The sequence below is a fragment of the Phenylobacterium terrae genome (assembly GCF_042681205.1).
GTDB classification, from domain to species: domain Bacteria; phylum Pseudomonadota; class Alphaproteobacteria; order Caulobacterales; family Caulobacteraceae; genus Phenylobacterium; species Phenylobacterium terrae.
Genome location: NZ_JBHUEY010000001.1, coordinates 1105966 through 1213782, shown reverse-complemented (window position 1 = coordinate 1213782; position 107817 = coordinate 1105966). Strand labels below are relative to the sequence as shown.

The 107817-nt window shown below is 71.7% G+C and carries 111 protein-coding genes, 1 other RNA gene and 1 riboswitch (2 of these 113 cut by a window edge); of the genes, 71 read left to right on the top strand and 41 right to left on the bottom strand.

Annotated elements, in window-relative coordinates:
• The 4 genes from ACFSC0_RS06090 to ACFSC0_RS06075 all read left to right on the top strand — a co-directional run.
• On the top strand, window positions 1–961 hold the end of the coding sequence (locus ACFSC0_RS06090) for a TonB-dependent receptor (RefSeq protein ID WP_377355110.1). The gene continues 2327 nt to the left of window position 1, outside the view; the window shows 961 of its 3288 coding nt (coding positions 2328–3288); the start codon falls outside the window, past its left edge; the stop codon is at window positions 959–961.
• Window positions 962–1231: 270 nt separating this feature from the next.
• Window positions 1232–2236 carry an agmatine deiminase family protein gene (locus ACFSC0_RS06085; protein ID WP_377282520.1) on the top strand — a complete coding sequence of 335 codons (1005 nt, stop codon included), beginning with the start codon at window positions 1232–1234 and terminating at the stop codon, window positions 2234–2236.
• Window positions 2236–3114 (top strand): N-carbamoylputrescine amidase, encoded by an 879-nt coding sequence (gene aguB / locus ACFSC0_RS06080; protein ID WP_377282521.1) that lies wholly within the window; start codon window positions 2236–2238, stop codon window positions 3112–3114. The genes ACFSC0_RS06085 and aguB overlap by 1 nt, the downstream gene beginning before the upstream one ends.
• Entirely contained in the window at window positions 3111–3641 is a 531-nt protein-coding gene (locus ACFSC0_RS06075; RefSeq protein ID WP_377282522.1) for a GNAT family N-acetyltransferase, read from the top strand. The genes aguB and ACFSC0_RS06075 overlap by 4 nt, the downstream gene beginning before the upstream one ends.
• A gap of 180 nt (window positions 3642–3821) precedes the next feature.
• Here the strand turns inward: ACFSC0_RS06075 and ACFSC0_RS06070 are convergent, their stop codons facing one another.
• The 3 genes from ACFSC0_RS06070 to ACFSC0_RS06060 are packed head-to-tail and all read right to left on the bottom strand — an operon-like array spanning window position 3822 to window position 5999.
• Window positions 3822–4364 (bottom strand): chloramphenicol phosphotransferase CPT family protein, encoded by a 543-nt coding sequence (locus ACFSC0_RS06070; RefSeq protein ID WP_377282523.1) that lies wholly within the window; start codon window positions 4362–4364, stop codon window positions 3822–3824.
• Window positions 4352–5104 carry an acid phosphatase gene (locus ACFSC0_RS06065; RefSeq protein ID WP_377282524.1) on the bottom strand — a complete coding sequence of 251 codons (753 nt, stop codon included), beginning with the start codon at window positions 5102–5104 and terminating at the stop codon, window positions 4352–4354. Before ACFSC0_RS06065 ends, ACFSC0_RS06070 begins: the two co-directional genes overlap by 13 nt.
• Window positions 5105–5114: 10 nt before the next feature.
• Window positions 5115–5999: a MaoC/PaaZ C-terminal domain-containing protein gene (locus ACFSC0_RS06060; RefSeq protein WP_377282525.1), complete on the bottom strand. Its 885-nt coding sequence runs from the start codon at window positions 5997–5999 to the stop codon at window positions 5115–5117.
• 180 nt (window positions 6000–6179) lie between these two features.
• Here ACFSC0_RS06060 and ACFSC0_RS06055 point away from each other — a divergent pair, with 180 nt between their 5' ends.
• Window positions 6180–6980, top strand: a complete 801-nt coding sequence (locus ACFSC0_RS06055) for a SapC family protein (RefSeq protein WP_377282526.1) — start codon at window positions 6180–6182, stop codon at window positions 6978–6980.
• A 75-nt stretch (window positions 6981–7055) separates the two neighbouring features.
• Here ACFSC0_RS06055 and mtnP read toward each other — a convergent pair whose 3' ends face one another.
• Both mtnP and ACFSC0_RS06045 read right to left on the bottom strand, forming a co-directional pair.
• Window positions 7056–7961 (bottom strand): S-methyl-5'-thioadenosine phosphorylase, encoded by a 906-nt coding sequence (gene mtnP, locus ACFSC0_RS06050; RefSeq protein ID WP_377282527.1) that lies wholly within the window; start codon window positions 7959–7961, stop codon window positions 7056–7058.
• Window positions 7958–8350: a hotdog family protein gene (locus ACFSC0_RS06045; protein ID WP_377282528.1), complete on the bottom strand. Its 393-nt coding sequence runs from the start codon at window positions 8348–8350 to the stop codon at window positions 7958–7960. The genes mtnP and ACFSC0_RS06045 overlap by 4 nt, the downstream gene beginning before the upstream one ends.
• 124 nt (window positions 8351–8474) lie before the next feature.
• On the opposite strand from ACFSC0_RS06045, the gene ACFSC0_RS06040 reads away from it, so the two are divergent.
• Both ACFSC0_RS06040 and ACFSC0_RS06035 read left to right on the top strand, forming a co-directional pair.
• On the top strand, window positions 8475–10628 hold the full coding sequence (locus ACFSC0_RS06040; RefSeq protein WP_377282529.1) for a protein-disulfide reductase DsbD family protein: 2154 nt from the start codon (window positions 8475–8477) through the stop codon (window positions 10626–10628).
• A gap of 30 nt (window positions 10629–10658) precedes the next feature.
• Window positions 10659–11273, top strand: a complete 615-nt coding sequence (locus tag ACFSC0_RS06035) for a thioredoxin family protein (RefSeq protein ID WP_377282530.1) — start codon at window positions 10659–10661, stop codon at window positions 11271–11273.
• Window positions 11274–11386: 113 nt separating this feature from the next.
• Here ACFSC0_RS06035 and ACFSC0_RS06030 read toward each other — a convergent pair whose 3' ends face one another.
• The gene (locus ACFSC0_RS06030; protein WP_377282531.1) at window positions 11387–11821 is read right to left on the bottom strand and encodes a hypothetical protein; all 435 of its coding nucleotides are present in this window, start codon (window positions 11819–11821) and stop codon (window positions 11387–11389) included.
• A gap of 90 nt (window positions 11822–11911) precedes the next feature.
• Between ACFSC0_RS06030 and pgi the strand changes: the two genes are divergently transcribed.
• Together pgi and ACFSC0_RS06020 are read left to right on the top strand one after the other, a co-directional pair.
• Complete coding sequence (pgi, locus tag ACFSC0_RS06025; RefSeq protein WP_377282532.1) at window positions 11912–13528, top strand: glucose-6-phosphate isomerase; 1617 nt, start codon at window positions 11912–11914, stop codon at window positions 13526–13528.
• A 191-nt stretch (window positions 13529–13719) separates the two neighbouring features.
• Window positions 13720–14130, top strand: a complete 411-nt coding sequence (locus ACFSC0_RS06020) for a hypothetical protein (RefSeq protein ID WP_377282533.1) — start codon at window positions 13720–13722, stop codon at window positions 14128–14130.
• A 57-nt stretch (window positions 14131–14187) separates the two neighbouring features.
• On the opposite strand, the gene ACFSC0_RS06015 is transcribed toward ACFSC0_RS06020, so the two are convergent.
• A complete protein-coding gene (locus tag ACFSC0_RS06015) occupies window positions 14188–14676 on the bottom strand; it encodes a DUF805 domain-containing protein (RefSeq protein ID WP_377282534.1) in 489 nt (162 codons plus the stop codon).
• A 350-nt stretch (window positions 14677–15026) separates the two neighbouring features.
• Here ACFSC0_RS06015 and ACFSC0_RS06010 point away from each other — a divergent pair, with 350 nt between their 5' ends.
• The 5 genes from ACFSC0_RS06010 (at window position 15027) to hisG (ending at window position 20997) form a co-directional block, all read left to right on the top strand.
• Window positions 15027–15785, top strand: coding sequence for a hypothetical protein (locus ACFSC0_RS06010; protein ID WP_377282535.1), 759 nt, complete (start codon window positions 15027–15029; stop codon window positions 15783–15785).
• A gap of 53 nt (window positions 15786–15838) precedes the next feature.
• Complete coding sequence (locus ACFSC0_RS06005; protein ID WP_377282536.1) at window positions 15839–17251, top strand: MFS transporter; 1413 nt, start codon at window positions 15839–15841, stop codon at window positions 17249–17251.
• 241 nt (window positions 17252–17492) lie between these two features.
• Window positions 17493–18959 carry a histidine--tRNA ligase gene (gene hisS, locus ACFSC0_RS06000; protein ID WP_377282715.1) on the top strand — a complete coding sequence of 489 codons (1467 nt, stop codon included), beginning with the start codon at window positions 17493–17495 and terminating at the stop codon, window positions 18957–18959.
• Window positions 18956–20092 (top strand): ATP phosphoribosyltransferase regulatory subunit, encoded by a 1137-nt coding sequence (locus ACFSC0_RS05995; RefSeq protein WP_377282537.1) that lies wholly within the window; start codon window positions 18956–18958, stop codon window positions 20090–20092. Before hisS ends, ACFSC0_RS05995 begins: the two co-directional genes overlap by 4 nt.
• Complete coding sequence (gene hisG, locus ACFSC0_RS05990) at window positions 20089–20997, top strand: ATP phosphoribosyltransferase (protein WP_377282538.1); 909 nt, start codon at window positions 20089–20091, stop codon at window positions 20995–20997. The genes ACFSC0_RS05995 and hisG overlap by 4 nt, the downstream gene beginning before the upstream one ends.
• Before the next feature lie 531 nt (window positions 20998–21528).
• Here hisG and ACFSC0_RS05985 read toward each other — a convergent pair.
• The 5 genes from ACFSC0_RS05985 to ACFSC0_RS05965 form a co-directional block, all read right to left on the bottom strand.
• A complete protein-coding gene (locus ACFSC0_RS05985) occupies window positions 21529–23625 on the bottom strand; it encodes a M13 family metallopeptidase (RefSeq protein WP_377282716.1) in 2097 nt (698 codons plus the stop codon).
• A gap of 79 nt (window positions 23626–23704) precedes the next feature.
• Complete coding sequence (locus ACFSC0_RS05980) at window positions 23705–25342, bottom strand: AMP-binding protein (RefSeq protein WP_377282539.1); 1638 nt, start codon at window positions 25340–25342, stop codon at window positions 23705–23707.
• 70 nt (window positions 25343–25412) lie between these two features.
• Window positions 25413–25874 carry a copper chaperone PCu(A)C gene (locus ACFSC0_RS05975; protein ID WP_377282540.1) on the bottom strand — a complete coding sequence of 154 codons (462 nt, stop codon included), beginning with the start codon at window positions 25872–25874 and terminating at the stop codon, window positions 25413–25415.
• 74 nt (window positions 25875–25948) lie between these two features.
• Window positions 25949–27982, bottom strand: coding sequence for a TonB-dependent receptor family protein (locus ACFSC0_RS05970; protein ID WP_377282541.1), 2034 nt, complete (start codon window positions 27980–27982; stop codon window positions 25949–25951).
• A gap of 53 nt (window positions 27983–28035) precedes the next feature.
• The gene (locus tag ACFSC0_RS05965; protein WP_377282542.1) at window positions 28036–28431 is read right to left on the bottom strand and encodes a DUF2946 family protein; all 396 of its coding nucleotides are present in this window, start codon (window positions 28429–28431) and stop codon (window positions 28036–28038) included.
• Window positions 28432–28514: 83 nt separating this feature from the next.
• On the opposite strand from ACFSC0_RS05965, the gene ACFSC0_RS05960 reads away from it, so the two are divergent.
• From ACFSC0_RS05960 to ACFSC0_RS05950, 3 genes are all read left to right on the top strand, one after another.
• Window positions 28515–30293, top strand: a complete 1779-nt coding sequence (locus tag ACFSC0_RS05960) for a cation:proton antiporter domain-containing protein (RefSeq protein WP_377282543.1) — start codon at window positions 28515–28517, stop codon at window positions 30291–30293.
• A gap of 511 nt (window positions 30294–30804) precedes the next feature.
• Window positions 30805–32004, top strand: coding sequence for an OmpA family protein (locus ACFSC0_RS05955; RefSeq protein WP_377282544.1), 1200 nt, complete (start codon window positions 30805–30807; stop codon window positions 32002–32004).
• 124 nt (window positions 32005–32128) lie between these two features.
• A complete protein-coding gene (locus ACFSC0_RS05950) occupies window positions 32129–32560 on the top strand; it encodes a CBS domain-containing protein (RefSeq protein ID WP_377282545.1) in 432 nt (143 codons plus the stop codon).
• A gap of 2 nt (window positions 32561–32562) precedes the next feature.
• Here the strand turns inward: ACFSC0_RS05950 and ACFSC0_RS05945 are convergent, their stop codons facing one another.
• Window positions 32563–33147: a DUF533 domain-containing protein gene (locus tag ACFSC0_RS05945; RefSeq protein WP_377282546.1), complete on the bottom strand. Its 585-nt coding sequence runs from the start codon at window positions 33145–33147 to the stop codon at window positions 32563–32565.
• A gap of 110 nt (window positions 33148–33257) precedes the next feature.
• Between ACFSC0_RS05945 and ACFSC0_RS05940 the strand changes: the two genes are divergently transcribed.
• Window positions 33258–35030, top strand: a complete 1773-nt coding sequence (locus tag ACFSC0_RS05940) for an SLC13 family permease (RefSeq protein WP_377282547.1) — start codon at window positions 33258–33260, stop codon at window positions 35028–35030.
• On the opposite strand, the gene ACFSC0_RS05935 is transcribed toward ACFSC0_RS05940, so the two are convergent.
• Window positions 35027–35590: a TMEM165/GDT1 family protein gene (locus tag ACFSC0_RS05935; RefSeq protein WP_377282717.1), complete on the bottom strand. Its 564-nt coding sequence runs from the start codon at window positions 35588–35590 to the stop codon at window positions 35027–35029. The genes ACFSC0_RS05940 and ACFSC0_RS05935 overlap by 4 nt on opposite strands.
• Before the next feature lie 28 nt (window positions 35591–35618).
• Window positions 35619–35781: riboswitch (yybP-ykoY riboswitch) on the bottom strand.
• A gap of 109 nt (window positions 35782–35890) precedes the next feature.
• Here ACFSC0_RS05935 and ACFSC0_RS05930 point away from each other — a divergent pair.
• The 3 genes from ACFSC0_RS05930 to ACFSC0_RS05920 all read left to right on the top strand — a co-directional run bounded on the left by ACFSC0_RS05930 (window position 35891) and on the right by ACFSC0_RS05920 (window position 39835).
• Window positions 35891–36913 (top strand): hypothetical protein, encoded by a 1023-nt coding sequence (locus ACFSC0_RS05930; protein WP_377282548.1) that lies wholly within the window; start codon window positions 35891–35893, stop codon window positions 36911–36913.
• Window positions 36914–37220: 307 nt separating this feature from the next.
• Complete coding sequence (locus ACFSC0_RS05925) at window positions 37221–38060, top strand: formate/nitrite transporter family protein (RefSeq protein ID WP_377282549.1); 840 nt, start codon at window positions 37221–37223, stop codon at window positions 38058–38060.
• Complete coding sequence (locus ACFSC0_RS05920; RefSeq protein WP_377282550.1) at window positions 38057–39835, top strand: protein kinase domain-containing protein; 1779 nt, start codon at window positions 38057–38059, stop codon at window positions 39833–39835. The genes ACFSC0_RS05925 and ACFSC0_RS05920 overlap by 4 nt, the downstream gene beginning before the upstream one ends.
• 284 nt (window positions 39836–40119) lie before the next feature.
• Here the strand turns inward: ACFSC0_RS05920 and ahpF are convergent, their stop codons facing one another.
• Together ahpF and ahpC are read right to left on the bottom strand one after the other, a co-directional pair.
• Window positions 40120–41703 carry an alkyl hydroperoxide reductase subunit F gene (gene ahpF / locus ACFSC0_RS05915; protein ID WP_377282551.1) on the bottom strand — a complete coding sequence of 528 codons (1584 nt, stop codon included), beginning with the start codon at window positions 41701–41703 and terminating at the stop codon, window positions 40120–40122.
• 84 nt (window positions 41704–41787) lie between these two features.
• On the bottom strand, window positions 41788–42351 hold the full coding sequence (gene ahpC, locus ACFSC0_RS05910; protein ID WP_377282552.1) for an alkyl hydroperoxide reductase subunit C: 564 nt from the start codon (window positions 42349–42351) through the stop codon (window positions 41788–41790).
• 200 nt (window positions 42352–42551) lie between these two features.
• Between ahpC and ACFSC0_RS05905 the strand changes: the two genes are divergently transcribed.
• From ACFSC0_RS05905 to minE, 6 genes are all read left to right on the top strand, one after another.
• Window positions 42552–43142, top strand: coding sequence for a GNAT family N-acetyltransferase (locus tag ACFSC0_RS05905; RefSeq protein ID WP_377282553.1), 591 nt, complete (start codon window positions 42552–42554; stop codon window positions 43140–43142).
• A gap of 59 nt (window positions 43143–43201) precedes the next feature.
• Entirely contained in the window at window positions 43202–44035 is an 834-nt protein-coding gene (locus ACFSC0_RS05900) for a TIGR00266 family protein (RefSeq protein ID WP_377282554.1), read from the top strand.
• 69 nt (window positions 44036–44104) lie between these two features.
• Window positions 44105–44407, top strand: a complete 303-nt coding sequence (locus ACFSC0_RS05895) for a hypothetical protein (protein WP_377282555.1) — start codon at window positions 44105–44107, stop codon at window positions 44405–44407.
• A gap of 261 nt (window positions 44408–44668) precedes the next feature.
• Window positions 44669–45385: a septum site-determining protein MinC gene (gene minC / locus ACFSC0_RS05890; RefSeq protein WP_377282556.1), complete on the top strand. Its 717-nt coding sequence runs from the start codon at window positions 44669–44671 to the stop codon at window positions 45383–45385.
• A gap of 17 nt (window positions 45386–45402) precedes the next feature.
• Window positions 45403–46221, top strand: coding sequence for a septum site-determining protein MinD (gene minD / locus ACFSC0_RS05885; protein ID WP_377282557.1), 819 nt, complete (start codon window positions 45403–45405; stop codon window positions 46219–46221).
• Window positions 46218–46478, top strand: a complete 261-nt coding sequence (gene minE / locus ACFSC0_RS05880; RefSeq protein ID WP_377282558.1) for a cell division topological specificity factor MinE — start codon at window positions 46218–46220, stop codon at window positions 46476–46478. Before minD ends, minE begins: the two co-directional genes overlap by 4 nt.
• A 4-nt stretch (window positions 46479–46482) precedes the next feature.
• Here the strand turns inward: minE and ACFSC0_RS05875 are convergent, their stop codons facing one another.
• Genes ACFSC0_RS05875 through ACFSC0_RS05865 form a run of 3 tightly spaced genes read right to left on the bottom strand, consistent with a single transcriptional unit; the run spans window position 46483 to window position 48203 of the window.
• Window positions 46483–47304: a mechanosensitive ion channel family protein gene (locus tag ACFSC0_RS05875; protein WP_377282559.1), complete on the bottom strand. Its 822-nt coding sequence runs from the start codon at window positions 47302–47304 to the stop codon at window positions 46483–46485.
• Between the two features lie 30 nt (window positions 47305–47334).
• Window positions 47335–47706, bottom strand: coding sequence for a hypothetical protein (locus ACFSC0_RS05870; RefSeq protein ID WP_377282560.1), 372 nt, complete (start codon window positions 47704–47706; stop codon window positions 47335–47337).
• A gap of 56 nt (window positions 47707–47762) precedes the next feature.
• On the bottom strand, window positions 47763–48203 hold the full coding sequence (locus ACFSC0_RS05865) for a GFA family protein (RefSeq protein WP_377282561.1): 441 nt from the start codon (window positions 48201–48203) through the stop codon (window positions 47763–47765).
• A 121-nt stretch (window positions 48204–48324) separates the two neighbouring features.
• Between ACFSC0_RS05865 and ACFSC0_RS05860 the strand changes: the two genes are divergently transcribed.
• Window positions 48325–48936 carry a DUF6151 family protein gene (locus ACFSC0_RS05860; RefSeq protein ID WP_377282562.1) on the top strand — a complete coding sequence of 204 codons (612 nt, stop codon included), beginning with the start codon at window positions 48325–48327 and terminating at the stop codon, window positions 48934–48936.
• A gap of 2 nt (window positions 48937–48938) precedes the next feature.
• On the opposite strand, the gene ACFSC0_RS05855 is transcribed toward ACFSC0_RS05860, so the two are convergent.
• From ACFSC0_RS05855 to ACFSC0_RS05840, 4 genes are all read right to left on the bottom strand, one after another.
• Complete coding sequence (locus ACFSC0_RS05855) at window positions 48939–49463, bottom strand: cysteine hydrolase family protein (protein WP_377282563.1); 525 nt, start codon at window positions 49461–49463, stop codon at window positions 48939–48941.
• 41 nt (window positions 49464–49504) lie between these two features.
• Window positions 49505–49945 (bottom strand): globin domain-containing protein, encoded by a 441-nt coding sequence (locus ACFSC0_RS05850; protein WP_377282564.1) that lies wholly within the window; start codon window positions 49943–49945, stop codon window positions 49505–49507.
• Window positions 49946–50043: 98 nt separating this feature from the next.
• Window positions 50044–50946, bottom strand: a complete 903-nt coding sequence (locus tag ACFSC0_RS05845) for an SDR family oxidoreductase (RefSeq protein ID WP_377282565.1) — start codon at window positions 50944–50946, stop codon at window positions 50044–50046.
• Window positions 50947–51006: 60 nt separating this feature from the next.
• The gene (locus tag ACFSC0_RS05840; RefSeq protein ID WP_377282566.1) at window positions 51007–51747 is read right to left on the bottom strand and encodes an SDR family oxidoreductase; all 741 of its coding nucleotides are present in this window, start codon (window positions 51745–51747) and stop codon (window positions 51007–51009) included.
• A 124-nt stretch (window positions 51748–51871) separates the two neighbouring features.
• On the opposite strand from ACFSC0_RS05840, the gene ACFSC0_RS05835 reads away from it, so the two are divergent.
• From ACFSC0_RS05835 to ACFSC0_RS05810, 6 genes are all read left to right on the top strand, one after another.
• A complete protein-coding gene (locus ACFSC0_RS05835) occupies window positions 51872–52783 on the top strand; it encodes a LysR family transcriptional regulator (protein ID WP_377282567.1) in 912 nt (303 codons plus the stop codon).
• Between the two features lie 212 nt (window positions 52784–52995).
• Entirely contained in the window at window positions 52996–55059 is a 2064-nt protein-coding gene (locus tag ACFSC0_RS05830; RefSeq protein WP_377282568.1) for a TonB-dependent receptor domain-containing protein, read from the top strand.
• Window positions 55046–55705, top strand: a complete 660-nt coding sequence (locus ACFSC0_RS05825; protein WP_377282569.1) for a PepSY-associated TM helix domain-containing protein — start codon at window positions 55046–55048, stop codon at window positions 55703–55705. The genes ACFSC0_RS05830 and ACFSC0_RS05825 overlap by 14 nt, the downstream gene beginning before the upstream one ends.
• Window positions 55706–55716: 11 nt before the next feature.
• Window positions 55717–56244 (top strand): DUF2271 domain-containing protein, encoded by a 528-nt coding sequence (locus ACFSC0_RS05820; RefSeq protein ID WP_377282570.1) that lies wholly within the window; start codon window positions 55717–55719, stop codon window positions 56242–56244.
• 22 nt (window positions 56245–56266) lie between these two features.
• On the top strand, window positions 56267–57082 hold the full coding sequence (locus tag ACFSC0_RS05815) for a DUF4198 domain-containing protein (protein WP_377282571.1): 816 nt from the start codon (window positions 56267–56269) through the stop codon (window positions 57080–57082).
• A 2-nt stretch (window positions 57083–57084) separates the two neighbouring features.
• Complete coding sequence (locus tag ACFSC0_RS05810) at window positions 57085–58074, top strand: FAD:protein FMN transferase (RefSeq protein ID WP_377282572.1); 990 nt, start codon at window positions 57085–57087, stop codon at window positions 58072–58074.
• A 1-nt stretch (window position 58075) separates the two neighbouring features.
• On the opposite strand, the gene ACFSC0_RS05805 is transcribed toward ACFSC0_RS05810, so the two are convergent.
• Window positions 58076–59050, bottom strand: coding sequence for a S1C family serine protease (locus ACFSC0_RS05805; protein ID WP_377282573.1), 975 nt, complete (start codon window positions 59048–59050; stop codon window positions 58076–58078).
• 135 nt (window positions 59051–59185) lie between these two features.
• On the opposite strand from ACFSC0_RS05805, the gene ACFSC0_RS05800 reads away from it, so the two are divergent.
• Both ACFSC0_RS05800 and phnD read left to right on the top strand, forming a co-directional pair.
• Window positions 59186–59557 (top strand): DUF427 domain-containing protein, encoded by a 372-nt coding sequence (locus tag ACFSC0_RS05800; protein ID WP_377282574.1) that lies wholly within the window; start codon window positions 59186–59188, stop codon window positions 59555–59557.
• A gap of 107 nt (window positions 59558–59664) precedes the next feature.
• The gene (gene phnD, locus ACFSC0_RS05795) at window positions 59665–60675 is read left to right on the top strand and encodes a phosphate/phosphite/phosphonate ABC transporter substrate-binding protein (RefSeq protein ID WP_377282575.1); all 1011 of its coding nucleotides are present in this window, start codon (window positions 59665–59667) and stop codon (window positions 60673–60675) included.
• Here phnD and ACFSC0_RS05790 read toward each other — a convergent pair.
• The 3 genes from ACFSC0_RS05790 to ACFSC0_RS05780 form a co-directional block, all read right to left on the bottom strand.
• Window positions 60672–61070, bottom strand: coding sequence for a hypothetical protein (locus ACFSC0_RS05790; RefSeq protein ID WP_377282576.1), 399 nt, complete (start codon window positions 61068–61070; stop codon window positions 60672–60674). The two genes, phnD and ACFSC0_RS05790, sit on opposite strands and share 4 nt — an antisense overlap.
• A gap of 16 nt (window positions 61071–61086) precedes the next feature.
• Window positions 61087–61956: an alpha/beta fold hydrolase gene (locus ACFSC0_RS05785; RefSeq protein ID WP_377282577.1), complete on the bottom strand. Its 870-nt coding sequence runs from the start codon at window positions 61954–61956 to the stop codon at window positions 61087–61089.
• 107 nt (window positions 61957–62063) lie between these two features.
• Window positions 62064–62747, bottom strand: coding sequence for a TetR/AcrR family transcriptional regulator (locus ACFSC0_RS05780; RefSeq protein WP_377355108.1), 684 nt, complete (start codon window positions 62745–62747; stop codon window positions 62064–62066).
• A gap of 111 nt (window positions 62748–62858) precedes the next feature.
• Between ACFSC0_RS05780 and ACFSC0_RS05775 the strand changes: the two genes are divergently transcribed.
• The 5 genes from ACFSC0_RS05775 (at window position 62859) to ACFSC0_RS05755 (ending at window position 67692) form a co-directional block, all read left to right on the top strand.
• On the top strand, window positions 62859–63257 hold the full coding sequence (locus ACFSC0_RS05775; RefSeq protein WP_377355106.1) for a cupin domain-containing protein: 399 nt from the start codon (window positions 62859–62861) through the stop codon (window positions 63255–63257).
• 31 nt (window positions 63258–63288) lie between these two features.
• The gene (locus ACFSC0_RS05770) at window positions 63289–63798 is read left to right on the top strand and encodes a DinB family protein (protein WP_377282580.1); all 510 of its coding nucleotides are present in this window, start codon (window positions 63289–63291) and stop codon (window positions 63796–63798) included.
• Window positions 63799–64078: 280 nt separating this feature from the next.
• Window positions 64079–65950, top strand: a complete 1872-nt coding sequence (locus ACFSC0_RS05765; RefSeq protein WP_377282581.1) for a ribonucleoside-diphosphate reductase subunit alpha — start codon at window positions 64079–64081, stop codon at window positions 65948–65950.
• Window positions 65932–67290 (top strand): M1 family aminopeptidase, encoded by a 1359-nt coding sequence (locus tag ACFSC0_RS05760; RefSeq protein ID WP_377282582.1) that lies wholly within the window; start codon window positions 65932–65934, stop codon window positions 67288–67290. The genes ACFSC0_RS05765 and ACFSC0_RS05760 overlap by 19 nt, the downstream gene beginning before the upstream one ends.
• A gap of 177 nt (window positions 67291–67467) precedes the next feature.
• Window positions 67468–67692: a hypothetical protein gene (locus ACFSC0_RS05755; RefSeq protein WP_377282583.1), complete on the top strand. Its 225-nt coding sequence runs from the start codon at window positions 67468–67470 to the stop codon at window positions 67690–67692.
• A 139-nt stretch (window positions 67693–67831) separates the two neighbouring features.
• Here the strand turns inward: ACFSC0_RS05755 and maiA are convergent, their stop codons facing one another.
• Window positions 67832–68470: a maleylacetoacetate isomerase gene (gene maiA, locus ACFSC0_RS05750; RefSeq protein WP_377282584.1), complete on the bottom strand. Its 639-nt coding sequence runs from the start codon at window positions 68468–68470 to the stop codon at window positions 67832–67834.
• Window positions 68467–69105 carry a glutathione S-transferase family protein gene (locus tag ACFSC0_RS05745; protein ID WP_377282585.1) on the bottom strand — a complete coding sequence of 213 codons (639 nt, stop codon included), beginning with the start codon at window positions 69103–69105 and terminating at the stop codon, window positions 68467–68469. The genes maiA and ACFSC0_RS05745 overlap by 4 nt, the downstream gene beginning before the upstream one ends.
• A 130-nt stretch (window positions 69106–69235) precedes the next feature.
• Here ACFSC0_RS05745 and ACFSC0_RS05740 point away from each other — a divergent pair, with 130 nt between their 5' ends.
• Window positions 69236–70279 (top strand): ribonucleotide-diphosphate reductase subunit beta, encoded by a 1044-nt coding sequence (locus tag ACFSC0_RS05740; RefSeq protein WP_377282586.1) that lies wholly within the window; start codon window positions 69236–69238, stop codon window positions 70277–70279.
• A gap of 85 nt (window positions 70280–70364) precedes the next feature.
• Here the strand turns inward: ACFSC0_RS05740 and htpX are convergent, their stop codons facing one another.
• Window positions 70365–71315 (bottom strand): zinc metalloprotease HtpX, encoded by a 951-nt coding sequence (htpX, locus tag ACFSC0_RS05735; RefSeq protein WP_377282587.1) that lies wholly within the window; start codon window positions 71313–71315, stop codon window positions 70365–70367.
• A gap of 124 nt (window positions 71316–71439) precedes the next feature.
• Here htpX and ACFSC0_RS05730 point away from each other — a divergent pair, with 124 nt between their 5' ends.
• Both ACFSC0_RS05730 and ACFSC0_RS05725 read left to right on the top strand, forming a co-directional pair.
• Window positions 71440–72888 carry an AMP nucleosidase gene (locus tag ACFSC0_RS05730; RefSeq protein ID WP_377282588.1) on the top strand — a complete coding sequence of 483 codons (1449 nt, stop codon included), beginning with the start codon at window positions 71440–71442 and terminating at the stop codon, window positions 72886–72888.
• 92 nt (window positions 72889–72980) lie between these two features.
• The gene (locus ACFSC0_RS05725) at window positions 72981–73493 is read left to right on the top strand and encodes a hypothetical protein (RefSeq protein ID WP_377282589.1); all 513 of its coding nucleotides are present in this window, start codon (window positions 72981–72983) and stop codon (window positions 73491–73493) included.
• Window positions 73494–73558: 65 nt separating this feature from the next.
• On the opposite strand, the gene ACFSC0_RS05720 is transcribed toward ACFSC0_RS05725, so the two are convergent.
• Window positions 73559–74068 carry a pepsin/retropepsin-like aspartic protease family protein gene (locus ACFSC0_RS05720; protein WP_377282590.1) on the bottom strand — a complete coding sequence of 170 codons (510 nt, stop codon included), beginning with the start codon at window positions 74066–74068 and terminating at the stop codon, window positions 73559–73561.
• 217 nt (window positions 74069–74285) lie between these two features.
• Between ACFSC0_RS05720 and ACFSC0_RS05715 the strand changes: the two genes are divergently transcribed.
• The 8 genes from ACFSC0_RS05715 (at window position 74286) to ACFSC0_RS05680 (ending at window position 82568) form a co-directional block, all read left to right on the top strand.
• The gene (locus tag ACFSC0_RS05715; protein WP_377282591.1) at window positions 74286–74684 is read left to right on the top strand and encodes a YciI family protein; all 399 of its coding nucleotides are present in this window, start codon (window positions 74286–74288) and stop codon (window positions 74682–74684) included.
• 18 nt (window positions 74685–74702) lie between these two features.
• The gene (locus ACFSC0_RS05710) at window positions 74703–75923 is read left to right on the top strand and encodes a helix-turn-helix domain-containing protein (RefSeq protein ID WP_377282592.1); all 1221 of its coding nucleotides are present in this window, start codon (window positions 74703–74705) and stop codon (window positions 75921–75923) included.
• A gap of 9 nt (window positions 75924–75932) precedes the next feature.
• The gene (locus ACFSC0_RS05705; protein WP_377282593.1) at window positions 75933–76577 is read left to right on the top strand and encodes a Vgb family protein; all 645 of its coding nucleotides are present in this window, start codon (window positions 75933–75935) and stop codon (window positions 76575–76577) included.
• Window positions 76578–76623: 46 nt separating this feature from the next.
• Window positions 76624–77391, top strand: coding sequence for a tyrosine-protein phosphatase (locus ACFSC0_RS05700; RefSeq protein WP_377282594.1), 768 nt, complete (start codon window positions 76624–76626; stop codon window positions 77389–77391).
• A 336-nt stretch (window positions 77392–77727) separates the two neighbouring features.
• On the top strand, window positions 77728–78843 hold the full coding sequence (locus ACFSC0_RS05695; protein WP_377282595.1) for a pyridoxal-phosphate-dependent aminotransferase family protein: 1116 nt from the start codon (window positions 77728–77730) through the stop codon (window positions 78841–78843).
• 136 nt (window positions 78844–78979) lie between these two features.
• The gene (locus ACFSC0_RS05690; RefSeq protein ID WP_377282596.1) at window positions 78980–80428 is read left to right on the top strand and encodes an MFS transporter; all 1449 of its coding nucleotides are present in this window, start codon (window positions 78980–78982) and stop codon (window positions 80426–80428) included.
• Between the two features lie 38 nt (window positions 80429–80466).
• A complete protein-coding gene (locus tag ACFSC0_RS05685; RefSeq protein WP_377282597.1) occupies window positions 80467–81807 on the top strand; it encodes an anthranilate synthase component I family protein in 1341 nt (446 codons plus the stop codon).
• The gene (locus tag ACFSC0_RS05680) at window positions 81804–82568 is read left to right on the top strand and encodes an aminotransferase class IV (RefSeq protein ID WP_377282598.1); all 765 of its coding nucleotides are present in this window, start codon (window positions 81804–81806) and stop codon (window positions 82566–82568) included. Before ACFSC0_RS05685 ends, ACFSC0_RS05680 begins: the two co-directional genes overlap by 4 nt.
• On the opposite strand, the gene ACFSC0_RS05675 is transcribed toward ACFSC0_RS05680, so the two are convergent.
• From ACFSC0_RS05675 to ACFSC0_RS05665, 3 genes are all read right to left on the bottom strand, one after another.
• Window positions 82565–83110: a TadE/TadG family type IV pilus assembly protein gene (locus ACFSC0_RS05675; protein WP_377282599.1), complete on the bottom strand. Its 546-nt coding sequence runs from the start codon at window positions 83108–83110 to the stop codon at window positions 82565–82567. The genes ACFSC0_RS05680 and ACFSC0_RS05675 overlap by 4 nt on opposite strands.
• Entirely contained in the window at window positions 83110–83667 is a 558-nt protein-coding gene (locus ACFSC0_RS05670; RefSeq protein WP_377282600.1) for a TadE family protein, read from the bottom strand. The genes ACFSC0_RS05675 and ACFSC0_RS05670 overlap by 1 nt, the downstream gene beginning before the upstream one ends.
• Before the next feature lie 73 nt (window positions 83668–83740).
• Window positions 83741–84148, bottom strand: coding sequence for a pilus assembly protein N-terminal domain-containing protein (locus ACFSC0_RS05665; protein WP_377282601.1), 408 nt, complete (start codon window positions 84146–84148; stop codon window positions 83741–83743).
• Window positions 84149–84443: 295 nt separating this feature from the next.
• Between ACFSC0_RS05665 and ACFSC0_RS05660 the strand changes: the two genes are divergently transcribed.
• The 11 genes from ACFSC0_RS05660 to ACFSC0_RS05610 all read left to right on the top strand — a co-directional run bounded on the left by ACFSC0_RS05660 (window position 84444) and on the right by ACFSC0_RS05610 (window position 94428).
• A complete protein-coding gene (locus ACFSC0_RS05660; protein WP_377282602.1) occupies window positions 84444–84608 on the top strand; it encodes a Flp family type IVb pilin in 165 nt (54 codons plus the stop codon).
• Window positions 84609–84684: 76 nt separating this feature from the next.
• On the top strand, window positions 84685–84855 hold the full coding sequence (locus ACFSC0_RS05655) for a Flp family type IVb pilin (RefSeq protein ID WP_377282603.1): 171 nt from the start codon (window positions 84685–84687) through the stop codon (window positions 84853–84855).
• Window positions 84856–84998: 143 nt separating this feature from the next.
• A complete protein-coding gene (locus ACFSC0_RS05650; RefSeq protein ID WP_377282604.1) occupies window positions 84999–85517 on the top strand; it encodes an A24 family peptidase in 519 nt (172 codons plus the stop codon).
• A 123-nt stretch (window positions 85518–85640) separates the two neighbouring features.
• Window positions 85641–86519: a Flp pilus assembly protein CpaB gene (cpaB, locus tag ACFSC0_RS05645; protein ID WP_377282605.1), complete on the top strand. Its 879-nt coding sequence runs from the start codon at window positions 85641–85643 to the stop codon at window positions 86517–86519.
• Entirely contained in the window at window positions 86516–88102 is a 1587-nt protein-coding gene (locus ACFSC0_RS05640; protein WP_377282606.1) for a type II and III secretion system protein family protein, read from the top strand. The genes cpaB and ACFSC0_RS05640 overlap by 4 nt, the downstream gene beginning before the upstream one ends.
• 8 nt (window positions 88103–88110) lie before the next feature.
• On the top strand, window positions 88111–88779 hold the full coding sequence (locus ACFSC0_RS05635) for a CpaD family pilus assembly protein (protein ID WP_377282607.1): 669 nt from the start codon (window positions 88111–88113) through the stop codon (window positions 88777–88779).
• Window positions 88780–88793: 14 nt separating this feature from the next.
• A complete protein-coding gene (locus ACFSC0_RS05630; RefSeq protein WP_377355104.1) occupies window positions 88794–90353 on the top strand; it encodes an AAA family ATPase in 1560 nt (519 codons plus the stop codon).
• 3 nt (window positions 90354–90356) lie between these two features.
• Complete coding sequence (locus ACFSC0_RS05625) at window positions 90357–91901, top strand: CpaF family protein (protein WP_377282609.1); 1545 nt, start codon at window positions 90357–90359, stop codon at window positions 91899–91901.
• Between the two features lies 1 nt (window position 91902).
• On the top strand, window positions 91903–92889 hold the full coding sequence (locus ACFSC0_RS05620; RefSeq protein ID WP_377282610.1) for a type II secretion system F family protein: 987 nt from the start codon (window positions 91903–91905) through the stop codon (window positions 92887–92889).
• On the top strand, window positions 92835–93866 hold the full coding sequence (locus ACFSC0_RS05615) for a type II secretion system F family protein (RefSeq protein WP_377282718.1): 1032 nt from the start codon (window positions 92835–92837) through the stop codon (window positions 93864–93866). Before ACFSC0_RS05620 ends, ACFSC0_RS05615 begins: the two co-directional genes overlap by 55 nt.
• A gap of 178 nt (window positions 93867–94044) precedes the next feature.
• The gene (locus ACFSC0_RS05610; RefSeq protein WP_377355102.1) at window positions 94045–94428 is read left to right on the top strand and encodes a DUF4180 domain-containing protein; all 384 of its coding nucleotides are present in this window, start codon (window positions 94045–94047) and stop codon (window positions 94426–94428) included.
• Window positions 94429–94452: 24 nt separating this feature from the next.
• Here ACFSC0_RS05610 and ACFSC0_RS05605 read toward each other — a convergent pair whose 3' ends face one another.
• The 4 genes from ACFSC0_RS05605 to ACFSC0_RS05590 form a co-directional block, all read right to left on the bottom strand.
• Window positions 94453–94935 carry a hypothetical protein gene (locus tag ACFSC0_RS05605; RefSeq protein WP_377282612.1) on the bottom strand — a complete coding sequence of 161 codons (483 nt, stop codon included), beginning with the start codon at window positions 94933–94935 and terminating at the stop codon, window positions 94453–94455.
• An 84-nt stretch (window positions 94936–95019) separates the two neighbouring features.
• Window positions 95020–95439, bottom strand: a complete 420-nt coding sequence (locus tag ACFSC0_RS05600; protein WP_377282613.1) for a VOC family protein — start codon at window positions 95437–95439, stop codon at window positions 95020–95022.
• Window positions 95440–95475: 36 nt separating this feature from the next.
• The gene (locus ACFSC0_RS05595; RefSeq protein ID WP_377282614.1) at window positions 95476–96732 is read right to left on the bottom strand and encodes an RNA polymerase sigma factor; all 1257 of its coding nucleotides are present in this window, start codon (window positions 96730–96732) and stop codon (window positions 95476–95478) included.
• Entirely contained in the window at window positions 96729–97136 is a 408-nt protein-coding gene (locus tag ACFSC0_RS05590; protein ID WP_377282615.1) for a YciI family protein, read from the bottom strand. Before ACFSC0_RS05590 ends, ACFSC0_RS05595 begins: the two co-directional genes overlap by 4 nt.
• A gap of 168 nt (window positions 97137–97304) precedes the next feature.
• Here ACFSC0_RS05590 and ACFSC0_RS05585 point away from each other — a divergent pair, with 168 nt between their 5' ends.
• Window positions 97305–98804, top strand: coding sequence for a flavin-containing monooxygenase (locus tag ACFSC0_RS05585; protein WP_377282616.1), 1500 nt, complete (start codon window positions 97305–97307; stop codon window positions 98802–98804).
• A gap of 146 nt (window positions 98805–98950) precedes the next feature.
• Here the strand turns inward: ACFSC0_RS05585 and ACFSC0_RS05580 are convergent, their stop codons facing one another.
• Window positions 98951–99811, bottom strand: a complete 861-nt coding sequence (locus tag ACFSC0_RS05580; protein WP_377355101.1) for a tetratricopeptide repeat protein — start codon at window positions 99809–99811, stop codon at window positions 98951–98953.
• Between the two features lie 119 nt (window positions 99812–99930).
• Here ACFSC0_RS05580 and ACFSC0_RS05575 point away from each other — a divergent pair, with 119 nt between their 5' ends.
• Together ACFSC0_RS05575 and ACFSC0_RS05570 are read left to right on the top strand one after the other, a co-directional pair.
• Window positions 99931–101319: a leucyl aminopeptidase family protein gene (locus ACFSC0_RS05575; RefSeq protein WP_377282618.1), complete on the top strand. Its 1389-nt coding sequence runs from the start codon at window positions 99931–99933 to the stop codon at window positions 101317–101319.
• Complete coding sequence (locus ACFSC0_RS05570) at window positions 101316–102149, top strand: C40 family peptidase (RefSeq protein ID WP_377282619.1); 834 nt, start codon at window positions 101316–101318, stop codon at window positions 102147–102149. The genes ACFSC0_RS05575 and ACFSC0_RS05570 overlap by 4 nt, the downstream gene beginning before the upstream one ends.
• Before the next feature lie 124 nt (window positions 102150–102273).
• Here the strand turns inward: ACFSC0_RS05570 and ACFSC0_RS05565 are convergent, their stop codons facing one another.
• Window positions 102274–102993 (bottom strand): c-type cytochrome, encoded by a 720-nt coding sequence (locus tag ACFSC0_RS05565; protein WP_377355099.1) that lies wholly within the window; start codon window positions 102991–102993, stop codon window positions 102274–102276.
• A 116-nt stretch (window positions 102994–103109) separates the two neighbouring features.
• Here ACFSC0_RS05565 and ACFSC0_RS05560 point away from each other — a divergent pair, with 116 nt between their 5' ends.
• Entirely contained in the window at window positions 103110–103847 is a 738-nt protein-coding gene (locus tag ACFSC0_RS05560) for a 3-deoxy-manno-octulosonate cytidylyltransferase (RefSeq protein ID WP_377282621.1), read from the top strand.
• Window positions 103844–104689 (top strand): prephenate dehydratase, encoded by an 846-nt coding sequence (locus tag ACFSC0_RS05555; RefSeq protein ID WP_377282622.1) that lies wholly within the window; start codon window positions 103844–103846, stop codon window positions 104687–104689. The genes ACFSC0_RS05560 and ACFSC0_RS05555 overlap by 4 nt, the downstream gene beginning before the upstream one ends.
• Before the next feature lie 31 nt (window positions 104690–104720).
• On the opposite strand, the gene nudC is transcribed toward ACFSC0_RS05555, so the two are convergent.
• A complete protein-coding gene (gene nudC / locus ACFSC0_RS05550) occupies window positions 104721–105644 on the bottom strand; it encodes an NAD(+) diphosphatase (RefSeq protein ID WP_377282623.1) in 924 nt (307 codons plus the stop codon).
• A 145-nt stretch (window positions 105645–105789) separates the two neighbouring features.
• Here nudC and ffs point away from each other — a divergent pair.
• The 3 genes from ffs to ACFSC0_RS05535 form a co-directional block, all read left to right on the top strand.
• Window positions 105790–105888: signal recognition particle sRNA small type (gene ffs / locus ACFSC0_RS05545), an RNA gene on the top strand.
• Between the two features lie 23 nt (window positions 105889–105911).
• Window positions 105912–107711 carry a DNA polymerase III subunit gamma/tau gene (locus ACFSC0_RS05540; RefSeq protein WP_377282624.1) on the top strand — a complete coding sequence of 600 codons (1800 nt, stop codon included), beginning with the start codon at window positions 105912–105914 and terminating at the stop codon, window positions 107709–107711.
• 4 nt (window positions 107712–107715) lie between these two features.
• Window positions 107716–107817 carry the beginning of a YbaB/EbfC family nucleoid-associated protein gene (locus tag ACFSC0_RS05535; RefSeq protein WP_377282625.1) on the top strand. The gene runs 222 nt beyond the window's last position, so the window shows 102 of its 324 coding nt (coding positions 1–102); the start codon lies at window positions 107716–107718; its stop codon lies off the right edge, out of view.

Genomic DNA, 107817 nt, shown 5'->3' with positions numbered 1-107817 from the left:
CCGTCCGGTGTGGAGCCGCTCGACCATCGGCCAGACCGCCGGCGTCGACTACGACATGATGCTGACCAACCACGACAAGGGCGGCTCGGACGCGGTGGCGCTGACCATCGCCAAGTCCTGGGACGAGGGCATCTGGGACGGCCTGGGCATGCAGTTCGTCTACACCTACACCGAGGCCGAAGACGCCAACCCGATGACCAGCTCGATCGCCCAGTCGAGCTACACCCGGTTCGCCAGCTTCAACCACCAGAACCCGCCGGCGGCGATCTCCGACTACGAGATCCGCCACCGCTACGCCCTCAACCTGAACTACTCGCGCGAGTTCTTCGGCGACTACAAGACCAGCGTGAACGTCTTCGCCCAGCACCGTTCGGGCCTGCCGTTCAGCTACACCTTCGCCAACAGCCGCTCGGGCAACTTCGACAACGACTTCTTCAACAACGTCTCGAGCTACTCGGGCCGTCAGGCGACGTCGAACCAGCTGCTCTACGTGCCTATGGCCAACGACCCCATCGTGCTCTACGCGCCGGGCTTCGACGTGGCCGGGTTCAACCAGTTCCTGGACAACTCGGGGCTGTCGAAGTTCCGCGGCCGGATCGCGCCGCGCAACGCCTTCCGCCACGCCGACGTCACCACCATCGACGTGCGGATCAGCCAGGAGCTGCCGGCCTTCTTCCCGAACGGGGCGAAGATCGAGGTGTTCGCGGACATCGAGAATCTCGGCAACCTGCTGAACGACGACTGGGGCGTGCTGGAGCAGTATGACTTCTACCGCGGCGTGCCCGTGGTGGACGTCCGCTGCGCCACCTCCGCCGCCGGTCCGACGGTCGGCTGCGGCACGCCGGGCGCCAAGTACGTCTACTCGGCCGCTGGCGGCGGGAACTTCCAGCAGCCGGTGCAGGCGTTCCGCCGCAACGGCTCCACCTGGCAGATCAAGCTGGGCGCCAAGTACAAGTTCTAGACGATCGCTTTGAGGAGAGTGGGAAGGGCGGTCCGGCGACGGGCCGCCCTTTTCGCATTCAAGATCCTCCCCCACAGGGGGAGGGGGACCGCCGAAGGCGGTGGAGGGGGCCGCATCCCCGGCGGCTCGGGCGTGAACCCCCTCAGTCCCTTCGGGACAGCTCCCCCGGTGGGGGAGCATCATTGCGCAGCGGCAGGACGCTCGAGCCCGTGTCTCTTGACGTAGGGGCCTCACCCGCCCATGTGCGCGCGTCGTTGTCGAAGGGGTGAGATGGACCGGATCGTTCCTGCCGAGTGGGCGCCGCATCGGGCGATGTGGCTGGGCTTCCCGAGCCATGCGGAGCTCTGGGAGGAGGACCTGGAGCCCGCCCAGGCCGAGGTGGCCGCGCTGGCGCGCGCCCTGGCGGGGCCGGGCGGCGAGCATGTGCGCCTGCTGACCGGCTCGCCGGAAGGCGAGGCCGCGGCCCGGTCGCTGCTGGCCGACGTGGCGCGGGTGGAGATCGTGCCCGGGCGGTTCGGCGACATCTGGCTGCGCGACACCGGCCCGATCTTCGCCCGCACGCCCGAAGGGACGGAGGCGCGCGCCTTCCGCTTCAACGGCTGGGGCGGCAAGTATGTCCTGGAGCACGACGATGCGGTCGCCGCGCAGATCGCCGAGGCCGCCGGCGCGCCGCTGGCGCAATCCGAGGCGGTGCTGGAGGGCGGGGCGCTCGACCATGACGGCTTCGGCACGGTGCTGACCACGACCCAGTGCCTGATCAATCCCAACCGCAACGCCGGCTGGGACGAAGCCGCGGCCGAGAAGGTGCTGGCCGAGGCGTTGGGCGCCCGCAAGGTGCTGTGGTTGGGCGAGGGCCTGCTGAACGACCACACCGACGGCCACGTGGACAACCTGGCCCGCTTCGTCGGGCCGGGCGTCGTCGCCTGCCCGGTGGCCTTCGGAAGGGACGATCCGAACGCGGACGCCTACGACGATGCGGCCCGCCGGCTCGCCTCCATGACCGACTCGCGCGGCGAGCGGCTCAAGGTCGTGCGCATCCCCTCGCCGGGCTATGTGGACGACGGCGAGGGCGCGTACGTGCCCGCCAGCCACATGAACTTCGTCATCGCCAACCAGGCGGTGGTCTGTCCGATCTACGAGACCAAGGCGAGCCCGCTGGCGCTCGAGGCCTTGCGGCGCCTCTTCCCGGACCGGGCCGTCATCGGCCTGCCGTCCACCGCCGTCCTGACCGGCGGCGGCTCGTTCCACTGCATCACCCAGCAGGAGCCCGCCTGATGACGCGCCAGATCAAGGTCGCCGCCATCCAGACCTCGTACGGCGAGGACATGGCGGCCAACATCAGGAAGACCGAGGACTTCGTCCGCCAGGCGGCGAGCGAGGGCGCCCAGGTCGTGCTGCCCTCCGAGCTGTTCCAGGGCCCCTACTTCTGCGTCGCCCAGGAGGAGCGCTGGTTCGCCACCGCCTATCCCTGGCGCGAGCACCCCTGCGTGACCGCCATGGCGCCGCTGGCCCAGGAGCTGGGCGTCGTCATCCCCGTCTCGATCTTCGAGCGCGAGGGGCCGCACTACTTCAACAGCCTCGTCATGCTGGACGCCGACGGCTCGCCCATGGGCGTCTACCGCAAGAGCCACATCCCCGACGGGCCGGGCTACAACGAGAAGTACTACTTCCGGCCCGGCGACACCGGCTTCAAGGTCTGGGACACCCGGTTCGGCAAGCTGGGCGTCGGCATCTGCTGGGACCAGTGGTACCCGGAGACCGCCCGCGCCATGACGCTGATGGGCGCCGAGGTGCTGTTCTACCCCACCGCCATCGGCTCGGAGCCGCATGACGCGACCCTCGACACCGCCGCGCCCTGGCGGCGGGCGATGCAGGGCCATGCCGTCTCCAACGTGATCCCGGTGGTCGGGGCTAACCGGACGGGCTTCGAGCCGTGGGCGAACTACCCGAACGGCGGGCAGCTGTTCTACGGGTCGAGCTTCATCGCCGACCACCGCGGCGACCTCGTCGCCGCCCTCGGGCGCGAGGACGAGGGCGTGCTGCACGCCGAGTTCGACCTCGACTTCCTGGCCACCCACCGGGCGGCCTGGGGCTTCTTCCGCGATCGGCGGACCGACCTCTACGGCAGCCTGGCGGGGGCCCGCCCGGCGTGATCGAGACCGGGCGCCTGATCCTTAGGGCGCCGGACGAGGCCGACCGCGCCGCCATCGCGGCCATGAACGCCGACCCGCGGGTGGCCGCCACCCTCGGTTCGGCGCTCACCCGGGAGGAGAGCGATGCGATGGTGGACCGCATCCGGGTCCACATCGGCCTGCACGGCTGGGGCTTCTGGGCCGTGGAGCGCAAGGCCGACCGCGCGGTGATCGGCCTCACCGGCCTGCTCTCCATGGGCGAAGACCTGCCGCCCGGCCCGGCCGTGGAGATCGGCTGGCGCCTCGCCTTCGAGACCTGGGGCGGCGGCTACGCCACCGAGGCGGCCCGCGCGGCGCTCGCCTGGGGCTTCGAACACATCCGCCCGCCCGAGATCATCGCCATCACCGCCCGGACCAACCTGCGCTCCCAGGCCGTGATGCGCCGCATCGGCATGGTCCCCGACCCGACCCGCGATTTCGACCATCCGAAGCTGGCGGCCGACCACCCCCTGCGCCCGCACGTCACTTTCGTGGCGAAGGCGCCTTAGTCCTTCTTCCTCCCCCGCGAAGCGGGGGAGGGGGAGGGGGCGAGCCGCCTGCTCCGAGCAACGAGACGTGCAGATTGGAGCGGCCCGCTGCGCCGCGCCTGGGGCTTGCCCTTTCCACCACCGGCTCTTCGCTGCGCTCGGCCGGCGGTCCCCCTTTCCCATGAATGGGAAAGGAAAGGGTCAGGCGAGCCGCGCCAGGATCGCCTCGGCGCAGGCCTCGGGCGTCAGGGTGGAGGCGTCGACCTCCAGGTCATATGCGATGTCCGCGTGCACGGCGGCCTGCCAGCGCAGGACCGCCTCGCGCGGGGCGCCGTCCTCGCCGCGGCGCTCGAGGATCACGTCCAGCGAGCAGCGGACCCCGACCAGCAGCAGGGGCAGGCCCGCCAGGCGCTCGCGCATCAATGCGCGGGTGTCGAGGGGGTGGGCGTAAGACGTGTGCAGACCCACGTCGCAGGCGACGTCCATGCCGCCACGGCTGACGCCCGCCACCGCGTCCCAGAGGGCGGCGTAGAAGCGGGCGACGGCGGGCTCCAGGTCGGGGCGCTCGCCGCCTGGGCGCAGGCCGATCCCGGGCTGTAGGTCGTCGGGCGTGGCCTTGCGCCAGAGGTCGACGCCCAGGTTCAGCCAGGGTCCACGGGCCTGCAGCGCCCGCGCGATCGAGGACTTGCCGGCGCGGGGGACGCCGTTGAGGACGACGATCCGCCCCAGGCTCAGGAGGCGCACCCTTCCGGTTTCACCGTCGCCTTCGCGAGTTCGGCCTTGGCCTCGGCCATGGCGGCCTTGAACTCCTCGTCGGCGTGGAGGCGGGCGACGACGGCGGCGCCGATCAGGCGGCCGGCCTCGACGTCGCTGGGGTAGTGGACGCCGCAGACCACGCGGCTGTCGCCGAACTCGCGCCCGCGCAGCAGCAGCGCGTTCGCCCGCTCCGGCTTCAGCTCGGCCAGGATCAGCGCCCAGGCCCAGCCGACCGAGGCGTGGCCGGAGGGATAGGAGGCGTTGGCCCCGAGCGACTCGGGCGTCACGCAGGTTCGGGCCGAAAGGCCGGTGAACGGCCGCGGCCGCTTGTAGTGCTCCTTGGGCGGGTTCGACGCCAGGCCCGCGTCGAACAGGGCCCGCACCATCAGCTGGGCGGTGGCCGGCGTCGTCTCGGCGGAGATCTTCACGTCCGCCGCGCAGGACCAGCTGGTGAAGGCGGCCGGGGACAGCAGCTCCACGTCCGCCGTCGCCTGCGCCCAGCGCGGGCTGTCCGCCAGCTTGCGGGTTTCGCGGAAGGCGGCCAGGTCCGCCGCCTCGTCGGGCGAGCCCGCCGCCGGCGGCGGCGGGATCAGCCTCAGGGTGTCCACCTGCTCGTCGGGCCCGAGGAAGGGGGACGGACGCGGCGGGGCGGCCGGTTGCTGGGCCGAGGCCGCTCCGACCACGGCGAAGGCGGCGAGCGCCAGAACGAGTTTGGCGCTCGCGCGCATGGTTCGTCTCCTATCTCAGGACCGTCAGGCCGTTCTTGATCACGGTGGCGTTGCGGTCCTTCACCCGGGCCTCGAACGAGATGTTCTTCCCGTCCTTCCAGAGGTCCACGGTGATGACGTCGCCGGGGAACACCGGCGCCGAGAAGCGGGCCTGGTGCGAATAGATCTGCTCGGGATCGAAGTCGGTGATCGCCTGCAGCACCGCCCGGCAGGTGATGCCGTAGGTGCACAGGCCGTGCAGGATCGGCCGCGGGAAGCCCGAGCGGCGCGCCGACTCGGGGTCCGAGTGCAGCGGGTTGCGGTCGCCGTTGAGCCGGTAGAGCAGGGCCTGGTCGGGGCGGGTGGAGATGTCCACCGACAGGTCCGGCTTGCGCGAGGGGACTTCGTGCGGCTCGGGCTGGCCTTCCGAGGGGCCGCCGAAGCCGCCGTCGCCGCGGGCGAAGGTGGAGCCGGTGAGGGTGGCGACCTTCTCGCCCTTCTCGTCCGTCCAGACGCTCTCGTTGACGATCACCGCGCCCTTGTCCTTGCCCTTGTCCCAGACGCCGACGGTGCGGCCTTCGACGGTGAAGGTCCCGGTGGTCGGCAGGGGCTTGTGCAGCTCGACCTTCTGTTCGCCGTGGACCACCATCAGGAAGTTGATCTGGCTGGGCCGCCAGCCGTCCGGCATCTGCGGGGCGGCCGCGCCCTCGATCGGACGGGCGCCGGCGGCCAGCACGGTGGCGGCGGTCGGGATGACCTTCAGGTTCTTCTCGTAGACGAAGGCCAGCTCCTTCTCGTCCATCGGGTCGGCGCCCATGCCGACGCCCAGGGCGTAGAGCATCACGTCCTTGTCACGGTAGGTGAAGGTGCGCGCCGGGGTGCGCTGCTGGAGGATGTCCGGATAGTGGATGGCCATGAAAATTCGTCCCTTGAATGCGTTCGGCTCCCAATAGCGGCGGATTGAAGCGGCTCGCCTTGGCCTTAGCAAGCGCGCCGCGGCCCCGATTGCCGCTCCGGACTGGGTGGGGTAGGAACGCCGCTTCCGATTAACCCTCGGGTGCGTGCTTCGCGCCCGTCCCGCCCGCGAGGCCTAGCCATGACCACCACCGCCATGCCCGGGATGGGCTCGATTACCGGCAACGTGCTGTTCTACTCCAAGCCGGAGCCGCTCACCCCGGAGCTCCATGGCAAGCTCGGCGTGCGCCGCATGGACGGCCCCTTCGGCTTCGCCCGCAAGGGCCACATCATTCCGCTGGCCGTCACCGAGTTCGGCCTGGCCGCCGTGACCGGCCCGATCATCTTCGTCGGCGACGACAAGACCCCACTGCTGGTCATGGGCCTGCAGGCCGACCAGAACATGTTCGTCACCAACGACGGCGTGTTCGAGCCCGGCGTTTACGTCCCGGCCTACGTGCGCCGCTACCCGTTCGTGTTCGCCAACGACAAGAACGCCGGCCAGATGATCCTGTGCATCGACCGCGACGCCGAGTTCATCGAGGAGGGCGGCGACCTGGCCTTCTTCGACGCCAACGGCGAGCCGACCGACTACACCAAGAGCTGCATCGAGTTCTGCAACAACTACGAAGTCGAGCGTCAGCGGACCCTGGGCTTCATCCAGCTGCTGAAGGACCTCGACCTGTTCGAGGTGAAGACCGCCAACTTCACCCCGTTCAACGCCGACGGCACGCCGGGCGAGCCGCAGAAGATCGCCGACTACTTCGGCGTCTCCGAGGCCAAGCTGAACGCCCTGCCGCAGGACAAGCTCGTCGAGCTGCGCGACAACGGCGCCCTGCAGCAGATCTACGCCCACCTGATCTCGCTGGTCGGCTGGGACCGCCTGATCGCGCTGGCCATGGCCCGCCAGGCGCAGCAGGCGCCGGTCGCGGCGAACGCCTGATCACTGCGTCATCCCGGACGGCCGAAAGGCCGATCCGGGACCCAGGATCTCCCAAGCTTGTGCTGGGTCCCGGCTCTACGGCTCGCTGCGCGAGCCTTCGGCCGGGATGACGTTGGGATTCAACCGCCGCGCCAGGATCGCCTCGAGCCGGCGCAACGTCTCCGGCCCGGCGCTCTTCGGATCGCCGAGGATCGCCGTATCCAGGCAGGTGTCGATGGGCGAGGGCTCGCGCACGGCCGGCAGGCTCGCCAGCAGCCGGCGCAGCATCTGCCGGGCGAGGTCGACGTTGCGGCGCATGACCGCCAGCACCTCCTCGATGCCCACCGGCGCTTCGCTCTCGCGCCAGCAGTCGTAGTCGGTGACCATGCAGACGTTGGCGTAGGGCAGCTCGGCCTCGCGGGCGAGCCTGGCCTCCGGCATCGCGGTCATGCCGATCACATCGCAGCCCCAGGACCGGTAGAGCCGGCTCTCGGCCCGGGTGGAGAACTGCGGGCCCTCCATGGCCAGGTAGGTGGCGTCCTCGAAAGCCTCGATCCCGCCGTCGCGCAGCGCCCGGGCCGCCAGTCCGGAGAGTCTGGGGCAGACCGGATCGGCCAGGGACACGTGGGCGGGGACGCCGCCGCCGAAGAAGCTGGCGGGCCGCTGACGGGTGCGGTCGACGTACTGGGCGGCGACGGCGAAGGCGCCCGGCGGCAGATCCTCGCGCAAGGAGCCCACGGCCGAGATCGACAGTATGTCCGTGCAGCCGGCGCGCTTCAGCACGTCGATGTTGGCCCGCGTGTTGATCTCGCCGGGCAGCAGCCGGTGGCCGCGGCCGTGCCTGGGCAGGAAGACCACGGCGACGCCTTCCAGCTCGCCGGTCAGCACCGCATCGGACGGCGCGCCCCAAGGGCTCTCGATGGTCTCCCACCGCGCGCCGGTCAGCCCCGGCAGCTCGTAGAGCCCGGAGCCGCCCAGGACGCCGAGCTTCCAGCCGCTCACCGGGCGAACACGCTGCGGGTCAGGCAGGAGAAGACCAGCCGGCCGGCCTCGTCGAGGAGGTCGTGCTGGGCGATGACGATACCCTTGCCTTCGCCGACGGGGTCCTTGCCCATGACGGTCATCCGTCCACGGAGCACCTCGCCGGCCGGCGGGTTCTTGGCCCAGCGCAGGGCGTCGACGCCCACCCGCTTGGTCTGCGGCCACTCGGCGCTGGCGGCGGCGTCCAGCTTCGTCCAGACGGCGAAGATCATGGCGTCGGGGCAGCCGCGGTCGGCGGTCCATCCCGGGCAGAAGTTGTCGATGAAGGCGGCCATCGCCGCAGGGTCGACCCGGGCTTCGCCGAGCGAGACCACCTGCCCGATCTGGATGTCGTCGAACGGCGCCGGCACGCAGCTCTCCTCGAGTCACAAGCGATTCGCAGATGATCCGCACGGGGCGCGGCGAGTCGAGCCATTTGCGCGGGGAGCGGACCGGGCCATATACGGGACGATGATCGGCGGTCGGGTCTTGAGCATGTTGCGCCCCCTGGCGGCGCTGTCGGCTGCGGTGCTGCTGGCCGGCCCGGCCTTGGCGCAGGGCTTCGGCGCGCCGAAGGCGCCGGTGTTCGGGCCGGTCGACACCGGCCACCTCGTCGCCGAACTGGTCCCCGGGAAGGCCTCCATCGCGCCGGGCGAGACCATCCACGTCGCCCTGCGCCAGCGGATCGACAAGGGTTGGCACACCTACTGGCGCAATCCGGGGGACTCCGGCGAGGCGACCCAGATCAAGTGGACCCTGCCGGCCGGCTGGAACGCGGGCGAGATCGTCTGGCCGACGCCGGACCGCCAGCCCACCGGCCCCTTGATGAACTACGGCTATTCCGGCGAGGTGCTGCTGCCGGTGGCGCTGACCGCGCCAGCCGGCGCCGCCCCCGGCCAGAGCGTGGAGCTGACCGCCGCCGTCGCCTTCCTGGTCTGCGAGGAGATCTGCGTGCCCGAGGACGCGGTCCTCGGAATCCGGCTCCCGGTCGCCGCCGTCCCGGCCGGCCCGCATCCGCAGTTCGGCCAGGCTGTCGCCCAGGCCCTGCAGGCCGCGCCGAAGGCCGTCCCGCTGACCGCCGCCTTCGCCCGCGAGGGCGAGGCGCTGAAACTGGCCATCGCCGGCGAGCCCCTGACGGGCGCGGACTTCGCGGACGCCTACTTCTTCCCCTTCGACGGGACCGCCATCGACCACGCCAAGCCCCAGGCGATCGAGCGGGGCCCGGACGGACTGACCCTCACCCTGACGCCCGGCTACGGCTTCCAGTCGCCGACCCCGCCCACCGAGCTCTCCGGCGTGCTCAGCCTCGCCGACGGCCGCGCCTTCGAGATCGCCGCCCAGGCCGGGCCCGCGCCCGCCGGCGCCGCCGGTCTCGGCCCGCCGCCCGCCCGGGCCCCGCCCGGCGGCGGCGCGGGGCTGGGCCTGCCGCTCGCCATAGGCTTCGCCCTGCTGGGCGGGCTGATCCTCAACCTGATGCCCTGCGTCTTCCCGATCCTGGCGATGAAGGCCGCCGGGCTCGCCGGCCATGCGCACGAGCGCAAGGAGGCCCAGCGCCATGGCCTGGCCTTCCTCGCCGGCGTGCTGGCGACCTTCCTGGCGCTGGCCGGCCTGCTGATCGCGCTGAAGGCCGCGGGCGCGGCCGCCGGCTGGGGCTTCCAGCTGCAGTCGCCGCCTGTCGTCGCGGCGCTGGCGCTGCTGATGCTGGCGGTGGCCCTGAACCTCTCGGGCGTGTTCGAGGTGGGGACCTCGTTGCAGGGGGCGGGAACCGGCCTCGCCTCCCGCAAGGGCCTGGCGGGCGCCTTCTTCACCGGCGCGCTGGCGGTGGTCGTGGCCGCGCCCTGCACGGCGCCCTTCATGGCCCCGGCGCTCGGCTGGGCGCTGACTCAGAGCGCAGCGGCGGCGCTGGTGGTGTTCTTCGCCCTCGGCCTGGGGTTTGCGCTGCCCTTCGTGCTGGTGGCCTTCGTCCCCGGGCTGTTGTCGCGGCTGCCGAAGCCCGGCCCCTGGATGGCGGGCTTCCGCCGGCTGCTGGCCTTCCCGATGTACGGCGCCGCCGGCTGGCTCGCCTGGGTGCTGACCGTCCAGGCCGGCGACATGGCGCTGGCCCGGCTGCTCGCCGCCGCCGTCGCGCTGGCGCTGGCCGCCTGGCTCGCCGGGATCGCGCAGCACCGGCAGGCGCAGGGGAAGAGGCCGGTGCTGACCGGCTCGGGTGCGGGCGTGCTCGCCGCCGCCGCCCTGGCCGCCGTCGTCTGGCCGGGCTACCAGCCCGCCACGGCCGTCGCCGCCGAAGCCGCCGCCGACATCCCCTACGAGGCCTACAGCCCCGAGCGGCTCGCCGCGGCGCGGGCCGAGGGGCGGCCGGTGTTCGTCAACTTCACCGCCGCCTGGTGCATCACCTGCAAGGTCAACGAGCGCACGGCGCTGACCAGCGCCGAGGTCGCCGACGCCTTCCAGCGGACCGGGACGGTCTATCTGAAGGCCGACTGGACCTTGAAGGACGACGTCATCGCCGCCGAGCTCGCCCGCCACGGCCGGGCCGGGGTGCCGCTCTATCTGGTGTATGGAAAAGGATCGGCGGACGGCGTTATCCTGCCGCAGATCCTGACCGGCCGGACGGTGGTCCAGGCCCTGGAGACCGCCGCCGCCGGCTAGGATCGCCCCGAAGCCTCAGGAGCCGAGCCGATGACCCGCCTGTCCCGCCGCCTCGTCCTCGCCGCCTCGATGCTGGCGATCGCCGCCCCTGCCGCGGCCGCACCGACGATCGGCCAGCCCGCCCCGAACTTCCAGGCCGTCGACGCCGACGGCCGCACCCGCTCCCTTTCCGAGTTCAAGGGCAAGACCGTCGTGCTCGAGTGGCACAACGGCGGCTGCCCCTATGTGAAGAAGCACTACGGCGCCGGCGCCATGCAGAGCCTTCAGAAGCAGGCCACGTCCGACGGCGCGGTTTGGCTGACCCTGATCTCGTCTGCGCCGGGGACCCAGGGCTACCTCGCCCCCGCCGAGGCCAAGAGCTGGAAGGCGTCCAACAAGGCCGCCGCCACCGCCCTGCTGCTCGACCCCGAAGGCGACGTCGGCAAGGCCTACGACGCCCGCACCACGCCGCACATGTACATCGTCGATAAGACCGGACGCCTGGCCTACATGGGCGGCATCGACGACAAGCCGTCCGCCGACCCCGCCAGCCTGAAGGGCGCCAACAACTACGTCGCCGCCGCCCTCGCCGACCTCAAGGCCGGCCGCAAGGTGGCGACGCCGGTGAGCAAGCCCTACGGCTGCAGCGTCAAGTACAAGGGGTAGGAGAGCCTAGGGAATGGGTGACAGGTAGGGCTTGCGCCCAACCAGTCACCGATGCTCTCCGGTGACTGGTTGCGCCGCCATGGCGCTACCTGTCACCCCGCTCCCTCAGATCGTCACACCGGCGCCTGAGGGGGCGCGGTGATGACCTCGACGTTGTCGTTCAGCAGGTAGGCCATGTCGCGCAGGGCCAGGTCCCGGGCCTTGGGGTCGGCCGCCTTCTCCAGCTCGGCGAGCTTGACCGGCAGGTCCTCGGCGATGCCGCGCAGGATGCATTTCAGGTCGCCGTCGATCCCGCGGTCGCGCAGGGCGATGTGGCCCTTCATGTCGAGGGCGGCGAGCTCTCCGATGCGGGCGGCGAAGTCCGGAGCGGGCGCGGCGCCGGCGGCGCGATAGCCGTCGACCTCGGTCTTCAGCGCCCGGGCCCGCGAAACGATCTCGGCGAACAGAGGCTCCTGGGCGACGGCGGGCGGCGGGGCGGCGGCCGGGACGGAGGCCGGGCCGGCGGCGAGCCAGAGGAGCGCGGCGGCGGCGACAGCTTCGCAGGACATGACCCCTCCGGGAACCTAAGTCAGCGGTGAAGCTTTCCAGTAACCGCCTTAGGGTAAACGCCGCGCTTACGATCTGACGGGGAGGCGAGTTTGGGAGCGTCCGCCAAGGCCTGGGCCGACTTCGAGACCGCCGCCCGGGCCGCCGAGGGTCGCCGCATCGCCGGCCTGTTCGAGGCCGAGCCGGACCGGCTGGCGAAGCTGACGGTCGAAGCCGCGGGCCTTTACCTGGACCTTTCGAAACAGCCCTGGTCGCTGGCCGATCTGGAGGTCGCCCTGGACCTGGTCCGAGACGCCCAGGTGGAGACGGCCCGGGACGCCCAGCTCGCCGGCCAGCCGATCAACCGGTCCGAAGGCCGAGCGGCGCTGCACGCCGCGCTGCGCGCCCCGGCCGGGGCCGGCTTCTCGGCCGACGGCCGGCCCGTCTCGGCCGAGGTGGAGGCGACGCGCGCCGCCATGCGGGCTTTCGTCGAGACCGTGCGGAGCGGAGAGCGGAAGGGCGCCGCGGGGCGCCCGTTCAAGGCCGTGGTCCACATCGGCATCGGCGGCTCGGACCTGGGGCCCCGGCTGGTGTGGGAGGCGCTGCGGCCGCTCTCCGCGCCCATCGAGCTGAGGTTCGCGGCCAACGTCGACCCGGCCGAGCTCGCCTTCGCGCTGGACGGGCTCGACCCTGCCGAGACCCTGGTGGTGGCCGTCTCCAAGACCTTCACCACCCAGGAGACGCTCTCCAACGCCGAGGCCGCCCGCGCCTGGCTGCGGGGCGCGCTCGGCCCGGCCGCCGACGCCCACCTGATCGCCGTCACCGCCGCGCCGGACAAGGCCCGCGCCTTCGGCGTCCCGGACGCCCAGGTGTTCGGCTTCTGGGACTGGGTGGGCGGCCGCTACTCCGTCTGGTCCGCGGTGAGCCTGTCCTGCGCCATCGCCCTCGGCTTCGACGTCTTCGAGCAGATGCTGTCGGGCGGGGCGGCCATGGACGCCCACTTCCGCCAGGCGCCGCTCCAGGCCAACGCTCCGGTGCTGCTGGCCCTGGCCCACGTCTTCAACCGCAACGGTCTTGGCCGGCCGATGCGGGCGGTGATCCCCTACGCCCACCGGCTGCGGCTGCTGCCCTCCTGGCTCCAGCAGCTGGAGATGGAGTCGAACGGCAAGCGGGTGGACGCGCAGGGCCGCAGCGTCGCCCGGGCCACCGCCGCCAGCGTGTTCGGTGAGGTGGGCTCCACCAGCCAGCACGCCTTCTTCCAGCTGCTGCATCAGGGGACCGACGTGATCCCGCTGGACATCCTGGCCGTCCGTCATGCCCGCGAGGGCGACCCCGCCGCCCAGCAGAAGCTGCTGGCCAACGCCATCGCCCAGGCCGAGGCCCTGATGGTCGGCCGCAGCGAGGCCGACGTCCGCGCCGAGCTCGAGGCGGCGGGCCTGAGCGCCGAGCGGATCGCCGAGCTCGCACCCCAGCGCACCTTCCCCGGCGACCGACCCTCCAGCTTCATCCTGATCGATGCGGTGACGCCGCAGACCCTCGGCGCGCTGCTGGCCCTCTACGAGCACAAGACCTTCGTCGAGGGCGTGCTCTGGGGGATCAACAGCTTCGACCAGTGGGGCGTCGAGCTCGGCAAGACCCTGGCGAACCGCGTCCTCGCCGACCTCGCCGGCGGCTCGGGCGCGCACGATCCCTCCACGGCGGCGCTGGTCGGCAAGGTGCGGGGCCTCTGAGCAAACAATGAGCCCTCATCCCGGACGGTCCGCCAGGACCGATCCGGGACCCAGGCGTCCTGCCCTGAAGCTGGGTCCCGGCTCTCCAGCCCGCGGAGCGGGCTTGCGGCCGGGATGACGGGGGGAGGTAAGGCTTGCGGCCAGGGGCGGGATGGCATCGGATGGGCGAAAGCCACCACAGGGGAGGGGCGATGAAGCGCGCGGCCGTCGCGATCGGTCTTTGGGCGCTGGCGGGCGGCGTCGCCGCGGCGACGCCGCTGCTCGAGCTGATGAAGCAGGAGGTGGATCCGGCCGCCAACGCCTTCTGGGCCGCCGGCAACGATCCGCCGGAGGGCGAGGGCCCGCAGGCCGCGGACGCGCGCTGGGCCGCCGCGGCCGTAGCCGCAGCGAAACTGGAGGCCGACGGGCGGCTGCTCACGCGGCCCGAGCACAGCCGCCCGGGCGAGTGGGACGCCTACGCCGAGATGATGGAAGAGGCCGCCGCGGCCGGCCGGATCGCCATCGGAAAGCGGGACGTGGAGGCGGCGTTCGAGGCGGGCGGGCGGCTCTACGAGGCCTGCGCCGGCTGCCACGCCAGGTACATCCCGGGGCGCGGCGGATAAGCAAAAGCCCCGGACCTTGCGATCCGGGGCTCTCGGTCTTTCAGGTTAAGAAGGCCGTCAGGCGACCGTCGGCGGGCTCGCGGTTCCGCCGGTCAGCGAGACCGGCGGCGGGCCGTAGCGGTTCTCACCCGGATCGCCGCTGGTCAGGCCGACCCACAGCAGGAACACCAGGCAGACGAGGCCGACGGCCATCATCACCAGCGCCGCGCCGCCCATGCCGGCCATGGCGGCCCCGGCGGCGGCGGAGTCGTTGCCGGCCAGTCCGGCGCCCATGATCGCAGCGCCGCCCATCATGACGGCGAGAAGCATGCCGACGACCCCTGCGCCGAAGGGGACCAGCGTCAGCCAGCCGGTCTTGCCGAAGTCGTGAAGCCGCTTCGAGTAGAGGCAGACCATCGGATAGATCAGCGCGATCGAGACGATCATCCCGAGAACGGGGATCATCCCCAGCACCAGGTTCACCACGAAGATGATCGCGAATCCGATCCAGAAATCCCGTTTGCCGATCCGGCCGTCGGCCGTGAGAAAGAGTGTCTTCCAGTCCATAGGCGCCTCCCATCTGCCGGCGTGGCGCCGGCTCGCCTGGCGCGACTGTCTCCCGATCCGCTTAAACAGGCAATGGACGTGCGCGGGGCGGGCTTGACGGCGCGCCGTTCAGCCCCTGCAATGGTGAAGGCGCGCACGTCCGCGCCCCTTTCCAGATCATCGTTCTCCACGCCGGTCCCGCCGGTGACTGGTTATCGTGTCCCTGCCGCAAGGTTCACCGCCGCGCGGCCGAATGGGGCACGATCGTCCGTCGCCTTCGCAGCCGGCCGCCCGGGTGACAGGCAGTCCTGTCCCCCTGTGGATGCGACGAGGCCTCGCTGGGACAGGAAAACCAGTCACCGGAGACCCGCATGCGCCTGATGCACCCCCTGCGCGCGGCCGAGGCCGTGCGCGAGACCTTCGACGTGGGCCGGCGGGCCGACGGCTCGCCGCTGGCGGTCGATCTGGCCCGGCCGGCGAGACCGGGGCCCTGGCCCGTCGCCCTGCTGGTGCATGGCCCGGTCCCGGACGCCATGCGGGTGACGATGCGGACGGCGCCGATGTACCGCGACTGGGCGGCCGCGCTGGCGGCGAGCGGCGTCGCCTCGCTGGTGTTCGACCACACCCTCGGCTGGCCGCAGCTGCGGCTGGACCAGGCGCTGGGGGAGGTGGACCAGGTGCTGGCGTGGGTGGGCGCCGAGGGGCGGGGCCTTGGGCTGGACCTCGCGCGCGTCACCGCGGTGCTGGTGTCCGGCGGGGCGGTGCTGGCGGGCGAACTGCTGGGCGGCGTGCGGCCACTGCGACCGCAGCGGGCGGCGCTCGTCTCGCCGGTGGTCGGGGCGCCGCCGGGGCTCGGCGTGAGCGCAGCCGACCTGGTCCGAAGGATGAGCCTGGCGGCCGCCGCGCCGACCGTTGCCGCGGCCGGGGCCCGGCTGCTGATCCTGCGCGCCGGCGGCGACCAGCCCGACTGGCTGGCGATGCTCGACGAGGCGGTCGCGGCCCTGCTGGCGGCGGACGCCGACCTGATCGTCGACAACCGCCCGGGCGCGCCGCACGGCTACGAACTCGCCCTGGATGATGGGCGCACGCGGACCGCGATCGAGAAGGTGCTGGCGCTCGCCGCCGCCTGAGCGCTTCCCAAAGCGCCGCCGCGCAACTACCTGCGGCGGATGGAGCCTCCCCGATGACCGCCGCCGCGCCCGAGCGCACGGGTTGGGCCGACGTGCTGGCCGAGGGGCGGGCCCCGCGGTTCGTGCTGATCTGCCTCGGCGTCTGGCTGGCGGCCGCCGACAGCCTGGTCACCGCCACCATCATGCCGGCCGTGGGCGCCTCGCTGGGCGGCTACGCCTGGTTCGGCTGGGCGACGGCCGGCTTCCTGCTGGGGTCGGTTGCGGCGGGGGCGAGCTCCGGGCGGCTCGCCGAGATGTTCGGCCTGCGCGCCGGCGTGGCGGTGACCGCGGCGATCTACGCCGCCGGCTGCGCCCTCTCGGCGGCTGCGCCCGACATGGCGACCTTCCTGGCCGGGCGCGTGCTGCAGGGTCTGGGCGGCGGCTGGGTCGCCGGCTTCAGCTCGGTGGCCGTCGGGCTGCTGTTCCCGGACCGGACCCTGGCCAAGGTCTATGCGGCGGTCACCGCGGTGTGGGGGATCGCCAGCCTGTTGGGGCCGCTGTTCGGCGGGGTGTTCGCCGACGCCGGCATCTGGCGCTGGGCCTTCTGGTCGTTCGCCATCCAGGGGCTGGCGGTGGGCGCGGCGGCCTTCTGGATGCTGCCCAAGGGCGACGGCCGCAAGGCCGGGGCGGGGGTGCCGGTCTGGCAGCTCGCGGTGATCGCGGCCGCGGTGGCGGCGATCGGCCTTGCCGACCTGGCGGGTAACGCCGCAGGCGCGCTGGCCCTGATCGGGCTCGGCATGGCCTTGCTGGTGCTGCTGGTGCGGTGGGACGCCCGCGCCCGGGTGCGGCTGCTGCCGCTCGCCTCCGGGGACCTGCGGACGGCCGCAGGCGCCGGATACGCCACCATGTTCCTGATGACCGTCGCCTCCATGGGCTTCGCCATCTACGGCCCGGCCATCCTGCAGACCCTGCACGGCCTGTCGGCCACCGGCGCCGGCTATGTCGTCAGCGCCGAGTCGCTCGCCTGGACCATCGCGGGCCTGACGGTGACCAGCCTGGCCGGCGCTTGGCCGAACCGGCTGATCCTCGCCGGCGTCGTCGCTGCGGCGCTGGGTGTCGCCCTCTCCGCGCCGGCGTTCGTCGCGGGCGGGGTCGTCTCGGTGGTGCTGGCCGGGGCGGTGCTGGGCGCAGGCTTCGGCCTGTGCTGGAGCTTCATGAGCCAGAAGATCATGGTCTCCCTGCCGACCGAGGAGCGGGCGATCGGGGCGGCGGCGATGACCACGGTCCGACTCACCGGCGCGGCGGCGGGCGCGGCCCTCGCGGGCGTGGCCGCCAACCTCGTCGGGTTCGCGCAGGGTCTAAGCGAAGCGACCGCCAAGGCGGCCGGCCTGTGGGTGGCGCTGGCGCTGCTGCCCTTGGGCATCGCGGCCATCTGGCCCGCCCGGCGGCTGGCCGCGGCTTCCCCAGAGCCCCCGGCTCCGCTATAAGCCCGCCCGATGACGCGGACCGCGCACCACCACGGCCACCACCATCCGACCTGCACCCGCGGGATCGGCCGGAGCCGCTTGGCCTAAAGCGCACCGCCCGACGCCCCGCCGAAGCGGATGGGGCGTCCTCTATCTCCCGCCCCATCCGTCGCCCTCGAGACCGCCAGAGGATCCGACGATGACCGCCCCCGCAGACCCCGCCGCCTTGCCGGACGAAGCCCGCTCGTCTAAGCGCCCGCCCATGAAGAGCGACCGGCCCCTCGCCCGCGCCCCGCGCGGCTTTATCGACCGCCGGGCCCGGGACCTGGGCGCGGAGCGGACCATCGTCGAGCGGATCGTGCCGGTCTACGAGCGCTACGGCTTCGAGGCCCTGGAGACCGGGGCGCTGGAGTACGCCGACGCCCTGGGCAAGTTCCTGCCCGACGCCGACCGGCCCAACGAGGGCGTCTTCGCCCTGCAGGACGACGACGGCGAGTGGATGGCCCTGCGCTACGACCTCACCGCCCCGCTGGCCCGCTTCGCCGCCGCCAACTGGGACGGCCTGCCCAAGCCCTTCCGCCGCTATGCGGTGGGCACGGTCTGGCGCAACGAGAAGCCGGGGCCCGGCCGCTTCCGCGAGTTCGTGCAGTGCGACGCCGACACCGTGGGCTCGGCCCGGCCGGAGTCCGACGCCGAGGTGATCGCCCTGATGGCCGAGGGGCTGGAGGCCATCGGCCTGCCGCGCGGCCAGGCGGTGGTGAAGATCAACTCGCGCCGGCTGATGAACGGCCTGCTGGCGACCGCCGGGGTCACCGACGCCGGCCAGACGCTGGGCGTGCTGCGCGCGGTCGACAAGCTCGACCGCCTCGGGCTGGAGGGCGTCAAGCTGCTGCTGGGCGAGGGGCGCAAGGACGAGTCCGGCGCCTTCACCAAGGGCGCGGGCCTGCAGGCCGCCGCCATCGACCGGGTGCTGGCCTTCGTCTCCGCAGGCTCCGAGGGCCGGTCCGAGACCCTGGACCGGCTGGCGAACGTCATCGGCGGCTCGGCGGAGGGCGATGCGGGGCTCGAGGAGCTTGGGCGGATCCATCAGGCGCTCACCGCGCTCGGCGTCGGCGCCGACCGGGCGGTGTTCGACCCGGCCATCGTGCGAGGCCTGGAATACTACACGGGCGCGGTGTTCGAGGCCGAGCTGCTGCTGGAAACGCTGGACGAGAAGGGCCAGCCGGTCCGCTTCGGATCGCTCGGCGGCGGCGGCCGCTACGACGACCTGGTCGCCCGGTTCACCGGCGAGCAGGTCCCGGCCACCGGCTGCTCGTTCGGCGTCTCGCGCCTTGCGGCGGCGCTGCGGGCCGCGGGTCGCGACCCGGCCGCCGAGCAGCGCGGCCCGGTGGTGGTGATCGCCTTCGACCAGGCCCGCATGGCCGACTACTTCGCCATCGCCGGCGAGCTGCGGGCGGCGGGGATCGCCGCCGAGGTCTACCTCGGCGGCTCCGGCATGAAGGCGCAGATGAAGTACGCCGACCGGCGGCTCTCGCCGGCCGCCGTGATCGTCGGCGAGGACGAGCTGGCGGCCGGCACCGTCACCATCAAGGACCTGGATCTTGGCCGGGAGCTGGCCTCCAAGGTCGCCGACAACGCCGCCTGGCGCGCCGAGCGGCCGGGCCAGCAGTCGCTGCCGCGGGCCGAGCTGATTCCGGCCATCCGCCGCATCCTGGACGCCCGCGCGTGAGGGCCGAACCGCGCGTCCCGGCGCAGGCGCTCGCCGCCATCCGCGCCCCGTTCGTGGAGGCGGGGGCCGAGCGGGTGGATCCGCCCATCCTGCAGCCGCTGAGCCTGCTGCTCGACCTGGCCGGCGAGGCCCTGCGCGCCCGGCTGTTCGTGGTCCAGGCCGAGGGCGGGCAGGAGGCGTGCCTTCGGCCCGACTTCACCGTCCCCGTCGCCCGGCTGCACCTGGCCTCCGGCGCCGCCGAGGGGCGCTACTATTACGAGGGGACCGCCTTCCGCGCCGCGCCCGAGAGCGCCGACCGGCCGGAGGAGTTCCTGCAGGTGGGCCTGGAGATCTACGACTCCGGAAAGGCCTCGCCGGCGGCCACGGAGGCCGAGGTCGCGGCCCTGGCCTGGCGGGCGGCCGCGGCCGGGGGGCGCGGCGACCTCAGCCTCTGGCTCGGCGACGTGGGCCTGTTCGCGGCCCTGATCGACTCCCTGAAGCTGGCGCCCAGCCTCGCGGCCCGGATGCGGCGGGCGGCGGCCCGGCCCCGCCTCCTGGCGGCCGAGCTCGCGCGGGCGGGCGCCGAGCCGGAAGGGGGCCCGGCGGGCGCGCTCGCCGCCCGGCTCGCCGGCCTCTCGGAGAAGGAGGCCGCCGCGCTGCTCGAGGAGATCTGGGCGCTGGCAGGCATCGAGCGGGTCGGCGGGCGCGGCCCGGCCGAGATCGCCCAGCGGCTGGTGCGCAAGGCCGAAGCGGCCCAGGCGCCGGCGCTGACGCCGGACCAAGCCGAGGCGGTGAAGCGCTACCTGGCCATCGCCGCCCCGCTCGACCAGGCGCTGGAGGCGGTGGACGACATCGGCGGCGAGGCGCCGGCCCTCTCGGCGGCCCTCGGCGGCTGGGCCGAGCGGGTGGAGCGGCTGATCCGCGCCGGCGCGCCGGTGGACAGGCTCTGGTTCGCCGCCGGGCTGGGGCACACCTTCGACTACTACGACGGGCTGACCTTCGAGGTCCGCTCGGAGGCCCTGGGCGCCGAGCGGCCGGTGGCCGTGGGCGGGCGCTACGATTCGCTGCCGGCCCGGCTGGGCGGGGCGGACGGGACGCGCGCCGTGGGCGCCATGGTGCGGCCCTGGCGGGCCTATGCGGGAGGCGAAGCGTGACCGAGCCGCTCATCCTGGCCGTGCCCTCCAAGGGGCGGCTGAAAGAGCAGGTCGAGGCCTGGCTCTCCGACTGCCGGCTGGACCTCTCGGCCGCCGGCGGCTCGCGCGGCTACCTCGGGGCGCTGAAGGGCTTGCCCGACGTGCAGGTCCGCCTCGTCTCGGCCGGCGAGATCGCCGAGGCGTTGGACGCCGGCGAGGTGCATTTCGGCGTCACCGGCGAGGACCTGCTGCGCGAGCGGGGCGGGGACGTGGAGCAGCGGGTGCTGCTGCTGCGCCCGCTGGGCTTCGGCCGGGCCGATCTGGTGGTCGCCGTGCCCAAGAGCTGGCTGGACGTCGACGACATGGCCGACCTGGAGGAGGTGGCCCACGACGTCCTGGCCCGCACCGGCCGGCGCATGCGGGTGGCCACCAAATACCTCGTCCAGACCCGGGCCTTCTTCGCCCGCCACGGCGTCGCCGACTACCGCATCGTCGAATCGGGCGGGGCCACCGAGGGCGCGCCGGCCGCCGGCGCGGCCGAGCTGGTGGTCGACATCACCACCACCGGGGCGACGCTCGTCGCCAACGGGCTGAAGGTGCTCTCCGACGGGGTGATCCTGAAGAGCCAGGCCCAGCTGATGGCCAGCCTGCGCGCGCCCTGGGGCGAGGGCCAGCTGGCGACCGCCGAGCGCTTCCTGCGAATCGTCGAGGCCCGCGCCGCGGCGCTGAAGACCGCCAGCCTCGTGTGGCCCGGTGGGCCGGACGGCGAGGTCACCCGCGAGCGGCTGCCGCTCGACGAGGTGGCCCCCGCCGCCGCCGAGCTCACCGCCGGCGGCGCCGGGCCGGTGTCGAGCTACCGCTCGGACTTCGTCTTCGAGACCGTTTCCCCCTCATTTGAGGCTCTTCGGGCGCGAATTTTGGCGTGAATGTCAAAAATTTGACCCGAATTGCTACGCTCGCGGAAAACTGATCGACCGCCGAGTTCGCCCCGTTGACTCAGGCAGAAAATTGCCGTTTTGTAATCGGGCGAGAGACATGACGGCGACAAAGTCCGAAAGTCTCCGGCGTTTCGGGGAGGAAACGCCCTCTTAAATTGAGCGACGGCTCAAAGTCGGCCCGCTGCGATTATCCCCCGCAGCGGGCCTTCTTCTTTTCGGCTCAGCTGCGGTTTTGACGTTAGCGTCAAAAGCGGCGCGCCCCCGCCTCCCGCTCATCCCGGCGAAGGCCGGGACCCAGATCCCAATCTCAGATGTCGCTGGATGATCTTTGCGCGATGTGGAGCCCTCGTCTGCGCCCGCCATCTGGGTCCCGGCCTTCGCCGGGATGAGCGGATGGGGGGCGGAGGCTGAGTGACAGGGCGGCATCTCCCCCCGCCCTTTCCTTATCTCCTGGCTCCGAAGCGAAACGGCCGGCCCTTGCGGGGCCGGCCGTCGGGAATCGCATCGCTCTTGTGCGAGCTACCAGATCCGCACGCGCTGCTCGGGCGGGATGTACATCGAATCGTCCGGCTTCACGCCGAAGGCTTCGTACCAGGCGTCGATGTTGCGCACCGGCAGGTTGACCCGGGCCTCGGGCGGGGAGTGCGGGTCGGCCACCAGCAACTGGCGCATGGCGTCCTCGCGGTACTTGCCGCGCCACACCTGGGCCCAGCCGAGGAACACCCGCTGGTCGCCGGTCAGGCCGTCGAGCACCGGCGCCGGCTTGCCGTTCAGCGAGATCCGGTAGGCGTCCAGGCCCAGCAGCAGCCCGCCCAGGTCGGCGATGTTCTCGCCCATGGTCAGGTCGCCGTTGATCTTCGCGCCGGGCAGGATCTCCACCGCCGCGTACTGCTCGCCGAGCTTCTTGGCCTGGGCCTGGAACTTGGCCGCGTCCTCGGCGGTCCACCAGTCGGTCAGCCGCCCGTCGCCGTCGCTCTTGCGGCCCTGGTCGTCGAAGCCGTGGGTGATCTCGTGGCCGATCACCCCGCCGATGGCGCCGTAGTTGATCGCCGGATCTCCGTTCGGGTCGAAGAACGGCGGCTGCAGGATGCCGGCCGGGAAGACGATCTCGTTCTTGGTCGAGGAATAGTAGGCGTTGATGGTCGGCGGGGTCATGCCCCACTCCTCATCGTCCACCGGCCCGCCCAGGCGGCCCACCCGGAACGCCCAGTCGAAGGCCGCGGCCCGCTCGACGTTGCCGTAGAGGTCCTCGTCGGCGACCTGCAGGCCCGTGTAGTCGCGCCACTTGTCCGGGTAGCCGATCTTGACGTTGAACTTGGCGAGCTTCTCCTGGGCCTTGGCCTTGGTGGCCGGGCTCATCCAGTCGAGCTTTTCGATGCGCGCCTTCATCGCCGACTTCAGGTCGGCGACCAGCTGCTCCATCTTGGCCTTGCTCTCCGGCGGGAAGTAGGCGGCGACGTAGGGCTTGGCCAGCGCCTCGCCGATCTGGGAGTCGACGAGGCTGACGCCGCGCTTCCACCGCGGCCGCTGCTCGGGCTGGCCGGACAGGGTCTTCTGGCGGAACTCGTAGAAGGCCAGGTCGAAGTCCTTGGAGAGGTAGGGCGCGGCGTTGTCGGCCAGGTGGAAGGCCGACCAGGCCTTCAGGGTCTCGACCGGAGTCGCCGCATAGATCGCGGCGATCTTCGGGAAGGCGGTGTTCTCGGACGCGATCACCCGCTTCACGCCGCCCAGGTCCGCGCCTTCCATGAAGGCGCGCCAGGAAAAGCCCGGCGCAAAGCTCGCCAGCTGGTCGACGTCGTAGGGGTTGTAGGTCTTGTCGTCGTCACGCCGCTCGGCGCGGGTCCACGAGACCTTTGCGATCTCGGTCTCCAGGGCCAGGATCTGCTTGGCCGCCGCGGCCGGGTTGTCCCAGCCGGCGAGGGTCAGCAGCCTGGTGATGTACTCGACGTACTTCTCCCGCTGCGGGGCGAAGCGCTCGACCAGGTAGTAGTCGCGGTCCGGCAGGCCCAGGCCCGCCTGGCCGAGGTAGACGGCGTAGCGCTCCGGCTCCTTGGCGTCGTCGTAGATGTAGGCCGAGAAGAACGAGCCGCCGAAGCCCTTCATCGAGGCGCCCATCAGGCGGGCGATGTCGTCGCGGGTCTTGGCGGCGCGGATGGCGGCCAGGTCGGCGGCCAGCGGCTTGGCGCCCAGGGCGTTCACCCGGGCCTCGTCCATGAAGCTGCGGTACATGGCGCCGATCTGGGCTTCCTCGCCCGTGGCCGCCTTGTTGGCGGCGGCCTTGTCCAGCACCGCACGCATGCGGTTCACCGACAGCTCGTTCAGCGCGTCGAACACGCCGAACCGCGAACGGTCGGACGGGATTTCCATCTTCGCCAGGTAGGTCCCGTTGGAGAAGCGGAAGAAGTCGTCGCCGGGCTCGACGGCGCGATCCATCCCGGAGATGTCGAAGCCCCAGGTCCCCATGCGCGGGGCCTCGGAGAGCTGCGGTCCGGCCCCGCCGCCGCCGGCGGTCTCAGCCTCCAGCAGGCCCGCGTGGGCGCGGTCGAAAGCGGCCGCCGGCTGGGCGGCCATGGCAAGTGCGGCCGCAGCGGCGGCCCCGAGCCAGTAGGTCTTCATGAAGAAAAACACCTTGGATGATGCATAGTTGGGGCGGACCATGCCTCGTCCGCCCCCAACTCCGCTCATTACTTTTTTGTTAGGTCGCGGGCGCCGCGAGCGATTTCAGCGCCATCTCCTTCACCGAGCGATAGTCGAGCTTGCCGTTCGGCGCCCGCTCGACCCGAGCCAGCACCAGCTCACGCGGCGCCTTGTAGTCGGCCAGGATCGACTTCACGTGGGCGGCGATCTCCGGAAGCGTCGGGGCCTTGTCGCCGACGAAGTCGACCACCGCGCAGATCCGCTCGCCGAAGCGGGCGTCGGGCACGCCGACCACCGCCGCGTCACGCACGCCGGGGAAGCGCTTCAGGGCCTCCTCGACCTCTTCCGGGAAGACCTTCTCGCCGCCGGTGTTGATCACCTGCGAGCCGCGGCCCAGCAGGGTGATGGTCCCGTCGGCCTCGACGGTCGCCCAGTCGCCGGGCACGGAGTAGCGCTGGCCCTCGAAGACCCGGAAGGTCTTCGCCGACTTCTCCTCGTCCTTGTAGTAGCCGATCGGCGTGTGGCCGCCGACCGCCAGCAGGCCGCGCTCGCCCGAGCCGGGCTGCACGCGCCGGCCGTCCTCGGTGAACACGGCGGCGTTGGCGCCGACGGCGAACTTGGCCGTCTGGGCCGGGGCGGCGGCGTTGGCCATCGAGCCGGCAAGGCCGGGCGCCTCGGACGAGCCGAGGGAGTCCATCAGCGTCACCTGCGGCATGTGCTTCAGCAGGCCCTGCTTGTTCTCCGCGCTCCACATGGTGCCGGAGGAGACGATGCGCAGCAGGCTGCTCAGCTTCCAGCGGCCCGGGTTGGCGTCGAGCGTCTCGAGCATCGGGGCGGCGAAGGCCAGGCCGACGATGATCAGGCTGGAGACGCCCAGGCGGTCCACCTCGTCGAACAGTTCGACGGCGTCGAACTTGCGCGACGGCAGCACGGCGACCGCGGTCCCGGAGTTCAGCGCGCCGAGGGAGATGTACTGCGCGGTCGCGTGCATCAGCGGAGCCACCGCCATGGTCACCGCCTGCGGCGCGCCGCTGGCGACGACGGCCTTCACCCGCTCGCCGGCCTCGGCGACGGTCTCCAGCGGGCCCAGGCCCAGCAGCAGGTTGGCCCCGCCGCCCAGGCTCTTGAACAGGTCCTCCTGGCGCCACATCACGCCCTTGGGCATGCCGGTGGTGCCGCCGGTGTACATCATCAGGATGTCGTCGCCCGAGCGGCCCCAGGGCGCGACCACCTTGTCGGCGCCGGCGGAGGCGATGGCCTCGTAGTCCTCGGCCCAATCGGGGATGGGATGGCCGGCCTCGGGCACCGCCAGCCACAGCTTCACCTTCGGCAGGTTTCCCCGCACCTTGTCGGCGGTCGCGGCGAAGGAGGCGTGGAACACCACCACCTCGGCGTCGGCGTTGTCGAGCAGGTAGGTCAGCTCTTCGCCGCCGTAGCGGTAGTTGATGTTGAAGGGCGCCAGGCCCGCTTTGAAGGCGGCGAAGTAGGTCTCGAGGTATTCGGGGGCGTTGTAGAGGTAGGCGCCGACCTTGGACTGGTGCGACACGCCCGCGTCCAGCATCCGGCGGGCGAGCGCGTTGGCCCGGCGGTCGAATTCACCGTAACGCACCACCCGCGGGCCCTGGATCAGGGCGGGGCGGTCCGGCGCGGCCGCCGCCACGCTCTCCCACAGGTTGGCGTAATTCCAGGCCTCCATCGGCGCCTCCAATACTTAAAAGAATGAGGCGCATAAGCCGCAGGCCGGCGCCTCAAGTCAACGCGGAGACTCAGTGGTTGTGGATCGAGCCCGCGCGCTCCGGCGGGGCGGCGGTTCCGACAACGATGTCGGCCTTCACCTTCACTCCGCTGGCGAAGGTCAGGGTGGCCGGCACGTGCTGGCCCGCCTTCAGCGGCCGGGTCAGGCCGATCAGCATCAGGTGCTGGCCGCCCGGCGCGAACTTCGCCTCGCCGCCGGCGGGGATGACCAGCTGGCCGACCGGCTGCATCCGGGAGACGCCGCCGGCGGTCACCGTCCGGTGCATCTCCACCTTCTTGGCGACGGGGCTCTCGACCTTGACCAGGGTCTGGGCCGCCTTGCCGTGGTTGCGGACGGTCATGTAGCCGGCCCCGGTCATGCCGGCGGCGGCCGGCCGGCTCCAGGCCTGCACCACCTCCAGCCCGCCCGGCATGTGGGCCAGGGCGGGGGCGGCGGTGAGGGCGGCGATGGCGGCGGCGAGAAGGGTACGCATCTTGGATATCCTCAGGGTTGGATGATGGTGGGCATGGCGGGCGGCGGGCTCAAGACCCGCCGGCCGGGGCGGGATCAGCGGCGCCATGAGACGCCTCCGAACAGCGCCCGGCCCTCACCGGGAAAGAAGACGGCCGTCGAGACGCCGGGGCGGCTGGCGTCGGTGACGGCGTTGAAGTTGGACACGTACCGCTCGTCGGCCAGGTTCCGGGCTTCGAGAAAGACCGTCAGCCCGTCCGGGCGCGTCCAGCCGCCGCCCAGGCCGACCACCGCGTAGCCGGGCGCGCGCATCGTGTTGGCGTAGTCGACGAACGCCCCGCGCGGGACCCACTCGAGATTGGGCGCGAGCCACCAGCCGGCCGGATGCTCCCATCGCAGCTCGGCGCGGTACAGATGCTCGGGCACGACCGGCAGCCGGGCGTCGCCGTAGATGCGGTCGCCGTCGAACCTGAAGTCCGACCAGGCGTAGGTCTGCCGCAGCCGCCAGCCGCGCCCGAGCGTCAGGTCGAGGGCCGCCTCCAGCCCCTGATGGATCGTGGGGCCGGCGTTGAAGGTCGCCACGGGGATGTCGGGACCGACCTGGAAATTCAGCAGCTCGTCCTCGACCTCCGCGCGGTAGGCGACAACGTCCCAGACGGCCCGGCCCTTCCGGCCGCGCGTGCCCGCCTCGAGGGTCCAGGCGGACTGCGGCTCGAGCGGCGCAAAGCCGGGAAAGGGGCCGGCCTGGGCCAGGGCCGAGAACGGCGGCGGCTCCACCGATCGGGTGAGGTTGGCGAAGGCCTGGACCCCGCCGTCGCCTTCCCACAGCAGGCCCACCCGCGGGGCGGCCCAGTCGAAGGTCTTGCTGCGCAGGTCGCCGGGGACCCGGAGGTTCTCGTACTTCCGCTCGGCCCGGGCCAGGGCGCCGCCGGCGACCAGCGCCAGCTGGTCGGTGACGAAAAGCCGGCCTTCGGCGAACAGGTGCGCCTCGCGGGCGTTCTGCCGCGACTGGGCGGTCAGCGCGCCGCGCGAGCCGGACCGGTTCACCCACTGGCGCGCGTCCAGGTCCCCCTGGCGCAGCAGGGCGCCGGCGAACAGGTCCGCCCGCCGCTCGCCCAGCCGTCCCTCCCAGTCCAGCCGAACGTAGGCGCCGTGGTTGCGGCTCTCCTGGTCGATGACCTGGAAGATCGGGTGGTCGAGGTCCTTCCAGGCGGCGTAGGCGGCCGTCTCCACAGTGGCGTCCGGGGCGATGCGCCACCGGGCCTGGACCACGGCCCTGACGCTTCGGACGTTCCGCTGGTACTCGCCGGCCAGGCTCGCGGGCGTGGCCATCTCCGGCGAGTTCAGGGCCTGGGCCAGGGTCAGCGCGCCGGGGATCTCCTGCTCCACATTGTGGCCGGTGACCGTCAGCCGGACCTCGCCGTCCTCGCCGATCGTCCGTCCGAAGCTGGCGGCCAGGTGGGCGGCGGTCTGATCGCTCTGGGCCCGCCAGCCGTTGGCGGTGATCGCCGTCGCGCCGAGGAAGACGTCGGCGTCCGGGCCCGCGACGCCGACCTCGGCGTGGCCGCGCAGCGTGCCCCAGGCCCCGCCGTCGAGCCGCAGCCCCAGGCCCTGCGCGGTGCGGCCCGTCGGCGTGACGTAGTTGACGGCCCCGCCCAGCGCCGCGGCGCCGAATCGGAGGGCGTTGCCGCCCTTGTAGACCTCGACATAGCGGGCCAGCAGCGGGTCGAGCAGCTGGAAGTCGCCGGCCCCGTCGGCCTCGTTGAACGGCACGCCGTCCTGGGCCAGCAGGACGCCGCGGTTGTGGACGGCGTTGCCGATCCCCGAGCCGCGGATGGCCAGCCGCGCGTCCTCGCCGAATCGCTTCTGGGCGAAGACGCCGGCCACGTCGCGCAGCACTTCATTCAGCCCCTGGGCGTAGCGCCGCTCCAGGGACTCGGCGGAGACGACGGCCACCCCGCCTGGGGTCTCGGACAGGCGGGTGCGGGCGTCCGCCACGACGGGCGGGTCCTCAGGGTCGGGGCGGGCGGTGACGATGACGGTCTCGACCGTCGGCGGCGTCTCGGCCGCAGCGGCGCCCGGCAGGGCGATCAGCGCCGCGGCCAGGCCGCAGCGGTGCAGGTAGGTCATGATGAGTCTCGCGCACGAATTGACATGGCGCGGCGGCGGCCGCGCGGCGGGCGTCAGATCGTGCGGGCGGGCGGCGCTCGGCTCGGCGGGCGGGGCGGGGCGCGGATGGCCGGCCGCACCCGCTGGCGCGCGGGCGCGGCGAAGTCGGCCGTCTCGAAATAGGCGACGGGAACGGCCAGGGGCTCGGGCGGGGCGACCGCTGCGGTGATCGCGCCGACGCAATCCAGGCAGGGCAGGCCTGCGAAGGGAGCGATGGGCGCGCCGTCCTTGTCGACGGCGACGACCTGACGGCCCTGCCCGGTGCAGAGCTCCATCTGGGTCGAACCGGCGGCGGTGGCGGCCAGGGCGGCGGCCGGCAGCAGGGCCTGGGCCAGCAGCGCGAGCACGCCGATCAGGGCGGCGAGGCCCAGGGGGCCTCTCTTCCTGCGCTGTCCTGGAGCCGGCGGCATCGCGGCGACGTCTTACGCCGCCGCGGCTATTTCTCAACCCCGGATCGGTGCGCCATAAGGAGCTGCAACAGGGGGAATCGCGGTTGGAAGCACACAACGGGCCGGGCGCTTACAAGGACCTCGTCCTGTTCCTGGCGACGGCGGCCGTCGTCGTGCCGCTGTTCCGACGCTGGCGGGTCAGCCCGATCCTCGGCTTCCTCGCCGCCGGCGTGCTGCTCGGACCCCACGGCCTCGGAAGCCTCAGCGCCGACCTGCCCTGGCTGCAGTACTTCACAGTCGACAACCCGGAGGAGATCGCCCAGCTCGCCGAGTTCGGGGTCGTCTTCCTGCTCTTCATGATCGGCCTGGAGCTGTCGTGGGAGCGCCTCCGGCTGATGCGCTTCTACATCTTCGGGCTCGGCGCGGCGCAGGTGGCGCTGTGCGTGACGGTGATCGCCGCCGCCGCGATGGCGCTGGGCCAGCCCCCGGCGACCGCGGCGGCCATCGGCGCGGCGCTGGCGCTGTCCTCCACGGCGATCGTCATGCAGATCCTGGCGGACAAGAAGCGCCAGCATTCGCTGTCGGGCCGGGCGACCTTTTCGGTGCTGCTGTTCCAGGACCTGGCGGTGGCCCCGATCCTGGTGACCCTGGCGGTGCTGGGCCGCGGCGGAGAGGAGACGCTGTCGCCGCGCCTGCTGCTGGCCTTCGCGCCGGCCGCCATCGCCCTGTTCGCCCTGGTGGTCGGCGCCCGCCTGCTGCTGCGGCCGATGTTCCGCTCCGTCGCCCGGGCGAAGAGCGAAGAGCTGTTCATGGCCGCCTGCCTGCTGGTGGTCATCGGGGCGGGCATGGCGAGCGCGGTGGCGGGCCTGTCGATGGCCCTGGGCGCCTTCGTCGCCGGCCTGCTGCTGGCCGAGACCGAGTTCCGGCACGAGGTCGAGGTCACCATCGAGCCGTTCAAGGGCCTGCTGCTGGGGCTGTTCTTCGTCTCCGTCGGCATCCAGCTCGACATCAGCGTCCTGTCCTCCGCCCCCCTGACGATCCTCGCCATCGCCGTGGGGATGATCGTGCTCAAGGCCGCGGCGGTGTTCGTGCTGGGCCGGCTCTCCAGGCTGCCCACGCCGGCGGCGCTGGAGTCGGCGTTGCTGCTGGCCGGCGGCGGCGAATTCGCCTTCGTCATCCTGTCCACCGCCATGGCCGGAGGCGTGACGCCGCCGGCGGTGGGACAGATGGTGCTGGTGGCCGCCACGCTGTCGATGATGTGCATCCCGCTGCTGGCCTACCTGGCCGTGCGAATCGGCCGGGGCCCCAGCCGGCCGGAGGACACCGCGCCCGAGCAGCCGGTGGAGGCGCCGTCCTCGCCCAAGGTGCTCATTGTGGGCTACGGCCGGGTCGGCAAGCTGGTGGCCGAGATGCTGACCCGCCACGAGCTCAGCTGGGTCGGCGCCGAGCGGGACGCCCGGCTCGTCGAGGCGGCCCGCCGGGCCGGCGATCCGATTTACTACGGCGACGCCTCGCGGCGGGAGCTGCTCAAGCGCTGCGGGCTGGACGAGGTCCGCGCCCTGGTGGTCACCATGGACGATCCGGAAGCCGTCGAGGCGGTGGTCGGCGCCGCGCGCGAGCTGCGCTCGGACCTGGCCATCGTCGCCCGGGCCCGCGACGCCCGCCAGGCCCAACGGCTCTATGAGCTCGGCGCCACCGACGCGGTGCCGGAGACGGTGGAGGCGAGCCTGCAGCTGTCCGAAGCGGTGCTGGTGGAGACCGGCGTGCCGATGGGCCTGATCATCGCCTCGATCCACGAGCGCCGGGACGAATTCCGCAAGGCGCTGAACCGGCCCGACGCGCTCGGCGGGCGGACCCGCCGGGCCCGCCGCTCGCCCGGTTGATTGCACCGGCGCAACACCCCGACTCGACCGGAAGTAATCCGTGGAACCAGGCTTGGCCTTGGGCGTTCAGGGCTCTGGCGCGATGGGGTGCGCTGATGAGAGCTGGGCGGGCATGCAGCCACGATCGTCCGTGACGAACGAGGAGACGGAAGCGTGCGATAACGCTTCCGCGCCGGCGTTCGCCTACGACGCATCAGCCCAGGCAGCAGCTTTCATTAAGGATTTCGTCGTTCAACGTTCGGCCGGCTGGCGTTGTGCCGAGCCGGCGACGAGGTCCGCCCCGTCGACAAGCCAAAACCGGGGACGCCATGAAAAGGCCAGAGACTCGCAGCTGTGCTTTAAGTTGCTGGGGGACGGCCGAATTGTGTAGCTTCCCGGCGTCTGCTCGTTCGGGTGGAGGCGTTTGCAGATGAAGTGTGGCTTCGGCGACACTTTCCGAACGTCTCGACCTTGCTATAACCGTGCTGGGTCATATGGCCGCAGCAGAGGGCAAGAGAGAGGGCTCTGAATTATGAAGTTCAAACTCCTGGCGGGGGCCGCCCTGGCTGCGGTGTTCGCCGCGTCCGGTGCGTCCGCGCAAGACACCGGCTGGTACGGCGCTGTCGATCTCGGCTACCACTGGCCTGAAGGCATCGACGCGACGTCGTCGACGAACGCCGCAAACGGGTCGCCTTACAACTGGAACTTCAACCAGGAAGACGACTGGGCCGGTTTCGCCCGTCTCGGCTATCAGCTGACCCCCAACTGGCGCGTTGAACTCGAAGGCGGCTACCGCCCCGGGGACATCGAATCGGTTCGCGGCGGCCCCAACAACTCGGTCCTCGGCCTCTGCACGGCCGGCGTGATCCGCACGACCGCCTCGCCGACCTGCGGCGCGCCGGACGGTGAGATCGAGTCGTGGACCCTCATGGGGAACCTGATCTACGACTTCATGCCGGGGTCCACGATCAATCCGTTCCTCGGCGTCGGCGTCGGCATCAATCACGTCTCCATGGACGTGGTCGGCCAGTTCTCGAACGTCACGGGCGCCATTCCGGGTACGGGCGGCGTCAACCCGGGCATCCAGAACCTGACGATCGACGACGAAGACACCGCCTTCGCCTGGCAGGCCATCGCCGGCCTGGCCTGGCGGGCCACCGATCGTCTGAACGTCGACCTGACCTACCGCTACCTCGGCGGGTCGGACCTCGACTTCGCCTCGATCGGCACCAACGCGCTGCAACCGGGCGTGTTCTCGGGTGAATACGAAGACCAATCGCTGACCATCGGCCTGCGGTATTCGTTCGCGGCTCCGCCGCCCCCGCCGCCGCCCCCGCCGCCGCCGCCGCCTCCCCCGCCGCCGCCGCCTCCGCCGCCGCCGCCTCCGCCGGCTCCGGAAGCGCGTCAATTCATCGTCTACTTCCCCTTCGATCAGTACGTGCTGACGCCGGAAGCCCAGACGGTGGTCCAACAGGCTGCGGACTATGCGCGTAACGGCAACGCCACCCGGGTCGTGGTCGTCGGCCACGCCGACACCTCGGGCAGCCAAGCCTACAACGTGCGTCTGTCCGAACGCCGGGCCAAGGCCGTGGCCGACGCCCTGGTGGCCTCGGGCGTCGCCCAGACCGCTCTGAACGTCGACTGGCGCGGTGAAACCGAGCCGGCCGTTCCGACCGGCGACGGCGTGAAGGAACCGCTGAACCGTCGCTCGACGATCGACATCAACTTCTAAGTCGATCTTCGGGTAGGCGATCAGCCGACCTAGCGAGGGGCCCGGACGCAAGTCCGGGCCCCTTTGCTTTGCGGGGAACCTTCGCCGCGGGCGCGCCATTTGCGCTGCTGGACGGGAGGCGCCGATGCTGGTTTCCGACGTGATGGCCACCACCCTGGAGTTCGTCGCGCCCGACGCGACCGTTCAGGCCGCGGCGGTGCTGATGGGCGAGCTGGAGGTGGGCGCCCTGCCGGTGGGCTCGGCCGGCGACTTGCAGGGGGTGATCACCGACAAGGACATCTTCTACCGCGTGGTCGCGGAGGGCCGCAGCAGCGCCGAGGTCCGCGTGCGCGAGGTGATGACCACGACGGTGTTCACCTGTTCCGAGGGCGACACCCTCGAGGAGGCGCTGGACCTGATGGGCGCCTACCACGTGCGGCGGCTGCCGGTGCTGAACGCCGCCGGCGCGCTGAGCGGCTGGCTGACCCTCACCGACATCAGCCGGGTGTTGCTGCAGGAGACCGGCGCCATCGCCAAGGCGGTCGAGGAACTGTCGGCTCCCGAACCCGCGGCCTAGCCCTACACTGGCACGTCGAACGCCCGGTTCAGCCTCAGGACAAGGTCCCGCGGCAGCTTCAGCCGGTTGGCGATGTAGCTGAGGAACGATTTGTTGGCGCCGCGCCCGTGCTCCGTGGCGGCGAGAGAGACGGCGTAGAAGCGGGTGGCGAGCTCCTCGCCGGAGACGCTGCGCAACAGGGTCTCCAGGCAGGGAGGGTCCTCCAGCCCCGCTTCCAGCTCCTGGCGCTCGGCGTCGTTCAGCCGGGTGCTGGCCAGCGCACGGGCGATCCGCTCCCGCTCCGCCAGGTCCAGCGCCCCGTCGGCGTGGGCGGCGGCGGCCATCGCCCGGATCAGCAGCTTGGCCTGCTCGCGCTCGACGCCGCGCAGGTCGGTGGGATCGGTCCGCATCTGGCTGCGGCGGGACTTCAGGTGGGCCTCGAGGACCTTGCGCGCGAGGGTGAGCTCGAGCTCCCGCCGCGGGCCGGGCCTGGCGCCCGGCGACGGCGGAGGGGCCGGCTCGCCGGCCGCCTCCTCGAACGCCGCCGCGCCCAGCCGGTCCGGCGGGCGGCGCGGCGCGATCCGGCGGATCAGGCTTCCCAGGTCCATTTGCGGTCGTCCCCCGGCGAGACCCTGTTGCTCGCATGCATGGAGACGGAACGCGGCTGCGCGCCCCGCGTTCGCCTTCACCGAGGCGGCAAGCGCCGCAAGGGGACGGAATGAACGGCGAGCAGGCCCTGGCCTTCGGCTTGGTGGGCGCAGTGGTCGCGCTGCTCGTCTGGGACCGTATGCGCTACGACGTCGTGGCGCTGCTGGCGCTGGTGGCCGCAGTGCTGCTGGGCCTGGTCCCGCCCGGCGAGGCCTTCACCGGCTTCGCGGACGACATCGTCATCATCATCGGATCGGCGCTGGTGGTCAGCGCCGGCATCGCCCGATCCGGCGTGGTGGATGCGCTGGTGCGGCCGGTGGCCGGGCTGCTGACCACGCCGACCCGTCAGATCGCCTTCCTGGCGGGCGCCGTCGGCGTGCTGTCGGCGCTGATGAAGAACATCGGCGCGCTGGCCATCTTCCTGCCGGTCGCCGCCCAGCTCGCCCGCCGCCACCGGACCGGGTCGCACCATGTGCTGATGCCGATGGCCTTCGCCTCGCTGCTCGGCGGCCTGATGACCCTGATCGGCACCTCGCCCAACATCATCGTCTCGCGGCTGCGCGAGGAGATCACCGGCGAGCCGTTCGCCATGTTCGACTACCTGCCGGTCGGCGCGGGCCTGATGCTGGCCGGCTGGGCCTTCCTGCTGGTGGGCTGGCGGCTGCTGCCGAAGGAGCGGCTCGGCACACGTCCGCCGGAGGAGAGCTTCGCGGTCGAGGACTATGTCAGCGAGGTCCTCCTGCCCCCGGGCTCGTCCTTCGTCGGCCGCACGGTCGCCGACCTGGAGCGGCTGGCCGAGGGCGAGGCGGAGGTCTCCGGCCTGATCCGCGAGCGGTTCCGCCGCTACGTGCCGGCCAAGGACTGGCCGTTGCAGGACGACGACGTGGTGGTGCTGCGGGGCGATGCGCCGGCGCTGCAGAAGATCATCCGCAGCGCCGGCCTGCTGCCGGTGGGCGCACCCAAGGAGGCCCGCGCGGCCGCCGCCCTGCCGGTGTACGAGGCCGTCGTGCTGGCCGACTCGCCGCTGGTCGGCCAGACCGCGCGGCGCGCCGAACTGGGCCGCCGCCGCGGCGTCAACCTGCTGGCGGTGAGCCGGCGCGGGGCCGAGGTGGACCGCAGGCTGCAGCACTTCGTGTTCAAGGACGGCGACCTGCTGCTGTTCCAGCTCTCCCCCGGCGCCTCTCCCGACGCGGTGGCGGAGGCCGGCCTGCTGCCGCTCGCCGAACGCAACCTGCAGATCGGCCGCCGGCGGCCGGCCTGGCTGCCGGTGACGATCGTCGCGGCGGCCATGCTGGTGCTGGCCTTCCAGCTGCTGCCGGTGGCGATCACCTTCCTGGCCGCCGCCCTGGCCATGGTCATCTCCGGCGTGCTGAAGCCGGAAGAAGCCGAGCGGGCCATCGAGTGGCCGATCCTGATCCTCGTCGGCGCCCTGATCCCGGTGAGCGCCACGCTGCAGACCACCGGCGGGACGGAGCTCGCCGCCGTCTGGCTGGCCCAGGTCGCGCAGGGCCTGCCGCCGATCGCCTGCGTCACCCTGATCATGGCCGCGGCCATGGCGGTGACCCCGTTCCTGAACAACGCGGCCACCGTGCTGGTGATGGCGCCGATCGGGGCCGGGCTGGCGCGCGAACTGGGGCTGAGCCCGGATCCGTTCCTGATGGCCGTGGCGGTGGGGGCGGGCAGCGACTTCCTCACCCCCGTCGGCCACCAGTGCAACACCATGGTGATGGCGCCCGGCGGCTACCGGTTCGCCGACTACCCGCGCCTGGGCGTTCCGCTGTCGCTGCTGATCCTGACCCTGGGCACCTGGCTGATTGTCACCGTCTGGCCGCTCTCCGGCTAGCCGAACACCAGGATCCAGGCCCCGACCGCGGCGAAGGCCGCGGCCGCGGCGATGCGGATGGCCTTCAGGGGCAGCTTGCCGGCCGCCGCCTCGCCGATCAGGACGGCCGGGCCGTTGGCGATCATCATCCCCAGCGTCGTGCCGGCCGCGACCACGGCGATGTTCTCGAAGCGGGCCGCCAGGGCGGCCGTGGCGACCTGGGTCTTGTCGCCCATCTCCACGATGAAGAAGGCGATGGTCGTGGTCAGGAACACCGACCCGCCGGTGCGGGTCTTGGGCTCCTCGTCCTCGTCCATCTTGTCGGGGACCAGGGCCCAGGCGGCGAACACCAGGAAGCCGATCCCCAGCACCCAGCGCATCCACGGCCCCTCCAGCAGGGCGCCGGCCGCCGCGCCGAGCGCCGCGGCCAGGGCGTGGTTGGCGATGGTGGCGGCGAAGATGCCCGCCAGGATCGGCCTGGGCGCACGGAACCTGGCCGCCAGCAGCAGGGCCAGCAGCATGGTCTTGTCGCCGATCTCGGCGAGGGCGACGAGGCCCGTGGAAACGAAGAAGGCGTCCATCGAAAATGCACCGGCGGGATCGGCAGGCAGACCCATGGCGTTCCGCGCCGCCGATCCCGCGATCGGGCGCGAAAGCCAAAGGTCTCGCCAAGCCCAATGGGCCGAACGCGCCATGCCGCAAGGCAAGTCTGTTGACGCGTTCCCGGCTGTGGCGCCGGCGGCTACTCCCCAGTGACCGGGCCGGAATAAGGGGCGCGCGCAGGGTTGGCAAGCGCCAGGGCGCCGCGGCTGGCGCGAGCAATCAAGCGATTGGCGCCTGGAGCCATGTTCCCCCAAGGCAGTCGCGGCGAGGCTGTGCGGATGAAACGCCTGCTGCTCCTGGTCGCCGCCGCCGTACTGTTCGCCACGTCCGCCGAGGCCCGGGACTACCGCGCGCCGCGCACCAGCTTCGGCCAGCCGGACCTGCAGGGGATCTGGACCAACACCTCCACCACCTTCCTGCAGCGGCCGCCGAACCTGAAGGCGCTGGAGCTGACCGAGGACGAGGCGGCGCAGCAGGAGGCGCGGTTCCTCGAGTTCCTCGCCAACGCCCTTGGCGAGGAGTTGCGGGACATCGACGCCCTCCCCCCGGTGGTGAAGGCGGTGCCCAACTCCGACTTCCTGGAGATGGACCTGCGGCTGGCCCGCATCGGCGGCAAGCCGCGCTCGTCCTGGATCGTCGATCCGCCCGACGGGCGCCTGCCGCTGACCGAGGCCGCGCGCAAGGCGAACGCCGAAGCCGGCCGGCGGGTGATGGGCGCCTTCGAGGGGCCGGAGGTGCGCCCGCCCGAAGAGCGCTGCCTGACCGCGATCGGCTCGCCGGAGGGGCCGCCGATGCTGAACGCCGGCTTCAACGGCCACTACCAGATCGTGCAGACGCCGGACCATGTGGCGATCCACGTGGAGATGAACCACGACGTCCGCATCGTGCGCCTGAAGGACCGCAGCCATCCGCCGCCGGAGGTGTCGGTGTGGATGGGCGACTCCGTCGGATGGTGGGAGGGCGACACCCTGGTGGTCGAGACGACGAACCTGAACCCGAAGGCGCGGGTCAACTCCATGGGCGGCGGCTTCGGCTACACGCCCACGACCCGCATCGTCGAGCGCTTCACCCGCACCGCCAAGGACCAGATCCTCTACGAGTTCGCGGTGGAGGACCCGGCCACCTTCACGCGGCCGTGGCGGGCGCAGATGCCGTGGCGGCCGGCCAAGGGCCCGATCTACGAGTACGCCTGCCACGAGGGCAACTACTCGCTGGCCAACATCCTGGCCGGCGCGCGGGTGCAGGAGGCGGCCGGCGGCACGGAAACTGCGCAATCGGCCGCCAAGGCGCCTGTTCCCTAGGCGATTTTGCACTGCAGCGAGGCGGCGGCGCGTTCGCGATTGAGCCGGCGCCGGGCGAAGGCTCCCATGGCGGCAGGTTTCGCCGGCGGCGACGAAGCGGCCGGTTTCATTTGCCTTTCTGGCGAGCAGCAATGGCGCTGTGTGTTCGCGAGTCCGTCTTCCCGCGGGGAAGCCCGGATCCGCTGACGGACACGGCGCGGCCGCCGTTTCCTCCAGCGGATATCCCCGAGGCGGGCGAGCGCACGCACCGCGCCCCTTAGTCCGGCCGGCGAAGACCGGCCCGGAAGAGAAAGTAGGGGTCCCTCCGATGGCTTATCTCGCACCCGCCGAGTTCGTCACAAAGATGATCGACGCCGGCGAATCCAAGATCTTCATGTCCACCCGGGACACGCTGATCCGCGCCTACATGGCCGGCGCCATCCTGGCGCTGGCGGCGGCGTTCGCCGTGACGGTGACGGTCCAGACCGGCTCGCCGATCCTGGGCGCCATCCTGTTCCCGGTCGGCTTCTGCATGCTCTACCTGCTGGGCTTCGACCTGCTCACAGGCGTGTTCACGCTGGCGCCGCTGGCGCTGATCGACCGGCGGCCGGGCGTCACCCTCGGCGGAGTGCTGCGAAACTGGGGGCTGGTGTTCGTCGGCAACTTCGCCGGCGCCTTCACCGTGGCGGTGATGATGGCCATCGTCGTCACCTACGGCTTCTCGACCCCGCCCGACGCTGTGGGCCAGAAGCTGGGCGACATCGGCGAGTCGCGGACCGTCGGCTACGCCGCCCACGGCGCGGCGGGGATGCTGACCCTGTTCATCCGCGGCGTGCTCTGCAACTGGATGGTCTCAACCGGCGTGGTCGGCGCGATGATGTCCACCTCGCTGGGCGGCAAGGTGCTCGCCATGTGGATGCCGATCATGCTGTTCTTCGGCATGACCTTCGAGCACTCGGTGGTGAACATGTTCCTGTTCCCCACCGGCCTGCTGCTGGGCGGCGAGTTCTCGATCATGGACTACCTGATCTGGAACGAGATCCCGACCGTGCTCGGCAACCTGGTGGGCGGCCTCGCCTTCGTCGGCCTCACCCTCTACTCGACCCACGCCCGCACGGCGCCCAAGCGCTCGCCCGACAAGGCGGCGGTGAAGATCGCCGCCGAATGAGGTCGGGCCTGGAGGCCGCGCCGGCCCCTCCCGGCGCGGCCTCATCCCGGCCAAGGACGCTGGCCGTCGCCATCGGCCAGCACTCCGACGCCGGCCGCAAGAGCGAGAACCAGGATTCCCACGGGGCCGCCGTACCGGACGGCCCGGCCCTGGCGCTGAAGGGCGTGGCGCTGGCCGTCGCCGACGGCATCAGCTCGAGCCCGGTCAGCCGCATCGCCGCCGAGACGGCGGTGAAGAGCTTCCTCGACCAGTACTACGCCACCTCCGACACCTGGACGGTGGAGACCGCCGGTCAGCGGGTGATCCGCTCGGTGAACGCCTGGCTGCACGGCGAGACCCGGCGCAGCGGCCAGGGCGAGGATCCGGACCGCGGCCACGTCTGCACCTTCAGCGCCGTGGTGCTGAAGGCCCGCACCGCCCATCTCTTCCACGTCGGCGACGCCCGCATCTTCCGCCTGGCCGGCCGGGCGCTGGAACCGCTGACCGAGGACCACCGGCTGACCCTCGGCGGGCGCAGCTACCTGGGCCGGGCGCTCGGCATGGCCCCCGAGATCGCCATCGACTACCGCAGCCTGCCGATCGCGGAGGGGGACGTGCTGGTCCTCTCCACCGACGGGGTGCACGAGCACCTGCCCGGCCGGGTGGTGGCCGACCTGATCGCCGAGCATGCGGATGATCTCGAGCTCGCCGCCCGAAGCATTGTCGAGGCCGCCCTGGAGGCCGGCAGCGACGACAATCTCACCGTCCAGATCGTCCGCGTCGACGGGCTGCCGGAAGGCGACGCCGTCGATCTGGTGGAGGGGGGCGCCGAGGCCTGCCCACCCGCGCCGATCCTGTCCCCGCCCTGCGAGTTCGAAGGCTACCGGGTGCTGCGCCAGATCCACGCCAGCCACCGCAGTCACATCTACCTGGCGGCCGATGGGGAGAGCGGCGAACAGGTCGCGCTGAAGGTCCCGTCCGTGGACCTGCGGGGCGATGCGGCCCTGCTGCGCCAGTTCATGATGGAGGAATGGATCGCCCGGCGGGTGGATTCGCCCCACCTGCTGAAGTCCATCGCACCGCGGCGGGCGCGCAGCCACCTCTACGTGGTGACGGAGCACGTGGAGGGGATCACCCTTCGCCAGTGGATGTACGACAACCCCGCGCCCGACCTGCCGGCGGTGCGGGACATCGTGGGTCAGCTGGTCAAGGGCGTGCGGGCCCTGCACCGCAAGCAGATGGTCCACGGCGACCTTCGGCCCGAGAACGTGATGATCACGCCGCAGGGGCTGGTGAAGGTGATCGACTTCGGCTCCGTCAGGGCCGCGGGCGTGCTGGAGGCCGCACCGGCCGAGGGCGAGCAGGTGCTGGGCACGCTTCAGTACACCGCGCCGGAATGCCTGCTGGGCGAGCCGGCCTCCTGGCGCTCGGACCTCTTCGCCATCGGCGTGATCGCCTACGAGATGCTCACCGGACGCCTGCCCTACGGCGCCCAGGCCTCGCGGGTGCGCACGCGGGACGAGGCGCGGGCGCTGCGCTATGCGCCGGCGGCGCAGGACTCGCGCGCCATCCCGCCCTGGATCGACGGCGCCCTGCGCTGCGCCGTCCACCCCGACCCGACGCGCCGCCACGAGGCGCTGTCGGAGTTCGTCGCCGACCTGAAGATCCCCAACCCCCGCTTCGCCCGCACCGGCTTCACCCCGCTCGCCGAGCGGGATCCGGTGCGGTTCTGGCAGGGGGTGTCGCTGGTCCTCGCGCTAATCGTCTTCGCGCTGCTGGTGCGGATGTTCGGGTAGTCGCTTCGCCTCTCGCGAATCCTCTACCTCCCCCGCGTAGCGGCGGGAGGGGGACCGCCCGCCGAAGCCGGCGAAGGCGGCTGAAGAGCGGGGGGTGGAGGGGGCGAGCCGCACACTCCGCCTCTCCTCCGCGACGAGCGCCTCTACGCTTCAGGCGTGGCTGTGGCGACGCCTCGCCCCTGGCCCGCCCCCTCCACCAGTCGCTCTTCGCTGCGCTCGGCGACTGGTCCCCCTCCCGCCGCTTTGCGGGGGAGGTAGGAACCAGTGGGGAGGGGACGCGCTCGCTACGCCGCCTCTTGCGCCGGATCGGCAGCGGGCAGGCGGATCAGGTAGTCGAAGGCGGAGAGGGCCGCGCGGGAGCCTTCGCCGGCGGCGATGACGATCTGCTTGTAGGGCGTCGTCGTCGCATCGCCCGCCGCGAACACGCCGGGGACGGAGGTCGCGCCGCGGAAGTCGGCCTCGATCTCGCCGCGCGGCGAGAGGGCGACGGCGTCCTTCAGCCATTCGGTGTTGGGCACCAGGCCGATCTGCACGAACACCCCTTCCAGGTCGACGCGGTGGACCTCGTCGCTGTTGCGGTCCTTGTAGGTCAGCCCGGTGACCTTCTGCCCGTCGCCGTGCACCTCGGTGGTCAGGGCGGAGGTCACGATCCGCACGTTCGGCAGGCTGGCGAGCTTGCGCTGCAGCACCGCGTCGGCCCGCAGCTGGCTGTCGAACTCGATCAGCGTCACGTGGGCCACGATGCCGGCCAGGTCGATGGCCGCCTCGACGCCGGAGTTGCCGCCGCCGATCACCGCCACGCGCTTGCCCTTGAACAGCGGGCCGTCGCAGTGCGGGCAGTAGGCCACGCCCTTGTTGCGGTACTCGTCCTCGCCGGGGACGTTCATCTGCCGCCAGCGGGCGCCGGTGGCCAGGATGACGGTCCGCGACTTCAGCGAGGCGCCGTTCTCGAGCTGCACCTCGATGAGGCCGCCGGGCTCCTTCGCCGGGATCAGCTTGGACGCCTTCTGCAGGCTCATCACATCGACCTCATAGGCCTTGATGTGCTGCTCCAGGCCGCCGGCCAGCTTGGGGCCTTCGGTGTAGGGAACGGAGATGAAGTTCTCGATGGCCATGGTGTCCAGCACCTGACCGCCGATCCGCTCGGCCGCGATGCCGGTGCGGATGCCCTTGCGGGCGGCGTAGACGGCGGCGGCCGCGCCGGCCGGCCCTGCGCCCACCACCAGCACGTCGAAGGCGCCCTTGGCCGCGATCTTCTCGGCTTCGCGGGCCGCGGCGCCGGTGTCGATCTTGGCCAGGATCTCTTCCAGGCTCATGCGGCCCTGCGCGAACGGCTCGCCGTTCAGCAGCACGGTCGGCACGGCCATCACCTGGCGGGCCTCGACCTCGTCGCGGAACAGGCCGCCGTCGATCGCCACGTGGGAGATGTTGGGGTTCAGCGCCGCCATCGTGTTCAGCGCCTGCACCACGTCCGGGCAGTTCTGGCAGGACAGCGAGAAATAGGTCTCGAAGCGGTACTCGCCCTGCAGGGCGCGCACCTGGTCGAGCACGTCCGCCTCGACCTTCGGCGGGTGGCCGCCGACGTGCAGCAGGGCCAGCACCAGGGAGGTGAACTCGTGGCCCAGCGGGATGCCGGCGAAGCGGACGGAGACGTTATCGCCCACCCGGTTGATCGCGAACGAGGGCTTGCGCGCGTCGTCATCGCTGCGGACGACGGCGACCTTGTCGGAAACCTCGGCGATCTCTTGCAGGAGCTCCATCAGCTCCTTCGATTTCGGGCTCTCGTCGAGCGAGGCCGCAAGCTCGATCGGCTGCCGGATGTTGGCCAGGTAGGTCTTCAGCTGGGCTTTCAGATTGGCGTCCAACATGCGCGGGGCTCCGGTAAGCTTTGAGACAAAGAAAAGCCGGCGCCGCCGTTTGGCGACGGCGCCGGCTCACGTCGTGCAGGAACGTTAGATCTTGCCCACCAGCTCCAGGGACGGAGCCAGGGTCTTTTCGCCTTCTTCCCACTTGGCCGGGCAGACTTCGCCCGGGTGGGCGGCGACGTACTGGGCGGCCTTGACCTTGCGCAGCAGCTCGGCGGCGTTGCGGCCGATGCCCTCGGCGGTGATCTCCATGAACTGGATCACGCCTTCCGGGTCGATCAGGAAGGTGCCGCGGTCGGCCAGGCCCTGGCCTTCACGCATCACGCCGAAGTTGTTCGTGATCACGCCCGACGGGTCGCCGACCATGGTGTACTGGATCTTGCCGATGGCCGGCGAGGTGTCGGCCCAGGCCTTGTGCGAGAAGTGGGTGTCGGTGGAGACGGAGTAGATCTCCACGCCCAGCTTCTGGAACTCGGCGTAGTTGTCGGCCAGGTCCTCGAGCTCGGTCGGGCAGACGAAGGTGAAGTCGGCGGGGTAGAAGAACACGACGGACCACTTGCCCTTCAGGTCCGCGTCGCTGACGGAGACGAACTTGCCGGCCTTGTAGGCCTGGGCCGTGAAGGGCTTCACAGTGGTGTTGATCAAGGACATTCGAGCACTCCGGTTTGTGGTGCGCCTCATGTAGGCGATCGCTGTGCATGTGCAAAATCGAAATTGCCGCTCCGCAGCATAGAGGTGATCTATGCCCTGGCTGGCCCGGGCGCCAGTCGGCGATTGCCGTTCGCCGGGCCCGGAGCGATGCTCCGCCTTCAAGCGGCGCCGTGCGGCGCCTGTCCCGCGGAGGTGCGCCCATGACCGGCTACGAGGTCCGGATCGCCGATAAGAGCGAGCAGGAGGCGGTGCTGAGCACGCTGCTGCTGGCCTTCGGCGTCGATCCCTGCATGCGCTATGCGCTCACCAAGGCCGAGACCTTCCTCGCCAACTTCCGCCATCTCGCGCTGGCGCTGGGCGGCGGCGCCTTCGAGCACGGCTCGGCCTACGTCGGCGCTGACGGCGCCGCGGCGGCCCTGTGGCTGCCGCCGGGCGTGGAATCGGACGGCGAGGCGATCGGCGCGCTGGTGGGAGAACTGGTCGACGAGCCCGAGAAGCAGGCGGTGCTGGCCCAGGTCGGCGAGGCGATGGGCGAGAACCACCCGCACGAGCCGCACTGGTACCTGGCGATGATCGGCGTCGACCCCTCCCGCCAGGGCCGCGGCCTCGGCTCGGCGGTCCTCAAGGAGGGGCTGACGCGCTGCGACGCCGACGGGCTGCCGGCCTATCTGGAGAGCTCCAACCCGGCCAACATCCCGCTCTACGAGCGCCACGGCTTCGAGGTGGTGGGGCTGATCCAGCCCGGCGATTTCCCGCCGCTGGTCCCCATGGTGCGCAGGCCCCGCGGCTGAGGCTTCTCAGCGCCCGGGCCGGGCTCTAAATCGGGCCTCCCCATCAAGAGGAGCCGACCATGCCCGCCAGTCCCTGGGAGCACCACCGCAGCGCCGGCGTCGCCGACGACATCGAGTTCGCCATCCGCGGCGAGGAGCTGCAGTTCCTGGAGATCGAGCTCGATCCGGGCGAGAGCGCCGTCGCCGAGGCCGGCGCCCTGGTCTGGAAGGACGCCAGCGTCGCGATGACCACCGTTTTCGGCGACGGCGCGGGCGGCGCCGGCCAGGGCTTCATGGGCAAGCTGCTGGGGGCCGGCAAGCGGCTGATCACCGGCGAGAGCCTGTTCACCACCGTCTTCACCCACCAGGGGCAGAGCAAAGCCCGCGTCGCCTTCGCCTCGCCCACGCCGGGGGCCATCCTGCCGCTGCACCTGGCCGAGATCGGCGGGTCGCTGATCTGCCAGAAGGACAGCTTCCTGGCCGCGGCCAAGGGCGTCTCCATCGGCGTCCACTTCCAGCGGCGGGTGATGACCGGCCTCTTCGGCGGCGAAGGCTTCATCATGCAGAAGCTGGAGGGCGACGGCTGGGTGTTCGTGCAGATGGGCGGCACGCTCGTCGAGCGCGAGCTCGCCGCCGGCGAAGAGCTGCACGTCGATACCGGGTGCCTGGCCGCCTACACGCCCAGCGTGGATTTCGATCTGGTGATGGCCGGCGGGGTGAAGAGCGTCTTCTTCGGCGGAGAGGGGCTGTTCTTCGCGCGCCTCAGGGGGCCGGGGAAGGTGTGGATCCAGTCGCTGCCGTTCTCGCGGCTGGCCGGCCGGATGCTGGCGGCGGCCGGCGGCGTCGGCGGCCAGAACCGGGGCGAGGGCTCGATCCTCGGCGAGCTCGGCGACCTGATCGGCGGCAACCGCTGATCCCGCAACCGGCCGCGGCCCCGACCCGTTCGAAAAGGACGGCGGGGGCGCGGCCGACGGAGCGGAGCCATGGCGATCACCAACGCGCGGGAATACGAGGCGGCCCTCGAAGAGGCGATCGCGCTGATGGACGCCGAGCCTGGCCGGCAAGGGGCCGAGCCCCGGCTGATGCAGTTGCTCGAGGACATCGAACGCTACCGGCCGACCTTCAGCGTCGAGGCGCCGGGCCGCGGCGACGACATCTCGGCCAGGGCCGGCGAGCTCGTGGGCCGCGCCACCGAGCTGAAGCGGCGCTGGCACGAGCGCCAGCCGTCGCGCTGGACCAGCTTCCCCGAGGGCCGCGACGGGATCGGGCCGACCACGGGCGTCTGACCCGCTTCCGGCCCCCTGCCCATTTCGGGTAGTCACGCCCGGGATAACCCGCGGCCATGGGCCGGGGCGGCCTAGATTTGGCCCCGGTTCGAACCCAGACCATGCATGTGGACGCGCGGCGACTCGCCGCTGAATGCGCCCCGGCGAGAGCCGGGCAAGTCGGGCGCGACCGATCGACAAACCAGCAGGCCTAAGCGCGGGCGCGGCGAGAGCCGACGCGCCCGCGATCGGGATTCTGCGGCCGTGGCGGCGGAGGGCGAGATGGCGATGGCGACGACGACCGGCAGGCTCGCGACCCCCAGCGTCCGGGTGCGGGGCCGCAGCTTCATGGCCCTGATCATCACGCCCGAATTCCCCATGTCGGAGTGGTTCGCGGCGCTCGACGCCCAGATGCGCGGCTCGCCGGAGCTGTTCGCCGGCCGGCCGATGGTCGCGGACCTGTCGGCCACCTCCGCCGCCGGTCCTGACGCGGCGCTGATCGTGCTGGACGGGCTGGAGGCCCGCGGCCTGCGCATCGTCGGCGTGGAGGGCGTCGATCCCCGCGTGCTCGCCCGCACCCGCTGGGAGCGGCTGGCCACCTCGCTGCACGGCCGTGATCTCGTCCAGCCGCGCGAGGCCCCGCCACAGCCCTCCGCCGCGCCCCAGACCACGCCATCGCTGCTGGTCGAGGAGTCCGTCCGCTCCGGCCAGGTGATCGATTTCGAGGCCGGCGACGTGACCATCGTCGGGGCGGTCGCCTCCGGCGCCGAGGTGATCGCCGGCGGCTCGATCCACGTCTACGGGGCGCTCCGCGGCCGGGCCATCGCCGGGCTCAGGACCGGGGAGTCCGCCCGCATCTTCTGCCGCCGGCTCGAGGCCGAACTGGTCGGCGTCGCCCGCCTCTACCGCACCGCCGAGAACTGGGGCCCCGACCTGCACGGCCGCGCCGTGCAGGTGCGGTGCGACCGCGGGTCCCTTCGCCTCTCGGCGCTCGACTGAACAAGGAGCAGCTTTCGATGTCCAAAGTCGTCGTCGTCACGTCCGGCAAGGGAGGCGTGGGCAAGACCACGTCCTCCGCCGCCCTCGGGGCCGCCCTGGCCCAGGCCGGCCAGAGCGTCGTGGTGGTGGATTTCGACGTCGGCCTGCGAAACCTCGACCTAGTGATGGGGGCCGAGCGGCGGGTGGTCTTCGACCTCGTCAACGTCGTGCAGGGCGACGCCAAGCTCCCGCAGGCCCTGATCCGCGACAAGCGGCTGGAGACCCTGTGGCTGCTGCCCGCCTCACAGACCCGGGACAAGGAGGCGCTGACCGAGGAAGGCGTCGAGAAGGTGATGGACGGGCTGCGGGCCCGCTTCGACTGGATCATCTGCGACAGCCCGGCGGGCATCGAGAAGGGCGCCACGCTGGCCATGCGCTTCGCCGACCAGGCGGTGGTGGTGACCAATCCGGAGGTCTCGTCCGTGCGCGATTCCGACCGGATCATCGGCCTGCTGGATTCCAAGACCCGGCGCGCCGAGGGCGGCGACAAGGTGGAGAAGCAGCTGCTGCTGACCCGCTACGACCCGGTCCGGGCGGCCCGCGGCGAGATGATGAAGGTCGAGGACGTGCTGGAGATCCTGGCCATCCCGCTGCTCGGCATCGTCGGCGAGAGCGCCGATGTGCTCACCGCCTCCAACCTCGGCTTCCCGGTGACGCTGCACAATCCCGCCTCGCCGCCGGCGAAGGCCTATGCCCAGGCCGCCCGCCGGCTGATGGGCGAGGAGGTCGCCTTCACCCCGGCCAAGGAGAAGAAGGGCCTGTTCGGGCGGCTGTTCGGAAAGAGGGTCGCGGCGTGAGCTTCCTGAACTTCTTCACCCGCAACCGCTCGGCCCCCGTCGCGCGCGAGCGGCTGCAGGTGCTGCTCGCGCACGAGCGGGCGTTCGCCGGGCGCACCGACCTGGCCGAGCGCCTCCAGAAGGAGATCCTCGCCGCCATCGCCAAGCACATCCCCATCGACGGCGACAAGGTGGTGGTGCGGCTGGAGCGCGGCCAGCAGGTCTCGACGCTGGAGATCGACATCGAGGTGCCGGAGCAGGCGCTGGCGCGCGGCTGATCGGTCACGCCTCGCTGCGGGGCGCCTCGGCGCGCGGCTGGCGAAGCGCCTCGGCGGCGGCCGGGTCCAGGCTGAGGGTCCGCTGCGGGAACGGGAACTCGATCCCGGCCGCGTCGAAGGCCGCCTTCAGTCGCCTGTTGTACTCGCGGCCGACTTTCCACTGCTCGCCGGGACGCGTGCGCAGGCGCGCCTTGAGCATGACGGCGCTGTCGGCGAAGGCGTCCACGCCGAGGATCTCCAGCGGCTGGTCCACCAGCGGCCCGAACTCGGGATCGGCCTGCAGCTCCTGGCCGACCTGGCGCATCACCTGGAAGGCATGGTCGACGTCCGTTCGGTAGGCGACGCCCACGTCGACGACGTAGCTGGAGAAGTTCTTCGTGCGGTTGTCGATCACCTGCGCCTCGCTGTAGGGCAGGATGTGCAGCGTGCCGTCGAGGTTGCGCAGCCGGATCGTGCGCAAGGTCATCGCCTCCACCACGCCCGAGCGGTCGCCGATCTGCACGATATCGCCGATGGCGACGATGTCCTCCATGATCAGGAAGATGCCGGTGAGGAAGTCCTTCACCAGCGTCTGGGCGCCGAAGCCGATGGCGATGCCGACGACGCCGGCGCTGGCCAGCAGCGGGCCGATCTGCACGCCCAGCTCCGACAGCACCGTCAGGGCCGCCAGCCCGACGATCAGCATCTGCACGAAGCCGCGGATCAGCGGCTTGATGGTCCGCAGCTGCGCGGCCCGGTGGGGCCGTGCGCTCCGGCGCTCGGCCGCGCCCATCGTCCGCTCGATGAGGTATCCGGCGAGCTCGGAGGCGGCCGCCGCGACGATCACGATCAGCGCGACGCGGAACAGGATCAGACCCTATCCCCGCGTGAGCCAGGCCCACAGGTCGACGCCCCAGACGGCCAGCACGGCGGTGGCCGCCGCGGCCAGCGCCAGCATCCGGACCAGCGTCCAGGTGAGGCCGGCGATCCTCGGCGCGGCGTCCGGCGGCGGCGGGCGCGGCGAGAGGCGGGCGAGCGCCAGCTGCAGCAGCTTGCGCAGCCCCCACACCGCCCCGGCCACCAGCACGATCACCAGCACCGAGAGGCCGAGGTTGATCAGCACCTCGGCCGGATCGAGGCTCAGCAGGCGGTCCCAGATTCCCGAGAGGCCCGCGACCAGCGACTCGCCCGCCGAGGCCTCGTCGAACGCCGGGCGCGACTCGGCCTCGGGCGTTTCCCCCGATTGCATGAACATCGGGACGAAACGTGGCTGTAGCGCCGCCGGTTCCGCCGGCTGCGTGGCCGTCATCGCCAGTCGTCGGGGCCGGGCGCCGGCATCGGCGGGTGCTTGCTGGCGGCGACCGGCTCGTCGGAGCGGGTCCAGAAGAAGCCGGTGTGGCCGTTGTCCACCTGGATGAGCTTCACCTTGGCGGGGTCGAGCCCGACCATCATCCGTGCGTTGACGCCGTAGACCGGCTGCGACGGCATCTTGGCCGCGACCATATGGGTGACGCAGCCGCACATCTTGCACCGGTGGAAGGCGAGGTCGCCGTCCAGCCAGGTGTAGGTCTGGGTCGTCTCCGGATAGGGCTTGCGGACCAGCAGGTCCTGGTCGCTTCCGCGGTGATAGTAGCTCCACAGCGCCCCGTAGCGCCGGCAGAGGGTGCAGTTGCAGTCGAGCACCCAGCTCGGCGCCTCGGCGATCTCGAACCGGACGGCGGTGCAGTGGCAGGCGGCCTTGATCATCGGCGGGCTCCTGGTTCGCCGCCGAGTGTCGCCCAGCGCGGGCCCGCATCCAAGGCCGCGCTGTTGACCGGCCGGCCGCGGCGAGGCTGGATGCCGGCGCAGACGCCGAGGGGCCCCCGACATGAACCATCTGCTGCAATGCCGTTGCGGGAAGCTGAGGGGCGAGGTGACCGACACCGGCGGCGCCAACCATGCGGTCTGCTACTGCCGCTCCTGTCAGGCCTTCGCCACCTTCCTGGGCCGGGACGCCGAGGTGCTGGACGGGCGCGGCGGAACCACCGTCATCCAGACCTCGCCCAGCAAGCTGGCCATCACCGGCGGGGCGGACCAGCTCGCCTGCCTGCGCCTCACGGAAAAGGGGCTGTTGCGCTGGTACGCCGCCTGCTGCCGCACGCCGATCGGCAACACGCTGGCCGACCCGAAGGTCTCGTTCGTCGGACTCGTCCACACCTGCCTGGATGGCGCCGGCCAGCCGCCGCTCGAGCAGGCGTTCGGCCCGGTGCGGTCGGTGGTGAACACCGACGGCGCGCGCGGCGCGGACAAGCCGAAGCCGCGAGGCATGGGACCGGCGATCCTGTGGTTCCTCGGGCAGGGCCTGCGCGCCCGCCTCACCGGCGCCTGGCGGCGTACGCCCTTCTTCGACGCAAAGACCGGCGCGCCGGTCGCCCGCCCGCAGGTGCTGACGTCCGAGGAGCATGCGCGCCTGATGGCCCAGGTCGACGCCGCCGCCTGAGGTCAGCCGAAGGCGATCTCCCCGGCGGGCTTCACGGCCGCGAATCCCGCGCCCAGGGTGTGGTTGTGGTGGCGGATGATGTCGGCCGCCTTCAGCGCCCGCGTGTCGCCGGTGGTGTGGGCGTCCGCCGCCAGCATCACCTGATACCCCCGCTCCACCGCGCCGCGCACGGCGGTGTCGACGCAGAACTCGGTCTGCATCCCGCAGATGACCAGCCGCTCGGCGCCGGCCGCCTTGAGCCGCGCGTCCAGGTCGGTGCCGAGGAAGGCGCTGCACTGGCGCTTGACGATGACCGGCTCGTCCGGCCGGGGACGGAGGTCCGCGTGCAGCGCGAACCCGGGCCCGCCCGGCGCCAGCACATCGCCCGGCCCGCCCTCGTGCTGGACGAAGAAGACCGGCCGCCCGGCCGCGCGGGCGCGCTCGATCAGCCCGCAGATGCGCGCGACCACGCCCTCGCCGTCATGCGGCGGATAGTCGGGGAAGGCCCACATCCCCTGCTGCACGTCGATGACCACCAGCGCGTCCATGCCGGCATCTGAGCCCTTCGCGCCGAGCGCGGCAAGCCGGCTCAGGAGGGCTGCAGCAGCGGCGCGGACGCGGCGGCGATGTAGTCGTCGATCTGCGCCAGCAGTTCGACCCAGGCGCGGTCGAACTCGACCGTCCAGTCGGCGCCCGCCGCCTCGCGCACCGCGTCGCGCACGAAGCCGAAGAAGGTGGCGAACACCTGCCGCGGGACGTCGTAGCCCTCGTGGGTCACCATCTCGGACAGGATCATGTGGTCGGCGTAGGTGCGCTGGCCGACGAAATCGAGGAGGGCCGCAAAGGTCCGGGACAGCATCTCGCCCTTGATGGCGTCGTCCGTGTCCCGCCAGAAGTGCGGCTTCATCTCGGGATGGCGCTCGAACATGCGGGCGTAGACGAGCGGCGTCAGGTCCTCGCACCGCTCCGCCGCCAGCTCGAGGCTGGCCTCGATCTCGGCGGCGCTGGGAAAGGCGGGCTCGCCCGGCATCTGGTCTCCATCCGCGGGCCCGAAGGGGAGCACAGGCGAACGGCGTTTGGAAAGCGGGAGGGCCCGCGGCGCGGCGGGCCCTCAAAGTCTCGCGGCGGTCAGGCCGTCGTCGCCGGGCTCAGCAGGTCCGAGAGGCCGACCCGGTGGAGCATCTCGGCGCGGAGGCGGTCCAGCACCGCAAAGCCCACGTCGGCGCCGTCCTGGGCCGGGTCGTAGTGGATCCGGAACGGCCGCCGGCCGGCCGGCGCGTCGACCAGCTGCACGATGCGCTCGGCCACGCCGGCCGGGTCGGCGTCCTCCGGCACGAGGTCGGCGAAGGCGGCCTGCACCAGTTCGCCGAAGCCGCTGTAGGGGCCGGCTTCGTACTCGGCGAGACGCGCCTCGTCAGCCGGGCGGCCGGAATGGGCGAAGTGGTTGGTCCCCTTGGTGAACGCGCCCGGCACCACGATCGACGTCTCGATTCCCCAGCGCGCCAGCTCGCGGGCGTACTGCACCGCCAATGAATCCATCGCCGCCTTGGCCGCGAAGTAGGGCGACAGGTAGGGCGGCGTGCCGCCGGCCGAGCTGCTGCTCGACACCCACACCAGCAGGCCCTGACGAGCGGCCCGCATGTGCGGCAGCACGGCCCGGTTAACCCGCTGCGCGCCCAGCACATTGACGTCGTACTGCTGCGCGAACTGCTCGGGGGTGAAGGCCTCGGCCGGGCCGAACACCATGTGGCCGGCGTTGTGGACCGTCACGTCGATGCGTCCGGCCTCGGCGAGGATGCGGGCCGCTGCGGCGTCGGCCGAAGCCTCGGACTGGACGTCCAGCTCGATCGTGCGCAGGTCGAGGCCTTCGCGGGCGGAGAGCTCGGCCATCTGGGCGACATTGGGGGCGTTGCGGCCGGCGACGTCGCGCATCGAGGCGTAGACGGTGTGGCCGGCGCGGGCGAGGGCCTCGGCGGTGAGACGGCCGAAGCCGCTGGAGGCGCCGGTGATCAGGATGGTCCTGCTGGTCATGATTGGCTCCTTCCGGTCGCATGTGGCGAGTCCGGTGGTTGAAGGGGCGGGAAGAGGTGGTCAGACGATGCCGCCGTTGGCGCGCAGCACCTGGCCGTTGATCCAGGCTCCGTCCGGGCCGGCCAGGAAGGCCACCGCCGCGGCGATGTCCTCGGGCTGGCCGAGCCGCTCCAGCGGCGCCTGCCTGGCGAGCTGGTCCACGAGGGCCTGCGGCTTGCCGTCCAGGAACAGCGCCGTGGCGGTGGGGCCGGGCGCCACCGCGTTGACGGTGACGCTGCGGCCGCGAAGCTCCCTGGCCAGCGCGTGGGTCATGGCCTCCACGCCCGCCTTGGTCGCCGCATAGACCCCATAGCCGGGTGGGCGCAGTCCGACGACGCTCGACGAGAGGCTGATGATCCGCCCGCCTTCGCGCACCCGCCGGGCCGCTTCGCGCAGGGTGTTGAAGGCGCCCTTCAGGTTGACCGCGATCTGGCTGTCGAACAGCGCATCGTCGGCCTCCGCCAGCGGGGCCAGCCGCATGACGCCGGCGTTGTTCACCAGCACATCCACACCGCCGAAGGCGGCTTGCGCGCCATCGAACATCCGGACGACGGCGGCAGGGTCGGCGACGTCGGCCTGGGCCGTGACGGCCCGGCCGCCGGCCGCCTCGATCTCCGCCGCCAGCGCCTCGGCCTCGCTGGCGCCGCCGGCGTAGTTGATCACCACGGCGAAGCCGTCGGCGGCCAGCCGCCGGGCGATCGCTGCTCCGATGCCGCGCGAGGCGCCGGTGACGATCGCGACCCGGTTGGTGGTCTGGTTCATGTCTTGTCCTCCTGCTCGGTCCGCTCGAGATCGAGCGGCGAGACGGAAGGTGCCTCCTGGCGCGCCGTAGATAATCGTAGGATGATCGGCAACACTGTTCGACCTGAGAGAACAATGGAGCACCATGGACCGGATCGACGCGATGCGGCTGTTCACGCGGGTCGTGGACCGGCGCAGCTTCACCCAGGCGGCGCATGATCTGGGCGTGCCGCGCTCCACGGCGACCCAGGTGGTCCAGCAGCTCGAGGGGCGGCTGGGCGTGCGCCTGCTCCAGCGCACCACCCGCACGGTGCGGCCGACGCTGGACGGCGAGGCCTACTACCGCCGCTGCCTGGCGATCCTGGACGACATCGAGGACGCAGAGGGCGCCTTCAGCGGCGCGGTCCCGAAAGGGATGCTGCGTGTGGAGGTGCAGGGCACGCTCGCCCGCCATTTCCTGATGCCCGGCCTGCCGGACTTCTTCGCCCGCTACCCCGACATCGCGATCTCCATGAGCGAGAGCGACCGCTGGGTGGACGTGGTGCGCGAGGGGGTGGACTGCGTGCTGCGCTACGGCGCCCTGCCCGACAGCGACCTGGTGGCGCGCACCGTCACGACCCTGGACCGGATCACCTGCGCCGCGCCGGGGTACCTCGACCGCTTCGGCCGGCCGCAGGCGCCGGAGGACCTCGCCGGCCATCGGGCCGTCGGCCTGCGGTCGCTGACCACCGGCGCGCTTCGGGCCTTCGAGTTCGTGCGGCCGGAGGAGGTCACGCGTCTGGACGTGCCCGCACCGTTCTCGGTAACGGGCACCGAGAGCTTCCTGGACGGGGTGCGCCTGGGCCTCGGCCTGGCGCAGATGCCACTCTTCCATGTGCAGCGCGACCTGGCCGAAGGGCGGCTGGAGCGGGTGCTTGCCGACTTTCCCGTGCCCGCAGCGCCGGTCTCGGTCCTCTACCCGCGCAATCGCCAGCTGAGCCCACGGGTGCGGGTCTTCATCGATTGGGCCGTTCAGCAGTTCGCGGCGGCGGGACACGTCGCGCGGCTGTCGGACTAGGGGGGCGAGGCGTCCGCCCCATTTTTCGACACCGGCGATAGAAGTTGCAAATGATTCGCATTTCGGATTGACCCCTGCGGCCACGCTGTTATTGCGAGGCATTCTCAAGAGTGAGCGGGCGGGCGGCGTTTATGTTTCGAGTGGGTGTTGCAGGTGCGCTTGCGGCGGGCGCCGCGGGGGCCTGTGTGTCGCTGGGCTTTGCGGGCGCGGCCTTGGCCGACGACGCCGGGCCGCCGACCGAGGTCGACGGCGTCGTCGTCACCGCCGCCGGCTACGAACAGCAGGTCGTCGAGGCGCCGGCCAGCATCAGCGTCATCGCCCGCGAGGACATCCAGCAGATGCGGGCGTCCAGCCTGGCCGAGGTCCTGAGCTCGGTCGAAGGCGTGGACGTGGGCGGAGCGGTCGGCAAGACCGGCGGGCTCGACATCAGCATCCGGGGCATGGGCTCGGACTACACCCTGATCCTCATCGACGGCCGCCGGCAGAACACCGCCGGCAGCGTGACGCCGAACGGCTTCGGCGAGACCGCCACCAGTTTCCTGCCGCCGGTCAGCGCCATCGACCGCGTCGAGGTCGTGCGCGGGCCGATGTCCACCCTCTACGGCTCGGACGCCATGGGCGGGGTGGTCAACATCATCACCCGCCGCCCGTCCGACCGCTGGACCGGCACGGCCTCGGTGAACGGCACCCTGCAGGGCGACCGCGAGTTCGGCGACATGTGGGGCGGCGACTTCTACGTGACCGGCCCGATCGCCGACACGCCGCTGGGCCTGGCCCTGCGCGGCGGCTACGCCAAACGGGAAGCCTCGGAACTGACCTTCGGGCGGGCGGACGGCTCGCAGGCGCCGGTCACCGGCTTCGGCCGCAGCGCCACCGAGGCCGAGATATGGTCCCTCGGCGGGCGGCTCAGCCTGATGGCGTTCGAGGATCACGACCTGTGGATCGACGTGGACGTCGCCCGGCAGTGGTACGACAACTCCGCCGGCCAGATGGGCACCAACACCACGGCCGGCGGCTACGCCGACGCCCTGGAGTTCAACCGCGACCAGTACCTCCTGGCGCACAACTGGCGCCTGCCCTTCGGCGTGCTGGAGTCGACGCTGTCGCGGGGCGTGACCGAGACCGTCGGCCGCCTCATCCCGCCGGGCGTGCCGGGCGCCGGCGGTCCGCGCGAACTGAAGTCGACCAACGACATCTTCGACACCAAGCTGTTCACCTCCTGGGGCGACCACACCCTCAGCCTCGGCGGCCAGTACTGGGACGCCGAGATGATCGACGGGGTGGCGCCGGAGACCTTCGAGCACGTGCAGTGGGCGGTCTTCGCCGAGGACACCTGGCGGCTCACCGAGGCCCTCTCGCTGACCGTCGGGGCGCGGCACGACGACCATTCCAAGTTCGGCTCGCACTTCAGTCCCCGGGCCTACCTGGTGTGGAACGCCACCGACGCCTGGACCGTGAAGGGCGGGATCAGCAAGGGCTTCAAGACGCCCCGCCTCGAGCAGCTGGCGGAGGGCATCAACGGCTTCGGGCGCCAGGGGCAGCTGCCGCTGCTGGGCACCCCGACCCTCATGCCCGAGACCAGCGTCTCGTCCGAGCTGGTGGTCTACTACGACGCCGGCGGTCCGCTGACCGCCCAGGCGACGCTGTTCAACAACGAGTTCGAGGACAAGATCGCCACCGGCCAGCCGGTCGCCAACTGCACCTTCGGCCTGACGCGGGCCCAGTACGACGCCGGCGGCTACCCCACCTCAGGCTGCGTGGACGTCGGCTTCTGGCCCACCCACGCCACCTTCGGCCAGAGCGTCAACATCGACGAGGCGGTGACCCGCGGCCTGGAGGCGGCGGTCCGCTTCGAGGCCTCCGAGGCCTGGTCGCTGTCGGCCAACTACACCTTCACCGAGAGCGAGCAGAAGAGCGGCCCGGCGAAGGGCAAGCCGCTGACCGACACGCCGCGGCACATGATCAACGGCCGCGTCGCCTGGCGCCCGACCGAGCGGCTGACCGCCTGGCTCAGCGGCGAGTACCGCAGCGAGCGCTACCGCGGCGAGGGGGCGGCCCGCGACGCCCTCGGCGACTACAAGGCCTACGAGCTGTTCCACCTCGGCGGCTCCTACCAGCTCACCGAGAACGTCCGCCTGAACGCGGCCGTCTACAACCTCTTCGACAAGGACTTCGTGCGCCTGCTGCCCTATGGGACGCCAGTGCAGTACGCGCCGGAGTACACGAACAACCAGGAGCCGCGGCGCCTGTGGGTGGGGGTGAATGTCGAGTTCTGAAGCCGTCGATCCCCTGATCGCCCGCGCCAGGGCGAAGAAGCGGGCGCAGGTCCGCGCCGCGTTGCTGCGCCAGACCCTGCGCTGGCACTGGATCAGCGCGGCGATCTGCCTGGTCGGCATGCTGCTGTTCGCGGTGACCGGGATCACTCTCAACCACGCCGGGGCCATCGAAGGCTCGCCCAAGGTCACCGAACGCGCCGCCGAGGCGCCGGAGCCGGTGCTGGAGCAGCTCCGCAAGGCCGGATCGGGGGCGCTGCCCGCGCCGGCCCGCGACTGGGCCGCCGAGGCGCTGAAGGTGAAGATCCCCGCCTCGGCCGCCGTGGAATGGTCGCCGGAGGAGGCCTATGTGGCCCTGCCGGGACCAGGCTCCGACGCCTGGGTCAGCATCGACCTGGAGACCGGGGAGGCGCTCTACGAGCGCACCGACCGCGGCGCCATCGCCTACCTCAACGACCTCCACAAGGGCCGCAACACCGGCCCGGCCTGGTCGTGGTTCATCGACATCTTCGCCGCCGGCTGCGTGGTCTTCTGCGTCACCGGCCTCATCCTTCTGCAGCTGCACGCCCACGCCCGGGTCTCGACCTGGCCGCTGGTGGGCGCCGGGCTGCTCATCCCGCTGCTGCTCGCCCTGTTCCTGATCCACTGAGGTACGCGTCCATGCGCATCCCCCGACTTCCGGTGTTCACCACGGCCATCGCCGGCGCCGCGGCCGCCCCGGCCGCCGCCGGCGCCGCCGAGCTGCAGGTGGGGGTCGAGATCCCCCGCCTGACCGTCGCCGAGTACCACCGCCCCTACGTCGCCCTGTGGATCGAAAAGCCCGACCAGACCGCGGTGAAGACCCTGGCCGTCTGGTACGACGTGAAGCTCAAGGGCAACGAGGGCGCGACCTGGCTGAAGGACATGCGCCAGTGGTGGCGCCGGGCCGGCCGCTCCATGACCATGCCCGCCGACGGCGTCAGCGGCCCGACCAAGGTGCCGGGCAAGCACCAGGTCAGGTTCACCGCCGCTCAGATCGGCGCCCTGCCGCCCGGCCAGTACAACCTCGTCGTCGAGGCGGCCCGCGAGGTGGGCGGCCGCGAGGTGGTCAAGGCGCCCTTCACCTGGCCGCCGGCCGGCGGCGGCAAGACCAGCTCCGCCAAGGGCGCCGCCGAGCTCGGCGCCGTCACCGTCACCGTCAAACCCTGAGGCTTCGATGAGGATCGCCCCCATGCCCGCCCTTCGCCCCGCCGCCGGACTGGTTCTCGGCCTCGCCGTCCTCGCCGCCGCGCCCGCCGCCCAGGCGCACCGCATGTGGATGGTGCCCTCCGCCACCGTGCTTTCGGGCGAAGAGGCCTGGGTGACGGTGGATGCGGCGGTGTCCAACACCCTGTTCCACCCCGACCACGTGCCCATGCGGCTCGACGGGGTGACGGTGGTGGCGCCGGACGGGACGACGCTCGCGCCGCAGAACCCGGCCACCGGCAAGTACCGCTCGACCTTCGACGCCCAGCTCTCCAAGCCCGGCACCTACAAGATCGTCTCCGCCACCGACGGGGTGATGGCCGCCTACAAGCTCGGCGGCGAGACCAAGCGCTGGCGCGGCTCGGCCGCCGAGGCGGCGAGCGCCATCCCGGCCGGCGCCACCGAGGTGCGGCTGACCCAGAACCAGCGCCGGGTGGAGACCTTCGTCACCCTCGGCGCGCCCTCGAACGAGGCGCTGAAGCCCACCGGCAAGGGCCTGGAGCTCGAGCCGATCAGCCACCCCAACGACCTGGTGGCCGGCGAGCCGGCCCGCTTCCGCCTGCTGCTCGACGGCAAGCCGGCGGCCGGCGTGGACGTGGAGGTCGTGCCGGGCGGCGCCCGCTACCGCGCCAACCCGGGCGAGATGAACCTGAAGTCGGGCGCCGACGGCGTGGTCGAGATCGCCTGGCCGGAGCCCGGGATGTACTGGCTGGAGGCCACCGCGCGCGGCGGCCAGGCCAGCATCCCCGGGGCCGAGCGGGTCGCGGGCTACGTGACCACCCTCGAGGTCCTGCCCGACTGAGCATGGCCCGGATCGCCATCCCGCTGGCGCTGAGCCGGGAAAGGGCCCGGCCGCGGGAGGGCCGCCTCGTGCGTTGCTCGGGCCCGACAATGGGCGTCGCCTGGACGATCAGCGCGCTCGTCCCGGACGGCCTGGCCGAGGCCGAGGTCGGCGCCGCGGTGCAGGCGGCGGTGGACGAGGTCGTCCGCCAGATGAGCGACTGGGAGGCGGCGAGCGATCTCTCGCGCTTCAACGCCGCCTCGCCCGGCTGGGTGGAGGTCCCGCCCGGGCTGCTGCACGTGGTCCAGGCCGGGCTGTCGCTGGCCGAGGCGACCGACGGGGCGTTCGACCCGACGCTCGGCCGGCTGGTGGGGCTCTGGGGCTTCGGACCGGCGGGCCCCGCGGCCGACCTGCCCGCCGACGCGACCCTGGCCGGCGCTCCGGCGGGCTGGCGGCAGGTCGAGCTCGACCTCGCCGGCCGCCGCATCCGCCAGCCCGGGGGCCTGGCCCTCGACCTTTCCGGCATCGCCAAGGGCTACGGCGTGGACCAGGCGGCGCAGGCGCTCGAGGCGCTGGGCGTGCGCGACTATCTCGTGGAGATCGGCGGCGAGCTGCGCGGGGCGGGCGTGAAGAGCTCCGGCGAGCCCTGGTTCGTGGAGATCGAGCCGCCGCCGGGCTTTGCGGCCGACGAGCCGATCCTGGTGGCGCTGCACGAGCTATCCATCGCCACCTCCGGCGAGTGGCGCCGCGCGGTGGACCACGGCGGCCGACGCTACGGCCACACGCTGGATCCCGCCACGCGACGGCCGCTGGACAATGGAGTCGAGCAGGTCACGGTCCTCCATGCCGAGTGCATGCAGGCCGACGCGCTCTGCACCGCGCTGGCGGTGATGGGCCCGGTCGCGGGCCTCGCCTTCGCCGACGCCGAGGGCCTGGCGGCGCTGTTCGTGGTGCGGGAGGGCGGCGGGCTCGCAGAACGGCAGAGCCGGGCGTTCGCGGCGATGCTCGACTGACCTAGTTGTACTTGGGCTTCCTGAGCAGCGCGGCGCGGTCCTTCGACTTGATCTCGACGTCGAAGACGTCGCCGTCGCGCTTGATGCGCAGGGGGATGGTCGCGCCCGCCGGCCCCTGCGCCCAGAGCCGCGTGTAGAACTCCGACAGGGTCGAGACGCGGGCGCCGTCCACGGCCAGGATGAGGTCGCCGGCGCGCAGCTCGGCGCGGGAGGCCGGGCCCTTCGGGCTGACGCCCACCACGACCACGTTCGGGCCCAGCTCCTGGGCCAGCACGCCCAGCCACGGGCGGGCCGGGTCGCGCGGCTTGCCGCGGGCCAGGTCGTCGAGGATCGGCGGCAACAGCTCGATGGGCACGAACATGTTGATCGGCTGCGGCCCGTGGCGGGTCTGGCCCTGCAGGCTGAGCGAGCCGACGCCGGCCAACTCGCCGGTGGGGCCGATCAGCGCCGCGCCGCTCCAGTGCGGGTGGGCCGGGCCGGTGAAGATCGCCTCCTCCAGCAGGTATTCCCAGTAGCCGGCGAAGGGCATGCGGGCCAGGACCATGCCGGCCACGGCGTGGGCCCGGCCGCCGGCCCCGGCGATCACCACCTCGCTGCCCGGCGGCAGCTCCCGGGAGTCGCCGAGCGGGACCGCCGGCAGGCCCAGCGGCTCCAGCGCCTGCACCAGCCCGAAGCCGGTCACCGAATCGACGCCCAACACATGGGCCGGGATGCGCCCGCCGTCGTTGCGGGTCAGCGTCACCTCTTCGGCCTCGGTGATCAGGTAGGCCATGGTCAGCACCAGGCCGTTCGGGCCGATCACCGTGCCGTTGCCCAGCCGCTCGGTCCCCAGGCTCAGGGCCGTCAGCGCGTCGTCCGGGACCTTGGCCTCCAGGGCGACGACGGCGGACAGGGCCTCGTCCAGGTCGAAGCGGCAGGCTTGCGCCGACGGGCGCAGGGAGGCGGCGACTTCATAGCCTTCGAACGGTGACGCCAAGGCGTGAACTCCTTCCCACCTCATCTGGGGCCGGGACGGGCCGGCGCAAGAGGGAACGCGCCCCGAACACCCGAGCTTCCTTGACGGCGGGACCTTCCCGGGCGCTCCCTTCCCGCGAGCACGAGGAGCAACACAATGGCCGATCCGCGCGTCAAGCAGCCGGGGCCCGATCACCCGATCACCGTCGAGCCCAACCCGCGCCGGGTGGTGGTGACCTACGAGGGCCAGGTGATCGCCGACACGCGAAACGCCCTGACGCTGCGCGAGGCCAGCTACCCGCCGGTCCAGTACATCCCCCGGGCCGACGCCGACATGGCGCGCCTCACCCGCACCGACCACGCCACCTACTGCCCCTACAAGGGCGAGTGCGCCTACTACAGCCTGCCCGGCGGGGGCGCGAAGGCGGCCAACGCCGTCTGGACCTACGAGGCGCCCTATCCGGCGGTCGCCGAGATCGCCGGCCGCCTGGCCTTCTATCCCGACCGGGTGACGATCGAGGAGGTGTAGGGGAGCGCGGGGTGACAGGTAGGGCTGCGCCCAACCAGTCACCGCAGGCCGCCGGTGACTGGTTGCGCCGCAGGCGCTACCTGTCACCCTGTGCTGAGGATGTGGCGATGCGGGGCTTAGGCGTGCTGAGGCGGGAAATTGTGGGGCTCTGCGGGGCGCTCGCCCTGACCGCATGCGGCTCACCGGCGCCCGAGCGGGCCCCCAACACGATCAACTTCTCCATCCTCTCGGCCGAGAGCCGCGAGTCCGCCATCGGCGACTGGACGCCTTTCCTCGACGATATGGCCAAGGCCACCGGCCTCACGGTGAAGCCCTTCTTCGGCAGCAACTACACGGCCCTGATCGAGGCCATGCGGTTCAAGCAGACCGACGTCGGCTGGTTCACCAACCAGTCGGGCCTGGAGGCCGTGCGCCGGGCCGGCGGCGAGGTGTTCGCCCGGAGCGTGAACCCGAGCGGCGTCGACGGCTACGAGGCGGTGATCATCGTGCCGAAGGGGCGGGGGATCACGCTGGAGAGGCTGCTCGCCTGCGACCGCAGCCTCAACTTCGGCATCGGCGACGCCAAGTCGACGTCGGGCACGCTGGCGCCGATGACCTACCTGTTCGCGCCGCGCGGCATCGATCCCAATGCCTGCTTCAAGACCGTCCGCTCGGCCAACCACGAGGCCAACCTGTTCGCGGTCGGCGCCGGCACGCTGGACGCGGCCACCAACAACACCGCCTCGATGGAACGGCTGGCGATGCTGGAGACCCCGCTCGCGCGCAGCACCATGCAGCGGGTGGAGATCATCTGGCGCTCGCCCAGGATCCCGGAGGATCCGATGATCTGGCGCAAGGACCTCGACCCGCAGATCAAGGCCAAGGTGGCCGACTTCCTGTTCTCCTACGGCGTCGGCGACACCCCGGAGGCCGAGCGCCAGCGCGCCATCCTCAAGCGCATCCAGACCCTGCCCTTCGTCCCCGCCGACGAGACCCACCTGATCCCGGTGCGGGAGATGGAGGCGACGCGCGACCTGCTGGAGGCCAAGCAGCGGGGCGACGGCGCCGCGATCGCGCGCGCTCAGGCGGCCTTGGACGCCGTGCGGACGGAACGGGCGGCGCTGGAGGCCGCGCGCTAGTCCTCCCCACTCTCGTCCACCGCCCGCGCGACCAGGTCGCGCCAGGCAGGGTCGGTGTCGTCGACGAGGTCGACGTCCTCCATCAGCGCCACGGCCGAGCCGCCGTCAGGGAGGATCAGGCCCAGCACCTCCATGAGCTCGCCCTCGGCGTTCACGTGCGCCTCGGCCTGGACGGCGACGGCGGCCTGCTCGCCGTCCTCCTCCCACCAGATCAGCGGCTGGGGCAGGTCCATGTCGATGGGCCGCGGGTCGGTGGTGTCGGCCAGGGCGAACACCGCCCGCCCGGCCTGGACGTCGTCCAGGCTCGCCACCGCGCCGGCGAAGGGCGTCAGCCGCGTCCAGTCGTCGACGTCGAAGCCGCCGCCGTCCTCGTCCTCGTCGTCATGGAAGGTCATGGGGCCGCTCCTGGGCCTACTCTGCGAGGAAGGCTTCCACCTCGCGCATGAAGTCGTCCAGCTTGTCGTGGTGGACCCAGTGGCCGGCGCCCTCGAAGTTCACCAGCCGGGCGTGCTTGAAGTGCTTGATGCGCCCGTCCTCGACCGGGTCCGAGGCCCAGGACTCCATGCCGCGGACCAGCAGAACCGGCGCGGTGATGCAGCGCCAAAGGCGGTGCTGGTCCTCGTGCGACAGGCCGCCGACGCCGCCGCCGCGGGCGTAGTTGTCGAACTTCCAGGAGTAGGTGCCGTCCTCGTTCTGGTGGGCGCCATAGATGGTCAGGTGCCAGGCCTGTTCTGGGGACAGGTGCGGGTTCTCCTCCGCCATCCGGGCCACCGCGTCCTCCAGGCTGGCGTACCGGCGCGGGCTGCGGCCGGAGTTCTTGCGCCGCTCGGCCACCCAGTTCCGCAGCCGCGCCTCGATGGGCACCTTGGACTGCTCGGCCACGGCCGCCGGCGAGGGGCCCAGGCCCTCGATGGCCACGATCTTCTTCACCTTGTCCGGGAAGGCGCCGCAGTAGTTCAGCGCGATGCCCGCGCCGAACGAGTGGGAGATGATGGTCACCGGCGCCATCGCCTTCTGGTCGATGATCTGGGCCAGGTCGTAGACGTGGCTGGCCATGTCATAGCCGCCGCCGATCGCCCAGGCGCTGTCGCCATGCCCCCGCAAATCCGGCGCAACGACGTGGTAGCGGTCCCGCAGCCGCCGGGCGACCCAGTCCCAGTTGCGGCAGTGGTCCAGCCCGCCGTGGACCAGCAGCATCGGCGGCGCCTCCGGGTTCCCCCAGTCCACGTAATGCAGCTTCAGCCGCTGCGAGAAGTAGAAGTGGCTCGTCGGGCCTTCCATGCCGGTCTCCGCGTGGTGAGGACGGGAGGCTTTAGCATCGACGGCGGGCCAGGCTCCATGGCCGGATTGTCGGTTCTGCGACAATCGGTTCCGGTCGGCGAGGCGGTTCAGCCCGCCGCCAGGTGCACGGGAAGGCGCGCACCGCGCGTCGCCGGACCTGCGGGCGCCTCCCGCAGATAGCCGAGCACCAGCCGGGTGGCCTCTTCCACCAGCGCCCCGACCGCCGCGTCGGTGAGGAAATCGGGGCGGTGCAGCACCGCCGTGTGGGTCAGCGCCTCCACCGAGGTCACGCAGACGAACGCGGCCATGTCCAGGTCGAGGGGGCGGATCTCGTCCCGGTGGTTCTCGAGATAGGTCCGGAACAGCTCGTAGTTCTGGCGGTCGAAAGCTTCCACGTTTTCGAGCTGGCCGGTGCGCGGGATCTGTTCGGCCAGGACGCGGTGGAGCCGCGGGTTCACCCGGTGGGCCTCGATCGCCGCGGCTACCAGCTTGGGGATGGCCCTCTCCACCGGCTCGGCCGCGACCTGCGCCACCGTCGCCCGCACCAGGCTCATGATCTCCTCGTTGTGGCGGTCGATCACCGCGACGACGAGCGCCTCCTTGCTCGGATAGTACTGGTAGAGCGAGCCGACGCTGACGCCCGCCTCCCTGGCGATCCGGTTGGTGCTCGCCCGCTCGAATCCCTCCCGCACCAGAATGCGAGCTGTCGCCTCGACCAGAGCCTCGACCGTGGCGCGCGAGCGCTCCTGAGAGGCGTGTTTTCGAGGACTTGTGAGCGGCCTGCGCGCCATGTTCCGCGCTCCGAATGCGAGTAGAGAAGGCGAGTCATCGCTCATATTATCCGGTTGCAGTGAAAATCCAATCGAGGACGGACAGGCGTCATGCCCAACGCTCCCTTCCCCATGCAGGACAGCATCATCGCCTATGGCGTAGACGGGCGAGCCTCCCTTGTTGAGCAGCCCCTGGAAACTCTCGAAGAGTCAGCATTCAGCCACCTGGTCGGCGTCATTGAATTCACGGATGACGAGTCGGTGCACGCCGATCATTGGGAGATCCATCCCGGCGGCGACGAGATACTCTACGTGCTCGAGGGGCGACTGCTCGCCGTCATCGAGCACGACGGCCGGCCCGAGGAGGCGGTGATCGCGGCGGGGCAGGGCTTCGTCATGCCGCGGGCGAGCTGGCATCGCCTGAAGGTGCTCGAGCCCGGGCGCCTGCTCTTCTTCACCCCGACCCAGGGCATCGCCCTTCGCCCGGTCGCGCCGGATGCGGTCCGCCACGGCAGCCCCGCCACCGCCTGAAACGCCCGCCACGCACGCAAGGACGCCGACGATGATCCGCCAGCCCTATTGCCAGCTCGTCGAAATGAAGCGATGGGCCGACCGCGGCCTCTACGAGGTGATCGGCGAGAACCTCGGCCGCCTGGACAAGCAGGAGACCGCGCTGCTGCTCCAGGTCCTCGACCACATGCATGCCGTCGACCAGATCTTCCGGAGCCACCTGCAGGGCCGGCCGCACAGCTATCGGGCCGCGCAGTCCGAGACCCTGCCGGAGTTCCAGGCCCTGGCCGACGGCGTCCGGGAGACCGACGACTGGTACGCCGACTACGTCCGCGGCCTGTCGCCGGGCGACTTCGACGAGTCCATCGACTTCGTGTTCACCAGCGGCAAGCCGGCGCGCATGCGGCGCGGGGAGATCCTCCTCCACGTCTGCCTGCACGGCGAGTACCACCGCGGCAACGCCGGCGCCGTCCTCTACCTGAAGGGCGTGACCCCCAGCCGCGACTCGGTCACCGACTTCCTGGAGGACACGGCCCAGCCGCCGGCCCTCAACCTCGCCTAGACATCGGCGTTTGGGCGGGCCCGACCGGGTTCGCCCGCCGCCCTTCACCTTCGCGTGAACAGGGCGCCCGCGGCGCCCCGGCCCTCACTCTGCGGACCCTGGCGCGTTAAGGTTCGGGTAATAAAAAACCTGGGCGCCGTCGGCTCCGCCGCATTGACGAGTCATTAGCTGTCGTGGCCCCATATGATGGTGTGGTGGACAGAGCAGCCACTACATATGGGGCTAGAGCCGAGGGCCGGGGGGCTCTTAGGGCTCGACACAGGAGAGGGTCGTAAGGCGTATGAGCGGGACTGAAGCGGCGCGTTTGAACGTGACGGAACAGGCGCGGGCCGTGGCGCCCGAGGCCCGGGCCGATCGGCCCCAGCTGCAGCTGGTTCGCAAGGTCGAGGTGGACCGCAGCCGCGATGAGCTGCTCACCGACTTCGGCAAGACCACGCTGGAAGACCGCTACCTGCTGGCGGGCGAGTCCTACCAGGACATGTTCGCCCGGGTGGCGACCGCCTTCGCCGACGACGCCGAGCACGCCCAGCGGATCTACGACTACATCTCCAACCTGTGGTTCATGCCCTCGACGCCGGTGCTGTCGAACGGCGGCGCGGCGCGCGGCCTGCCGATCTCCTGCTTCCTCAACGCGGTGCCCGACAACCTCGAAGGCATCGTCGGCGTCTGGAACGAGAACGTCCACCTGGCCTCCAACGGCGGCGGCATCGGGACCTACTGGGGCGGCGTCCGCTCCATCGGCGAGAAGGTGAAGGGCGCCGGTCAGACCAGCGGCATCATCCCCTTCATCCGGGTGATGGACTCGCTGACGCTGGCCATCAGCCAGGGGTCCCTGCGCCGCGGCTCGGCGGCCGTCTACCTCGACATCCACCACCCGGAGATCGAGGAGTTCCTGGAGATCCGTAAGCCGTCCGGCGACTTCAACCGCAAGTCGCTCAACCTGCACCACGGCATCTCGATCACCGACGAGTTCATGGAAGCGGTGCGCGACGGGGCCATGTTCGCCCTGAAGAGCCCGAAGACCGGCGAGCCGGTGCGCGAAGTCGACGCCCGCACCCTGTGGCAGAAGATCCTCGAGATCCGTCTGCAGACCGGCGAGCCCTACCTGATCTTCTCCGACACGGTGAACCGGTCGATGCCGCAGCACCAGCGCGAGCTGGGCCTGAAGGTGCGGCAGTCGAACTTGTGCTCTGAGATCATGCTGCACACCGGCCCGGACCACCTGGGCAAGGAGCGCACGGCGGTTTGCTGCCTCTCCTCGGTCAATGCCGAGAAGTTCATGGAGTGGCGCGACCACCCGACCTTCATCGAGGACGTGATGCGCTTCCTCGACAACGTGCTGCAGGACTTCATCGAGCGCGCCCCGCCCGAGATGGAGCACGCCGTTTACGCCGCCATCCGCGAGCGCTCGGTGGGCCTGGGCCTGATGGGCTTCCACTCCTTCCTGCAGGCGATGAACGTGCCGTTCGAGAGCGCGCTCGCCAAGAGCTGGAACATGCGCCTCTTCAAGCACCTGCGCCGCGAGTGCGACAAGGCCAGCCGCACCCTGGCCGCCGAGCGCGGGCCCTGCCCGGACGCCGCCGACCGCGGGGTGATGGAGCGCTTCAGCCACAAGCTGGCGATCGCGCCCACCGCCTCGATCTCGATCATCTGCGGCGGGACCAGCGCCGGCATCGAGCCGATCCCGGCCAACATCTACAGCCACAAGACCCTGTCGGGCACCTTCGCGGTCAAGAACCCCTACCTGGAGAAGCTGCTCGACGAGAAGGGCCAGAACACCGCCGCGGTGTGGGACTCGATCCTCGAGAACGAGGGCTCGGTCCAGCACCTGGACTTCCTGACCCAGGACGAGAAGGACGTCTTCAAGACCGCCTTCGAGATCGACCAGCGCTGGGTGGTGGAGCTGGCCGCCGACCGCACGCCGGAGATCTGCCAGTCCCAGTCGGTGAACGTCTTCCTGCCGGGCGACGTCGACAAGTGGGACCTCCACATGCTGCACTGGATGGCCTGGGAGCGGGGCTGCAAGAGCCTCTACTACCTGCGCTCCAAGTCGGTGCAGCGCGCCGCCCACGCCGGCGGCGAGGGCGCGGCCATCTTCGCCAGCGTCTCCGGCGAGAAGACCGACTACGAGGAGTGCCTCGCCTGCCAATAGGGCGCGCCGCCGCACTGGCCGCCGCCTGGGTTCTGAGCGCCGGCGCAGCGACTGCTGCGCCGGCGTTCGACGTTCTGGGCTACGAGGTCGAGCTGCGGCCGGACCTCGTCACGGGCGAGGTCGAGGGGCGCGAGACGGTGCGCCTGCGAAGCCGCGTCGACGGCCTTGCCAGCCTGGACTTCAGCGCCGGCGCGCTGCGCCTGGAGGACGTGCGCATCGACGGGATCCCTGCGGCCGCGCCGGTCCAGGCGGATGGGCGCCTCACCCTCGCCCTGCCGCAGGCGCTGCGGCGGGGGCGGACGGCGACGCTCAGCTTCGCCTTCTCCGGCCGGCCCCGGCGGGGCCTGGTGGCGACGGATCGGGTGCTGCACACCAGCTATTTCACCTGCGACTGGATGGTCTGCGACCAGGAGGCGCCCGGCGATATGGCCGCGCTCGACCTGACGCTCGACCTGCCGGCGGGCGCCCAGGCGGTCGCGACCGGCCGACCCCGCGGCGTGCGTGCGCGCGGCGATCGCCGCCTCCACCGTTTCACCCTGGAGCGGCCGTCCGCGCCCTTCGTGTTCGGCTGGGCGGCGGGCGAGTTCACGGCCGCCGTGCTCCCCGGCGCCGGCCCGGAGTTGCTCGTGCTGTCGGACGCCGCTTCCGAGCCGGAGCTGGCGCGGATCTTCCAGGACGCCCGGGCGATGATCGACTTCTTCGAGGAGAAGGCCGGCGTCGCCTTCCCGTTCGACCGCTACGTCCAGGTCGTCACCGCCGGCAGTTCGGCCCAGGAGGCGGCCGGGCTGTCGTTCCTCGGGCTCTCCGACGTGCGGCCGATCCTGACGGATCCCGAAGAGGACTGGGCCATCGCCCACGAACTGGCGCACCAGTGGTGGGGCGTCCTGGTGGCCTGCGAGGACCTCTCCCACTTCTGGCTGAACGAGGGGTTGGCGACCTTCATGACCGCCGCGTGGAAGGAGCATCGCTGGGGGCGCAGCCGCTACGACCGGGAGATGGCGCTGGCCCGCGCCCGGTGGGATCGGGCCCGCGCTCAAGGCTTCGACAGGCCGCTAAACTACGCAGGGACATATCCGAACCTTTCGGCGCGGCGGGCCATCGCCTACTCCAAGGCGGCGCTCTTCATCGATGCCCTGCGCACGGAAATGGGGGAGGCGGCCTTCTGGCGAGGGCTGGCCGCCTACACCCGCCGCCACGCGGGCCGGACGGCGAACAGCGCCGACTTCCAGGCGGCCATGGAGGCGGCGGCGGGGCGCAGCCTCGCCGCGAGCTTCGGCGCGTGGGTCTACGATCAACCACCGCCCGGGGCAGCCGGCGCCGGCCGCTCGCCCGTCGGGTGAATCCGCTGGCGGCCGCGACGCCGCCACCTATCCTGGCGTCAGCTGACCGGCTTGCGCCCGCCGGTCGAGACGCTGGGGACCAGACCGGTGAAGACTTGGGGCGCTCTCTTCCTTGTTGGACTTTTCTGCGGGCCGGCCGCCGCGCAGGCGGATACGCGCGCGCCTGAAGCGCCGGACATGATCGGCCTGCTCCTGGACGATCCGATCGGCTTTGCGCTGGAGCGGGCGGCCGCGGCGGCCGAGCCGGAAGCGCCCGAGAGCGTCGAGGGCGGCGTCCTCGTCGTCATCGACGCCCCGAGCGAGCCCATCGCGCCGCCCACCGAGCTCGCCGCCCGCGCCTTCGACATCACCTACACCTTCGCCTACCCCGACTCCGTCCGCCGGGCCGGCGCGGATCGGTAGCGCCCCCTCCGTCTCGTCGCTGCGCGCCGATCCACCTCCCCCGTCCTCTGCGGGCCGGGGGAGGAGCTGATGCGTTCAGATCCTCTCCCGCAGCGAAGACTGCGGGGGAGGGGGACCGCCGAAGGCGGTGGAGGGGGCGCTAGCTCGGCTCGCCATTGTAATCCGGCTGGTGCTCGGGGCGGGCGAGGCGAAAGGGCTCCAGGTCGACGCAGCGGGCCTCGATCTCCAGCAGCCGCGGATAGGCCGCCAGGTCGCAGCCGAGGCGGCGGCCGTTGCGCAACTGCGGGATCAGGTGCAGGTCGGCCCAGCCGGGCGCATCGCCGAAGCAGAAGGGCCAGGGCTCGGGTCGCGCGGCCAGCGCCGCCTCCAGGGCCGCAAAGCCGCGGCCGAGCCAGTGGACGGTCCAGCGGGCGGCGCCGGCCTCGCCCAGGCCGAGGTCGCCGGCCAGGTACTTCCGCACCCGGTTCACCGTCAGGGCGTGCATCTCGGCGGCGATGTGGGCGGCGAAGGCGCGGGCCTGGGCGCGGGTGACCGGGTCGGCCGGCAGCAGCGGCGGCGTGGGCCAGCCCTCCTCCAGAAAGGCCAGGATGGCGGCCGACTGGGCGATGATCCGCCCGTCCACCTCCAGCGCCGGCATCAGGCCCTGCGGATTGATCCTCTCGTACGCGCCGGGCGGCAGACCGGGGACCGAGACGTAGTCGTAGGCGATCCCCTTCAGATTGAGGGCGATCCGCACCCGCTCGCCCGCGGAGTTGCGCTGGTAGGTGTAGAGCCTCACCCCATCCGCTCCGCCCAGAGGGGCGCCAGGCGAGGGTCGGCGTCCACGCGCTTGACCGTTTCGGCCATCTTCGGCGCGACTTCGTAGAAGCGCGTCCGGCGCGGGCGGAAGCGGGAGACGACGTTCACATAGAGGTCGAGGACGGTGAGGTCGTCGCCGAGGATGTAGCGGCCGGGGCTGACCTGGCCGTCCATCACGCCCCAGCACCAGGCGATGCGCTCCAGGGTCCGCTCCACCAGCGCCTCGTGGCCGGCCGGGTCGGGGACCAGGCGCGCAGGATCGTCCTTCACCCAGTAGAGGGAATAGATCGCCGAGGAGACGAAGCTCATCCAGCGCAGGAACTGGCCGCGGGCCGGATCGCCGGGCGCAGGCGCGAGCCTCGCCTCCGGATAGGCCTCGGCCAGCCAGACCAGGATCGCCGCGCTCTCGGTCAGCACCTCGCCGGAGGGCAGCACCAGCGCCGGCACCTGCCGCATCGGGTTGGCGGCCAGCACCTTGTCGCCGCTCTGCGGCGTCGCCGGATTGAAGGTGTAGGCGTCGGTGAGGTCGAAGGGGGCTCCGATCAGCTTCAGGGCGGCCTCGACGGCCACCCCGCCCGAGCCCCTGGCGCTGTAGAGCTGCATCCGGTCGGCCATGACTTCTCCCCAATCTGTTCACAACATGTTGGGCGTCTGTGACAACTTCGCGCTAGATGTTGTCCACATGTGGTGGTTAACCTCACTCCCGAGATCGTCTCCCAACGTCTGCCGAACGGGAAGTCCGCCTGTGTCCGATCAGAACGTCCGCGCCCTGCCGGGCCTGCTCACCCCCTCCTACGCCTACAAGCCCTTCCGCTATCCGTGGGCCTACGAGTTCTGGAAGAAGCAGCAGCAGGTCCACTGGATGCCCGAAGAGGTGCCGCTGGGCGAGGACTGCAAGGACTGGGCGGCCAAGCTGAACGACCGCGAGCGCAACCTGCTCACCCAGATCTTCCGATTCTTCACCCAGTCGGACGTCGAGGTGAACGACAACTACATGGAGCGGTACGCCAGAGTCTTCAAACCCACCGAGGTGAAGATGATGCTGGCGGCGTTCTCCAACATGGAGACGATCCACATCGCCGCCTACGCCCTGCTGCTCGAGACCATCGGCATGCCGGACAGCGAGTTCACGGCCTTCCTCGACTACCAGGCGCTGCGCGACAAGCACGACTACATGCAGACCTTCGGCGTCGATTCGGACGCCGACATCGCCCGCACCCTGGCCATGTTCGGCGGCTTCACCGAAGGGCTGCAGCTGTTCGCATCCTTCGCGATGCTGATGAACTTCCCCCGCCACAACAAGATGAAGGGGATGGGCCAGATCGTCTCCTGGTCCGTGCGCGACGAGAGCCTGCACTGCGAAGGCATCATCAAGCTGTTCCACGCCTTCAACGCCGAGACCAAGGTGGTCACCAAGGCGGTGGCCGACGACATCGTCGACTGCTGCAAGACGGTGGTGAGCCTGGAGGACAAGTTCATCGACCTGGCCTTCGAGGCCGGCGACGTCCAGGGCATGACCCCCGACGACATCAAGAGCTACATCCGATTCATCGCCGACTGGCGCCTGCGCCAGCTGGCCCTGCCGGAGGTCTACGGGGTGAAGGAGAACCCGCTGCCCTGGCTGCAGTCGATGCTCTCGGGCGTCGAGCACGCCAACTTCTTCGAGGCCCGCTCGACCGAATACTCCAAGGCCGCCACCCGCGGCCAATGGCACGGCGAGACCGGCGTCTGGAGCGAGTTCGACAAGCTGCTGGCCAAGCGCAGCGAGAACGTGCTGCCGGCGGAGTAGGCGCGCTGGGTGACAGGTAGGGCTCCGCCCAACCCGTCACCGGGGGCTGTCGGTGACCGGTTGCGCCGCAGGCGCTACCTGTCACTCAGCTCCAGGGCAGCCGTGGACCGCTGCGCGTAAGGGGCACGGCCGTGCCGCTGCGGCCGGCCGCGACCCGCGCCGCCGCCTTGGGCGCGGCGACGCCCGTCAGCCGCATCAGCGCCGCCACGCGGTTGTGGGTCGCCGGGTGGGTCGAGAAGAGGTTGTCGGCGCCGCGGCCGGCCAGCGGGTTGATGATGAACATGTGGGCCGTGGCCGGATTGCGCTCGGCGTCGGCGTTGAAGTAGCCGCCGCGGGCGTAGGCGTCGATCTTCTGGAGGGCCGAGGCGAGCGCCTCGGGATCGCCGCTGATCTCGGCCCCGGCGCGGTCGGCCTCGTACTCGCGGCCGCGGCTGATGGCGAACTGGACGAGCGCAGCGGCCATGGGCGCCAGCAGCGCCACCACGATGGTCCCGATCAGGCCGGTGGGCCGGCCCTCCCCGTCCCGTCCGCCGAAGAAGAAGGCGAAGTTGGCGAGCGCCGAGATGGCCCCGGCGATGGTCGCCGTCACCGTCATGGTCAGGGTGTCGCGGTTCTTCACGTGGGCCAGCTCGTGGGCCATGACGCCGCGGATCTCGCGCCGGTCGAGCATCGAGAGCAGGCCGGTGGTCGCGGCCACGGCGGCGTGGGCCGGGTCGCGGCCGGTGGCGAAGGCGTTGGGCTGCGGGTTCTCGATCACCGTCACCAGCGGCCGCGGAAGGCCGGCGCGGTCGGCCAGCTCGTGCACGTCGCGGACGTAGGTCCGGATCAGCGGCTCGGGGTGGCTCTCGTCCACCGGCTGGGCGCGGTACATCCGCAGCACGATCTTGTCGGCGTTCCAGTAGCTGACGAGGTTCATGCCCGCGGCCAGAACGAAGGCGATGGCCATGCCCGTGGCGCCGCCGATCATGTAGCCCGCGCCGACGAAGATGGCGGTCAGGGCCGCCAGCAGCACGAACGTCCGAAGGTGGTTCTTCATCTTCCTGTTTTGCGTTCACCCGATAAGGGGCGCCGATCGCCCCGCCCGTAATATGGGGACCGACGGGCCCGCGCCCAAGACGGCCGCGCTCGCCTCGGCCCGCCGGCACAGGCTATATGAACCGATGACTCTCGAAGACCGCGCCCGCGAGATCGTGGGGCGCCTCACCGACGAATACGCCGCCTCCGTCGAGGCCCTCCGCGCCGCCCTCAAGGCCTTCCTGCTGGCGGGCGATCCGCCCGATCCCGAACTGCGCCGCAAGGGCCCCTTCGTCTACCCGGAGCTCAGGCTGACCTGGCCGCCGGGGCGCGAGCACCCGCGCCTGTCGCGGGCCTACGCCCGGATCTCGGCCCCGGGCCGCTATGCGGTCACGGTCACCCGGCCTGACCTCTACCGCGACTATTTGTGCGAACAGCTCACCCTGCTGATGCAGGACTTCGACGTCGAGCTGGACGTCGGCCGCTCGGCCCAGGAGATCCCCTTCCCCTACGTGCTGGACGGCTCGGACCTGGCCCTGGCCGACATCGGCGCGGCGGCCATCGCCCGCCACTTCCCGACCACCGAGCTGGCCTTCATCGGCGACGAGATCGCCGACGGCTACTGGAACCGGGGCGAGCACGAGGACCGGCCGCTCGCCCTGTTCGACGCCCTGCGCACCGACTTCTCGTTGGCGCGCCTGGCCCACTACATGGGCACGCCGGCCGAGCACGTGCAGCAGTACGTGCTGTTCACCAACTACCACCGCTACGTGGACGAGTTCGTCCGCTGGGCCATCGGCAAGCTGGCCGAGGACGGGCCCTATACGGCGCTGTCGGCCGCCGGGCGGGTGGTGGTGACCAAGGAGACCGCGAACGCCGAGCACGTTGTCGCCGAGGCGCCGTGGCGCAAGCACCAGATGCCCGGCTACCACCTGATGGCCGAGGGCGGGCGCGGGGTTTCCCTGATCAACATCGGCGTCGGCCCCTCCAACGCCAAGACGGTGACCGACCACCTGGCGGTGCTGCGGCCCCAGGCCTGGCTGATGATCGGCCACTGCGGAGGCCTGCGCGGCTCGCAGACCATCGGCGACTACGTGCTGGCCCACGCCTACCTGCGCGACGACCACGTGCTGGACCCGGTGCTGCCGCCGGAGATCCCAATCCCGCCCATCGCCGAGGTGCAGCAGGCGCTCAACCGGGCGGCCGAGATCGTCACAGGCGAGGCGGGGGATGTGCTCAAGCGCCGCCTGCGCACCGGCACGGTGGTGACCACCGACGACCGCAACTGGGAGCTCCGCTTCTCCCTCTCGGCCCTGCGCTTCAACCAGTCCCGGGCGGTGGCCATCGACATGGAGAGCGCCACCATCGCGGCCCAGGGCTACCGCTTCCGGGTGCCGTACGGGACGCTGCTGTGCGTCTCCGACAAGCCGCTGCACGGCGAGATCAAGCTGCCCGGCCAGGCCAACGCCTTCTACGAGCGGGCCATCGGCCAGCACCTGCAGATCGGCCTGGCCGCCATGGACCTGCTGCGCGAGGAGGGCCACCGCCTCCACTCCCGCAAGCTGCGCAGCTTCGACGAGCCGCCGTTCAGGTAGGGCTCGCCGAGGTCCGCTTGCTGCCCAATCGCGGTCGTCCGCGTTCGACCCGTTGCAGACCCGAGCTCTCGACTGACGTAGTCTGCCCGCTGATGTCGGGGGAAAACGTCTCGAGCGCGAAGTTGGGCGTCTGGGCGAGGTTCTGCCGCGCGCTTCTCTTGCTCCCGTGGGTGTTTCGGCTGCCGTGGGCGTACTCGGCCGCCGTAGACGAGACGATCAGGAACGATTTTCTCGCGGCCAGGCGGCGTCTTCTCAGGCTTCTAACAGGCCCACCAGAGCTCTTCCTCGACAGATTGCCGGTGAAGCTGCTCCTCGCGAGGGTTCTGTTGGAAACCGGAGATCCTGCTGCGGCTGCGGCGCTCTTCCCACAGGCGTTTCGGCCAGCGCTCTGCTCTCGCACCCTCAATGATGCTGAACGCGCGTTCCTGAAGTACGTGGGAAACGAGATCTATGAGCGAGCAACGAAGCAGCTAGGTCGCCAATCCAGCTTCGATATCAAGGTTGAGTTTGATGAGCTCGACCTCGCTCACGTCGGCGAACGATTGCGAGATGCGTTCCCTCATCCGCAGCGCGGGGATGACGTTCGCGGAGCGACGAACCACTAGCAGCAAGGTGGGTCCCCCGGTCCCCTTCCCACCCTCCTCGGGCCTTCAGTGTCCGCTTGCCCGCGTTACGACGTCAGCGCCTGCTCGCAGGCGCGCGCGAAGGCCTCGCCGACTTCGCCCTCCGGCGCCGGATGTGGGCCGAGGTTGGTGGCGCCGTAGTTGGCGGCGATGGGCTGACCGCCACGTAGCCTTCCAATCAGTTCAGGGGTGAGCGGCGCCTTTGCCTCGACGAACGGCAGGCCGGAGCTCACGTCCGCCACCAGGGTGAAGAGCTGATCGCCGAAGCCGAGGGTGAACCGCTCCTCGCTGCCGATGGGTTGGACGTCCGCGGCCTGCACCACGAACTCGGCGGGGCCGCGCCGGCAGATCAGCCGCAGCCGTTCGACGCCGTCGGCGTCGGCGAACACCAGCGCCGAGCCGGCGGTGGCGGAGGCTTCGAGGCGCCAGGGGCCTTCGGGGGCGGGCGCCTCGGCGGCGGGCGGGGGCGGCGCAGGCTGCTCCTGGCGTTCGCACGCCGCGAGGGCTGACGCGGTAAGAAGCGCCGCGACCAGCGGCCAGTGGGGCTTGGATCTCATGGCGGCCAGTTTGCCTGCGGGCCCCGGCAACTCAAGGACCGGCCGCAGGCCGGGTCATGGCCGGCCGGCCACCCATCCTGATGAGGCTGGCCCTGCCGCAACGGGCGGGGGTCGCCGGGACGAGCCCGGCGATGACGGGCGTGGGGAACGGGCGTTGAGTGCGGAACGGCGTTCGGCTTCTATGTGCGCCCTCCCTGTCGCAACCGAGGACGCTCCCATGCACTACGCCATCCTGGCCTACCACGAGGAGGACATCGTCCAGTCCTGGAGCCCGGACGAGGACGAGGCCCTGATGACCGACCTCCTGAAGGTCAACGACCGGCTCGTCGCCGAGGGCAAGCTGGGCCCCGCGGCGCGGCTGGGCGCCACGGCCGACGCGGTCACCCTGCGCGGCCCCGGCAAGGGCGTCGTCCTGGACGGCCCGTTCGCGGAGACCAAGGAGCAGCTCCTGGGCCTCTACGTGGTGGACGCGCAGAGCCGCGACGAGGCGGTCGCCATCGCCCGCGACCTGCGCTGGGCCAACCCCACTGCGGTCTACGAAATCCGCCCCATCCTGCTCTATATCCCCGGGGCGCCGCTGGCCGGCGCCGAGGCTCCGTCGGCGGAGACGGTCTAGCGCCCCGGGCGCGATCCGATGGACTCCCTGATCACCGCCGCCGCCCGGGCGCTCGCGGCCGGCGATCCGTTCGGCGCCCTGAACCGCGTCGCGCTGCGTGACGATGCGCCGGCGCTGGCGTTGCGCGGCATCGCCATGGCCCAGCTCGGCGACCTGGATCGCGCCAAGGCGCTGCTGAGGCGGGCGGCCCGCGGGTTCGGGCCCAAGGAGCCGGTGGCCCGCGCCCGGTGCGTCGTGGCCGAGGCGGAGATCGCGCTCGTCTCCCGCGACCTGGGCTGGCCCGACAAGGCCCTGGAGGTGGCGCGGACGGTCCTGGAGCAGCATGGCGAGCGGCTGAACGGCGCCCACGCGCGGCACCTGGAGATCCGCCGGCTGGTGCTGATCGGGCGGCTGGACGCGGCCGAGCGGGCGCTGGCCGAGCTCGACCCAACGCCCTTGCCGCCGGCCTGGCGGGCGGCGCACGAGCTGGTGGTCGCCGGGATCGCCATCCGGCGCCTGCGGACCCAGGCGGCGCGCCAGGCGCTCGCCCGCGCCGACGGCGCGGCGCGGCAGGCCGGGATTCCCGCGCTCGCGGCGGAGGTCGCGGCCGCGGCGTCGGTCTTGAGTACGCCGGCCGCGCGCCTGATCGCCCAGGGCCAGGCGCGCCCCCTGCTGCTGGACGAGGTCGAGGGCCTGCTGGCCTCGGACGTCATCGTCGTCGACGCCTGCCGCCACGTGGTGCGCGCGGGGCGCACGGTGGTCTCGCTCGCCACCCGTCCGGTGCTGTTCGCCCTGGCCCGGGCGCTTGGCGAGGCCTGGCCCGGCGACGTCTCGCGAGGCGCGCTCGTCGCCCGGGCGTTCCGGGCCAAGGAGGCCGACGAGTCGCACCGCGCCCGCCTTCGGGTCGAGGTCGGGCGGCTGCGCGCCGAGCTTCGGGACCTCGTGGAGGTCCACGCGACGGAGCACGGCTTCGCGCTCGCGGCGCCGGCCAGGCGCCGGATCGTCGTGCTGGCGCCGCCGGTTGACGATGAGCATGCGGCGGTCCTCGCCCTGCTCGCCGACGGCGAGGCTTGGTCGAGCTCGGCGCTGGCCCTGGCCCTGGGCGCCAGCCAACGCACCGTGCAGCGGGCGCTGGACGCGCTCTCCGCAGCCGGCAAGGCCCAGGCGTTCGGCCGCGGACCGGCGCGCCGCTGGATGGCGCCGCCCCTGCCGGGTTTCCCGACAAGCTTGTTACTCCCGGCCCCTCTGCCGGCCGGCTAGGACAGGGCCATGAAGACCTCATCCGCAGACATCCTCCGCGAATACGGACCCTTCCCGGGCGCCGAGCAGGTGCACGGGGTCACCCACGACGGGCGGCACGTCTGGTTCGCCTCCGGCGACAGGCTGAACGCCCTCGATCCCGCCAGCGGCGAGGTGGTCCGCACCCTGGCGGTCGCGGCCCACGCAGGGACCGCCTTCGACGGCCGGCGCCTGTTCCAGATCGCCGAGGACCGCATCCAGAAGATCGACCCGCAGAGCGGGGAGGTCCTGGGCTCCATCCCGGCGCCCGGCGGCGGGGGCGACTCCGGCATGGCCTGGGCCGAGGGGACGCTCTGGGTCGGGGTGTACCGCGACCGCAAGATCCACCAGGTGGACCCCGAGACCGGCGAGATCCTGCGCACCATCGAATCCAAGCGCATGGTCACCGGGGTCACCTGGATCGACGGCGAGCTCTGGCACGCGACCTGGGAAGGCGAGGAGAGCGACCTGCGGCGCATCGATCCCGCCAGCGGCGAGGTGCTGGAGCGGGTCGAGATGCCGCCAGGGACGGGCGTCTCCGGGCTGGAGGCGGACGGCGAGCGGTTCTTCTGCGGCGGCGGGGGCAGTGGCGTTCTGAGGGCCGTGCGCCGGCCCGGACGCGCCACGGCAGGCTAGGGTTCGATCCCCTTTCGTTCCGCCGGGACTCGGCTTAGATCGTGCCATGGACCGGCACATCGACTTCGACGGCATCGAGAACTTCCGCGACTTCGGCGGCTACGCCACACGCTGCGGGCGGGGCGTCAGGCGCCAGCGGCTGTTCCGCTCGGCGCACCATGCGGCGGCGAGCGAGGCGGACCTGGCCCGGCTCACCGAACTCGGCATCGAGGTGGTTGTCGACCTGCGCCGGCCGTCCGAGCGGCGGCGCGAACCCTGTCGGCACGAGACCTTCGCCCGCCAGGTTATCGCCTCGGACCTCGACGACCACGACGGGTGGGTCGAGAACGCCCGGGCCGGCGAGCTGGACGCCGAGTGGTTCCGCAACGACTGCCGCCACTTCTATCGGCTGACGCCCTTCGAGGGCCGGCACGTGGAGCTGTTCTCCCGCTGGTTCCACGCGCTCGCGGAAGCCGAGGGGGCGGTGCTGGTCCACTGCGCGGCGGGCAAGGACCGCACCGGCATGATCTGCGCCCTGACCCACCACATCTGCGGGGTGCACGAGGACGACATTGTCGCCGACTACCTGCTGACCAACGAGGAGAGCCGGATCACCCGCCGGATGGCCTCGCTCGGCGACTTCCTCGAGCAGAACCTCGGCCGCCGGCCGGCCGACGAGGCCCTGCGGGTCGGCGTGTCGGTCGCGCCCGAATACCTGCACATCGCCTTCGACCGCATGGCCGAGGAGTGCGGCTCGATCGACGGCTATCTCACCCAGGTGCTGGGGGTGGACGCGGGCCTGCGCGAGAAGATCGCGGCCAAGGTGCTGGGCTGAGTCCGGAGCGGGGTGACAGGTAGCGCCGTCCCGGCGCAACCAGTCACCGGATGGCGTCGGTGACTGGTTGGGCGCAAGCCCTACCTGTCACCCCAGGTGGCCTGATCCGCCAACGAGCGGCGCCCGCCGCGGGCCTCACCGCGACGGGCGCCTATCAGGGACGGACCCTCCGAAGAGATCCTGTGGATTAATTTGCGCTGGGCCGGGCTTTTCCACTAATCACCCCGCCGTGACGCACGCAAACGTGACGCGCCGGCGCTCCCAGGCGCCGCAGGAGGGGTGATGCAGAGTTTTCAGCCGCCACGCCGGATCCTCATGGGACCCGGGCCATCCGACGTGAGCCCGCGGGTTCTGGCCGCCCTGTCGCGGCCGACCATCGGACACCTGGACCCCGAGTTCCAGGCGCTGATGGAGGACATCAAGGCGGCCCTGCAGCGGCTGATGGGCGCCCCCGACCACGCCTGCATCCCGCTGCCCGCGCCGGGCACCGCGGGCATGGAGGCGGCGATCATGAACCTCTTGGAGCCGGGCGACCGGGCGGTGATCGCCGTCAACGGCGCCTTCGGCGGCCGCATGGCCGACATGGCCGGCCGGGCCGGGGCCGAGGTGGTGACCGTCGAGGATGAGTGGGGCAAGCCCGTCGATCCCGCCAAGGTCGAGGAGGCGCTGAAGGCGGCGCCGACCAAGGTGCTGGCCTTCGTCCATGCGGAGACCTCGACCGGCGCGCGCAGCGACGCCGCCGCGCTCTGCAAGCTCGCCCGCCAGTACGGCGCCCTCTCGATCGTGGACACGGTGACCTCGCTGGGCGGCATCCCGGTGGACGCCGCCGCCTGGGACGCGGATGCGATCTACTCCGGGACCCAGAAGTGCCTCTCGGCGCCTCCGGGCCTGTCGCCCTTCGCCCTGTCGAAGCGGGCGCAGGCGGCGATCGCCGCGCGCAAGGAGAAGCCGCGCAACTGGCTCTGCGATTTCGGCCTCTTGATGAGCTACTGGGGCGGCGAGGGCGGCCGGACCTACCACCACACCGCCCCGATCAACGCCCTCTACGGCCTGCACGAGTCGCTCGTGCTCCTCTTCGAGGAGGGCCAGCAGGCCGCCTACGTCCGCCACGCGCGGATGCACGAGGCGCTGGCGGCCGGCCTGGAGGCGGCGGGCCTGAAGCTGCTCGTCGATGCGGAGCACCGGTTGCCGCAGCTCAACGCGGTGCTGGTCCCGGACGGGATCGACGAGGCGGCGGTGCGCACCCACGTGCTGAAGGCCTGGGACCTCGAGATCGGCGCAGGCCTGGGCCCGCTCAAGGGCAAGGTCTGGCGGATCGGCCTGATGGGCGCCTCGGCCACGCCGTGGCACGTGCGCCTGTGCCTGACCGCGCTCTGCGAGGCGCTGGCCGCGCAGGGGTTCAAGGTGAATGGCGCCGAGGTGCTGAAGGCCGCCGACGCCAAGCTGGCGTAGTCGTCCATCCCCTCCTTCGTCATCGCCGGGCTTGTCCCGGCGGAGGGCGCTCTCCGCCGGCTCGACAGGTCCGCTTGCTGACCCCACTATCCCCAGGCAGGCCGCCGCCAGAGCGGCCGAAGGGGGAGGCGAGAGCGTGACCGAATCCACGGCCGTGGACGCCCACGGCCCTGCCGCGGTGGTCGACCCGCCAGCCGCCGCCGAGCTGGGGGGCGATGCGCCGCTGAGCCGCGGGGCGGTGGCCTGGGCGCTGTTCGAGGGCGCCCGCAACCCCTACGTCATCCTGATCACCATCTACATCTTCATGCCCTACGTGGCGTCCACGCTGGTGGGCGACCCGGTGCGGGGGCAGGAGATCGTTTCGCGCTGGAGCCAGTACTCCGGCTGGGCGGTGATGGCGACGGCGCCGCTGCTCGGCGCGGCGGTGGACCGGATCGGGCGCAGGAAGCCGCTGCTGGCGCCGATCGTCCTGCTGATGATCCCGATGATCTGGGCCCTGTGGTGGGCGACGCCGGGCGGCCTGTCGGTCACCGCGGTGATGGCCCTGACCACCGTCATCGGCCTGCTGTTCGCCTACACCGAGGTGTTGCACAACTCGCTGCTGGTCCGGGCGGCCGGGATGTCGGGCGCGCACAAGGCCTCGGGCCTGGCGCTGGCGCTCGGCAACGCCTTCGCCCTCCTGGCCCTGGGCTTCACGGCCTGGGCCTTCGCCCTGCCCGGCAAGGTGGACTGGGGCTTCGTGCCCTCCGCCCCGCTGTTCGGGCTCGATCCGGCGGCCCACGAGCCGGAGCGGATCGTCGCCCCGATGGCCGCGGCCATCTTCGCCCTCGGCGCCCTGCCGATCTTCCTGTTCACGCCGGATGCGCCGCGCACAGGCGTCCCCTTCCTGCGGGCGCTCGCCGACGGCGCCCGGGACCTCTGGCGCATGGTCGCCACGGTGAAGGCGCACAAGGACGCGGCGGTCTTCCTGCTGGCGCGGATGTTCTACGTCGACGGCATGACCGCCATCCTGATCTACGCCGGCATCTATGCCGCCGGCGTGATGGGCTGGGGCCCGCTGGAGATGCTGGTCTTCGGCCTGGTGCTGACCGTGCTGGCGGTGCTGGGCGGCTTCGTCGGGCGCTGGCTGGACGCCGGGCTCGGCCCACGACGCGCGGTGCTGGTGGAGATCGGCATGTCGGTGCTGGGCGTCATCGCCTTCATCGGCATGGCGCCCGACAGGATCCTCTACTTCTGGAGCTACGATCCGGCGGCCCACGCCCCGCTCTGGGACGGGCCGGTGTTCCGCACCCTGCCCGAGCTGATCTTCATCCTGATCGGCTTTTCCAACGCGGTGTTCATCACCGCCCACTACGCCTCCAGCCGCACCTTGCTGACGCGGCTCACCCCGCCGGAGCAGACGGGCGCCTTCTTCGGCGTCTACGCCCTCTCGGGCACGGCGACGATCTGGCTGGGCTCGTTCCTGGTCAACCAGGGCACCCGCATCTTCGGAACCCAGCAGGGCGGGTTCGCGACCATCATCCTGCTGCTGGCGGCCGGTTTCGTCGGGCTGCTGTTCGTCAAAGGGGGCGACAGGCGCCGCTGAGCCTTCCGCCGGACGCCCGCCGGGTCTATTGCGCCGCCATGCGTTGCACGGTCCTGCTCGACGCGCCCTGGCGCGAGCCCGTCGAGGCGCTCTCCGCCTTCGCGGACGAGCCCTGGGCCGTCGGCCTCGTCTCGGGCGGCCAGGGGGCCCAGGCGCGCTGGTCCTACCTCGCCCGCCAGCCGGACGCGACGCTGACGGTTCGGCCCGACGATCCGACAGACCCCTTCGAGGCGCTGGCGGCGCTGCTCGGCGAGGCCGCGCCGGCCGATCCCGAGGGGCCGCCGTTCCAGGGCGGCGTCCTGGGCCTGGCCGCCTACGAGCTCGGCGCCCGGGTCGAGCCTCTGACCCTGGCGCGCAGACCGGGATGGCCGGACCTGGCCGCGGCGCGCTATCCGGCCGTGCTCGCCTTCGACCATCGGGCGCGGAAGGTGGCGGCTGTCGGACGCGGCGAGACGGCCGGCGCGGCCGAAGAGCGGGCCCGGGCCGCGCGCGCCTGGCTGGACGCGGCGCCCGCGGCCGCCTGCGCCGGGCCGCTGACCCATGGCCTCACCGCCTCCAGCGGGGTCGGCCACGAGGCGGTGGTCGCCGACGTGGTGCGCCGGATCGGGGCCGGGGAGATCTTCCAGGCCAACGTCGCCCGCAGCTGGACGGGCGAGCTGCGGGCCGGCGTGCGGCCGTACGACCTGCTGGCCCGGCTGGCCGGCCAGAGCGCCGCGCCGTTCGCCGCCTATCTGCGCCTGCCGGGGCTGGCGGTGGTGTCCAACTCGCCCGAGCGGTTCCTGCGGCTGGAGGGCGGGCGGGCCGAGACGCGCCCGATCAAGGGCACCCGCCCGCGCGGCCGCACCCGGTGCGAGGATGCCGAGCTCGCCGCCGAGCTGTCGGCCAGCGCCAAGGACCGGGCCGAGAACCTGATGATCGTCGACCTGATGCGCAACGACCTGGCGCGGGTGGCCCGGCCCGGCAGCGTCCGCGTGCCGGACCTCTTCGCCGTCGAGAGCTTCGCCAACGTCCACCATCTGGTCTCCACCGTCACCGCGAAGCTGGCGGCGGGCCGCACGGCCGCGGACCTGCTGCGCGCGGCCTTCCCGCCGGGTTCGGTGACCGGCGCGCCGAAGGTGCAGGCGATGAAGGTGATCGCCGCCCACGAGCCGCCGCGCGGACCCTACTGCGGCTCGCTGTTCTGGATGGGGTTCGACGGGGCGATGGACTCCAGCGTCCTGATCCGCACCGCCGCCCTGGAGGAGACGGCCGCGGGCTGGCGCGTGGAGGCGAGGGCCGGCGGCGGCGTCGTGGCCGATTCCGAGCCGGCGGCCGAGCGGGCCGAGACCGAGGCCAAGATCGCGGCCCTCGCCCGTGCGCTCTGCGGGGCCGGCGCATGATTCCCGCCGACGACCGCGGCCTGACGCTGGGCGACGGCCTCTTCGAGACCGTGCTGGCCCTCTCCGGCCGGCTGGTCGACTGGGACGCCCACCTGCAGCGGATGGCGGCGGGCTGCCAAGTGCTTGGCCTGCCGGCGCCCGATGCGGCCGGGGCCGATCAGCTCGCCCGCGCCGCGCTCGCCGCGGCCGGGCTCGGGGAGGGCCGCGCGGCGGTGCGCCTGACCCTGACGGCCGGCTCGGGCGGGCGCGGGCTCGACCGGCCCCAGGCGCCCGCCCCGCGGATGTTCGCGACGGCCGCGCCGGCTCCCGCGCCCGCCGCCCCGGCCCGGCTGGTCACCGCCGCCGTGCGCCGCAACGCCGACTCGCCCGCCTCGCGGCTGAAGACCCTCGCCTACCTCGACAACGTCCTGGCGCGGGAGGAGGCGCGGGCCGCCGGCGCCGACGAGGCGGTGATGCTGAACACCCGCGGCGAACTCGCCTGCGCCGCCGCGGCCAACCTGTTCTGGATTCGCCAGGGGCGGCTGGAGACGCCGGACCTGGCCTGCGGCGTGCTGGCGGGGGTGATGCGGGCGCGGGTGCTGGCCGCCGCGGCCCGGCTCGGCGTGGCGGCGACCGAGGTGCGCGCGCCGGAGGCCGTCCTCGAGGACGCCGAGGCCGTCTTCCTGACCAACAGCCTGATCGGCGTGCGCCCGGTCGCGGCCTGGAACGGGCGGAGCTTTCCCGCCTCGCCCCTGGTCGACCGGCTCGCCGCGGCGGCCTAGTCGCAGTCGGTGCAGACGACCTGGGCGGCCTGGCGCGGGCGCAGGTAGAAGCGCTCGCTGAAGGTCATCGTCTCGTCGATCACGTAGCCGATGACCGGCGTGTACTTGTACTCGACCTCGGCCATCACCAGGCCCTCGTTCTCGGCCAGCAGGTCCGCGGGGAGGTCGTCCACGCTCGCGCCCTTGGTGCGGGCCTGGGCGCCGCTGCTCGCCCGGCTCCAGGCGACGGCGACGTCGCCGTCCTCGTCGGCGACCACGCTGGTGATGACGATCTTCAGGTCGGTGGTGGTGGCGGGAAGGGGCTCCATGATCGGGGCGCCGGCGGCCAGCACCTGGTCGAGCGTCGCCTCGTCGGTCTGGGCGTCCTGGGCCACCAGATCGGCCAGCGTGGAAGCCAGGTGGCTCGCCCGGCGCTCGGCCATCATCCCCATGGTGAGCTCGGCCAGGCCGAAGTAGAGGGCGATCATCAGCGGCGCGATGAGCGCGAACTCCACCGCGGCCACGCCGCGCCGGTCGCGGAAGAAGGAGGTCGGGCGGCGCATCAGTCGCACTCGCTTTCCGGCGTGTCGCCCGGGAAAGGTTCGTTCTTGAAGGCCGTGGTGGCCCGGATCAGGCGCGAGCCGTCGCCGGACGTGGCCATGCTCGGCCGCAGGAGCGGGGTGAAGATCTTCCACTTGATCGAGGTGCGGGCGAGGACGACCTGGCCGGGGCCGCCCGCCTCGAAGCAGGCCTCCTCCGGATCGTAGGGCGGCGGGTTCAGCATCTGGGCGAGGGTGGCGTAGGCGCGCACGTCCACGTCCAGCTGGGCCTTGCAGGTGTCGCCCATCCAGGTGAGCTGGTCGCAGACCAGGGTCTCGAAGTCGTCGGCGCTGACCCCGCCGGCTTCCTGGAACTCGCCGGTGCGGATCTGGCGCGAAGCCTCGTGGGTGGCGTGCTCCAGGGTCGTCGAGACGAGGAACACCAGGCCGAGCTCGAGGATGGCCATCAGCAGCAGGAAGAAGGGCGTGGCGATCAGCGCGAACTCGACCGCGGTCGCGCCGTCCCGGGCGCGGGCGAGGCGCCGGATCCGAGCTGCGAGACGGGTAAAGCTGGCGGCCATGATCCTTGCCGGCGTGCAGTGACGTGGCCGGCAGGCTAGCCGAGCGCGGCTAAGCGACGGTTAAGCTTGCGGGCTAGGGCGCGGACTGGGTCTGGACCGCCTGGGCGGCGCCCTGGGCGGCTTCCTTGCGGGTCGCCACCTCGCAGTCCGGGGCGCAGGCGTAGGTGCGCTGCTCCGGGCCCCGGTAGAGCGACACCTGGCCCTTGACCGGGGCGCTCACCACCAGGTTCCGGTCGAAGACGGTGCGGCCGGCGGTGTCGACGATCAGCAGGTGGGTCATGCCGTAGGCCTTGCCCAGGATCACCAGGTTGCGGGTGTCCAGCATGGTCACGTCGGCGACGTCGGGATTGGCCAGGAGCACGTCGCGGGCCGGGCTCGGCAGCCGCACGCGGGTGCTGTGGTCGAGCTCGATCCGCATGGTTTCGGCGGCCGCGGGGGCGGCCACGGCCAGGGCGGAGAGGGCGGCGAGCATCAGGCGCATGACAGCGGCTCCTAACGATAGGCCCGCAGAATCCGCCGGGAATGGTCAATAAAGCCTAAACCGAAAGGCCCTCGCGTGCGCGAGAGTCTTAAATGACGAGTCCCCGATTTTGGGCCGATTCCGGCATAGGGTTAACGGATATCAATAGTAAATTCGTGTAAACCAAAAGAAAAATTTGGGCAACTATTCGCTTTTACTGGGAATTAAGCGCGTTCCGCGAAAGTGGGCTGGTAATCAGGGGCGAGCAGGTCACGGCCTGGTCCCTCAACACCTGCTCGCATAAGGAGATTGAGCAATGTCGAAGTTCGTTTCGCGCTTCATGAAGGACGAGTCCGGCGCCACCGCCATCGAGTACGGCCTGATCGCCGCTCTGATCGCCGTCGTGCTGATCGGCGTTCTGACCCTGCTGGGCACCAACCTGAACGGCAAGTTCCAAGAGATCGCCGACGAACTGCAGTAGCGCCTGCGCGCCGCCGCGCCCTCGGCGCGGCGGCTCTTCGTTGCGATTGGTGGGGCGAACCGGGGAGGGGCACGGGATGAAGCCGCTCAGCTTGCGATTTCTGAACGACCGCTCCGGCGCCACCGCCATCGAGTACGGGCTGATCGCGGCGCTTATCGCCGTCGCGCTTCTGGCCGGCCTCGCCGCCTTCGGCGACGGCCTGCTGGCCTGGTACCAGAACATCGCAGACGGGCTCGAAGGGGCGTAATCGCCTCAAGACCCGGAAGATCTCAGGGCCGCGACCCCCGTCGCGGCCCTTTCTTTATTGGGCGGGGAGGGCGCGCCGGCCGCATGGCTAAGGAAGCGTTCACCCTGCGAGGGCAAGTTGGCTTCGACCCTAAGGAGGAACTCTTGGCCCTGGTCCAGTCCGCGCTCGTCTTCCTGTTCCCGGCGCTGGTCATCGTCGCCGGGCTGAAGGACCTGACCAGCTACACCATCCCCAACTGGATTTCGCTGGCGCTGATCGCCGCCTTCTTCCCGGCCGCCTTCCTGCTCGGGCTGCCGCTGCAGACCATCGGCGTGTGCGCCGCGGTCGGCGTCGGCGCCCTGCTGGCCGGGATGGTGATGTTCGCCCTCGGGTGGATCGGCGGCGGCGACGCCAAGCTGTTCGCGGCTTCGGCCCTGTGGCTCGGCTGGCCCGCGGCCCTGCCGTTCCTGCTGATCACCTGCGTGATGGGCGGCGCGCTGGCGGTGGCCCTTCTGCTGCTGCGCTCGACCCAGGTGCAGGCCTTCGTGCCGAGCAGCCCGCGCTGGCTGTTCCGCCTGGCCACCAAGGGCGAGAACGTGCCCTACGGCGTGGCCATAGCCGTGGGCGCCCTGGCGGCGTTTTCGAGTTCTGCGGTCGGGGTCGCCTTCGCCGGCCTTTTCTAAGCTGCGCTTTAGCCGCCGTTAACTATGCCCCCTCAACACTGACCCTGCCGCCAGAAGAGGGGGTTCTGTCGTGCGTCCGGGCCGAAGGCCCAAGGCGCCTCCTGTCACCCGCCGTCGGGAGCCGTGTTCGAGTCCATGGGCGCCGTGCGCATCGCCATTCTCGCCGTCGCCGCAGCGGCGGCCATCGCTCTGGCCTTCATCGTCAGGGGCATGATGGCTCCGGATAAGGCCGAGTCCGCCGTCGCGGCCGCCCCCATGGCGCCGCCGCCCAAGCCGATGGCGCGGGTGCTGGTCGCCAAGAAGGACCTGCAGGTCGGCTACCGAATCACCACCGTGGACCTGGGCTGGCAGGACTGGCCCGTCGAATCGCTCAACCCGACCTTCGTCACCGACGGCGGCAAGCCGAAGGTCGCCCCGCCCGAGGGCGTGAAGAAGGTCGCCAACGGCGCCGCCACCGCGGCCCAGGACCTGATGAGCGGCGACGAGCCGATGAAGGCCTTCGAGGGCGCCATCGTGAAGGAGACCATCCTGGCCGGCGAGCCGCTGACCCCGCGCAAGGTCGTGCGCGGCGGCGAGGGCGGCTACATGGCCGTGGTGCTCTCGCCCGGCATGCGGGCCGTCTCCATCCCCGTCACCAGCGAGACCGGCGCCGGCGGCTTCATCCTGCCGGGCGACCGCGTCGACATCCTGCAGAGCCGCTCGCAGGAGGGCGGCAAGGGCCACCTGACCGAGGTCCTGATGCAGAACGTCAAGGTGCTGGCCATCGACCAGCGGACCGCGCCGGAGGAGGACGCCAAGACGATCGTCGGCGGCGTCGCCACCGTCGAGGTCGCCGCGCAGGACGTGGAGGTCCTCGCCCGCGGCCGCGCCCAGGGCGAGATGATGCTGGCGCTGCGTCCCTATTCCGACATCGGCGGACCCAGCCGCAGGGGCGGCCTGGGCGCCAACCAGACGGTGCGCATCGTCCGCGCCGGCGACGTCAACGAGGTGGCCGTCCGATGAGCCTGAAGCGTATCGCCCTGGCCCTGGCCGCGCTGCTCGCCACGGCCGCGCCCGCCGCCGCCCAGGAGGGGCAGGCCCAGGCCGCCGCCTTCGCCGCCGGCCAGACGGCCAACTCGGCCGTGATCCGGGTGGACCTTTCCGGCGGCCCGGCCTCCCAGGCCCTGTCCCTGCCGCGCGGCAAGTCGGCGATCGTCGAGCTGCCGGTGGACGCCCGCGACGTGCTGGTGACCAACCCCGCCGTGGCCGACGCCGTGCTGCGCACGCCGCGCCGGATCTATGTGCTGGGCGTCGCTTCCGGCCAGACGGACGCGGTGTTCTTCGATTCGGCCGGCCGCCGGCTGCTGTCGCTCGACATCCGCGTCGACCAGGACACCTCGGCCGTCGCCCACTCGATCAACCGCATCATCCCCCGCGCCCAGGTGCAGGTGGATTCGATGAACGACAGCCTGATCCTGTCGGGCCGTGTGGCGAGCGTCGCCGACGCCGACCGCGCGGTGCAGATCGCCCGCGCCGCGGTCGCCAAGCCCGAGCAGGTCATCAACATGCTCAGCATCTCCGGCAAGGACCAGGTGATGCTGAAGGTGCGCATCGTCGAGATGCAGCGCTCGGTCATCAAGCAGCTCGGCTTCGACTCCCGCGCCGTCCTCGGCCAGCTCGGCGAGACTCAATACCTGCTCGGCTCCATCGCCACCTTCGGGGTCAATGGCGGCCTGCTCGGCGGCTTCACCGGCGGCTGGAACATCGATACGACCAAGCAGCCGACCATGCAGTTCCCCTGCGGGCCCCCGTTCCCTGCCGACCGGATGTGCGACTGGGTGGTCCGGGACGGCACGCAGGCGAGCAACTGGGACACGGCGACCATCAAGGACACCGCGGGCGACCCGGGCCTCAACAAGGGCGAAGCCACCATCAAAGCTTTCGAGCGGGTCGGCCTGATCCGCACCCTGGCCGAGCCCAACCTGACGGCCGTCTCCGGCGAGTCGGCCAAGTTCCTGGCGGGCGGCGAGTTCCCGGTGCCGGTGGGGCAGGACGACGACGGGCGCATCAGCGTCGAGTTCAAGCCGTTCGGCGTCGGCCTGGGCTTCACCCCAGTGGTGCTCTCCGGCGGGCGGATCTCGATCCGCCTCTCCACCGAGGTTTCGGAGCTGACCAACACCGGCGCCTTCTCGGTCACCAACGGCGCCGGCGCGCCGACGCTGACCATCCCCGCGCTGAACGTGCGCCGAGCCGAGACGACCGTCGAGCTGCCCTCGGGCGGGGCGATGATGATCGCCGGTCTGCTGCGCGAGCAGACCCGCCAGAACATCGACGGCCTGCCGGGGCTGGTGTCCCTGCCGGTGCTCGGCACCCTGTTCCGTTCGCGGGACTACCTTTCGGGCGAGAGCGAACTGGTCGTGATCGTCACGCCCTATCTCGTCGACGCGGTCTCGCCCGACAAGCTGCAGACCCCGGCCGACGGACTGCAGATCGCCTCCGACCCGGAGACCGTCCTGCTGGGCCGCCTGAACCGCGCCTACAAGGCCAAGGCCGAGGCGCCGGCCGGCCGCACCTACCGCGGGCCGTACGGCTACGTGATCGAATGAGGTCAGCCATGAAGTCTTGGGTCCGTCCCTTCGCCGGCCTCGGCCTGGCCGCCGGCCTCGCCGCCTGCGCGCCGCCCGAGCCGCCCGGCGCCGAGCTCAATCCGCGCCTGCCGACCGAGAACTTCCGGGCCGAGGTCGAGGACGAGCCGCACGAGGTGGCGCTGGCCGTCCACGGCTGGGGCCTTTCGCAGAACCAGGCCGCCGCCCTCTCGGATTTCGCTTCGGGCTGGCTGGCCAGCGGCGGCGCGCCGATCCGCATCCATGTCCCGGGCGGGCCGGAGCCCGCCGCCGCCCGCCGGTTCGGCGAGATGGTCCGCGGCCACCTGGCCGATCAGGGCGTGCCCGACGGGGCCATCCAGATGGTGGAGAGCGGCGAGGGCGGCGTGCTGCGCGTCGGCTACGTGCGCCGGGTGGCGGTGGTGCCCGAATGCGGGGTGCAATGGTCCGACCTGCGCCGCAGCGCGACCAACGAGGTGCAGCCGAACTTCGGCTGCGCGGTCACCGCCAACATCGCCGCCCAGATCGCCGACCCCAGCGACCTGCTGGGCCCGCGGCCCTCGGATCCGGCCGACGCCAACCGCCGGGCCGTGGTGATCGACAAGTATCGCAAGGGCCAGCGCACCTCCGCCGCGACGGATAGCCAGGCGGACGGCGCCGTCTCGAACGCAGTGCAGTAGCGGGAGTGGGGGGCATGAATCCCAAGACCCAGGGCCTGGACCCGATCGACGCCGACTTCGAGCCGGCCGACGAGTTCACCACCGCCGCGGACGCGGCGGCGCCGGCGCGCGCGCCGGTCGACCCGTTCGCCGACTTCCCGCCCGCACGCGAGCCGGAGGCGGGCGCGCTCGCCCACGATCCCTTCGCGCCCGCGGCGGCCGCGCCGGCCGGCGCGGACGATCCGTTCGTCCCGGGACCCGCCGCCGAGCGGTTCTCCGACGAGGACGTCGGCGACCCGTTCTCCACCGCCGCGGCCGACCATGAGCCGCTGCCCAGCCCCGCAGCCGCCGCGTCGAACCCGGTGCACGAGCTGATCGCCGGCGCCGAGGCGGCGCTCGGCGAGGCGATGATCCCGCGCATCGCCATTCACGTGTACTGCGAACAGCAGGCGACCGCCGACACCGCCGAGCGCGCCGCCACCGACCGGCGGATGGGCAAGGCCACCGCCACCATCAAGCTGGGCGGCCTGTCGGCGGCCGTCGACGCCTACCAGAACCAGCCGACGCCCTCTCTGGTGATGGTCGAATCCCTGGCGCCGGCCGGCGAGATGCTCAACCAGCTCGACCGTCTGGCCGAGGTCTGCGACCCGGGCACCAAGGTGGTGGTCATCGGCTCGGCCAACGACATCGCCCTCTACCGCGAGCTGATGCGCCGCGGGGTCTCGGAATACCTGGTCGCCCCGCTCGATCCGCTGCAGATCGTGCGCGCCATCTCCGGCCTCTACGCCGACCCCTCGGCGCCCTTCATCGGCCGGCAGATCGCCTTCTGCGGCGCCAAGGGCGGGGTCGGCGCCTCGACGCTGGCGCACAATGTGGCCCACGCCATCACCGAACGACTGCTGACCAACGCCGTGCTGGTCGACCTCGACCTGGCGTTCGGCACCGCCGGCCTCGACTTCAACCAGGACCCGATCCAGGGGGTGATGGACGCCCTCAGCCAGCCGGACCGCCTCGACGCGGTGCTGATGGACCGGATGATGGCCCGCTGCACCGAGCGGCTCAGCCTGTTCGCCGCCCCGGCCACCCTCGACGACGACTACGAGATCGGCCCCGAGGCGTTCGAGGAGGTGACCCAGAAGATCCGCTCGGCCGCGCCGTTCGTGGTGCTGGACCTGCCGCACAGCTGGGCCTCCTGGAAGCGGAAGATCCTGCTGGGCTCGGACGACCTGATCATCGTCGCCACGCCGGACCTGGCCTCCCTGCGCAACGCCAAGAACATGGTCGACCTGGTCCGCCGGGCGCGGCCGAACGATCCGCCGCCCCGCCTGGTGCTGAACATGGTCGGCGTGCCCGGGCGGCCGGAGATTCCGGTGAAGGACTTCGGCGAGGCCCTGGCCCTGGCGCCCTCGCTGGTGCTGCCGTTCGATCCCAAGCTGTTCGGTTCGGCCGCCAACAACGGCCAGATGCTGGCCGAGGTGAACGCCAAGTCGCCGGCCGCCGAGGGCGTGAACCACCTGGCGCAGCTGATCAGCCGCCGGGAGGCGCCGCCGCCGCAGAAGACCTCGTTCCTCTCCAGCCTGCTCAAGCGCAAGTAGACGATGTTCGGGAAGCGCTCCTCAGACGGTCCTCAGGCGCCGAAGCCCCAGGCCCCGCCGCCCGCGCCGACGGCGGGAGCGCCCATCGCCACGCGGCCGCAGCCGGTCGAGGCGCCGGCGGCCGCGGCCAAGCCGGCGCCGCAGACGGCGGGCGCGGCCCTGGCTGCGCGCGCCGCCGCTTCCCAGGCCGCCCCGACCGGGCCCAAGGCGACCCAGGGCTTCGAGCAACTTCGCGCCGCGCAGAGCGGCGGCGCCACCCAGGTCGTCCGCGAGCAGTCCGACTACTACCACGCGACGAAGACGACGATCTTCAACGCGCTGATCAACACCATCGACCTGGCCCAGCTCGCCCAGCTGGACGCCAAGACGGCGGCCGAGGAGATCCGCGACATCGTCGCCGAACTGGTGGCGATCAAGAACGTCTCCATGTCGGTGGCCGAGCAGGACCACCTGGTCCAGGACATCATCAACGACGTCCTCGGCTACGGCCCGCTGGAGCCGCTGCTGTCGCGCGACGACATCGCCGACATCATGGTCAACGGCGCCGGCCGGGTGTTCATCGAAGTCGGCGGCAAGGTGCAGCTGACCAACGTCCGCTTCCGCGACAACGGCCAGCTGATGAACATCTGCCAGCGGATCGTCAGCCAGGTCGGCCGCCGGGTCGACGAAAGCTCGCCGATCTGCGACGCCCGCCTGCCGGACGGCTCGCGCGTCAACGTCATCGGCCCGCCGCTGGCCCTGGACGGCCCGACGCTGACCATCCGGAAGTTCAAGAAAGACAAGCTGACGATGAAGAACCTGGTGGACTACGCGTCCATCAGCCCCGAGGGGGCCAGGGTTCTGGGCGTCATCGGCGCCTGCCGATGCAACGTCATCATCTCCGGCGGCACGGGCTCGGGTAAGACCACCCTGCTCAACACCCTCACGGCCTTCATCGACCCCACCGAGCGGGTCATCACCTGCGAGGACGCGGCCGAGCTGCAGCTGCAGCAGCCGCACGTCGTGCGCCTGGAGACCCGGCCGGCCAACCTGGAGGGCCAGGGCCAGATCACCATGCGCGACCTGGTCAAGAACTGCCTGCGGATGCGTCCCGAGCGGATCATCGTCGGCGAAGTCCGCGGCCCCGAGGCGTTCGACCTCCTGCAGGCCATGAACACCGGCCACGACGGCTCGATGGGCACCTTGCACGCCAACAGTCCGCGCGAAGCCATCAGCCGCCTGGAATCGATGATCACCATGGGCGGCTACGGCCTGCCCTCGAAGACCATCCGCGAGATGATCGTGGGCTCGGTGGACGTGATCATCCAGGCCGCCCGCCTGCGCGACGGCTCGCGGCGCATCACCCACATCACCGAGGTGGTGGGCCTGGAAGGCGACGTGATCATCACCCAGGACCTGTTCGTCTACGAGATCACCGGCGAGGACGCCGAGGGCAAGGTGGTGGGCCGCCACCGCTCCACCGGCATCGCCCGGCCCAGGTTCTGGGACCGCGCCCGCTACTACGGCCTCGAGCGCGAGCTCGCCGAGGCGCTGGACGCGGCCGAATAGCATGGACGCCGGCGTCCTCGTCATCCTGACCGCGGCGCTCGGCTTCGTCGCCGTCGCCGGCCTCGGCTTCGTGCTGGCCGGCGGCGAGTCGGCCCAGGCCAAGACGCTCAAGCGCGCCCAGGCGATCGCCGCGCCCCAGGGCCGCGAGACCAAGGTCCGCAAGGCCCAGCAGGGGACCCAGGAGACCCGCCGCAAGCAGATCCTCCGTACACTGAAGGACCAGGAGCGCCAGCAGAAGAAGGCCACCCTGGGCCTCTCCGCGCGGCTGAACCAGGCCGGCCTCGGCGACAAGGTCACCGCCTTCTGGGTGTGGAGCGGCGTGCTCGGCGTGGTCGTGCTGGGCATCGGCCTGCTGCTGCCGATGCCTAAGTGGTGCGCGCCCTTCCTGGCCTTCGCCGCCGCCTTCGGCCTGCCGCGCTGGGTGGTCGGCTTCCTGGCTGGCCGGCGCACCAAGAAGTTCGTCGAGGCGTTCCCGGACGGCATCGACATCATCACCCGCGGCATCAAGTCGGGCCTGCCGGTCAACGACTGCATGAAGATCATCGGCCAGGAGACGCCCGAGCCGCTGGCCGGCGAGTTCCGCCTGCTGGTCGAGAACATCGCCATGGGCGTGTCGGTCGAGCAGGCGCTGGAGAAGATGTACCAGCGCATGCCCACGCCGGAGGTCCGCTTCTTCTCCATCGTGCTGGCCATCCAGCAGAAGACCGGCGGCAACCTCGCCGAGGCGCTGGGCAACCTGTCGGTGGTGATCCGCGCCCGGAAGATGATGCGCGAGAAGATCAAGGCGCTGTCCGGCGAGGCGGTGGCTTCGGCCGGGATCATCGGCTCGCTGCCGCCGGCGGTGATCGTGCTGATCAGCCTGATGAGCCCGTCCTACATCACCCCGCTGTTCACCGACCCGCGCGGCCAGCTGATGCTGATGGCCGGCGGCTTCTGGATGTCGATGGGCGTGTTCGTCATGCGCCGCATGATCAACTTCAAGATCTAGGGCGGGCCGTGGTCGAATTCCTCACCAACCCCGACAACATCCTGGCGGCGTTCGTGGCCGTGGTCACCTTCGCGACCATCGTCACCATGGCCGCGCCGATGACCAAGGGGGCCAGCCTCGAGGCGCGGCTGAAGAGCGTCTCGACCCGGCGCGAGGAGCTGCGCCGCAAGTCGCGCGAGGCGCTGGCCAAGTCCGGCGGCGGCTCCAGCCTGCGCCACATGGACGAGGGGCTCTACAAGAAGGTCGTGGACCGGCTGCAGCTGTCCCGGCTGCTGGAGGATCCCAAGGTCGTCGACAAGCTGGCCCAGGCCGGCTTCCGCGGTCCGCGGCCGGTGACCACCTTCTACTTCTTCCGGTTCGTGCTGCCGTTCGCCTTCGCCGCGGTGGTGGCGCTCTACCTGTTCCTGATCAACGACCACGGCCAGCCGACCATGATCCGGGTGGCCGCGACGGTGGGCGGGCTGACGCTCGGCTACTACGCGCCCAACGTCTACATCACCAACGTCGCCCAGAAGCGGCGCGACTCGATCATGCTCGCCTTCCCCGACGCCCTCGACCTGCTGCTGATCTGCGTCGAATCGGGGATGTCCATCGAGGCGGCGATCCAGAAGGTCAGCCAGGAGATCGGCGGCTCGTCCATCGAGCTGGCCGAGGAGCTGACCCTGCTGCTCGCCGAGCTCTCCTACCTGCCCGAGCGGCGGCAGGCCTACGAGGGCCTGGCCCGCCGCACCAACCACCCGGGCATCAAGTCCGTCGCCACCGCCATGATCCAGGCCGAGCGCTACGGCACCCCGCTGGGCGCGGCCCTGCGGGTCATGGCCAAGGAGAACCGCGAGATGCGCCTCTCCGCCGCCGAGAAGAAGGCCGCCCAGCTGCCCGCCCAGCTGACCGTGCCGATGATCGTCTTCTTCCTGCCGGTGCTGTTCATCGCCATCCTCGGCCCGGCGATCCTCAAGGTCTCCGACACCATGAGTTAGCGGCGGAGCGGCCGCTCTTCGCCAGGCGTTCCGCTTCGTCCGTTCTCCCATCTCCGTCATCGCCGGCTCGTCCCGGCGACCCACCCGGTTGCAGCGGGCCCGCCTCATCACGATGGGCGCCGGCCGGCCATGACGAGGGAGGTGCGCCGGGGCGAAATCCGTATTATTCTGCATCGGCATGAACATAGGGAACAGTAAGGAACGCGTCCGCCGCCTGTCCGGCGTCCCGGTGCTCGTGTGTCCCGAGGCCGGCCCGGCGATCGCCGGCGATCGCGACGCCGCCGACCTGGTCGGCGAAGCGCTGTCCGTCGGCGCGCAGGTGGTCGCCCTGCCCGTCGCCCGTCTGGGCGCAGGGTTCCTCGACCTCTCCACCCGGCTGGCGGGCGAGGCGCTGCAGAAGTTCGTGAACTACGGCCTGCGGGTCGCGATCGTCGGCGACATCTCGGGCGCGGTCGCGCAGAGCACGGCTCTGCGCGACTTCGTGCGCGAGTCCAATCGCGGGCGGCAGGTCTGGTTCGTGCCCGACCTGACCGGTCTCGAGGCGCGGCTGGCGGACGGCTGAGCGCCCGCCGCCGCGGCCTGGAGGCTACTGCGCCGGCGCAGCCGCCGTGGGCAGCATGACGGTGATGTCGTTGGTCGCGGAGATGAACCGCACGCCCTTGAGGCGGTCGGCCGGATAGCCGGGCCACTCGCCCTTGATGTCGATGGGCGTCGGCGTGGCGGCGGCGCCGGCGGCCGGCTTTTCGGCCACCACGTCCACCTCATAGATGCCGTCCTTCGGGGCGGCCGGGTTGATCCGCGGCAGGAAGGTCCCGCGCGTGTAGCCGGGGCCGGCGGCGAGGCCGCTGACGGTCAGGATCAGGTTCTGCGGGTTGTCGGAGACGGCGACCGTGCCGCTGTCGACCCGCTGGATAGCCTCCTGGCCCTGGTACATCTGCCTCTGGCGGCCGAAAAACTTCTTGGCCGGCGCTTCGGCGGCGGGCGCCTCGGCGGCCTTGTCGGCCTGCTCGCCGCAGGCGGTGAGCGCGAACGCGGCGGCCAGGCCGGCCGCCATCAGGATAGGACGCATGGACGTTTCCCCCTTTTGGTGATTGGGGGCAGTGGGCCACGGTCAAGCTGTCCTGACAAGCCGCCCGGGCCGCCGCGGCCCCGGTCAGGCGGCGGTCTCGCCCATGGACCACTCCACGCCCCAGGGGTCGCGCAGCACGCCGTAGTGGTCGCCCCAGAACTGCTTCTCGAGCGGCATCTTCACCTCGCAGCCGGCGTCCAGCGCCCGCTTCCACCAGTCCTGGATCCCCTTGACCTGGAGATGGACGTTGAAGGCCGCGGGCGCGGCCTCGGCGTGGCCGAACTCCGGGAAGAAGTCGTTCAGCATCACCGAACCGCCGTTGATGTAGATGTGGGCGTGCATCAGCCGCTCGCCGTCCTCGGCCGGCATGCGGGCGGCTTCCTCGGCGCCGAACGCCTGCATGTAGAAATCGATCGCCTTGGCGGCCCCCTTCAGGAACAGGTAGGGCACCGCCCCGCCCTTCACCTCGGCCGACGCGTTGGCCGGCGTCTCGGTCATGCTCATGACAGTCTCCCTTGGCTGTGGGTGCGGACGCTCCGTTCAGCGGACCTGGCGCTGCGGCTCGGCCAGCCGGTCCAGGTGCATGCGGATGTGCGCCGCCTCGGCGGCGGTGTTGGCCAGGGCGATGGCGCGATTGAACGCCTCGCGCGCCTCGTCGGCGCGGCCCAGTTGCATCAACAGGCCGCCCTTAAGGCCGTGGAAGTGGAAGTAGCCGGCCAGCGGCCCGGCGAGCGGCTCGACCATGGCCAGCGCCGCCTCCGGCCCGCGAACCTTCGACACCGCCACGGCGCGGTTCAGGGTCACCACCGGCGAGGGCTGCAGCTCCTCGAGCGCGCCGTAGAGCAGGTCGATCTGCGCCCAGTCGGTGTCCTGCGGCCGCTCGGCCCGGGCATGCAGGGCGGCGATGGCGGCCTGCACCTGATAGGGCCCGCGGCGGCGGTGGCGCATGGCCTTGTCGATCAGCGCCAGGCCCTCGTTGATCAGCTTGCGGTTCCACAGGCTGCGGTCCTGGTCCTCCAGCAGCACCACCTGGCCCTCGGCGTCGAAGCGGGCCGGCGCGCGCGAGTGCTGCAGCAGCATCAGGGCGACGAGGCCCATGATCTCCGGCTCGGCCTTGAACAGGCGCAGCAGCAGCCGGCCGAGGCGGATCGCCTCCTCGCACAGCGGCGCCTTGGCCTGGACCGCATCGAAGCTGGCCGAATAGCCCTCGTTGAAGATCAGGTAGACCATCGCCGCCACGGCCCCGAGCCGCTCGCTGCGCTCGACGGCGCCGGGGGTCTCGAAGGGGACCTCGGCCTTGGCGATGCGCGCCTTGGCGCGGGTGATCCGCTGCTCCATCGCCGCCTCGCCGACCAGGAAGGCGCGGGCGATCTGCTTCACCGACAGGCCGGAGACGATGCGCAGGGCCAGGGCGATCTGCTGGGTGGCCGGCAGCTCCGGATGGCAGCAGATGAACAGCAGGCGCAGGACGTCGTCGCGGTAGTCGGACTCGTCGACCCGGTCGACGGCGGCGCTCTCGGCGTCATCCAGGTCGGAGATCGCCTCCTCCGACGGCAGCGCCTCCTGCCGGCTGCGGCGGCGCACGCCGTCGATGCCGACGTTGCGGCCGACCATGATCAGCCAGGCCGCGGGATCGCGCGGCGGGCCGTTCTGGGGCCAGGACTTCAGCGCTCGCAGGCAGGCGTCCTGATAGGCTTCCTCGGCGGTGTCGAGGTCGCGGAAGTAGCGCAGCAGCGCGCCCACGGCCTGGGGACGCGCCGAGGTCAGCGCCGCATCGATCCAGGCCATGTCGCTCATGCACGCACCTCGTCCGTTCTCTTGACGTCACTGGGCTTGAACACGGCCAGCGGCCGCACTTCGAACGAACCGGCCGAGCTCGAGGCCTTGCCCAGCTCCTTGGCGGTCTCGATGGCTTCCTCCAGCGAGGCGCAGTCGACGATGAAGAAGCCGAGCAGCTGTTCCTTGGTCTCGGCGAAGGGGCCGTCGATCACCATCGCCTCGCGGCCCTTGCGCACCGTCGTGGCGGCGGTGGTGGGCAGCAGGCGGGCCACGGGGCCCAGCCGGCCCTGCCGCGCGAGCTTCTCCTCGACGACCTCAAGCCGCTTGATGGCGGCCTCGTCCTCTTCCTTGGTCCAGGCGCCGACCACGTCTTCGGAGTCGTAGCAAAGGATGGCGTAGAGCATCGATTGGGCCTCGTTCATGCTTAGGACGGCCCAGTATGCGCCGGGCCGACAGAGGCGGCGAAAAAATCTGGGGCCGCACATCCCACCCGCTCATCCCGGGGCGACCTTCTACGGCAAGGGACACCGGATCGAAGTTGCGGTATGGCTGCGCAGGTGGCAGCTAATCGGCGATAAGGTACGGGGCAGATGGAACACTTCGACGTCCTGATCGTCGGCGCGGGGCTCTCGGGGATCGGCGCGGCCCATCACCTGCAGCGCAAGGCGCCGGACCGCAGCTACGTCATCCTGGAGGGCCGCGAGGCGATCGGCGGCACCTGGGACCTGTTCCGCTATCCGGGCATCCGCTCGGACAGCGACATGTACACCCTGGGCTACGTCTTCAAACCGTGGACCGAGGCCAAGGCCATCGCCGACGGGCCCTCGATCCTGAACTACGTGCGCGAGACGGCCCGCGAGGGCGACGTCGAGCGGCACATCCGCTTCCGTCACAAGGTGGTCCGCGCCGACTGGTCGAGCGAGGCGGCGGCCTGGACCGTCGAGGCGGTCCGCACCGACGGCGAGCGCAGCGAGAGCGTCCGCTTCACCTGCAACTTCCTGTTCCTGTGCGGCGGCTACTACAGCTACGAGGGCGGCTACACCCCGCAGTGGGAGGGGATGGACCGGTTCAGGGGCCGCATCGTCCATCCGCAGGCCTGGCCGGAGGATCTCGACTACGCCGGCAAGCGGGTGGTGGTGATCGGCTCGGGCGCGACGGCCGTCACCCTGGTGCCCGAGATGGCCAGGACCGCCGGCCACGTCACCATGCTGCAGCGCTCGCCGACCTACGTCGTCTCGCGCCCGGCCGAGGACGCCATGGCCAACAAGCTGCGCCGACGGCTGCCGGCGAAGCTGGCCTATGACATCGTCCGCTGGCGGAATGTCCTGTTCGGGATGTGGTTCTTCCGCATGGCCCGCAGGAAGCCGCAGGCCGTGAAGAGGCGCATCATCGACATGGTCCGCGCCGAGCTGGGCCCGGATTACGACGTCGAGACCCACTTCACGCCCAGCTACAATCCCTGGGACCAGCGGCTGTGCCTGGTGCCCGATTCCGACCTCTTCCAGGCGATCAAGGCCGGGACCGCCTCGGTGGTCACCGACCACATCGAGACCTTCACCGAGACCGGCCTGAAGCTGAAATCCGGCGCCGAGCTCGAGGCCGACATCATCGTCACCGCCACCGGCTTGCAGCTGCAGGTGATGAACGGCATCGCCCTCGCGGTGGACGGGGCGGCGGTCGATCCGGCGAGGCTGCTCAGCTACAAGGGCATGATGTACGAGGGGGTGCCGAACCTGGCCTCCGCCTTCGGCTACACCAACGCCTCGTGGACGCTGAAGTGCGACCTGACGTGCGACTACGTGTGCCGGCTGCTGAACCACATGCGGAAGACCGGCGCCCGGCAGGCGACGCCGCGCAACGCCGATCCCGACATGCCGCGCCTGCCCTGGCTCGACTTCACCTCGGGCTATGTGCAGCGGGCCATGGACCGGTTCCCGAAGCAGGGCGCCAGGCCGCCGTGGAAGCTGCACCAGAACTACGCCCTGGATCTCCTCACCCTGCGCTACTCGCCCATCGAGGACGGGGTGTTGGAGTTCTCGAATCCGGCGGCGAAGGCCTCGGCGGAGCGGGAGCCCGCGAGAGCCGCTTGATCTCGACCGCTCATCCCGGCGGAGGCCGGGACCCAGAATGGCGGGCGCAGAGGCGGGATCCATCGATCGCAGCGCTCATCCAGCTACGACGGCGCCTTGGATCTGGGTCCCGGCTTTCGCCGGGATGAGCGGTGTGGGGGAGCGGGCTACTGCGCCCGCATGGCGTCCCAGCTGCGGTTCGCGCCCGCGGCGGGACCGCCGCCGGCGACGGCGCGCAGGTAGGCCATGTTGTTGGCGACCAGCTCGGGCGGCAGGTCCTGTCGGGCGAGCTTCTCGGCCTCGTCGAAGCGGCCCTGCAGGCCCAGCACCAGAGCCAGGTTCTGGCGCACCTTCATGTCCGCGCCGGGCAGGGCGGCCGCACGGCGCAGCAGCTGCTCGGCCTCGGCGGTCTGGCCCGAGGCGGCCAGGAACATGGCCAGGTTGGTCATCGGCGCGGGATTGGCGGGCGCAAGTGCGAGGGCGCGGCGGTGGGCGGCGAGCGCCTCGTCGGGGCGCTGGGCCTGTTCGTAGCCGATCGCCAGCAGCGAGACCGCGCGCCAGTCCTTGGGCGACAGCGCCGCGGCGGCCTCGGCCGGGGCGATGGCGTAGAAGCCCTGGCCACGGGCGATGTGGGCTCTGGCCAGCTCCAGCTGGGCCTCGGCGTTGGCGGGCGCAAGGGTGGCGACCTGCTGGGCGGTCGCGGCCGCCTCGTCGTTGCGGCCCATGCTCCGGAGCGCCCGGGCCAGGCTCACGCCGGCCTCGGCGTCGGTCGGGTCGCGGTCGAACTCGCGGGCCCAGAAGGCGGCGCGGGCGAGGGGGTCCATGCGCTCGACGGCGGCGCGCTCCTGCGGCGTGGCGCGGGCCGGCGCGGCCGGGACCGCCGGAGCGGCGTTCTGGGACGAAGGTTTGGCCTTGGCGTCGACGCTGCCCTCGGCCGGCTTGTCCTTCCTGCCGAACCAGCCGGCTTCGGCCGGCGCGGCCTGCAGCGCGAGAAGGGCGGCGAGGGCGGTTGCGGCGAACGCCGACATGCGACACATGACTGCCTCCAGACGGCGTGTTGGGTGACCCTCGGCTGCGTCGCTTAAAGGAACCGTTAAGCATAACCCGCGGCCCGGCCGCGCCCGCTTCAGCTCTCCGACGAGTGAACATGACCGAAGTCATCCTCTCCGCCGCCGAAGGTCCCACGGTCCCCGTCCACCTGCTGTACGAGACCGAGCTTGGGGCCCATTTCGACGCCGCCCCGGCCTTCGTGCGCGGCTTCGCCGAGACCTCCGAATTCAAGGCCAAGTCCGGCCAGGCGCTGCTGGTCCCGGGCGAGGACGGCAAGCTGCACCACGTGATCTTCGGCCTGGGCGCCGCGGGCGGATCGCTCGATCCGATGGCCCTGCGGGGCCTGGCGGCCAAGCTGCCGGCCGGCGACTACCGCATCGCCCAGGCGCCGGCGGGGCTGGACCGGGAGCAGGCGGCGCTGGCCTTCGCCCTCGGGAGCTACCGCTTCGACCGCTACAAGAAGAAGCCCGGCGAGCGGACGCGGCTGGTCGCCGAAGGCTGCGACGCCGACGAGGTGCGCCAGGTGGCCCACGCCTGCGCCCTGGCGCGGGACATGATCAACACCCCGGCCAACGACCTCGGCCCGCTGCAGATCGAGACCATCGCCCGCGAGATCGCCGAGCAGCACGGGGCGCGGATCACCGTCGTCGTCGGCGACGGCCTCCTGGAGGCCAACTATCCGGCCGTCCACGCGGTCGGCCGGGCCGCTGTACCCGAGCGGGCGCCGCGGATGATCGAGCTCTCCTGGGGCGAGGCCGGCGCGCCGCTGATCGCCCTGGTCGGCAAGGGCGTGGTGTTCGACACCGGCGGCCTGGACATCAAGCCTTCGGCCGGCATGCGGCTGATGAAGAAGGACATGGGCGGGGCCGCCCACGTCCTGGCCCTGGCCCGGATGATCATGGCCGCGAAGCTGCCGGTGCGGCTGGCGGTGCTGGTTCCGGTGGTGGAGAACGCCATCGCCGGGGACGCCATGCGGCCCGGCGACGTGCTGGCCTCCCGCAAGGGCCTCTCCATCGAGGTCGGCAACACCGACGCCGAGGGGCGGCTGATCCTGGCCGACGCCCTGGCCCGGGCGGCCGAGCTGGAGCCGGCGCTGACCATCGACATGGCGACCCTGACCGGCGCGGCGCGCGCCGCGCTCGGGCCGCAGCTGCCGCCCTACTACACCGACGACGAGGCGCTGGCGGCGCAGATCGAGGCGGCGGCCAAGGCCGTGGGCGATCCGCTCTGGCGCATGCCGCTGTGGAAGCCGTACGCCGAGGCGCTCGACACCGACATCGCCGACCTGAAGAACGACCCCGACGGCTGGGCGCAGGCGGGCTCGGTGACCGCCGCCCTGTTCCTGCAGCGGTTCGCGCCCCAGGGCCCGTGGGTCCACTTCGACATCATGGCCTGGAACCCGCGCGGCCGGCCCGGCTGGCCCGCCGGCGGCGAGGTGCAGGGGGCGCGGGCGCTCTACCGGATGGTCCGCGAGCGGTTCGGTTGAGCTCCGACGCGCGCACCACGGCGGCCCGGCCGGACCTGGCCGCCCGCTGGCTGGAGGGCCTCGTCCCCGCCGCGCGCTACGTCGATCCGCAGCCGATGGTCTGCGCGAGCCCGGTGACCGGGATCCGCGGCGCACCGTCGGACGCGTCCGAACAGCACGACCAACTGCTGTTCGGCGAGGTCTTCCAGGCGCTGGAGATCGCCGGCGGCTGGGCCTGGGGCCAGGCCCCGCGCGACGGCTACGTCGGCTGGGTCCGCGCGGCCGACCTGGCGCCGAAGGGGCCGGCGCCGACCCACCGCATCGCCGCCACGCTCGCTCATGCCTACGCCGAGCCGGACGTCCGCTCCCCCGCGGCCGGGCCCTTCGTGCTGGGGTCGCTGGTCGCCGAGGAGGCGCGCGAAGGGCGGTTCCTGAAGGCCGCCGGCGCCGGCTGGTTCGTGCTGGAGGCGCTCTCACCGATCGGCCGGTTCGAGACCGATCCGGTGGCGGTGGCCGAGCGGCTCGCCGGGGCGCCCTATCTCTGGGGCGGGCGCTCCAGCCTGGGGATCGATTGTTCGGGGCTGATCCAGCAGGCGCTCTACGCCTGCGGCCGGGCCTGCCCGCGGGATTCGGACCAGCAGGCGAGGCTGCTGGGGCGGCCGATCTCGCCGGAGACGTTCGGCCGCGGCGACCTGGTGTTCTGGAAGGGCCACGTGGCCCTGGGGCTGTCGCCCGACCGCGTGCTGCACGCCAACTCGGCGGCCATGGCGGTCAGCGTCGACACGCTCGATGAGGTGCTGGTGCGGAACCGGCCGATCTACGGCGAGCCGACGGCCTGGCGCCGGCTGTAGCCATCTCCCCGCTTCGTCATCGCCGGGCTTGTGCCGGCGACCCAGCCCATTGCGGCGGGTCCTGGCTCGTCAGGATGGGTGGCCGGCATGAAGCCGGCCATGACGAGAGAAGAGGGGGTGCGGCCTAGTGAGCGCCCGCCGGGGCCGCCGCCTTGGGAGCCGCAGCGCCCGCAGCCGGAGCCTCGCCCGCCGCCGGAGCGGCGGCGCCTTCCGCGGCCGGGGCGGCCGCGCCGCCTTCGGCCGGAGCCGCGCCCTCGGCGGCCGCAGCCGCTTCGCCTTCCGCCGCCGGAGCCGCCGCGGCGGCCGGGTTCGGCGGGGGAACGGCGAGCGTGCCGCCCTGCTGGGCCAGGTAGGCCAGCATGTTGATGCGGTCTTCCTGCTTCTTCAGGCCGACGAAGGTCATCTTGGTGCCGGGGATGTGCTTCTGCGGCGCCTTCAGGAAGGCGTCGAGCTCCTCCCAGGTCCAGACCGGGTGCTGGCCGGCGTAGTCGGCGAAGGCCGGCGAGAAGGCGAAGCCCGGCGCGCCGCCCGGCTTGCGGCCGACGACGCCATAGAGATTCGGGCCCGTGCCGTGCGGCGCGCCGGCGGCGACCACGTGGCAACTGGTGCACTTGGCGAACACCGCCTGGCCGGCGGCCACGTCGGCGGCGGGCAGCACCGTGCCCCAATCCGGCGGCAGCTCGGCTGCGGCGCCGCCCTCGGTTTCCTCTGCGACTGCGATGGCGTAGCCGGGCTTCTCCACCTCGTGCACCGCGAACACGCCATTGGCCAGCTCACGCAGGCCCACGAGGGCCAACCCCGTCGCGAGCACCGCGCCGGCGACCTTGTTGAACGTAAGGTCCATCGTCCTGAAATCGACCCTCTGATCGGCCGGCGACAAGGCCGGCGCACGCGCGGGATTGCCCCGCCCCATGTTGCGTGCGCGTCTCTTACACGCTACCGGCCCAGGTGCAACCGGCCATGAATCCTATCGTTCTCATCCCCGCCCGCATGGCGGCCACGCGCCTGCCCGGCAAGCCCCTCGCCGATATCGAGGGTCTCCCGATGATCGTGCGCGTGCTGCGTAGGGCTGAGGCCGCGGGCGTGGGCCCGGTGGCGGTGGCGGCGGGCGATTCGGAGATCGTGCGGGCGGTGGAGGCGGCCGGCGGGACGGCGGTGCTGACCGACCCGGACCTGCCCTCGGGCTCCGACCGCATCCTCGCCGCGCTCCGCACCCTCGATCCGGCCGGCCGCCACGACGTGGTCATCAACCTGCAGGGCGACATCCCCTTCGTCGCGCGCGAGGCGGTGGCCGCCCCCGCCGAGCTGCTGTTCAGCGAACCGCGGTGCGACGTCTCGACCATCGTGGTGGCCGAGGCCGACCCGGCCGAGCGGACGAACCCGGATATCCCCAAGGCGGTGGTCGCCTGGGATCCGGACGGACGCACCGGCAAGGCGCTCTACTTCACGCGCTCGGTGCTCTACGGCGATGCGCCGGTGTGGCTGCACCACGGGATCTACGGCTACCGGCGCGAGGCGCTGGAGCGGTTCTGCGCCGCGCCGCCCTCGCCGCTGGAGATGCGCGAGCGGCTGGAGCAGCTGCGGGCGCTGGAGCTGGGCATGAATATCTGGGCCGCCAAGGTCGACGAGGCGCCGATCAGCGTCGACAACCCCTCGGACCTCGAACGGGCGCGGGCCCACGCAAGGGAGCTGGCATGAGCGCGAAGCGCATCGCCTTTCAGGGCGAACTCGGGGCCAACAGCCACGAGGCCTGCCTGGCCGCCTTCCCGGACTATGAGCCGGTCCCGTACGCCGCCTTCGACGACGCCTTCGAGGCGATCCGTTCCGGGGACTGCCAGCTGGGCATGATCCCGGTGGAGAACTCCATCGCCGGCCGCGTCGCCGACGTGCACCACCTCCTGCCCAACTCCGGCCTGAAGATCATCGGCGAGCGGTTCAAGCCGATCCGCTTCCAGCTGATGGCCAATCCGGGGACGAAGCTCGAGGACCTCAAGACCGTCCAGAGCATGGCCATCGCGCTCGCCCAGTGCCGCCGGACCATCCGCCGGCTTGGGCTGTCCACCGAGGCGGTGGGCGACACCGCCGGCGCCGCGCGCATGCTCGCCCAGCGGCCGGACCCCACCCGGGCCGCCATCTCGCCGGCCCTGGCGGCGGAGATCTACGGCCTGGAGATCCTGCTGCGCGACATCGAGGACGAGCGGCACAACACCACCCGCTTCCTGGTGATGACCGCCGACAAGGAGCCGCCGCCGCCGCCCTTCACCGCGCCCTGCATCACCAGCTTCGTGTTCCGCGTCCGCAACCTGCCGGCGGCCCTCTACAAGGCGCTCGGCGGCTTTGCGACCAACGGCGTCAACATGACCAAGCTCGAGAGCTACATGGAGAACGGCACCTTCACGGCGACCTTCTTCTACGCCGAGGTCGACGGCCGCCCCGAGGACCGCGGCGTCGCGCGCGCCTTCGAAGAGCTGAAGTTCTTCTCCGAGCGGTTCGAGATCCTGGGCGTTTACCCGGCGGATCCGTTCAGGACCCGGGGGTGATCGACCTCTCCCCGCGAGCGGGGAGAGGTGATTAGCCCTCCGCCCAGGCCTTGATCAGCTGGTGGGCGATGGCCAGGCGGCCGGGGGCGGAGGCGCCGTCGTATTCCCCGGCGATCAGGCGGCGGGCCTCTTCCCGGGTGAACCACTTCACTTCCGACAGCTCGGTCTGGTCGGGGGCGGCCTGGTCGTCCTCCACCTCGGCGATCAGCCCGATCATCAGCGAGGACGGGTAGGGCCAGGGCTGGGTGGAGTGGTACTTCACCTCGACGGCGGTGAGCCCCGCCTCCTCCATCAGCTCGCGGGCGCAGGCCTCCTCGATGCTCTCGCCGGGCTCCAGGAAGCCGGCGAGGGCCGAGAACATGCCCTTCGGCCAGGCGGCCTGGCGGCCCAGCATGCAGCGGTCGCCGTGGAACGGCAGCATGATCACCACCGGGTCTGTGCGCGGGAAGTGCTCGGCCTCGCAGGCCGGGCATTTGCGCTTCCAGCCGCCGTCCACCACCAGGCTGGGCTCGCCGCAGGCGGCGCAGTGGCGGTGCCGGCGGCGCCACTCGAACATCTGCTTGGCGGTGGCGGCGATGGCCGCCTCGGCGTCCGGCAGGCGCAGGGCGACCTGGCGCAGATCCTCGAACCGGCCCAGCCCCTGCAGTTCGCCCTCGGCCGGGTCGGTCCCGCCCTCCAGGTCGACGGCCCAGACGGCGGTGTCCTTCCACAGGCCCATGAACAGCAGCCGCTCCATGCCGCCGGTCAGCTTGTCGGCCATCCGGGCGGGCAGGTAGGCGAGCTGGAAGCCGCCGCCCTCGGCCTTCTCGACCAGCGGGCGGCCGTTCCACATCGCGAGCGCCAGGGAGTCGGACGCCTCCAGCTTCTCGGCCAGCCAGGCCTCGTCGCCGCGCCTTTCGCTCGCGCGGTTCAGCGGATTGCCTGCGAAGGTGTTCATGAAGGCCTTGAGCGGCATGCCGTGCTCCGATCGCGTGGCGGCAACGGTTAGCCGCAGCGGGCGAGGCTGGGAAGACTCCTCGATGGACGCGCTGCGGCGGTCTGACCGGCCGCCGGCGCGCAGCCGTGCTTGCGATCCGACGGCCCAGCCGCGATATAGGGGGCGGAGATCGGCGACGGGCGGAGTCCTCGCCAACCCGGTCAGGTCCGGAAGGAAGCAGCCGTAACGAGTCTCGCTCCGGGTCGTTGTCCGGTCTCCACCCAACCTTCGCAGTTCAAGGGCCAGATGGCCGAAGACGACCTCACGCTCGAACCCGACGTCCCCGAGCGTGATCCCAACACCGCGGACATGTTCGGCGCCCCGCCTGCGGCCCCGCCGCCGCCGGCCGACGGCGCCGCCTACACGGTCATCGCGCGGAAGTACCGGCCCCGCACCTTCGAGGACCTGTTCGGCCAGGAGGCCATGGTCCGGACGCTGAAGAACGCCTTCGCGTCGGGGCGGATCGCCCACGCCTTCATGCTCACCGGGGTGCGCGGGGTCGGCAAGACCACCACCGCCCGCCTGCTCGCCCGGGCCCTCAACTACGAGACCGACACCGTCCACGAGCCGTCGCTGGACCTGACGCAGGACGGCCGCCACTGCCGGGCGATCATCGAGGGCCGGCACATGGACGTCCTGGAGCTGGACGCCGCCAGCCGCACCAAGGTGGACGAGATGCGCGAGCTGCTCGACGGGGTGCGCTATGCGCCCGTCGAGGCGCGCTACAAGGTCTACATCATCGACGAAGTGCACATGCTCTCGACGGCGGCGTTCAACGCGCTGCTGAAGACGCTCGAGGAGCCGCCGCCGCACGCCAAGTTCATCTTCGCCACCACCGAGATCCGCAAGGTCCCGGTGACCATCCTCTCCCGCTGCCAGCGCTTCGACCTGCGCCGGGTGGAGCCGGAGGTGATCGTCAAGAACCTGGAGATGATCGCCGAGCGCGAGGGCGCGCGGGTGGAGGCCGAGGGGCTGATGCTGATCGCCCGGGCCGCCGAAGGCTCGGTGCGCGACGCCCAGTCGCTGCTCGACCAGGCCATCGTCCAGGCCGAGGCCGGGCAGACGGTCACCGCCGCCACCATCCGCGACATGCTGGGCCTGGCCGACCGGGCCCAGACCATCAGCCTGTTCGAACAGGTGATGCGCGGCGAGGCGGGCGGGGCGATCGAGACCTTCCGCACCCTCTATGGCTACGGCGCTGACCCCGGCCAGGTGATGCTGGACCTGCTGGAGCACAGCCACGGCGCCTCCGTCGCCAAGGCCGTGGGGCCCCAGGCGCTGACCCTGCCCAAGGAGCAGGCCGCACGGCTCGCGGCGATCGGCGCGGCGGTGTCGGCGGGCGTGCTCTCGCGCATCTGGCAGCTGCTGCTGAAGGCCTACGACGAGGTGCGCCGCGCGCCCGATCCGGCCGCCGCGGCCGACATGGCGCTGATCCGGCTGGCCTACGCCGCCGACCTCCCGGGGCCTGAGGAGGCCCTGAGGCGGCTGCAGTCGGGCGAATCGCCGGCCGGCGGGCCGGGGCCCTCCGGCGGCGGCGGCGGCGGTGGCGGCGGCATGCACCAGAGCGGCGGCGCTTCGGCCGTGGCGCGCCAGGCCGCGCCGCCCCGCCCGGCCCAGGCCGACGCGGCCCCGACGCTGCAGCGGTTCGAGGACGTGATCGCGCTGATCGAGTCCAAGCGCGACATCGCCCTGCGCCTGGACGTCGAGCGGTTCGTGCGGCCGATCAGCTTCCGGCCCGGGGCCATCGAGTTCGAACCGGCGCCCGGCGCGCCGGCCAACCTGATCCAGCGGCTGGCCTCCAAGCTGCGCGAGTGGACCGGCCAGCCGTGGCTGGTCGCAGCTCAAGGCGGCGGCGGGGCCGAGAGCCTCTGGGAGCGCCAGAAGCGCGAGGAGCGCGAGGTGCTGGCCCAGGTGGAGCAGGACCCGTTCGTGCGCCAGGTGATGGAAGCCTTCCCTGGCGCCGAGATCCTGGGCGTGCGAACCCTCGCCGCCCCCGAGCCGGCACCCGACGCCGGCGACGAAGCCGACAGCGAAGACGAGGACTAGGCCCATGAAGGACCTGAACAGCCTGATGAAGCAGGCCCAGGAGATGCAGCAGAAGCTGACCCAGGCCCAGGCCAAGCTGGCCGAGCTCACCGTCGAAGGCACGTCC

Excerpts from the sequence above, each read along its gene's own strand:
- ACFSC0_RS05730 (WP_377282588.1), top strand. The coding sequence starts at position 71,440 with ATGACTCTCGAAGACCGCGCCCGCGAGATCGTGGGGCGCCTCACCGAC.
- ACFSC0_RS05870 (WP_377282560.1), bottom strand. The coding sequence starts at position 47,706 with ATGCAATCGGGGGAAACGCCCGAGGCCGAGTCGCGCCCGGCGTTCGAC.
- ACFSC0_RS05670 (WP_377282600.1), bottom strand. The coding sequence starts at position 83,667 with ATGGCCGCCAGCTTTACCCGTCTCGCAGCTCGGATCCGGCGCCTCGCC.
- ACFSC0_RS06030 (WP_377282531.1), bottom strand. The coding sequence starts at position 11,821 with ATGTCCTGCGAAGCTGTCGCCGCCGCCGCGCTCCTCTGGCTCGCCGCC.
- ACFSC0_RS05540 (WP_377282624.1), top strand. The coding sequence starts at position 105,912 with ATGGCCGAAGACGACCTCACGCTCGAACCCGACGTCCCCGAGCGTGAT.
- ACFSC0_RS06065 (WP_377282524.1), bottom strand. The coding sequence starts at position 5,104 with ATGCGCGCGAGCGCCAAACTCGTTCTGGCGCTCGCCGCCTTCGCCGTG.
- ACFSC0_RS05770 (WP_377282580.1), top strand. The coding sequence starts at position 63,289 with ATGATCCGCCAGCCCTATTGCCAGCTCGTCGAAATGAAGCGATGGGCC.
- ACFSC0_RS05600 (WP_377282613.1), bottom strand. The coding sequence starts at position 95,439 with ATGAGCATGACCGAGACGCCGGCCAACGCGTCGGCCGAGGTGAAGGGC.
- ACFSC0_RS05725 (WP_377282589.1), top strand. The coding sequence starts at position 72,981 with ATGTCGGGGGAAAACGTCTCGAGCGCGAAGTTGGGCGTCTGGGCGAGG.
- ACFSC0_RS06085 (WP_377282520.1), top strand. The coding sequence starts at position 1,232 with ATGGACCGGATCGTTCCTGCCGAGTGGGCGCCGCATCGGGCGATGTGG.
- ACFSC0_RS05825 (WP_377282569.1), top strand. The coding sequence starts at position 55,046 with ATGTCGAGTTCTGAAGCCGTCGATCCCCTGATCGCCCGCGCCAGGGCG.
- ACFSC0_RS05865 (WP_377282561.1), bottom strand. The coding sequence starts at position 48,203 with ATGATCAAGGCCGCCTGCCACTGCACCGCCGTCCGGTTCGAGATCGCC.
- ACFSC0_RS05685 (WP_377282597.1), top strand. The coding sequence starts at position 80,467 with ATGCGTTGCACGGTCCTGCTCGACGCGCCCTGGCGCGAGCCCGTCGAG.
- ACFSC0_RS05610 (WP_377355102.1), top strand. The coding sequence starts at position 94,045 with ATGAACATAGGGAACAGTAAGGAACGCGTCCGCCGCCTGTCCGGCGTC.
- minC (WP_377282556.1), top strand. The coding sequence starts at position 44,669 with ATGGCGATGGCGACGACGACCGGCAGGCTCGCGACCCCCAGCGTCCGG.
- ACFSC0_RS05985 (WP_377282716.1), bottom strand. The coding sequence starts at position 23,625 with ATGAAGACCTACTGGCTCGGGGCCGCCGCTGCGGCCGCACTTGCCATG.
- ACFSC0_RS05630 (WP_377355104.1), top strand. The coding sequence starts at position 88,794 with ATGAATCCCAAGACCCAGGGCCTGGACCCGATCGACGCCGACTTCGAG.
- ACFSC0_RS05905 (WP_377282553.1), top strand. The coding sequence starts at position 42,552 with ATGACCGGCTACGAGGTCCGGATCGCCGATAAGAGCGAGCAGGAGGCG.
- ACFSC0_RS05775 (WP_377355106.1), top strand. The coding sequence starts at position 62,859 with ATGCAGGACAGCATCATCGCCTATGGCGTAGACGGGCGAGCCTCCCTT.
- ACFSC0_RS05755 (WP_377282583.1), top strand. The coding sequence starts at position 67,468 with ATGATCGGCCTGCTCCTGGACGATCCGATCGGCTTTGCGCTGGAGCGG.
- ACFSC0_RS05720 (WP_377282590.1), bottom strand. The coding sequence starts at position 74,068 with ATGAGATCCAAGCCCCACTGGCCGCTGGTCGCGGCGCTTCTTACCGCG.
- ACFSC0_RS05705 (WP_377282593.1), top strand. The coding sequence starts at position 75,933 with ATGAAGACCTCATCCGCAGACATCCTCCGCGAATACGGACCCTTCCCG.
- ACFSC0_RS05895 (WP_377282555.1), top strand. The coding sequence starts at position 44,105 with ATGGCGATCACCAACGCGCGGGAATACGAGGCGGCCCTCGAAGAGGCG.
- phnD (WP_377282575.1), top strand. The coding sequence starts at position 59,665 with ATGCGGGGCTTAGGCGTGCTGAGGCGGGAAATTGTGGGGCTCTGCGGG.
- ACFSC0_RS05635 (WP_377282607.1), top strand. The coding sequence starts at position 88,111 with ATGAAGTCTTGGGTCCGTCCCTTCGCCGGCCTCGGCCTGGCCGCCGGC.
- ACFSC0_RS05640 (WP_377282606.1), top strand. The coding sequence starts at position 86,516 with ATGAGCCTGAAGCGTATCGCCCTGGCCCTGGCCGCGCTGCTCGCCACG.
- ACFSC0_RS06055 (WP_377282526.1), top strand. The coding sequence starts at position 6,180 with ATGACCACCACCGCCATGCCCGGGATGGGCTCGATTACCGGCAACGTG.
- ACFSC0_RS05840 (WP_377282566.1), bottom strand. The coding sequence starts at position 51,747 with ATGAACCAGACCACCAACCGGGTCGCGATCGTCACCGGCGCCTCGCGC.
- ACFSC0_RS05945 (WP_377282546.1), bottom strand. The coding sequence starts at position 33,147 with ATGGACCTGGGAAGCCTGATCCGCCGGATCGCGCCGCGCCGCCCGCCG.
- ACFSC0_RS05855 (WP_377282563.1), bottom strand. The coding sequence starts at position 49,463 with ATGGACGCGCTGGTGGTCATCGACGTGCAGCAGGGGATGTGGGCCTTC.
- aguB (WP_377282521.1), top strand. The coding sequence starts at position 2,236 with ATGACGCGCCAGATCAAGGTCGCCGCCATCCAGACCTCGTACGGCGAG.
- ACFSC0_RS05590 (WP_377282615.1), bottom strand. The coding sequence starts at position 97,136 with ATGAACGAGGCCCAATCGATGCTCTACGCCATCCTTTGCTACGACTCC.
- ACFSC0_RS05835 (WP_377282567.1), top strand. The coding sequence starts at position 51,872 with ATGGACCGGATCGACGCGATGCGGCTGTTCACGCGGGTCGTGGACCGG.
- ACFSC0_RS05900 (WP_377282554.1), top strand. The coding sequence starts at position 43,202 with ATGCCCGCCAGTCCCTGGGAGCACCACCGCAGCGCCGGCGTCGCCGAC.
- ACFSC0_RS05710 (WP_377282592.1), top strand. The coding sequence starts at position 74,703 with ATGGACTCCCTGATCACCGCCGCCGCCCGGGCGCTCGCGGCCGGCGAT.
- ACFSC0_RS05925 (WP_377282549.1), top strand. The coding sequence starts at position 37,221 with ATGGCTTATCTCGCACCCGCCGAGTTCGTCACAAAGATGATCGACGCC.
- ACFSC0_RS06020 (WP_377282533.1), top strand. The coding sequence starts at position 13,720 with ATGAAGCGCGCGGCCGTCGCGATCGGTCTTTGGGCGCTGGCGGGCGGC.
- ACFSC0_RS06015 (WP_377282534.1), bottom strand. The coding sequence starts at position 14,676 with ATGGACTGGAAGACACTCTTTCTCACGGCCGACGGCCGGATCGGCAAA.
- ACFSC0_RS05700 (WP_377282594.1), top strand. The coding sequence starts at position 76,624 with ATGGACCGGCACATCGACTTCGACGGCATCGAGAACTTCCGCGACTTC.
- ACFSC0_RS05820 (WP_377282570.1), top strand. The coding sequence starts at position 55,717 with ATGCGCATCCCCCGACTTCCGGTGTTCACCACGGCCATCGCCGGCGCC.
- ACFSC0_RS05625 (WP_377282609.1), top strand. The coding sequence starts at position 90,357 with ATGTTCGGGAAGCGCTCCTCAGACGGTCCTCAGGCGCCGAAGCCCCAG.
- ACFSC0_RS05845 (WP_377282565.1), bottom strand. The coding sequence starts at position 50,946 with ATGACCAGCAGGACCATCCTGATCACCGGCGCCTCCAGCGGCTTCGGC.
- ACFSC0_RS05585 (WP_377282616.1), top strand. The coding sequence starts at position 97,305 with ATGGAACACTTCGACGTCCTGATCGTCGGCGCGGGGCTCTCGGGGATC.
- ACFSC0_RS05595 (WP_377282614.1), bottom strand. The coding sequence starts at position 96,732 with ATGAGCGACATGGCCTGGATCGATGCGGCGCTGACCTCGGCGCGTCCC.
- ACFSC0_RS05575 (WP_377282618.1), top strand. The coding sequence starts at position 99,931 with ATGACCGAAGTCATCCTCTCCGCCGCCGAAGGTCCCACGGTCCCCGTC.
- ACFSC0_RS05940 (WP_377282547.1), top strand. The coding sequence starts at position 33,258 with ATGAACGGCGAGCAGGCCCTGGCCTTCGGCTTGGTGGGCGCAGTGGTC.
- ACFSC0_RS05655 (WP_377282603.1), top strand. The coding sequence starts at position 84,685 with ATGAAGCCGCTCAGCTTGCGATTTCTGAACGACCGCTCCGGCGCCACC.
- ACFSC0_RS05815 (WP_377282571.1), top strand. The coding sequence starts at position 56,267 with ATGCCCGCCCTTCGCCCCGCCGCCGGACTGGTTCTCGGCCTCGCCGTC.
- ACFSC0_RS05675 (WP_377282599.1), bottom strand. The coding sequence starts at position 83,110 with ATGCGCCGCCCGACCTCCTTCTTCCGCGACCGGCGCGGCGTGGCCGCG.
- ACFSC0_RS05790 (WP_377282576.1), bottom strand. The coding sequence starts at position 61,070 with ATGACCTTCCATGACGACGAGGACGAGGACGGCGGCGGCTTCGACGTC.
- ACFSC0_RS05980 (WP_377282539.1), bottom strand. The coding sequence starts at position 25,342 with ATGGAGGCCTGGAATTACGCCAACCTGTGGGAGAGCGTGGCGGCGGCC.
- ACFSC0_RS06060 (WP_377282525.1), bottom strand. The coding sequence starts at position 5,999 with ATGGCCATCCACTATCCGGACATCCTCCAGCAGCGCACCCCGGCGCGC.
- ahpF (WP_377282551.1), bottom strand. The coding sequence starts at position 41,703 with ATGTTGGACGCCAATCTGAAAGCCCAGCTGAAGACCTACCTGGCCAAC.
- ACFSC0_RS05605 (WP_377282612.1), bottom strand. The coding sequence starts at position 94,935 with ATGCGTCCTATCCTGATGGCGGCCGGCCTGGCCGCCGCGTTCGCGCTC.
- ACFSC0_RS05665 (WP_377282601.1), bottom strand. The coding sequence starts at position 84,148 with ATGCGCCTGATGCTCGCCGCCCTCTCCGCCCTGGCCGTGGCCGCCCCC.
- ACFSC0_RS05920 (WP_377282550.1), top strand. The coding sequence starts at position 38,057 with ATGAGGTCGGGCCTGGAGGCCGCGCCGGCCCCTCCCGGCGCGGCCTCA.
- nudC (WP_377282623.1), bottom strand. The coding sequence starts at position 105,644 with ATGCCGCTCAAGGCCTTCATGAACACCTTCGCAGGCAATCCGCTGAAC.
- ACFSC0_RS05555 (WP_377282622.1), top strand. The coding sequence starts at position 103,844 with ATGAGCGCGAAGCGCATCGCCTTTCAGGGCGAACTCGGGGCCAACAGC.
- ACFSC0_RS05955 (WP_377282544.1), top strand. The coding sequence starts at position 30,805 with ATGAAGTTCAAACTCCTGGCGGGGGCCGCCCTGGCTGCGGTGTTCGCC.
- minD (WP_377282557.1), top strand. The coding sequence starts at position 45,403 with ATGTCCAAAGTCGTCGTCGTCACGTCCGGCAAGGGAGGCGTGGGCAAG.
- ACFSC0_RS05935 (WP_377282717.1), bottom strand. The coding sequence starts at position 35,590 with ATGGACGCCTTCTTCGTTTCCACGGGCCTCGTCGCCCTCGCCGAGATC.
- htpX (WP_377282587.1), bottom strand. The coding sequence starts at position 71,315 with ATGAAGAACCACCTTCGGACGTTCGTGCTGCTGGCGGCCCTGACCGCC.
- ACFSC0_RS05780 (WP_377355108.1), bottom strand. The coding sequence starts at position 62,747 with ATGGCGCGCAGGCCGCTCACAAGTCCTCGAAAACACGCCTCTCAGGAG.
- ACFSC0_RS06040 (WP_377282529.1), top strand. The coding sequence starts at position 8,475 with ATGTTGCGCCCCCTGGCGGCGCTGTCGGCTGCGGTGCTGCTGGCCGGC.
- ACFSC0_RS05565 (WP_377355099.1), bottom strand. The coding sequence starts at position 102,993 with ATGGACCTTACGTTCAACAAGGTCGCCGGCGCGGTGCTCGCGACGGGG.
- ahpC (WP_377282552.1), bottom strand. The coding sequence starts at position 42,351 with ATGTCCTTGATCAACACCACTGTGAAGCCCTTCACGGCCCAGGCCTAC.
- ACFSC0_RS05715 (WP_377282591.1), top strand. The coding sequence starts at position 74,286 with ATGCACTACGCCATCCTGGCCTACCACGAGGAGGACATCGTCCAGTCC.
- ACFSC0_RS06035 (WP_377282530.1), top strand. The coding sequence starts at position 10,659 with ATGACCCGCCTGTCCCGCCGCCTCGTCCTCGCCGCCTCGATGCTGGCG.
- ACFSC0_RS05560 (WP_377282621.1), top strand. The coding sequence starts at position 103,110 with ATGAATCCTATCGTTCTCATCCCCGCCCGCATGGCGGCCACGCGCCTG.
- hisS (WP_377282715.1), top strand. The coding sequence starts at position 17,493 with ATGAAGAGCGACCGGCCCCTCGCCCGCGCCCCGCGCGGCTTTATCGAC.
- ACFSC0_RS05970 (WP_377282541.1), bottom strand. The coding sequence starts at position 27,982 with ATGACCTACCTGCACCGCTGCGGCCTGGCCGCGGCGCTGATCGCCCTG.
- ACFSC0_RS05765 (WP_377282581.1), top strand. The coding sequence starts at position 64,079 with ATGAGCGGGACTGAAGCGGCGCGTTTGAACGTGACGGAACAGGCGCGG.
- ACFSC0_RS05620 (WP_377282610.1), top strand. The coding sequence starts at position 91,903 with ATGGACGCCGGCGTCCTCGTCATCCTGACCGCGGCGCTCGGCTTCGTC.
- ACFSC0_RS05580 (WP_377355101.1), bottom strand. The coding sequence starts at position 99,811 with ATGTCGGCGTTCGCCGCAACCGCCCTCGCCGCCCTTCTCGCGCTGCAG.
- ACFSC0_RS05965 (WP_377282542.1), bottom strand. The coding sequence starts at position 28,431 with ATGCCGCCGGCTCCAGGACAGCGCAGGAAGAGAGGCCCCCTGGGCCTC.
- ACFSC0_RS05745 (WP_377282585.1), bottom strand. The coding sequence starts at position 69,105 with ATGGCCGACCGGATGCAGCTCTACAGCGCCAGGGGCTCGGGCGGGGTG.
- ACFSC0_RS05975 (WP_377282540.1), bottom strand. The coding sequence starts at position 25,874 with ATGCGTACCCTTCTCGCCGCCGCCATCGCCGCCCTCACCGCCGCCCCC.
- ACFSC0_RS05680 (WP_377282598.1), top strand. The coding sequence starts at position 81,804 with ATGATTCCCGCCGACGACCGCGGCCTGACGCTGGGCGACGGCCTCTTC.
- ACFSC0_RS05930 (WP_377282548.1), top strand. The coding sequence starts at position 35,891 with ATGAAACGCCTGCTGCTCCTGGTCGCCGCCGCCGTACTGTTCGCCACG.
- ACFSC0_RS05800 (WP_377282574.1), top strand. The coding sequence starts at position 59,186 with ATGGCCGATCCGCGCGTCAAGCAGCCGGGGCCCGATCACCCGATCACC.
- ACFSC0_RS06005 (WP_377282536.1), top strand. The coding sequence starts at position 15,839 with ATGACCGCCGCCGCGCCCGAGCGCACGGGTTGGGCCGACGTGCTGGCC.
- ACFSC0_RS05860 (WP_377282562.1), top strand. The coding sequence starts at position 48,325 with ATGAACCATCTGCTGCAATGCCGTTGCGGGAAGCTGAGGGGCGAGGTG.
- ACFSC0_RS05850 (WP_377282564.1), bottom strand. The coding sequence starts at position 49,945 with ATGCCGGGCGAGCCCGCCTTTCCCAGCGCCGCCGAGATCGAGGCCAGC.
- ACFSC0_RS06010 (WP_377282535.1), top strand. The coding sequence starts at position 15,027 with ATGCGCCTGATGCACCCCCTGCGCGCGGCCGAGGCCGTGCGCGAGACC.
- ACFSC0_RS05785 (WP_377282577.1), bottom strand. The coding sequence starts at position 61,956 with ATGGAAGGCCCGACGAGCCACTTCTACTTCTCGCAGCGGCTGAAGCTG.
- ACFSC0_RS05810 (WP_377282572.1), top strand. The coding sequence starts at position 57,085 with ATGGCCCGGATCGCCATCCCGCTGGCGCTGAGCCGGGAAAGGGCCCGG.
- ACFSC0_RS05660 (WP_377282602.1), top strand. The coding sequence starts at position 84,444 with ATGTCGAAGTTCGTTTCGCGCTTCATGAAGGACGAGTCCGGCGCCACC.
- ACFSC0_RS05950 (WP_377282545.1), top strand. The coding sequence starts at position 32,129 with ATGCTGGTTTCCGACGTGATGGCCACCACCCTGGAGTTCGTCGCGCCC.